We start from the raw sequence: 115,343 nt of genomic DNA, 5'->3' as shown, positions 1-115,343 counted from the left end.
GTGCATGGGACGAGACTAGGTGGTGAGCCCGTCCGGGTGGGTGCCCGCATACGCGTCCGGGTGGGCGGCGCACGGGCGCGTGGGTGGGGCCCCGCGCGTGGTGGGCGGGGTGCGTCGGCCCCGGCGGGTACGATCGACCCGGCTTTCGTCCCGTACCCCCGCCTCCCGGCGGCGGGTCCGCGGGCGCGGAGGTGCGCAGGATACTGCGGAGTGGACGAGGGCGGCCCCGGCCGTCGGGACGGGGACACGCACACATGGAACATCACGGCCACCACGAGTTGGTCGACGAGGTCGAGCGATCGGTCGCCGCGCTCGCCGATCCACGTGGCCGGGAGTGCCTCCAGCGGATCATCCTGCCGCGGGCCGGCGAGCCTCTCGACGTGCGCTCGCTCTACCTCGACGAGGCGCCCACCAATTCCCGCCGCGCGCACTCGTCCACCCGGACGTCGCTCGCCGTCGGAGCGGACTCCGAGGTCTCGTTCGCCACCTACTTCAACGCGTTCGCGGCGGCCTACTGGCGCCGGTGGACGGTGCTGGACGAGGTCGTCCTGCGGTTGACCGTCCGCGGCGCGGGCCGCGTCGATCTCTACCGCTCGAAGATCGACGGGTCGCGCATCGCGATCACCGGCGACGTCGTCGGTGAGCCGGGCGAGGCGGGGAAGGTCACCACGGTCGAGTTCGTGTGCGACCTGGGGCCGTTCGAGGACGGCGGCTGGATCTGGTTCGACCTCACCTCCGACACGGACGTCGAACTGCTCGCGGGTGGTTGGTACTCCGCGATCGAGGCGCCGGCCACGCGTCCCGACGCGAGCCCGGACGGTCGACCCGACCCGGCGGTGCAGGTGCCCAACGACCGGCGGGTGACCGTCGGGATCCCCACCTTCAACAGGCCCGGTGACGCGGTGGCCGCACTGCGTGCGCTGACCTCGGACCCCGAGGTCGACGCGGTGATCGACGCGGTCCTCATGCCGGATCAGGGCGACAGGAAGGTCCGGGACGAGCCCGGCTTCGCGGAGGCTGCGGAGTTCCTCGGCGACCGGCTGCACATGTTCGACCAGCCGAATCTGGGCGGGTCGGGCGGGTACAGCCGCATCATGTACGAGGCGCGCAGGCTCACCGACTCGCCGTACATCCTGTACATGGACGACGACATCGAGATCGAACCCGACTCGATCCTGCGTGCGCTCGCGTTCGGACGGTTCGCCACCGTCCCGATGCTCGTGGGTGGGCAGATGCTCAACCTGCAGGAGCGCAGCCACCTGCACACGATGGGTGAGGTCGTGGGCGCCCACGACTTCATGTGGACCGCCGCCCCGCACGCGGACTACGACTACGACTTCTCCACGTACCAGCTCACCGACCGCGACAACCCCAAGCCGCTGCACCGTCGGATCGACGTGGACTACAACGGCTGGTGGATGTGCCTCATCCCGCGGGTCGTCGCGGAGAAGATCGGCCAACCGCTGCCGCTGTTCATCAAGTGGGACGACGCGGAGTACGGGCTGCGCGCCCGACGCGCCGGCCATCCGACGGTCACCATGCCGGGTGTGGCGATCTGGCACATGGCGTGGTCCGACAAGGACGACGCGATCGACTGGCAGGCCTACTTCCACCTGCGCAACCGCCTCGTGGTGGCCTCGCTGTACCACGACGGGGACCACAAGGGGATCATGCAGTCCAGCCTCAAGGCGCTGGTCAAGCACCTCGTGTGTCTCGAGTACTCGACGGTGGCCATCCAGATCGAGGCCATCCGCGACTTCCTGCGCGGGCCCGAGGCGCTCTACGACCTGCTCCCGACCGCGTTGCCCAAGGTCCGGGCGATGCGGGCGGAGTTCCCCGACGCGGTGGTCATCCCGTCGGCGGTGGATCTGCCCGCGCCGTCGGGCGGGCCCGCCGGCATCCATGCCGAGCCCCGCGGCCCGGTGCGCAAGGCAGTCGCCCTCGCGCGGGGTCTCGCGCACACCCTGAGCAAGGACGACAAGCGTCACCACGAGGTGCCGCAGGCCAACTTCCCACCGATCGAGGCGCGCTGGTACTCGCTGAGCCGGGTGGACGGCGCCACCGTCACCACCGCGGACGGCCGCGGGGTGGTCTACCGCAAGCGCGACCGCGAACTGGCCACGGCGCTGTTCAAGGAGTCGGCGGCCCTGCACCGTGAACTGTTCCGGCGGTTCCCCGAGATGCGACGCCGCTACCGTGACGCCCACACCGAACTCGTGACCAAGGAGGCCTGGAGCCGTGTCTTCGATGACTGATCCGGTGGTGCCGGTCGAGATCCCCGTCCCCACCGGCGAGGTCCGGCTCCTGGCGGCGGTGCAGAAGCGCCTGCTCGCGGTGCCGGGGTCGCGGCAGACGGCCGTGACGCTGTCGCACGTCGGCGAGCACGCGCTGGGATGGATGGGGATCGCCGCGGCCGGCATGGTCGTCGACCCCGCCCGCCGCGGCCGGTGGGCGATGGTCGGTGTCGGCAGCTTCGGCGCGCACGCCACCTCGGTCGTGGTCAAGCGGATCGTGCGCCGGCGTCGACCGGACCACCCGTCGGTGGCGGTGGGGGTGGGCACCCCCTCCAAGCTGAGCTTCCCGTCCTCGCACGCCACCTCGACCACGGCGTTCGCCCTGCTCGCGGGCTCGGTGACCGGGGTGCCGGTCGCGCCGGCCCTCGTGCCGGCGATGCTGGCCTCCAGGTTGGTGCTGGGAGTCCACTACCCTTCGGATGTGCTCGCCGGTGCCGCCGTCGGTGCGGGGTGCGCTGCCCTCACCCGCGCGGTCTGGCCCTGGGATGCGGTCCAGCAGGTCCTGCCCGGGGCACTGCGCGACGGCGCGGCGGGTCCGCGCGCCACCGAGATCCCCGAGGAGAGACGATGACCGACAAGACCGGAGTGCCGGCCGCCCGGGGTGCGGGGGACCATCGGGACCATCATCTGCTGGGGGCCGAACCGCACACGGCGAACGAGATCGACGATGTCGCGGAGGCGCAGGAGGAGGCCAAGGGCGCCCCTCCCAAGAACCTGGTCGACGGGATGATCAAGGCCCTCCGGCCGCGGCAGTGGGTCAAGAACGTCCTCGTCGTCGCCGCGCCCGCGGCGGCCGGCACGCAGACGCTCACGGACGGCAGCGTGCTGTTCTCCGTCTTCATCGCGTTCGTGGCGTTCTGCATGGCCGCCTCGAGCGTGTACCTCATCAACGACGCGATGGACGTCGAGGCCGACCGGGCCCACCCGACCAAGCGGTTCCGCCCCATCGCGGCGGGCGTGCTGCCCGTGGGGCTGGCGTACGCGATGGCGGTCGTGCTCATCGTCACCGCGCTGCTCATCTCGGTGCTGTTCGCGCACCCGGCCCTGGCGATCGTCGTGGCCGTGTACATCGTGCTGCAGCTCATGTACTGCTTCGGGCTCAAGCATCAGCCGGTGCTGGACATCGCGTTCGTCTCGTCCGGCTTCCTGCTGCGTGCGGTGGCCGGCGGCGCGGCGGCCGAGGTCGCGATCTCGCAGTGGTTCCTGCTCGTCATGGCGTTCGGGTCGCTGTTCATGGCCGCGGGCAAGCGGTACGCGGAGCTCAGCCTGCACCTGAAGACCGGCGCGAAGATCCGCAAGGCGCTGGAGAGCTACACGCCCACCTACCTGCGCTTCGTGTGGACGCTGTCCGCCACGGTGCTCGTGCTGTGTTACGCCCTGTGGGCGTACGACCGGGGTTCGGATCCCACCCAGCCGGCCGGTGCGGCGATCTGGCTGCAGATCTCGATCGTGCCGTTCACCATCGCGGTGCTGCGCTACGCGGTCGACGTCGACGCCGCGCAGGCCGGCGAGCCGGAGGACATCGCGCTGGGCGACCGCGTCCTGCAGGTCCTCGCGGCTCTGTGGGTCCTGACCGTGGTGATCGGGGTCTACGTCGTCCCGTCGCTGGCCTGATCCGGCGGGACCACGATGTCGGACGTGACGGCGGCGCCCCGCGCCGGGCGGGGCGTGGGGCGTGGTGCCCGGCGCGCTGAGCAGGCCTTCTGGGCCGGGCTCGCGGTGGTGGTGGCGATCTTCCTCGCCGGCGCGTGGCAGCGACGGTGGATCGCCGACGACGGTCTCATCGTGCTGCGCACGGTCCGCAACCTCGTCGCCGGCAACGGTCCGGTGTTCAACGCGGGGGAGCGGGTGGAGTCCAACACCTCCACCCTGTGGACCTATCTCATCTACTTCACCCACGAGGTCGTCGGCTACCGCCTGGAGCTGGTGGCGCTGGGGCTGGCGCTCACGCTGAGCATGGTTGCTGTGGCGTGCGCGATGCTCGGTGCCCGCGTCATGTACCGCGGGACGCGTCGTGCGCCGGCCGGCGGGCCGGTGCTGCTCCTGCCGTTCGGTGTCCTCGTCTACGTGATGCTGCCGCCGGCGCGCGACTTCGCCAGTTCGGGTCTCGAGACGGGGCTGGTGATCTGCTGGATCGGCGTGATGTGGCTGGGGATGCAACTCTGGGCACGCGCGCCGCACCGGGAGGGCCCGTTCGGTCTGCCCGCGCCGGCCACCGCCGTGCTCGCGTTCGTCGCGGGGCTGGGCCCGTTGGTGCGGCCCGAGATGGCGTTGGCGGCCGCGGTCTTCCTCGCGTTGATGGCGGCGGCCCGGCAGTCGTGGCGGCATCTGGGGTGGCTCGTGGTGATCGCGGGCACCGCGCCGGTGGTGTACCAGCTGTGGCGGATGTCGTTCTACGCGCTGCCCTACCCGCTCACCGCCGTGGCCAAGGACGCGGGCGGGTCGAAGTGGGACAAGGGCGCCGAGTACCTGTGGGACCTGCTCGCGCCGTACGTGTTGGTGTTGCCGCTGGCCGCCGTGCTCGTCGCCGGTGTCGTGGCGCTGTGGGCCCGCACGGCCCCGCGCCGCGCGGCCGGACCGGCCTCGTCCGGACATCCGCTACTCCGACTCGGGATCCGCTCCTCTCACAGGGGTAGCGGATCCGGAGGGACGGTAGCGGATTCCGTGCAGAGAGGGGCGGACGAGGATTCCGTTCCGGGAGGGGTGGTAGCGGGTTCCGCGCGGGGAGGCGACGACGACGACGAGGTGGGCCGGCTGCTGCGCCTGCGGGGCGCGGTCCGCTCCACCCGGGTGGTGACGATCGCGTTCCTCGTGGTGGCCGTGGTGATGCTGCTGTACGTCACCCGCGTCGGCGGTGACTTCATGCACGGCCGGGTGCTGCTGCCGTCCCTGTTCCTGTTCCTCCTGCCCGTCTCGGTGGTGCCCCTGCCCGTCGGGCCCGCACGCGGGTCCGCGGACGCGTCCGTGCGCCGGGTGGCGGTTCCCGTCACCGCCGCGGCATGGCTCGTCGTCGTCGGATGGGCGGTGACCGTCCAGGTCACCGAGGACCCCTTCCGCGAGGAACCGGAGACCATCACGGCGGCCGGGATCGTCGACGAGCGCCAGTTCTACATCCAACGCACCGGCCACCGGCATCCGCTGCTCGCGGACGACTACCTCGACTTCCCGCGGATGCGCGCGCTCGTCCGCGACGTCTCCCGCAACGAGACGGGGGCGGTGTTCCTGCCCGTCCCGGGGTTCCAGGACCGCTGGGACGTCCTCTCCTACGACCGGCCGATGCCGGGGCTCGCGCCGTTCGAACTGCCCGAGGAGCCCGTCAAGACCGTCGTGTTCCTCAACCTGGGCATGACGAGCATGAACCTGCCCCTCGACGTGGGCGTGTACGACACGGTCGGGTTGGCCTCGCCGCTCGCCGCGCACACGGACCGGATGGAGGACGGGCGGATCGGGCACGACAAGTTCCTGCCGTACGACTGGGTGCTGGCGCAGACGCGGGTGATCGAGGACCCGGTCAACTTCCCCCGGTGGATCGACGTCAACTGGGTCAACCAGGCCGAGGTGGCGCTGCAGTGCCCGGCGACGCAGGCGCTGATCGAGTCGTACTCCGCCCCGTTGACCCCCGAGCGGCGGTGGTCGAACCTGGTGAACGCATTCTCATTCGCCGAGTATCGGATCAACAGAATCCCTGCGTACGAGGTGCAGAGGTGCGGCTTACCGATGCCTGAGGAGGTGGAGAAGTACCAGGGCACTCGGTAGGGTGGCGCTCGCTGTTGTCTCGAAACGGTAACAGTCAGGGGTCGAATCGGTCCCCGACCTGTAACACCTGTCCCATAGTGCGCGACAGTATCGATGACCTCGATGTCGCAGTTCCGGTCCTTCCCTGGTGGGGCCGGTCCGATGAACGTCACCGATGCCCCACGGGGCACCAGGAACGAACAAAGGAACCAACGAATGTCCCACTCCACCCTCCGGCGCCGGTTCGCCGCCGGGCTCACCGCTCTGGCGACGGCCGCAGGGCTCCTCGTCGGCGCCCCGGCACTGGCCGGCGCCCAGGCGACCGAGCAGGGTTCCTCCGCCAGCCTCGGCTCGGCGGGCTCGTCGGCCCCGCCGCCGGCCGCCCCCGCCTTCCGGCCCGCCGGCGGCAACGAGAACCCGGTCGGTTTCCGTAACCAGCTGCGGCCGGGCTGTGAGTGGGATCCGGTCGCGTCCTGGGTCCAGCTCTGCCACGTGTGGTCCCCGGCGATGAACCGGCACATCAAGGTGCAGGTGCAGCCCGCGCGTTTCGGCGGCAACGCCGGTCTCTACCTCCTCGACGGGCTGCGTGCGCGCGACGACTGGAACGCGTGGACCCACGACGCCCAGGCGCAGCGCATCTTCCTGCAGGACAACATCACGCTGGTCATGCCCGTCGGCGGCCAGGTGTCCTTCTACTCGGACTGGCAGCGGCCCATCAACCTCGGTGGCAACCTGCTCGAGTACAAGTACGAGACGTTCCTGACCCGCGAGCTGCCGAACTACCTCGCGGACCACTTCGGGGTGCGGCGCGACAACAACGCGATCGCCGGCCTGTCGATGGGTGGCTCCGCCGCCGCGACGCTCGCGGCCAACCACCCGAACCAGTTCAAGCAGGTGTCGGTCTTCTCCGGCTACATGAACCCCACCGCCCCGGGCATGTACACCATGATCCCGCTGGCGATGTTCGACCAGTGCAGGTGTGACCCGTTCGCCATGTGGGGCCTGCCCGGCGCGCCGGCGTGGGGTCGCAACGACCCGCTGCTCAACGCCGACAAGCTGCGCGACATCCCGATGTACGTCACGGCCGGCTCCGCGATCCCGGGCCAGTACGACCAGCCCTCCAGCCTGCAGGCCGTGTTCAACACGTTCAACGGCATCATCCTCGAGGGGCTGTCCCGCGGCTCGACCCTGGCGTTCCAGAACACGATGAACGCGGCTCCGAACAAGGCCGTCTTCGAGTACCGCACCACCGGCATCCACGGCTGGGGCTACTGGAACGACGACCTCGTCGCGGCGCGGTCCACGCAGATCCTGGACGTGATGGACGCCCACGCCTGGGCCGGGTACTGAGCCGTACCGGTGCCCGAGACAACGAAATAGGACGGATTCGCCCCTTCACAGCGAGTCCTCACCCGTCACACCGGGGCCCCGCGCGTAGATTCTGTGCGGGGCCCCGGTCGCATCTGACCGCCGGGTTCGGCCGCGGGAGGGGAACCCGCGGGCGTGCCGCGGACCCGGGCCCCGGATACGGGTGACGCGTGCCGGGTGCGACGCGCGCCCACCAGACGATCCGGCGAGACGACGCGGCAAGAAAGAGAACAACACATGGCGACCCCCAGCGCACACGCGAGCCCCCGTTCCCGGTGGGCCTCCCTTCTCGCGGCACCCCTCGTGGCGTCGGTGGTGGGCTCCGGACTCGTCCTGCCGCCCGTCGCCGCGGCGCAGGAGACGCCGACCCGCCCGTCGCCGTCGCAGTCCGGCCCGACGCAGTCGGCAACCGCGACCCCCGCCCCGGACGCCGCCACCGCGCCCGACGCCCCGAGCCTGCGCGTGCCCTCGGCGCCGCCGTCCGGCGTGCGCCTGGACAAGGTCGAGTGGAAGTCGGCCAACCGCGTCGCCCTGTGGGTCCAGTCGCCGGCCATGGAGCAGGCCGTGCAGGTCCAGCTGATGCTGCCGGCCCGGTGGAACGCGGAACCGGAGCGTCGCTACCCGTCGCTGTTGCTGCTCGACGGGCTGCGCGCCCGCGATGACGCCAGCGGCTGGACGCTGGAGACCAAGATCTCGCAGTTCTTCGACGCGAAGAACGCGATCGTGATCCTGCCCGTCGGCGGCGAGTCGAGCTTCTACACCGACTGGGTCTCGGACGCCAAGGGCGACGCCTACCAGTGGGAGACGTTCCTCATGCAGGAACTGCCGCCGCTGCTCGCGCGCGACTGGCGCGTCGGCGAGAAGCACGGTGTGGCCGGGCTGTCGATGGGCGGCACCGCCGCGATGATGCTCGCCCAGCGCTACCCCGAGCACTTCCAGTTCGCCGCCAGCTACTCCGGCTTCCTCGACACCACCAGCTTCGGCATGCCCGAGGCCATCAAGGTGGCCATGCAGGACGCCGGTGGCTACCCGGCGGAGAACATGTGGGGCCCGCTGGGCTCCGAGCGGTGGCAGGAGCAGGATCCCAAGCTGCACACGGAGAAGATGCGCGGGCAGAGCGTCTACGTCTCCGCGGGTAGCGGCAACACCGGGCCGTGGGACCAGCCGTCCGGCCTGCCGGACATCCCCACCAACTTCCCCGGCTACGGCCTCGAGCTGCTGTCGCGGATGACCACGCAGACCTTCGTCAACAAGGCCCGCGCCGCCGGCGTCGAGGTCACCGCCAACTTCCGCCCGTCGGGCACCCACACGTGGCCGTACTGGCAGTTCGAGATGACGCAGGCGTGGCCGCAGTTCGCCACCGCGGTGGGCATCGAGAACGTGGAGCAGCCGTGCGCGGCCGAGGGCGAGATCGCGCGCGTGGCCGAGCGGCAGCCCGGGCTCGGGCCGTGTCTGACGGGCGAGTACGACGTCCGTGGCGGCAAGGCCACCGACTTCCGCTTCGGCCGCGTCTTCTGGTCGCAGCAGACCGGCGCCCACTCGGTGCTCGGCGCGATCGGCGCGGCCTACCAGGCCGAGGGCGGGCCGGACGGTGTCCTCGGCCTGCCCACGTCCGGTGAGACCACCACCCCCGACGGGCGCGGCCGGTTCTCCACGTTCCAGAACGGCGTCATCTACTGGTCGCCCACCACGGGTGCCCACGCCGTCCGCGGCGGTATCCGCGCGATGTGGGCCGAGCGCGGCGCCGAGCGCGGCGAGCTCGGCTACCCGACCACCGACGAGATCACCAACCCCAACAAGCCGGGCGTCGTCCAGGGCTTCCAGGGCGGGACGGTGTACTGGTCCGAGGAGACGGGCCCGAAGGTCGTCGAGGGCGACATCCTCAAGGCCTACCGGGAGGCGGGGGCGGAGAACTCCGAGCTCGGCTACCCCGTCACCGACGAGATCGCGCTCGATACCCGGCGGGGCGCGTTCAGCCGGTTCCAGGGCGGCGCGATCTACTGGTCCCCGCGCACCGGCGCCCACGTCGTGCCGCGCGGCCCGGTCTTCGACGCGTGGGGCACGGTCGACTACGAGCGCGGCCGGCTCGGGTACCCGACCGGCCCGCTGCGCAACACCCGCGACGGTCAGGTGATGGAGTTCGAGGGCGGTCGGATCACGGTGTCCGGCGGCCGGGCGGAGATCTCGTGAGGCCCCGCGCACTCGCGCTGGGTGCGGCGCTCCTCGTCGCCGGGGGCGTGCTCACCGCCTGCGGCGGCGGGGACTCGACCGTCTCCGGCGTGCCCGACTCCGAGACGCTCGCCCCGCCCCCGGGTGGCGGCTCCGCCGACTCGTCTCGGGTCCCGGCGACGCAGGACTCCGGCCGCTACACCGAGGCGCCGGCGCCGGTCTCGCCCGACGCGCCGGGGTACACCGCCCCCGCCGTCGGCGCGCGCGAGCGCGGTTATCTCTCCGCCCTCGAGAAGGAGGGGATCGACACCGCGGACCTGTCGGATTCGCTCGTCGCCGCCGGGAACACCATCTGCCGGATCCGCACCACCGGCGGGGCCGCGGACGAGACCACGACGATCGCCGACGCGGTCGCGGGTCAGATCGCGGCGGGCGGCTACTCGGACCGCGAGGTCGACGAGCTGTCGAGGATCGTCGTGGACGCCTCGGCCGGGCAGCTCTGCCCGTAGCCCGGCGGGTGCGTGGCGCCCGCCGACCCGGGTGAGCCCGGCCACCCCGCCCCCGCCCGAGGAACCCGTGCGCACCGCGGGGCGTTGAACCGATCGTCGGCCCCCACAGACGCGTGGGCGGTCGGGAAGGAGTTCGTATCGTGGCACGCGGAACACGTCGCGGGGGAGCCCGCCGTCTCGGATGCTCGGTGGGTGCCCTCGTCCTGGTGGTCCTGCTGGTGCTCGGCATCGGGTGGTGGCTCGGGAACCGCGGGCTGCCGACCGGGCCGGAGGGGCCGCTGCCCGGGCCGGAGGAGCCCGAGCTGACCCAGCCCGCGGACTGCCCGGACGTCGAGATGATCGCCGTCCCGGGGACGTGGGAGAGCAGCCCGACCGACGACCCGTACAACCCGACGTTCCTGCCCAACGCGCTGCTGCGGACGATCACCGACCCGCTGAGCGAGCGGTATCCGGACGACCGGCTCGAGGTGTTCACGGTCCCGTACGTGGCGCAGTTCCGGAACCCGCAGCGGCCCGCCGAGATCACGTACGACCAGAGCCGCGCGGAGGGCACCGAGCGGGCCCGCGCCGAGCTCGTCGCCACGCACGGGCGCTGCCCCTACACCTCGTTCATCCTCCTCGGGTTCTCCCAGGGCGCGGTGATCGCCGGCGACCTTACCAACGAGATCGGCACCGGGAACGGGCCCGTCCCCGCCGAGTCGGTGCGGGGCTCGATCCTCATCGCCGACGGCCGTCGACTGCCGGGCGAGGGCCAGTCCCCGGGGCTGTCGCCGGGCAACGGCCAGGGCATGGAGATCTCCCTGCAGCCGGCCACCGGGCTGACCCAGCTCATCGCGGGCGCCACCATGACCGGGCCGCGGCCGGGTGGCTTCGGCGTACTCGCCGACCGCACCGCACAGATCTGCGACTCGCGCGACCTCATCTGCAACGCCCCGCTCAACATCGTCGACGGCGCCGCCCGGTTCCAGGAGTTCGTCGCCAACAACGCCATCCACGCCATATATGCGACGAACCCCGACGTCATCGCGGGAACCACGGTGCCGGAGTGGACCATCGGGCACGTCGCCGAGCTCGTCGACGCCGCCCCGGAGATCGCCCACGAGTAGTCGCCGACCGCCCGTGCGGGGGCCGACGGGCGACACACCAGGCGAGGGGATGATTCGGAGTTCGGATGTGCCCTGGGGCACGCTGTAGGATCGACCAAGCTTGTCGTCAGTGCACCCGGCATATCCGTGGTCGACGACGTCGACCAACGTAGGACGGATCGGAACGGAGCAACGTGGAGTTCGAGCAGTACCACGACGCCAGTGGGGCGATCGTCATCCCTGATCGCACCACCCTTGTCGACTTCGTCGAAGCCAACGTCTCCGCAGCTCGCCGCGACCCCGCCGAGGACGGGCTGATCTACCGGTACATCGACTATTCGGCCTCCCGTGAGGGGGAGGTGCACGAGTTGTCGTGGACCCGGTTCGGCGATCGGCTCTACGCCATCGCGGCCCGCCTCCAGCAGGTCGCGAAGCCGGGGGACCGGGTGGCGATCCTCGCCCCGCAGGGCCTCGACTACATCGTGTCCTTCTTCGCCGCGATCCACGCCGGCCTCATCGCCGTGCCGCTGTTCGACCCGGACGAGCCCGGTCACCACGACCGACTCCACGCCGTGCTGGGGGACTGCGCGCCCGCTGTCATCCTCACCTCGACCGAGTCCGCGGCCGGCGTCCGCACGCTGTTCAAGTCACTGCCCGCACGTGAGCGTCCGCGCACCGTCGCCGTCGACGCCATCCCCGACGAGCTCGGGTCGGGGTGGACCCGACCGGACCTCGGGGCCGACGACATCGCCTACCTGCAGTACACCTCCGGTTCGACCCGCGTCCCGGCCGGCGTGGAGATCACCCACCGCAACGTCGTCACCAACGTCATGCAGCTGTTCGACGGGCTGGGCCTGACCCGCGCCTCGCGCGGCGTCACCTGGCTGCCGCTGTTCCACGACATGGGCCTGCTCACCGTGATCCTGCCCGCCATGGGCGGGGCCACCATCACCGTGATGAGCCCCCGCGCGTTCGTCCAGCGCCCCGGCCGGTGGGTCTCCCAGCTCGGCGCCCAGGCCGGCGGCGACGGCGTGTTCGCGGCCGCCCCGAACTTCGCGTTCGAGCACGCCGCCCGCCGCGGCCTGCCCAAGGAGGGCGAGACCCTCGACCTGTCGGGCGTCACGAGCCTGATCAACGGCTCGGAGCCGGTCACCCCCGCGTCGATGCGCGCCTTCAACGAGGCGTTCGCCCCCTACGGGCTCGCGCCCACCGTGATCAAGCCGTCCTACGGCATGGCGGAGGCGACCCTGTTCGTCTCGTCGCCTCGGCGCGACGACGAGGCGGTGGTGATCCACGTGGACCGCACCGACCTCAACCGCGGCGTCATGACCGTCCTCGACCCGGGACAGGTCGAGGGCAACGAGGACGCCATCCCGCAGGTCGCCTGCGGCTATGTCGCCCCCAGCCAGTGGGCGGCGATCGTCGAGGCGAACATCGACGAGGCCACCGGGGAGCACGACGGCACGGGCCGCGAGCTGCCGGAGGGCCGCGTCGGTGAGATCTGGCTCCACGGCACCAACGTCGGCCGCGCCTACTGGGGTCGTACCGAGGAGTCCGAGGCCACCTTCGGCAACCGGCTCGTCGAGCGCCTCGAGGAGGGGTCCAAGACCGTCCGCGAGTTCGGCACCGTGCCCGAGGACGCGCGCTGGCTGCGCACCGGGGACTACGGCGCGTACGTCGACGGCCAGCTCTACATCACCGGCCGCGTCAAGGACCTCGTGATCGTCGCCGGGCGTAATCACTACCCGCAGGATCTGGAGAACACCGCCCAGAGCGCCTCCGACGCCCTGCGGCCCGGATTCGTGGCCGCGTTCTCGGTGCCCGCCAACCAGCTGCCCGTCGAGGCGCGTAACGGCGCGGACATCGCCGCCGATGACTCCTCGGAGACGCTCGTCGTGGTGGGCGAGCGTGCGCCCGGCGCGGGCAAGGCCGACCCGGGTCCCATCGCGGACGCGGTCCGGTCGGCGATCTCCGCGCGACACGGCGTCACCGCCCAGGACGTGCTCCTGGTCCCCGCGGGATCCATCCCCCGCACCTCTAGTGGAAAGATCGCTCGCCGCGCCTGCAAGGCGGCGTACGTGGACGGCACACTGCGCGGGGGCCACCAGCAGACCGCCTTCCCGGACCTGCCGACGCAGTAGCGTCCGCCCGGCCGGGCCGGTTCAAGGCACCACGGGTGCCCCGCCGCGACGGGACACACCGGACGACACCTTCAGGAAAGGCGGGCCACGACGATGGCACAGAGCGAGATGACGGTAGTTGAGCTCCGCGAGTGGATGCGGGGCTGGGTCTGCCGGGCCACCGGGCTCGACGTCTCCAAGGTGACCGACGACCGCTCGCTTGAGGAGTACGGTCTGTCCTCCCGCGACGCGGTGTCCCTGTCCGCGGACCTCGAGGACCTCATCGGGCGGCCGCTCGACGCGACCGTCGCCTACCAGCACCCCACCATCGCCTCGCTGGCCGAGTACGTGGTCAACGGGCCGGCGGAGACCGACGAGCCCACCGACCTGCACACGTTCCGCGAGCGCGGCGCCGGCATGGAGTTCGACGTGGCGGTCATCGGGTTCGCCACCCGTTTCCCCGGCGGCGCCGACACCCCCGAGGCGACCTGGGACCTGCTGGCCTCCGGCCGCGACGCCACCTCCCCGCGCCCCGACTCCCGCTGGTCGGAGTGGGCGGGCGACGCCTACGTCCAGCAGGTCCTGTCCGAGGCGCCGGACCGCGGCGGCTGGCTCGACGACACGGAGGTCAAGGACTTCGACGCCGAGTTCTTCGGCATGAGCCCCCGCGAGGCCGAGATGGTCGACCCGCAGCAGCGGCTCGCGCTCGAGCTGACGTGGGAGGCCCTGGAGAACGCGCACATCCCGGCCAGTGACCTCAAGGGCCGCGAGGTCGGCGTGTTCATGGGCTCCTCGTCCAGCGACTACCAGGTCCTGCTCACCTCGGACTCGGCCGCGGCCTCGCCGTACGCCGTCACCGGCGCGTCGAACTCGATCATCTCCAACCGGATCTCGTACACGTTCGACTTCCGCGGACCGTCCATGACGCTGGACACCGCCTGCTCGACGTCGCTGGTGGCGATCCACGAGGCCGTCAACTCGCTGCGACTGCACGAGTCGGACCTCGTGGTGGCCGGCGGCGTCAACATGATGCTCGCCCCCGCCGCCACGATGGGCTTCGCCAAGACCGGCGCCGCCCTCAGCCCCGACGGTCGCATCAAGGCGTTCTCCTCCGACGCCAACGGCATCTGCCGCGCGGAGGGCGGGGGCGTGTTCATCCTCAAGCGCCTGTCGGAGGCCGAGCGGGACGGGGACCAGATCCTCGCCGTCATCAAGGGCTCCGCGGTGAACTCCGACGGCCGCTCCAACGGCATGACCGCACCCAACCCCGACGCCCAGGTCTCCGTCCTGCGTCAGGCGTACGCCGACGCCGGAGTGGACCCGCGCGAGGTCGACTACATCGAGGCGCACGGGACGGGCACGATCCTCGGTGACCCCATCGAGGCCACCGCGCTGGGTCAGGTCCTCGGCCGCGGCCGCGACGCCGACCGCCCCACCCTGCTCGGCTCGGCCAAGACCAACTTCGGGCACATGGAGTCCGCCGCCGGTGCCGCGGGCCTGGCCAAGATCGTGCTCGGCATGCAGCACGACGCCGTCCCGCCCACCATCAACTACGCGGGCCCCAACCCGTACATCGACTTCGACGCCGCGCGGCTGTCCGTGGTCACCGAGACCACCCCGTGGCCGCGGTACAGCGGGCGCGCCCTCGCCGGCATCTCCGGGTTCGGGTTCGGCGGTACCAACGCCCACGTCGTGGTGGCCGAGTACAAGCCGCAGCCGGTCGGGCTCGTCGTCGACACCCTGTCGGACACCGTCGCCGACGCGGCGGTCGACGCCGGCCCGACCGCGGCGACCACCGACGGCGCAGCCTCCGCCGGCACGGCGACCGAGGACGACGTCGCGCGGTGCGTGGCCGACGCCGTGGCGCGCAACGCCGACGAGCTCGCCACCACCGGCACCTCGGTGCCCGGCGCGCCCGCCACCGTGCTGGTCGTGTCCGCGTCGCTGCCCTCGCGCCGCAAGGCCACCGCCGGGCAGATCGCCGACTGGCTCGAGGCGCAGGACGACTCGATCGACCTCGGCGCCGTCGCCCGCACCCTGGCCACCCGCAACCACGGCCGCTCCCGTGGCGCGGTGGTCGGCCACACGCGCGCCGAACTCGTCGCCGGGCTGCGCGCGCTGGCCGCCGGCGACCCCGGCCCCGGCGTGTTCAGCGCGGACGCCCCCGCCGGCACCGGCGACGTGTGGGTCTTCTCCGGCTTCGGCTCCCAGCACCGCAAGATGGCCAAGGAGCTGTACCTGTCCAACCCGCTGTTCGCCTCGTGCCTGGACGCGGTGGACGAGCTCATCGACTTCGAGGCCGGCTACCGGATCGCCGAGTTGATCCTCGACGACTCGCAGACCTACGAGCTCGAGAACTCGCAGGTCGGCATCTTCGCGATCCAGGTGGCGCTCGTCGACACGCTGCGCGCGCTCGGCGCCAAGCCCGAGGCCGTCATCGGCCACTCGATGGGGGAGGTCGCCGCCGCGTACGCCACCGGCGGGCTGAACCTCGAGGACGCGGTGCGCGTGATCTGCGTGCGCTCGCGCCTCATGGGCGACGCCGAGGGCCAGGTGTCCGAGGAGGAGGCCGGCGCGATGGCGCTGGTCGAGTACTCCGCCGAGGAGATCGCGCAGATCATCGCCGACAACCCGCGGTTCGCCTCCATCGAGCCGGCCGTCTACGCCGCGCCCACCCACACCACGGTCGGCGGCCGCGCCAAGCCCGTCGCCGAGTTCGTGGCCTGGGTCGAGGAGCAGGGCAAGTTCGCGCGCCAGCTGCAGGTCCGCGGCGCCGGGCACACCTCGGACGTGGACATGCTGCTCGGTGAGCTGGCCGCGGAGATCGCCGGCCTCGAGCCGCACGCGCTCACCTCCGGGCTGTTCTCCTCCGTCGACCGTGAGACCTTCTACCGCGCCGGTCACGAGCCGGTCCACGCGGAGGAGTACTGGGTCAAGGGCATGCGGCACTCGGTGTGGTTCACCCACGCCGTGCGCAAGGCCGTCGACGCCGGGTACGTGACGTTCCTCGAGCTGGCGCCCAACCCGGTCGCCGCGATGTCGGTGGCCGCGACGTGTTTCGACGCCGGGCTCATGGAGCCGAACCTCCTGCACGCGCTCAAGCGCAAGGAGTCCGAGGCCGACACGCTGCTGCACGCGATCGCGCAGCTGTACGTCCACGGGCACACCATCGACATGCCGAGCGTCGTGGAGATGATCCACGGCTACGTCACCGGTCCCGGCCGGTACGCGCCCGTGCCGGGCACCGCGTGGAAGCGCCGCACCCTGTGGCCGCAGGTCACCGCGGGTGGCGGCGCGTCCGGAGACGGCCGCATGCCGGGTGCGTACGTCGCGCTGCCGGACGGCCGCCACGCGTGGCAGGTTCGCGCCGAGGTCGTGCCCAGCGTCGACGCGTTGATGTCCGCCGCGGCGGCCGCGGTGATCGAGGGCGCGACCCTCACCGCCGTCGAGCGGCCCGGTGTCCTCCCGGCGTCGGGATCGGTCACCACGACCCTCACCCCGCACCCCGGCGGCGCGTCGCTGCAGGTTCACGCGCGGTCCGGCGAGGAGTCGGCGCCGTTCGTGTTGGTCGCGCAGGGCGCGGTGGCCGGTGGCGCGCCGATCGACCCGTCGTCGGCGCCGGAGATGACGCACTTCGTGTCGTCCGAGTCCGACGCCCCGGTGGTCGGGGACGACGACGGTGACGACGACGACGAGGTCGACACCCGCTGGAGTCCTGACTCGGGCGAGGCGATCGGCGACCGCCTGGCCCGGATCATCGGGTCCTCGATGGGGTACAGCCCCGACGACCTGCCGAGGGAGCTGCCGCTGCTGGACCTGGGCCTGGACTCGCTGATGGCGGTGCGGATCAAGAACCGCGTCGAGCACGAGTTCTCCATCCCGCCCCTCGAGCTGCAGGCGATGCGGGACGCGTCCCTGGACGATGTCGCGGAGATGGTCCGCTTCGCCGTGGAGAACCCGGAGGAGGTCGGCGAGCTGGCCGCCCAGCAGGCGCGCGGCGAGGGCGCCGTGGACGTGGCCGCCCTGCGCGACGGCGGCTCCGCCGACGACGGCGGTCCGGCCGGCTTCGGCGCGGCGGGCGATGCCGCGGTGGCGATCGCGCCCCGCGACGACACCGAGCGCATGGCGTTCGGTGCGTGGGCCGTGGTCACCGGTGCGGCGGCACCCGGCGTGACCGGCGAGCTCCCCCCGCTCGACGACGCCACCCGCGAGGCGCTCGCCCGGCGACTGTCGGACCGCTCCGGCGGCGACATCACCGCGGAGCAGCTGGCCGGGGCGGCGACGATCGCCGAGGTCGCGGATCTGCTGCGTCCGTTCACCGAGGTGGCCGTGGAGGGCAACATCCGCGTGCTGGCCCCGGGGCGGGAGGGGCGCACGCCGCTGTTCCTGTTCCACGCGGCCGGCGGGTCGTCGTTCGTGTACGAACCGCTCGTCGAGCGGCTCGGCGAGGGCACCCCGGTGTACGGCGTCGAGCGCGTCGAGGGCCCCCTGCAGGAGCGGGCCGCGAGCTACCTGGACCGTATCCGCGAGCTCGCCGGGGGGCGCCCGGTCGCCCTCGGCGGCTGGTCGTTCGGCGGGGCGTTGGCCGTCGAGGTGGCGCGTCAGCTGCGGGCGGCGGGCGACGAGGTGTCGCTGGTCGTCCTGTTGGACACCGTGCAGCCGTCGGACCCGATCCCGGACACCCTCGACGAGGCCGAGGCCCGCTGGCGGCGCTATTCCGAGTTCGCCAAGCGGACCTATGGCCTCGACGTGGAGGTGCCGCGCGAGTTCCTCGCCGAGCACGGTGAGGACGGCGTGCTGGACATGCTCATGAACGTGTTGGGTGCCGAGGCCAACGCGATGGGCGGCGGTGTCATCGAGCACCAGCGGGCGAGCTTCGTGGACAACCGCATCCTGCAGAGTGCGGACATGGGCTCGTGGGCCGGCGTCGGCGCCGAGGTGCCGTTCGTGCTGTACCGCGCGGAGCGGATGCACGACGGCGCGATCGAGCTGGAGCCGCGGTACGCGCATATCGACCCGGACGGCGGGTGGGCCCGCGTGGTGACCGATCTGGAGGTCGTGCATCTCGAGGGGGACCACCTCGCGATGGTCGACGAGCCGGTGGTCGGTACGGTCGGTAAGCATCTGGCGCGTCGGCTCACCGAGCTCGACGCGGGTGGACGGAAGGGATCAGACGCATGACGGCCAGGACCACTGCGGAGAAGCTCGCGGAACTGCGGGTCAAGACCGAGCAGGCCTTGGACCCGGGCAGTGAGCGGGCCAAGGCCCGCCGCGACGCCGCCGGGCACACCCCTCCCCGTCAGCGGATCGCCGAGCTGCTCGACGCGGGCAGCTTCGTGGAGATGGGTCAGCTCGCGAAGGCCCCGGGAAGCCCGGACAACCCGTTCGGCGACGGTGTGGTGACCGGCCGCGGCACCATCGACGGTCGTCCCGTGGCCGTGTACGCGCATGACAACACGGTGTTCGGCGGGTCGGTCGGCGAGGGCTTCGGCAAGAAGGTCTGCGCCATCATGGACTTCGCGATCAAGGTCGGGTGCCCGATCATCGGCATCAACGACTCCGGTGGCGCCCGTGTCCAGGACGCGGTGACGTCGCTGGCGTACTACTCGGAGATCTCCCGCCGGCAGTACCCGGCGTCGGGGTACGTCCCGCAGATCTCGATCATGCTGGGCAAGTGTGCGGGCGGGGCCGTCTACGCGCCCGCGACGACCGACTACGTGATCGCCGTGCAGGACCAGGCGTACATGTTCGTCACCGGTCCCGACGTCATCCGTCAGGTCACCGGCGAGGACGTGACGATGGAGGAGCTGGGCTCGGCGCTGCAGCAGGCCAAGAACGGCAACGTCAACCACGTGGCGGTCAGCGAGCACGACGCGTTCATGTACGTGCGTAACCTGCTGAGCTTCCTGCCGTCCTCGGCCGCGGAGAAGCCGCCGGTGATCAACCCGGGTCTCGAGCCGGAGGTCACGGAGTCCGATCTCAGCCTGGACTCGATCATCCCCGACTCGGACAACGCGGCGTACGACATGCACGACGTGCTCATCCGGATGTTCGACGACGGCGAGTTCGTGGAGACCTCCGGGCAGTTCGCGTCGAACATCATCACGGGCTTCGCGCGGGTCGACGGCCAGGCGGTCGGCGTGGTGGCCAACCAGCCCCTGCACCTGTCCGGGGCGCTGGACATCGACGCCTCCGAGAAGGCGACGCGGCACATGATGCTGTGCGATGCCTACTCGATCCCGCTGGTCTACGTGGTGGACACCCCCGGCTACCTGCCGGGTGTGCAGCAGGAGAAGCTGGGCATCATCCACCGTGGCGCCAAGATGGGCTTCGCGGTGGCCGCGACCTCGGTCCCCAAGGTCACGTTCGTCATCCGCAAGGCCTACGGCGGCGCGTACGCGGTGATGGGCTCCAAGAACCTCGGCGGCGATCTGAACTTCGCGTGGCCGACCGCCCGCATCGCGGTGATGGGCGCCGAGGGCGCGGTGGACCTGCTGCAGCGTCGTCAGATCGAGGAGGCGGGCCCGGTGGAGGGCCCGAAGCTCCGCAAGCAGCTGATCGACATGTACAACGAGTTCATCGCGACGCCGTACACGGCCGCCGAGCGGGGATACATCGACGCGGTGATCGAGCCGTCGCAGACCCGCCTGGTGCTGCGCAGTGCGCTGCGCCAGCTGCGGGACAAGATCCGCAACGAGCCGCCGCGCAAGCACCCGATCGCCCCGATGTGACGCGTAGGGCGGGCCCGCCACATGAGGTGGGACCCGCCCGCCGTCCCGGCCCGCCGGCGGCGTCCGCGCCTGTCCCGCCGACGCCCGGCCGAGCCTCTTGCCAGCACACCTGGCGTCAGATGCGCTGCCCCGTCGGCTCGCGCTAGCTCATTGCCAGAATCCAGGGACTTGCGCTGGCGCGGTGGACCACGTTCGCAGCGTAAGGCGGGGACGCAGCACATCTGGGGGCAGTCGCGCTGTGGGTCTGTCACGACGGCGACGCCCGCGCCTGCCCCGCCGACGCCCGGCCCGCCGTTCTGCCCGCCGGTGGCGTCCGCGCGGGTCTTCCGATGCCCGGCCGTGCATCTCGCCAGCACACCTGGCGGCAGATGCGCTGCCCTGTCGACCCGCGCTGGCTCGTTGTCAGATATCGGGGACTTGCGCTGGCGCGGTGGACCACGTTCGCAGCGTAAGGCGGGGATGCAGCGCATCTGAGGGCTGTGGCGCTGCGGGGCTGTCACGCCGGCGGCGTCCGCGGCCCTGCTGATGCTCGGCCGGGCATCTTGCCAGCGCATGTGAGGGCAGTCGCGCTGCGGGGCGGTCACGCCGGCGGCGGCCGTCCCCTGCGGGCCGGGGCGGATCCGGAGCCGGACCCGCGGTTGTCCGTGAGTGGGGGAGGAGCCGCATACGACACGGGGCCCGTCGGCGGCATCTGCCACCGACGGGCCCCGGCGATTCGCGCCGCCCGGCCTGTGCGGACGTCCCGGACTACTCGGGGTCGGTCACCAGGATCGGACCCTCGGGCTGCCACCAGCCCCAGCGGGTCTCGGTACCCGTGGTCACCTCCGCGGGCTCCGGCGGGTTCTCCTGGTAGGTGCCCAGCGGGGTGTAGGCCTCGATCGAACCCCAGTCACGGTTCCAGTCGTGCCGCAGGTAGGACGGGATCGTCCGGGCCCGCTGCGCGGTCTCCACCCAGCCGAGCGGCCCGCCGGCCTCGTACGACATCCACGTGCTGGTGGCGCTCACCGCCAGCGGGCGATCCGGCATGATCCTGAACTCGGGCAGCTCGGCCACACCCGCGTAGTGCGCGAACGGACGCTGGCACGGGAACTGCAGGCTGACCGCCCAGTCCAGCAGGACCGGCGAGTCCGAACCCACCATCTCCTGCACCGTCACGAGCTCGGGAGCACGCGGGGGCGTGATCGCGGCCCACTGCTCGGGGGTGAGGTCGTTGTCGTCGACCCGGACCCGCATCACGTCGGCATCGGCGGGCGCGTCCTGCATGTCCACCCGCAGGTTCCGCCACGTGGGGGCGGGGCCGATGTCGAACGGAACGACGGGCTCGCCGACCGACTCGACGCCGGCCTCACCCGAGCGGCCGAACTCCACGACCACGCTCTGGCCGTACTTGTAGATGCCGTCCGCGTCGAAGCGGCCGATCCGACCCGCCGCCGAGATGACCAGCAGCGGATGCGACTCGCGGTTCTCCGGCAGGCGGTACCAGCCCGTCTCCAGGCTGGCCTCCCGCTGCGGGCCCACCAGGAAGGAACCGAGCACCGGCGTCGTGGCGGGATCGAGCCCGAAGGGCAGTGCGACCGTGGAGGCGTTGACGCCCTCGGCGCCGCGGCCACCGCCGGTGCCCGCGCTCTGCCCGGTCTCCACCGACGGCCCGCCGCCGGGCTCCGAGGTGGTGTTGGCGGCGCCGGGATCGGCGACCACCGCGTCCGCGGACAGGTCCGGAGCGACGCCGTCCGGGGTGAACCCGGTGTTCTCGCCGGCCTCGATGGCCGCGGCGCGATCCTGAGGGTCGATCGTCCCGTCGGGCCGGGGCGTGGCGTCGAGCGGGGTGAGCATGCCCGCGTTCGCGTCGGGCTCCACCAACACCCGATCCGCGAGCATGCAGGGGTTGCCCGCGACCGCGGACAGGTTGCCCGCGGCGATCGTGTACGCCGGGTACTGCTTGTGGATGCCCTTGGCGAACGAGGCGATCGAGAAGACCACCAGCAGACCGGCGACCACCGCGATCGGAGCGGCCGCGAAGGTCCGCATCCGGCGCCGACCCTCGGTGGTCCGGGGCGCCTTGTCACCGGTGTAGTCGCGGCGCAGGTGCTGCCAGCCGGCGTAGGCGAAGGTCAGCACCGCCACGACCAGGAGCACGGTGGCCGCGTCGATGCCGCGGATGCTCGGCGCCTTGTCCCACCACGGGATCCCGTAGCTGGAGACGTACCACCAGCCGTTGGGCCCGGCGAACGCCAGCGCCACCACGACGAGGATCACGCCGAGGAACAGCGTGCGGTTGCGGGCGGTGCGGACGGCGGAGGCGGAGATCGCCAACGCGCCGAGGGCGGCGATCGCGCCGCCGATGCCCGCGTAGACACCGAAGTGGTGGGTCCACTTGGTGGGGGAGAACATCATGAAGAAGGCCGTGCCCACGACCACGCCGACCAGTCGCCAGACGGGGCCGGAGGCGGCGCCGGGGACCTTGCCGCGGCGCAGCAGCGTGCCGACGACCACGGCCAGGCACAGCAGCACCAGCAGGACCGGCAGTCGGCGGGCGAGCGACCCGTCCACCGTCGGGATCATGAGGTAGTAGTAGCGGACGAACTCCTCGAACCAGCTCAGGCTGGGTCCGATCTCGCCGCGAACCCGGATGGCCTCGAGTACGGCGGCGAGGGTCTGCACGCCGAACACGCAGATGAGCACCATCGTCCCGGCCGCGAGAACGGGCGCCACGAGTGCGAGGTGCGACCCGATCACCCGGCCGCGGACCACGACCGTGCGCACGACGGCCCGCAGGCCCATCAGCAGGGCGGCGACCGCCATGAGGCCGGTGGGACCGGTCGCCAGCGAGAACGAGGCGATGATGACGGCGATCGCGAACGGCAGCATCCGTCGGGTGGCGATCGCGCGCTCCACCGAGACCCAGGTCAGCAGGGCGCCCAGGGCGATGATCGGCTCGGGCCGCAGGCCGTTGTTGAACGCCATCCAGAAGGCGAGGAAGACCGCCGCGGCGCTCCACACGACGACCGGGGTGGTGCGGGCGGCCCGGCCCAGGCGGGGCAGGACCTCGCGGCTGATGACCAGCCAGCACAGGATCGCCGCGACGAGGGCGGGCAGGCGCATCCACGGGCTCGCGGTGGACACGTGCGAGAACAGTGTGAGCAGGTCGTAGTAGGGGGAGCCGAACGGCGACTCGGGCACCCCGTACCAGCGGTAGTAGTTGGCCATGTAGCCGGCCGGGTCGGCGGCGCGGGCCATGGACAGGATGTACCCGTCGTCGGAGGTGTTGCCGCCGACGAAGTGCCAGACACCGAGCGTGCCGATCACCGCGATGTCGGGCGGGCGGATCCGGAACCAGCCGCGGGGCAGGAACCGACGTGCGCGGCGGCCGTCGGTCTGGTCCAGCCCGTGCAGCGCCCACAGCGCGACCGCCGTGGCCAGCAGGCCGAGGACGATCGCCGCCCACTTCAGCGCGGTGGGGTCGGTGGTGAACCGGGAGTCGACCTGCACGGTGACGTCGAGCCCCTCGGGCACGGCGGTGTCGGAGGGCAGGTCCGTGTAGACGCCCACCACCATCGGGCGCAGGTCGTCCGCGTCGATGCGGCGGGCGGTGTCGGCGATGCCCTCGAACTCCGCCTCCACGAAGGTGGGCGCGGCGACCACCCTGAGCTGCGTGCAGTCCCCGGCCTCCACGCTCTCGCGGGGCGCGGAGGTGATGACGCGGTTGCGGGAGACCACGTCGACGGTGTCGGCGGAGGCGCGCACGAACAGCGCGCGGTCGCCGGCCTCCTCGCCGCCGGCCGGGGCGGTCGACAGCAGGATCCCGCCGTCCTCCCGGAGCTCGCCGACCAGGGCGCACGGCGCGGTGGCGGTGAAGCGCTGCGGGGAGTGCGCCATGAGCGGCGCGGTCACCGAGTCCACCGAACCGTTCTGCGGCCACTGCACGGTGGAGGTCGTCTGCGACACCGGCAGGAACGGCAGGGACAGGAAGCACAGGGTGCCCACCAGGCCGCTGACGATCGCGATGAGCCGGAGTCTCACGACCCGGGGGTCGGCGGCGATCGAGCCGGAGCCCTGAGCGGGTGCCGGGGGATGAGCCGGGGACGGTTCCGGGGAGGAGTCTGACACGACAGCCGATTCTAGGCGACGATCAGTTCATCGGACCCGGTGTGGTCCAGCCCCAACGCACCTCGCTCCCGCGCTGGAGGTCGGCGGGGCGCGCCTCCGGGTCGAGGGGCTCGAACCGCTGCAGGGAACCCCAGTCGCGGTCCCAGTCGTGATCGAGATAGGTGGGCACCGTGACGGCCTCGACGGTCTGGCGGGTCCACAGGAGGGGCCCGCCGCCGCCGGCGCTCTGCCACCAGTTGGCGGACGAGGAGGATTCGCGGTCGGCGAGGATCCGGTAGCGCGGGATCTCGGCGACGCCGCCGTTGTGGACGAACGGCCGCTGGCACGGGAAGGCCAGGGCCACGACCCAGTCGATGAGCACCGGGTCCGTGTGGCCCACGACCTCGTCCAGGGTCCGCAGACGCGGGTTCCGCGGCGGGGTCACCGCGAGCCACCAGTCGGGGTCGAGGTTGCCGTCCGCGGCCACCACGCGCACGACCTGAGCGTCCTCCGGGATCGAGTCGAGAGGGATGCGCAGGTTCCGCCAGGCGGGAGCGGGGCCGATGTCGATCGGGGTGACGGAGCCCATGATCTCGAAGTCGGTGGGGCCGGTGGCGCCGACCCGGCCGGCACGCCCGTACTCGATGCGCAGGGCCCCGTTGCCGATGCGCCCGGCGGCCGCCATGACCAGCAGCGGGCGGTTGGCGCTGCGGGCGGGCAGCTCGTACCAGGCGGAGGTGAGCTCGGCCGCGACCTGCGGGCCGCGCCGGTACGAGCCCAGGACCGGGGTGGTGTCGGGGTCGAGGCCGAACGGCAACGCGACGGTGGACCCGTTGACGGTGACCGCGCCGCGGCCGCCGGTGGTGCCCGCGTCGACGCCGTCGCCGGGGTCGCGTTCCCCCGTCTCGGACGTCGCGAGCGCGCCGGAGGCCTCCGCGCTCTCGACGGTGATGGAGTCGGGCAGGCCGTTCGGGGCGAAACCGTTGACGACGCCGGCGCCGAGCGAGATCTCCGGCCCGGCGCCGACCGCCCGGAGCAGGCCGTCGTTGGAGTCCTCCTCGACGAGCACGGAGTCGGCCAGGGCGCACGGCTGCCCGGACAGGGCGCGGATGTTGCCGCGACCGACGCTGTAGGCGGGGCTCTGCACGAACACCGCGGTGACGGCGGAGACGAGCTCGAAGATCACCACCGCGAAGGCGACCACGGTCAGCGGGGTGCCACCGATGCCCGCGCTCCGGTCGGTGCGGCGCCGGGCGGCGGGCGTGTCGGCGTGGGTCCGCAGGAACGGCGCCGCTCGCCGGATGCGGCGCCAGAGGGCGGCGCCGGGCTCGGTGGGGACGATGCCGGTGTGGATGAGCCCGGCGACGAGCAGACACACCAGCGCGCCGATGAACGCGACGTACTGGATCTGGACCCCGCCGACCGCGGGGAAGGAATCGGAGAAGGGGATGCCGTAGTCGGAGACGTACCACCAGGTGTTGTTGGTGGCGGTCGACAGGCCGACGATGAAACACAGCGCAGCCCACACCAGCCAGCGACTCCGGCTGAGCGAGACGGTCGAGGAGCGCAGGGCGATGACGGCGAGGACGGCGAGCGCGCCCGCCAGACCGGCGAAGACGCCGAAGTGGTGGGTCCACTTGGTGGGGGTGAACACCAGGAACAGCAGCGATCCTGCCAGGACGCCGAGGAGCCGACGCGAGGGCCCGGCCGCCGCACCGGGGATCTTCCCCCGCCGCAGCATGACCGCGGTGACCAGCACCAGGCACATGAGCATGAGCAGCACGGGGAAGCGGCGGGCGACCCCACCGTCGGCGGAGACCCCGAACAGCGCCTCCCAGCGTTCCTTCTCCCCGTACCAGGGCAGGCTCGGTCCGAGTTCGGTGCGGATGCGGGTCGCCTCGAGGACCGCGGCCATCGTCTGGTCGGCGAACACGGTGTAGAGCAGTGCGAGACCCACGGCGAGAACCGGGCCGAGGATCGCGGCCCAGCCCACCACCTGCGCGCGGCGACGGGCCATGCGCAGGAACTCGCGGGCACCCGCGGCCAGCGCCGCGACGCACATCAGCCCGGTGGGGCCGGCGCCGAGGGAGAACGCGGCCACGCCGATCGCCGCCACGCCCGGCACGAGGCGGCGCGTGGCGATGGACCGCTCGACCAGCGACCACGTGAGGAGGGCACCGAGCGCGATGACCGGCTCGGGGCGCAGCCCGTTGTTGAAGGCCATCCAGAACGCGAGGAACAGGGCGGCGCCGGTCCATCGCGGGCCCCGCCAGGTGCGGGCGAGCCGACCCAGCCGCGGCACGACCTCGCGGCTGATGATGAGCCACGACAGGATGCCGCACAGCAGGGTGGGCAGCCGCATCCACGGGCTGGCCGTGGAGATCTCGGCGAACACCCGCAGGATCTCGTAGTACCAGCCCACCGGCGACTCGGGGGAGCCGAGCCAGCGGTAGTAGTTCGCCATGTACCCGCTCGGCCCGGCCGAACGGGCCATGGTCAGCAGGTAGCCGTCGTCGGAGGTGTTCGCCCCGACGACGTGCCAGAAACCCAGCACACCGATCACGACGCCGTCGACCCCCGACAGCCTCGACCACGAGCGCGGTACGAAGCGGCGGTGCGAGCGTCCGTCGACACCGTCCAGGCGGTGCAGGAACACCACCGAGGCGAGCGTGGCGAGCACCCCGATCACCATCAACACCAGCTTGAGCGCGGTGGGGCTCGAGGAGTAGCGGGAGTCGACGGTCACCTCGACCGTGGCGGACTCCAGGCCGTCCGGCGCGGTCACGGGCGTGAGATCGGTGAACACCCCCGTGACCTGCGGGCGCATCGTGCCCGGGACGGCGGCGCGGACCGCGTCGTCGGCATCGTCGACGTCCCGCTCGAGGCCGGTGAACTCGGCGACGAGGATGCCCGTCTCGGCGCGCACGTGGAGCGTCTCGCACGCCGGATCGCGCAGGGTCGACAACGGAACCGAGAGCAGGGTGATGTTGCGGACCGCCACCTCGATGGCCGGATCCCCCGCGGCGTCCCGGGCGCGCTGCACGACCAGCCCGTCCGAGATCCGACCCGGGGCGCCCTCTGGCAGGGTGGAGAACACGATCGTGTTCTCGGGCACCTGCGCGAGTGGCGCGCACGGCGCGGTGATGGTCAGGTCGAGCGGTCGCCCCGACACGAGCGGGGCGGTGACGGAGGCGTAGTCGGGCCCGGCCGTCCACTGCACCCGCGTGGTGTCCTGGTGCACGGGCAGGAATCCGGCGAGGATCGCCAGGACCGCACCGAGGAAGCCCGTGATGATCGCCCACCGGCGGTCGCGGTCCATGCCAGGGTAGGGGTGCAGACCGAGGGGGCGCCCGGCGTCGGTGTCGCGCACCTCGTCGTCGTCGCCCCTCATCACGGTTCCCGCCCGCTCCGCTGTCACCGGTCGATCACCGCACCACGATCACGGCGAACGGACCCACGTCGTGGACCTCGAAGTGGGGACCCTCGACGGCCTCGCCGGGGATGGTGACGCCGAAGCGACGGACGTTGGGGTCGTTGGGGTACGTGTCCTCAGCCAGGCGCAGGGAGAATCCGTCGCCCGACGGGCGGGTGACGATCGCGTCCGGGCCGCGCCAGGGGGTCCCGCGCATCAGGGCGAACAACTCGTCGCCACTCGTGGCGTCCTGCCAGGCGATCATGGACTCGTTGCGGTCGGCGTACCTGCCCAGCGGATTGGCGTAGTGCGAGGTCACGGCCTGGTAGGCGAGGTACGGGTGGTAGGCGAGGAAGGCGTCGGCCGTGCTCGCGACGACGAGATCGGTGCGCTCGCGGCCGGGGAACGCCTCGGCGATGACGCGATCGACCTCGGCGTAGTGCGATTCGGGGCCGGGCGGGTAGCGGTCGGCGCGCTCGCCGTCGCCGTCCGTGTCGGTGTAGGCCAGTCGGATCTCGTCGTGCAGGTGGTCGGGGATGCCCTGCGCGTGCGCCAGTGTCGCCAACGCGGCCAGGACCCCCACCACGGCAACGGCCCGGCGGCGACGACCGGCGGCCTCCGCGGCGGGCCTGGGCGCGCCCGACTGTCGGCCGGCAGCGCGCACGGCGAGCCCGGCGACCTCGACGATCGCGAACACCCCGGCCACGACGAGCAGGAGGATCAGCACCGGCTCGAGCCGGAAGCCCAGCATCGTGGTGCCCAGGACGGTCACGGCCATGGACGCCAGGCACCACAGGTAGACCGCGACCACCCCCAGGCCCAGCGCCTGCGCGCGGCGCGAGGTCCACGCCCGCGCGACGATCCACACCAGGCCGGCCAGGCACACCCAGCCGGTGAGGCCGCCCGCGGTCATGGGCAGCGGCAGCCGCGCCCCCGCCTCTGGCAGGTAGTGCATCGCGGTGCCCGAATCGGCGGGCTCGCCCCGCGACGCGGCGAGCAGGTAGGGAGCCCACACGAGCAGGGCGATGAGGATCGACCCGACGCCGATCACGGCGAGGCGGGCCGCCGGCAGCCACGTCGGGATCACGCCCCGGCCACGGCGCGCGGCGAGTGCGGCGGCCACGGTCGCGACGAGCGCCATGAGCACCACCGTGCCCGCGGCCAGGCCCGTGTACAGCGTGTACGTGCACGCCGAGGCCCCGAGGAAGAGCGTCGTGGCCACGGTGGCACCACGTCCGGCGTGGCGTGCCGTCGGGTTGACCGCGTGCCACGCCAGGATGAGCACCGGCGGCAGGAACAGCGCCACCACGGCGCCGTACGGCTCCGGGCTGGCGTAGGCGAGGACGATCGACGTGGAGACCAGTCCCACCGCGGCGCCGAGGTCGGTGCGCAGCAACCGCGTCCACAGCACTGTGACCAGCGCGGCCGCGATCGCCAGCGACAGGATCGACCACGGTTTGAACGCGGCCCAGCCGTCGAGGCCGGTGAGGTTGGCGAACCGCCCGCCCAGCCAGAACCAGCCCGACGGGTAGAACGACGGCAGGTCGGCGTAGGCCATGTCGGGCAGGCCGAGCGACGTCGACGAACGCCCCAGGAACTGGGTCCGGAACTCCTGGTCCACGCTCACGCCGTGCAGGTACAGCCGCGAGGCCCCGAGCGGGATGCCGAGCGTGGCCGCCACGAGCAGGGCCGAACCGGTGGGGGCGGCGAGTTTGCCCACCCGGACCAACGCCGGGCGACCCCCCGGACGCTCACCGGCGCGGGCCGCGAGGATCCCCGCGGCCACCAACGCCACCGCCGCGGTCTGCCCGACGACGGTCAGCGCCCGCAGGACGTTGGAGTTGCCGTAGGCGGGGAAGGAGACGAGGGAGAAACCGATCAGGACGACGGCGGTGACGGCTGCGGCGAGCAGCGTCGCCGCCGCGGCCAGACCGGGTCCGCGGAGCGCCGGCGGCATGCTCAGAAGGGAAGCTTGCGGAAGATGGGGCGGGGGACGTGCGTGAGCACGGCCATGACACCGCCGAACGCGGCCGGGGCGAAGACCGCTCCCTTGCCGGCGCCCGCGTTCTTCACCGCGATGCGGGCGACCTCCTCCTTGTTGATCGTGAGCGGCGCCTCCTTGACGTGCGCCGACATCCGGGTGCGGACCTGGCCGGGTCGGATGACCAGGACGTCCACCCCGTGCTCGTCGAGGGCGTACCCGAGCCCGGTGTAGAAGGAGTCCAGGCCGGCCTTGGTGGAGCCGTAGACGAAGTTGGAGCGCCGGGCCCGCAGGCCGGCGGCGGAGCTCATGGCGATGATGCGGCCGAAGCCCTGGGCCTTCATCCGCTCGGCGAGCAGGACGCCCACCGAGACCGCGCCGGTGTAGTTGATCTGCGCGATCTGGACGGCCTTGCGCTGGTCGGACCACAGTTCCTCGTTCTCCCCGAGGAGGCCGAACGCGACGATCGCCACGTCGACGTCCCCGCCGGCGAAGATCTGCTCGAACGCGGCCGGGTGCGTGTCGGTCGCGGCGGCGTCGAAGTCCACCACCTCGACGGCGGTCGCGCCGGCGGCCGTCATCTCCGCCCGCGCGTCGTCCACGCCGGGGTCGCCGGGCAGGCAGGCGAGGATCACGCGCATCGGGCCCTGCTGCAGGTACTCGGCGCAGATGGCCAGGCCGATCTCGGAGGTTCCACCGAGCAGGAGCAGGGTCTGGGGGACGCCGACGGCATTGATCATGCGCAGGAGTCTACCGACGGGCCCCGACACCGCCGGGGGCGCTCACCCGCTCAGAGCAGTTCGAGCCGCCGGCCCATGTCGGAGGCGAACACCCCGTGGGGGTCGATCCCGCGGCGGGTGGCGATCCACGAGTCGATCTCCGGGTACATCGCGTGGAACCGCTCGGCCGGGACGCGGGAGTCCTTCGCGGTGTAGAGCCGCCCGCCCATCGACATGACCTTGGCGTCGAGGTGGTTGACGAAGCTGTTGAGCCGGTCGTTGATGGGGAAGTCCACGCACACGTTCCAGCCCTCCATGGGGAAGGACAGCGGCGCCTGGTTGCCGGGGCCGAACAGCTTGAACACGTTGAGGAACGAGTAGTGCCCGGACCGCTGGATGTCGCCGATGATCTCCTTGAAACCCTCGACCGCGCCGGGCGGGACGATGAACTGGTACTGCAGGAACCCCTTGGATCCGTAGGCCCGGTTCCACTCCGAGAACAGGTCGAGCATGTGGTAGAACGCGGGCAACGTCTTGATCTGGTTCCGCGACGTCCCGCCGAGCCGGTAGTAGACCTCGCCGATGGGGCCGAAGGTGTACTTGTTGGCCAGCCCGTTGGGGAACACGTCGGGGAACGTGATGAGCGGCTTGGCGTCCATCGCCAGCGGGTTCTTCGCCAGCTTGGGCGCGTACTCCTCGAGCTGGGCCAGCGTGGCCAGCGACCCGCGCGAGACCGCGGCCCGGCCGAGCTTGGGGGGCGCGCTGATCGCGTCGAACCACGCGGACGAGTAGGTGTACTTCGACTCCGACCCGTCGGTGTGCAGGGCGATGGTCTCGTCCAGCGAGCCGGTCTGGTCGGAATCCGCCAGGAAGTAGGCGGTCTCGGTGCGGGTCATGGCGATCCACACCTTGAGGATGATGCCGGTCAGTCCGTTGCCACCGACGGTCGCCCAGAACAGGGTGCCGTCCGGGTCGTCGGCCGTGCCGCTCGGCTCGAGCGTGAGGACGCGGCCGTCCGCGACCAACAGCTCCATGCGCGTGACGTGGTTGCCGAACGAGCCGGCCGAGTGGTGGTTCTTGCCGTGGATGTCGTGGCCGATCGCGCCGCCGACCGTGACCTGCCGGGTGCCGGGCAGGACCGGCACCCACAGGCCGAACGGCAGCGCGGCGCGCATGAGCTGATCCAGGTTCACGCCCGCGTCGACCACGGCCAGCGCCTTCTCGGCGTTGAGTTCGTGGATGCGGTTGAAGCGGCTCATGTCCAACACGAGTCCGCCGGAGTTCTGGGCGCTGTCGCCGTACGAGCGGCCGAGCCCGCGGGCGACCACCCCGCGCTGCAGGTGCGCGGGGGACGAGGCGTTCGAGTCGTTGACCGCGGCGACGGCGGCCGAGATCTCGTCGACCGAGCGCGGGGTGAGCACGTGGCTCATCGCCGGGGCGGTGCGGCCCCAGCCGGTGAGGCGCTTGAGTTCGGTGTCCAGGGAGGACTGGGCCGGGGTGATGTTCTGCGCGGTGCTCACACGGTCGAGGTTACCGCTCGTCGGCCCCGGAGCCCTCGCGCGACGGCCCCGCCGCGCATCCACGGCGTCCCGCGCGACACTCGCGCGACGGCCCCGCCGGGCATCCGCGGCGGCCCCGAGACGGCCCGGCCGGGCACCCGAATCTCCCCGCGTGTCACTGGCGCCACTCGCTCCGCCGCCGGTGTGCACCCAGCCAGCGCGCCCGCGTCGACTTACGCTGCGTCTTCGACTTACGCGCCCGGGGTGGTCCCTTCCGCCAGCGCAACCCGGCCGAATCCGGCGAACAGCCAGCGTAGGGCGGCGGGGCAGCGCATCCGGGGCCGGTCGCGCTGGCGGTCTGCTCGGCCGGGCGTGACCGCGGAGGTCTCCGGACCCCGCTACTCGGAGCGGCAGCCGGAGGTGAACGGGACGCCGCGGGCGCGGTCGTCGACCCAGTCCAGAGCCGGGCCCACCGCGGTGTAGGCGGCGAGGATGTGCTCACCGGGGACGGGCGTGTACTCGACGTCGGCGCCCGCCGCGCACCACTCGTCCGCCAACCGCCGGGCGGTCCACTCGGGCACGAACGGGTCACCCGGTCCCTGTGAGGAGCCCGGGCCGGGGCCGATCGGTGCGGCGGCGTCGCCGTGCCAGACCTGGACCGGCCCGGTCGGTACCTCCTGCGGGTCGGCGCCGTGGGCGGGATCGGGGGCGCCGAGGCGGTTGCGGGCCATGACCGCCGCGACGGTGGGGTCGGTGCGCGGGTCGATGTCGGTGAGCGTCGACAGCGGTGCCGGGATCAGACCGCCGGCGGTGTTGGCGGCCGCGCAGGCGTCGCGCAGGTGGTGGGCGATGACGTCGCCGGTGTCGTTGAGCAGGGGGTACAGCTCGGGGTACTCGCGGGCCAGGCCGAGGACGGCGGCGCGGTAGAGCCCGGAGGCGATGGTGCCGTCCATGGTGTCGAAGAGGTCGGAGTAGTCGGCGGGCACGCCACCCACGGAGGAGCCGACGAGTATGCCGGTCAGCTCGGGGGCGTAGACGGGTTGCAGCTGGGCGGCCCAGCCGGTGGCGATGCCGCCGCCGGAGTAGCCGATCTGCACGACCCGCGAGTCGGCGAACAGGGCGTCGGTCTCGCCGGGCGGGACGAAGGCGCGGGCGGCGCGGATGCCGTCGAGGACCGCGCGACCGTTGGCGCGGCCCGCGGCGTACGCGGCCTTGGGGCCCTGGAAGTCGGTCACCACGAGGCCGTAGCCACGGTCGGCGAGGATCTGCAGGAACGGTGGGAGTTCGAGGTTGAACCGGTGCGGCAGCGTGTGGGACGGCATGCACGTCAGGCCCAGCGAGTCGATGGTGACGTTGAACGACACGAGCGGTCGCGGATCGGGCCCGGCCCACGGCGTGGCCGGCTCGATGAGGGTCGACACGATCTGCTGGGGGCGGTCGTGGGAGTCGGTGCTCTGGACCAGGACCTGCCAGCCGCGCCCGAAGTTGCGGACGTTGTGCGGCGGGATCGTCACGTCCCGCGTGGCGAGGATCGTCCCCGGGGCGGTGGCGGGGTCCAGGGCCGGAGGCGAGGAGTACCAGGGGTCCGGGGAGGGGCTGGGCAGATAGCGCTCGGGCGTCCGCTCGTGCTCGGGCACGGGCCGGAGCGCGGCCAGCGGGTCGGGGACCGCGCCCGTGGATGCCGGCACTCCCGCGGGCGTCGACGCGCCCGTGGACGTCACCGCACCCGCCGCAGCCGCCGCCGGGCTCGCACCCGCACCCGCATCCGGGCTCGCGGCCGCCGCCGCGCCGGTGTGGACGGCGGAGAGGGCGCACGTCAGCGCCAGGACTGCCGCCGCGACCGTGCGACCGGGACGGAGGGGACGCCGCGACCTCATGCGCGTACCGTATCGCGCGCCGCGGGCCGGGCCCCGCCGGAGGGCGGCGCGTCAACCCCGACGATGCCCCGCGCGCGGCATTGTCGGGCCGTAGGCTTCCCCCGTGGGGTCGACGATGATCGAGATCGGGCCCGCCCTGGCGGTGGCCGTCCTGCTGTTCGTGGTGATCGGCGCGACGGCGGCATGGCTGGGGGAGACGGGCCAGACTCGCGAGATCCCGTGGACGGCGATCCGCGCGGCCCTGCAGCTCGTGGCGCTCTCGTTGGTGATCGGTTACGTGGCCGACCGGCTGTGGTTGGTGGCGGCGTTCGCGGTGGTGATGGCGTCGGTCGCCTCGTGGGCGGCGGCGCGCAGGGTGACCGCCCCGCGCCGCGCCCGAGCCCCGCGCGGTGCCAAAGCCCGACGCGGTGCCGGAGCCCGACGCGGTGCCGGAGCCTCGCGGAGCGCCGGAGTCCGACGCGGGCTCGGCGCCGGCGCGCGGGACGCCCTGTGGTGTGCGGTCCCGGTCGCGCTGCCGCCGGTGATCCTCACCTGCGGCCTGTTCGCGGCCGGGGTCGTCCGACCCAACGGGCTGTCGATCATCCCGGTGGTGGGGATCCTCCTGGGCAACGCGATGGCTGTGGCGGGTCTGGCGGGCCGGCGCGCGCACGACGAGCTCGACACCCGCCACGGGGAGGTGGAGGCCGCGTTGGCCCTCGGGTTCACCGCTCCCACCGCGCGGATGATGGTGTGCCGTGAGGCCGCCGCGACGTCCCTGCAGCCGTCGCTGGACCAGACCCGCACCATCGGGTTGGTCACCATCCCCGGGGCGTTCGTCGGGATGGTGCTCGGTGGCGCACGGCCGTGGGAGGCCGGCGTCATGCAGCTGTTCGTCTCGACCGGGATCCTGGCGTGCGGGGCGGTCGCGCTGGTCGTGACCACACGGCTCGTCGCCGCCGGTCGGCTGTAGGGGCGGACCGACGGCGACGAGCCGGTGTCGGGCGGGTCAGGCGGAACCGCGGGTGGCGGGCGGGTCAGGCGGAACCGCGGGTGGCGGGCGTGGACAGGACGACCCGGCCGGTGGGCGTGTACGACGGCGACGCCGGGCGCCGGTTGGGCGTGCGCAGCGGCGACGACGGCGGGATCGCCCGTCCGGTGGGCGTGTAGGAGAACGCGGTCGGCGCGTGGGTGCCGGCGGGATTGCGGTACTGCGACATGGGACTCACTCCTGGTCGTGGGAGGACGGCGTGCCCGACGCGTCGCCGGAGTCCGGCGACGACGGCGGGGCCGTGCGGGTGCGTGAGAGGGGAGCGAGGACGGCTCACCCGGGAGATGGCGCGGGCCTGGTGACGTGGGCGCCGGGAAGAGATGGGGTGGGCCGTGAGCGGATCGCTCCGGTGGGTCCGAACGCGGTCGGCGGAGGTGTCGCCTGACAGTTCGACCAGAAGCGGGCTGGTGTGCCCGCGGTGAGGAAAAGGATGACACGCCGGTCGGCGCCGCACAACCCCGTGTGTGGATGTCCACGCCCCGGGGCCGCGGCCTACCCTGTGCTGGTGAGTTCTTCCCCGAGAGACGCCGACGCCGTTCCCGACGACTCCGTGCTGGACTCCCTGCGCGGAGCGGTCGATCCCCTGGAGTCGCGGCACGAGTCCGCCCCCGGCGGCGGCACCGACCTGAAGACGCAGGTCGTGCGGTTCTTCCTCACCGGCGTGCTCTCGGCGGTCGTCGACTACGGCCTGCTGCAGCTGCTCATGCTCGCCGGGCTGGGGTACGGGCCGGCCAAGGCGCTCTCGTTCGTGGCGGGCACGCTCACCGCGTACGGCATCAACCGCCGGTGGACGTTCCAGGCCGAGCCGTCGCGGGCCCGCTTCATCGCCACCATGTGCCTGTACGCGCTGATGTTCGGCGTGCAGTGGGGCCTGTTCATGGTGCTGGTGCCGTTCTTCCACGGCCTGGACTGGAGCACGTTCTGGGCCACGACCATCGGGTACGTCATCGCGCAGGGCGTCGCGACGGTCACCAACTTCATCGTCCAGCGGACCGTGATCTTCCGGGTCCGCTGAGCGGCATGGCCGTCGCGCTCCTGCTCGTCGCCGCGCTGGCGCTGCTGGTCGTCCCGGGTGCCCTGATCTGCCTGGTCGCCGGCGCGCGGTGGCGCGACGCCCTCGCGGCGGGCCCCGCCCTGACCACGGCCGTGGTGGCCGTGGGCTGCGCGGTGACGGCTGCCGTCGACGTGCGGTGGGGCCTCGCCGCGGCCGGGGTGACGGCGCTCGTGGGGCTGCTCTGCGCCGCCGCGCTCGGGATCGCGGCCCGGGTCACCGACCGTGGTACGTGGCGGCGTGGCGAGGGGGAGTACGACGACGACGAGGTGGGCGACCGCGGGCCGGGCCCGGGGGTGGCCGACCTCGTCGTCGTCGCCCTGGCCGCGGTCCCGGCGCTCCAGGTCCTCGTCGCCACCCGCGGCCTCGTGGCCGTCCCCCAGGGCTGGGACGCCCTGTTCCACGGCGGCGCCACGCGGTTCATCGCGGAGACTGGGCTGGCCGGCCTCACCGACCTCGCACCGGTGAGCCAGCCCGCCAACCCGCACTTCTTCTACCCGGACACCTACCACGCGCTGGCGGCCCTGCAGGTGGGCCTCGGCGGCGGGTTGCCGCAGGCCCTCAACGCGGTCTCGGCGGTCACCGGGGTGGTGTTCGTGCTGGGTGTGGCGGTGCTGGCCGGTCGGCTGTGCGGTGGCTCGCGGCTCGCGGCGGTGGGCGCGGCGGTCGTGGCGGGCGCGGCGTGGACGTTCCCGTACCTGGCGCTGGGCCGCGGTCCGGTGCTGCCGTTCGCGCTGGGCGTGTCGGTGATCCCGGGGCTGGTGTTGCTGGGCGAGCAGCTCGCCGCCCGCCGGCCGCGGATGCTCGCGCACGCGGTGCTGCTGGGGGCGGGCGTGGCGGGGGCGTGGTCGGTGCACCCGTCGGTGGCGCTGGCGGCGGCGATCCCGCTGGCCGCCCAGGCGGTCGCGGGGCTGGTGGCCGCCCCGGGCGCGCGCCCGCGACTCGCGGTCCTCGGTGGCGTCGCGCTGGCGGCGGTGGCGGCGGCGCCGTACGTGCTGTGGTCGGTGACGATGGTGTCGTCGGGGACCACGGAGTCGCTGGCCGGGTTCTCGTGGCCGCGCGAGGTGGGCGTGCCGCGCGCGGTGGCCGCAGTGCTCGACCTCGGGCCCACCGCGCCGGCCTCGATCGGGATGGCGGTCGCGGTGCTCGTCGGGCTGGCGGTGGCGGTCGCCGATCCGCGCCGCCGGCGGCCGCTCGCCGCGCCCGCCGCCGCGCTCGTGGTCTACGGCGCGCTGTACGTGCTGGCCGCGGCGGTGGACGGCGACTGGGTGCGGATGTTCACCGGCTTCTGGTGGGACGACTTCTACCGCTTCGCCTCCCTGCTGGTGTGGCCGTCGGCGGTGCTGGCCGGCGCGGGCGTGCGGGCCCTCGTCCCGCGCGGCTCGGCCCGCCGCCCGGCGGCGCGCGCGGGCGTCGTGGTGGTGACGGTGCTGGGTCTACTCGCGGTGTCGGGGCACGCGGTCCTGGCCCGTGACCTGCGGGTGTGGGGTTACGACGACGGCCCGGCGGTCAACGCCCGCGAGCGCGCGGTGCTCGACGCGCTCGCCGAGCGGCACGAGGGAGGGGTCGTGCTCAACGACCCGTTCGACGGGACGGCGTGGGTGTACGCACTGCACGGGGTGCCGGTGGTCTTCGGCGCGCCGCTGGCCGACGACCCGGTCGCCCAGGTCGGCGCGGATCGCATGACCCTCTATACCTCGGTCAACCGCTACGGCTTCGACCCGTCGGTCACCCACGAGGTGCTGCGCCACGACGTGCGCTGGGTGATCGTCGGCACGGGCGTGGTGGGCGGCCCGGGCCGGCCGGGCGGCTTCATCGGGCTCGACCTCAACCCCCATCTGCGGCTCGTCGAGTCAAACTCCGGGGCCCGGTTGTACGAGGTGCTGCCGGTGCCCGCCGACCACCCGCCGCTGGCGCCGCCGCCCGGGATCCCCCCGTTCACCCCGCCCGTGCAGCCCCCGAACACCGACTCACCGGTCGTCGACGCGGCCGGTGCGGGGCCGCCGACTAGCCTGGACGGCGCGACCGGGCCCTGACCCGCCCGCCGCGCGGCCCGCCACGGCCGTGTCCACGCACCGACCCCACCAGGAGCGCATCGCCTCATGGACGCCACCACCGAGACCGTCGCGGGCCCGCGCACCGACGCCCCGCAGCCCGAGCGTGACCTGCTGCTCCAGCGCACCCTGTTCTCGGGCCCGCGCCGCTGGGTCAACGACGACCTGTACTCGCGCATCGTGCGCGGCGTCGTGCGCCGCACCCGCACCGAGCTGCACCTGGACGCCGGCGCGATCGTCGACACCAACACCTACTTCGGCCGGTTCGAGGCCTCGTACTGGCAGCGGTGGACCTCGGTCACCGAGCTCACCGTGCGGGTGTCGGTGGAGTCGGCCGGGCAGGTCGACGTGCTGGTCCGCGCGTCCGACATCGGCTCCCACGTGCGGACGGTGGACGTGGTCCACCACCACGGCGACGGGATGGCGGTGCTGCACGTGCCGGTGGACACGTTCACCGACGGTGGCGCGATGTGGTTGGAGCTGCACGCGGTCGACGCGCCGGCGAGCGTGTCGGAGGTGGAGTGGAGTACGACGACGACGAGGCCGGCCCGCCGCGCCGCGGTGGCGATCTGCACGTTCAACAGGGCGGATGACTGCGCGGCCACGGTGGAGTCGCTGGCCTCCGATCCCCTCGTCGCGGACCTCGTCGACGACCTCTACGTGACGGATCAGGGCACCGATCTGGTGGAGACCCGCGAGGCGTTCGGGCGGGCGGCGGAGGAGTTCGGTGACCGGCTCCACTACCTGCGCCAGCCCAACCTCGGCGGCGCCGGCGGGTTCAGTCGCGGCCTGTTCGAGGCGACCGCGCCGGGGTCGGCGGGGCCGGTGGACGTGCTGCTCATGGACGACGACGTGCGGGTGGAGCCGGAGACGGTGCTGCGCCTGTTCGCGTTCGCGGCGGTGACGCGCGAGCCGATGCTCGTGGGCGCCCAGATGCTGTACCTGTTCAACCCCGACTACCTGTTGGTGTCGGCCGAGCGGACGCAGCTCGACGAGCTCAAGGGCGGCCTGGACGCCGACGAGTTCGCGTTGCGCGACGAGTCGGTGGTGGAGAACCGCCAGGAGCGGCGGATCGACGCGGAGTACAACGCGTGGTGGTCCTGTCTCATCCCCGGGGAGGCGGTCGAGCGGGTCGGGTTGCCGATGCCGTACTTCTTCCAGTGGGACGACATCGAGTACGGCCTGCGGTGCCGACAGGCCGGGATGCCCACGTGCACGCTGCAGGGTGCGGCCGTGTGGCACGCGGATTTCTACTGGAAGGACGGCGACGACTTCGGGCAGTTCTTCTCGCAGCGCAACTCGCTGGTCACCGCCGCGATCCGCCAGGGCATCGACCCCAAGGCCATGGCCAAGAACCTCGGCCGGAGCGTCCTGCGGGCCATGGTGGGGATGCAGTACGGGCTGGCGGCCACGCGGATGCGGGGGATCGAGGCGTTCCTCGACGGGCCCGACGGTTCCCACGGGGTGGGCGACGGCGGGCAGGCCGCGCTCGCCGCGATCCGCGCGGAGCGGTCGGCGTACCCGGAGACCGCGAAGCTCGGGGTCGAGATGTTGCCGGCGGGGATCGGCGTCGAGCGCAAGGTCGGCATCCCGCGTGAGGACCGCGAGGACCAGGTGCTGGCCAAGCGGCTGGTGACGCAGAAGCTGGGCCGGCAGCGCCGCGGGGTGGTGGCGATCCCGTACGAGGACGCCGCCTGGTGGCACGTGTCGCTGTTCGACGAGGCCTACGTGACCGACGCGTCGCAGACCGGGGTGCACCACCGGAAGGTCGACCCGGCCCGGGCCTCGGAGCTGCAGAAGCGCCTGGCGGCGTTGTTGGCGCGGTTCGTCCGTGAGGCGCCGGCGGCGCAGGGGCGCTGGCGTGCGGCGCAGGCCGAGCTCACGACGCGGGAGAACTGGGCGCGGCTCTACGGGGTGTGATCCGGCCGGTCCGACCGCGCTGTGGCGAGGGCGGTGGGCGAGGGCGTCGGCGATCCACAGGGAGCCCTCAGGCAGTTGTAGATGTGACAACCTAAACTGTGAGTCACATCACTTCTCGTCTCGCCGAAGGGTGGTCATCATGTCCACGCCAGCCCCCCACGCTCCCCGTCGCGCGGCGTCTCCCGGCGAGGACCGCGTGCCGTCGCCGATGCCGACCCCGGTGTCGACCACGACCCCGAGATCGGTCGCGGCGCCCGCCCCCGAGCACTCCCGGATCGCCGGGATCCTCCCGCACGTGCGGGTCCGGCTCGGGGGCATCGTCGCCTTCGCCGGCCTCGCGGTCGCACTGCTCAGCCTCTACCTGCCGTGGTTGTCCGGCAGTGGCGCGTCGGTCACCGCGATCGACCTCACCGAGGTCCTCGACCTCCGGGCCATGATGCCGATCAACTTCCTCGGCCTCATCGTGTTGTCCGCGCTCGCGGCGATCACGCTGGCCACGCACCTGGGCTTCTTCGCGCTGCTCAACGCGGCCGTCGCGACCCTCGTCCTGGCCGCCCACTGCGCGTTCGTCTGGGTGCTCATCGGATCGACCGGTTCCACGGACCCGCTGATCGCGGGCCTGCCCGCGGGGACCTCGGTCACCTACGGCCCGTACGTCTCGGCGCTGGGCTTCCTCCTGGTGATCGCCGGGTCGCTCTGGGCCGCGAAGTCGGCCGAGTACCAGTTGCCCGACCGCGCCGAGGGGCACGCCCTGATGAAGGCGATGAAGGAGGCCGTCACGGGGTGACCGCCGCACCCGTCGCGGGCCGATCCACAGGCGCGCGGGATTCCACAGAGGCCCCACCCCTGCCGGGCAAACGGCAGGGGTGGGGCCATGTGTGGGGGCAGAGTGGTCGGCATGAACACCTCCGCCTCGACCGCGCCCGCCACCGGCCCGGCCCCGCGCGCCGACGCGTCGGCGCCCACCGATCTCGCCGCGCTACCGCCGGGGCCCGTGACCAGCGCCGAACTGGCCGCGGCCGTCCCCGACTCCCGGGACCGCGCCCGCTATCGGCGGATCTGGCACGGGATGTATCGCCGCGAGGACCAACCGGATGATCTCCGGCTCCGCAGTGTGGCCCTGGCGCGGACGTGGCCGGAGGGGGTGCTGCGTGGGCGCAGCGCGGCCCTGCTGTGGGGTGACGACTCCGTGCCCGCGGACGCCCCGCCGGAGATCTGGCTGCCGGCGACACGTCGATCCCGGCCGGGGAGGGTGTACCGCTACGGCAGGCTGCCGCGGTGGGCGGTCACGGAGATCGACGGAGTGCGGGTGACCACGCCGCTGCGCACCTGCCGGGACCTCGCCGGGGACCTCGGGTTCGAGGATGCTGTGGTGTCCGTGGAGCGGTTGTGCGCGATGGTGCCCGAGCTGCCCGCCCAGTTGGCGGCCGCGGTCGAGCATCCGGCCGGGCGGGGTGCGCGCGACTTCGCCGCCGTCGCCCGCGCGGCGGACCCGGGCTCGGGATCGGCCGCCCTGACGAGGGCGCGACTGGAACTCCACGCGGCCGGGCTCGACACGTTCCGGCACGGGCACGTCGCACGCCTCGGGCATTTCCGCGTGGAGCTCCCGCTCGCCGACCCCGTGGCCCGGTGTGTGGTCTACACGCCCGACGACGCAGCGGCGCCGGCGGGCCGCGGCCGTGGTGCCGAGAGGGTCCGGGAGCAGTTGGCCCACGCCGGGTGGACGGTCATCGTGGTCCGCGGGCCCGCCGCCCCGGCCGGCTCGAGCGAGGTGGTGGGCGCCCGGGACGCGAGGGACGGGGCCGTGAGCCCCGGGGGTGCGGGTGGGCCCGGCGTGGGCGACCGGGCGGCCTCCGCCCTGCGGGCCCGGTGGCCGTCGTCCGAGGTCCGCTTCCCGCCGGCCGGGGACCCCGCCGCCGACCCGCTCGGGATATGGACCGGCCCGCGGCGGTGAGGCCGCGGGCCGGGATGGTGCAGGTGTGGCGGATCAGCGGGTGTAGTCGGTCGCCTTCTCGTAGCGGCCCTGCTCGTCCCAGACCCGGCGCAGGAGCTGCTCGAGCTCCCACACGTCGCCCTCGGAGCCGAAGTACTTGCGCTCGATCCCGCCGAGCTTGTCCTCGTTCTCGACGATCTTGGCCCAGAGCTTGGCGCGCTCGACCGGGTCGTCGGTGAAGTCCTTGTTGAGGTACTCGTGCGAGTGCCGCTTGAGGTTGCCGAGGACCGTCAGCGCCTTGCCGGCCGGGCTCACCAGCGAGGCGACGATCGTCACCACGAGCACCGCCACGATCACGCCCAGCGAGAGCAGGGTCGGCACCTCGACCACGTCCACGTGCTCACCGCCGTTGATGAACGGCAGGTTGTTCTCGTGCAGGGCGTGCAGCACCAGCTTGACGCCGATGAAGCCCAGGATCGCGGCCAGGCCGTACTTGAGGTACACCAGCCGGTCGAGCAGGCCCTCCAGCAGGAAGTACAGCTGGCGTAGGCCGAGGAGGGAGAACGTGGTGGCGGTGAAGACGATGAAGACGTTCTGGGTGAGACCGAAGATCGCGGGGATCGAGTCCAGCGCGAACATGATGTCCGTGCCGCCGATCGCGACCATGACGATCATCATCGGGGTCATCACGCGCTTGCCGTTCTCGATGGTGAACAGCTTGTCGTGGTCGTAGTGGTCGGTCGCCGGGATGACCTTCTTGGCGAACCGGACCATGATGTTGTCCACCTCGTCGTCGTCATCGTCGTCCTCGGCCAGGAGGCGGCCGGCGGTGATGATGAGGAAGAGGCCGAACACGTAGAACAGCGCGCTGAACTGGTTGAGCAGCGCCGCACCCACGAAGATGAACGCGGTGCGGGCGATGATCGAGAAGACGATGCCGAACAGCAGGGCCTTCTGCTGACCGGCCTTGGGCACCTTGAAACTGGTGAGCAGCAGCAGGAACACGAAGAGGTTGTCCACCGAGAGCGCCTTCTCGGTGAGGTATCCGGCGAAGTACTCGATGCCCATGTCCGTGCCGCCGAAGATCCAGACGGCGAAGCCGAACAGCACGGCCACACCCACGTACAGGGCCGACCAGATCGCCGACTCCTTCATCGTGGGGATGTGCTCCTTGCGCACATGGAAGAAGTAGTCGAACAGCAGCAGGGCGACGATCAGGCCGACCGACAGTGTCCAGGCGAGCGGTGTGGCTCCCAACGTGGGGTCCTTTCGGGGATGGCCGAGTGACCGGGTAATCCTACCCGCGCCGCGCGGGTGGAGCCCCCCGTCGCCGGATCGCCATGGTGTGCCGCGCCTCGACGATCGTCGTCCCGCGCTCGTCGGTGACCAGTGCGGTGTGGACGACGGTGGTGCGGGAGTGGTCGTCGAGCTGCGCGCGGATGGCGTCGGCCTCGGCGCGGGGGACCTCGACGACGCACCGGAGCCGGCCGCGGCCGGGGGTGCGGAAGTCGATCGACGCGCTCCTGGTCCACACCTGGTAGCCGGCGCCGAGCTGACCGGACAGCAGCGCCCCGTAGAGGACGTCGGTCGCGGCGAACAGCGCGCCCCCGAACGCGGTGCCGTTGGTGTTGGCGGTCCACGGCGTCACGTGCATGCTCAGCTCCCCGCGCGTCCAGTCCGGGGCGACGTGGCGGATGCGGATCCCCGATCCCAGCAGGGGTGGGTAGAGCGAGGCCAGGACGGGGAACGCCGTGGGGCTCGAGGTGTAGCGGTGGAGCACGGTCTTGGGCACCGCCCGATCCTAACTTACCGGCGGGTCAGTTTCGCGGAACCTGTAGACAAAGGGTGGGAGTTTGTCTACTTTCGGGGTCACCATCATCGACAGAGGGCGCGGCCCTCGGCGGGGAGGCGTGACATGAGGATCATCGTGGATCCGGACCGTTGCGAGGGGCAGGCCGTGTGCGTGGGGCTCGCGCCGGCGGTGTTCGCCCTGGATGACGACGACGAGGTGGTCCGCCTCCTGGTCGACGACGTCCCCCCGGAGCACGAGAAGCGCGCCCGCAAGGCCGTCGCCAAGTGCCCGATGGCGGCGCTCAGCGAGGGCTGACAGGCCAGGCGGAGGGGTCCCGCCCGGTCAGCGCCAGCGCCTCGTCCCGCGCCGACACCCCGGGCCCGTCGAAACCCGGCACCGCGGGGTCGAACAGCTCGGGGGCCGGGTTGTCGGCGAGATCGGCCCGCACGAACTCCAGGACGGCCCGCTCGAGCTCCTCGCCCCACCGCAGGTCCAGGCCCTGCGAGGCCGCGATGTCCCAGGCGTGGACGGCCAGGTCGAACACCTGCTGGGCCAGGTAGTGCCGTGCCGGCGCCACCCCGTACGACAGGTGCACCTCGGTGTCCGCGTCGCCGGCGCACGTCCCCCGCCAGGCCGCCGCGACCGGCGCCGTCATCGAGCCCCAGTCCGCCACCAGCTCCGGGCCGGTCGCGTCGCGAAGTCGCCGCAGGCGGTCCTCGAGGTCGTCGGCCACCTCCTCGACCGTGCCGCCGGCGAGCAACCCCGGCACCCACAGCTGCTCGTCCACCACGTGTGCCAGCACCTCACGCGTGGTCCAGTCGCTACACGGCGTGGCGGCGTCCCAGTCGGTGACGCGGGGCAGCACCTCGTCGTAGAGGTCGGCGGCGCGGGACTGCAGGGCGATCCAGTCGGTCATGGACCCATCCTGCCGCATCCCGGCGCTCCGGCACCCGGGCCCGGCCCCCGAATCCGCTACCCTCCCTCGGGATCCGCTACCCCTACGGGCATAGCGGATCCGGAGTCGGGGTAGCGGATTCTCGCGGGTCAGGCGCCGGGCTTCTCGAACCGTTCGCCCGCGCCCATGCGCTGCAGGCGCAGCCACTCGCGGAACCCCGCCGGATCGCGACGCGAGATCAGGAAGTACCAGCCGAACCGCAGGATCTCCTGGGGGATGAGACGCCGGTTGCCGGGCTGGGTGAGGACGTACCCGCGGTTGCGATAGGTGAAATGGCGCTTGACCGGGTCGTCCGGGAACTGCGTGTGCATGCGGCCGCCGAGAATCGGCTTGAACTCGTCCGAACCCTGCGGATGCAGGTACGCGGTGGTCAGGCACGTGCCGAACGGCAGCCCCGAGCGCACGAGCCTGCGGTGCACCTCGACCTCGTCGCCCCGGATGAACAGGCGCAGGTCGGGCACGCCCACGCGGTCGAGGCAGTCGGCGGTGAACAGGGCGCCGTTGAACAGCGACGCGATGCCGGGCAGCAGGTCCTCGCCCGTGCCGTCGCCGGTGAAGAGCTCCGAGCGCCGGCGGCGCCACACCACCCCGCGCCGCAGGGGAAAGGCCAGGCGGTCGGGGTCGTCGAGGTCGCACACCACCGGCGAGACCTCGGCCAGTCCGTGGCGGTCCATGCAGGTCAGCAGCGTGGCGAGGACCTCGGGTCCCTCGGGGCGGCCGTCGTCGTCCGCGCACCACACGAGGTCCGCGCCGGTCGCCAGGGCGTGCAGCATGCCGAGCGCGAACCCGCCGGCGCCGCCGAGGTTGTGCTTGGACCCGATGTACGTGGCCTCGACCGGCCGGGACTCGACGAGTTCGCGCACGGCGGGCTCGTCGGCGTTGTCCACCACGACCAGGTGGTCGACCGGGCGGGTCTGGCCGCACACCACGTCGAGCGAGGCGCGCAACTGCTCGAGCCGGCGGTGCGTGACCACCACGGCCACGACCCGGCGGGCGTCGGCCGCTTCCCGGCCCGCGGCGCCCGTACCGCCCGCGCCGCCCGCGCCGCCCGCGCCGCTCGCGCCGCCCCCGCCCTCAGGCCTCATGACGCATCCGGTGGATGTAGTCGCCGATCGAGCGTCCGGCCTCGGGCCCCTCGTAGGCGGTGACGATCTCCTCGATGCTCCCGCGCTGGCGGATGCGGCCGTGGTCGATCCACATGGCGGAGTCGCACAGCTGGGCCAGGAACTCGTTGGAATGGGAGGCGAACACCAGGATCCCGGACCGGGAGACGAGGTCGGCGAGCTTGACCCGTGCCTTCTTCATGAACTCCGCGTCCACGGCGCCGATGCCCTCGTCGAGCAGCAGGATCTCCGGGTCGATGGAGGTCACCACGCCCATCGCCAGGCGCACGCGCATACCGGTGGAGTAGGTGCGCAGGGGCATGTCGAGGTACTCGCCGAGCTCGGTGAAGTCGGCGATCTCGTCGACCTTGGCCTTCATCTGCTTGCGGGTCTGTCCGAGGAACAGGCCGCGGATGATGATGTTCTCGTAGCCCGAGATCTCGGGGTCCATGCCCACGCCCAGGTCGAAGACCGGCGCCACGCGGCCGCGGATCCGCGCGGCGCCACGGGTCGGCTCGTAGATGCCGGACAGCAGGCGCAGCAGCGTGGACTTGCCGGCGCCGTTGTGCCCGACCAGGCCCACGCGGTCCCCCTCGCGGAGGGAGAGGGTGATGTCCTTGAGGGCTTCGACGACGACGACGTTGGACGCGTTCCGTCCTATCGCACCCCCGGCGGACCCGAGGACGGCCTTCTTGAGGGACCGCGATTTGGCGTCGAAGATCGGGAAGTCCACGCACGCGTCGACGCAGTCGATGGACACGCCACCCGGCGTGGGTGCGGCGGAGTTCATGGGATGTACCTCCTACACCCAGTACGGGACTCGGGAGCGGAACCGGCGCAACGCCACGAACGCCAGCAGCAGCCCGACGGCGGTGCAGGCCAGGACGATCCACCAGTGGTAGGCGTCGACCGACTGGCCGAGCATGGGCGCCCGGACGATCTCCAGGTAGTGGTAGAGCGGGTTGATCTCGGCGATGCGGGCCCGGTCGGCGATCTGCCCGCCCTGCTCGTACAGCGTCTGGGTGGTCCACACGATGGGGGTCATGTAGAAGAGCAGCTGCACCATCGAGTCGAGCAGCGGCGCGATGTCGCGGAAGCGGGTGGCGAGGATCCCGAACAGCATGGACACCCATACGCCGTTGATCATGAGCACGCCCAGTCCCACCACGGACAGCAGGAGTTCCCACCCCAGTGGCCGCGGGAACACCAGCATGAGGATCACCCAGATGACCAGGTTGTGGCAGAGGAAGAGGAACTGCCGCCAGACCAGTCGGTAGACGTGCACGCTCAGGGCGCTGGGCAGTTGCTTGATCAGGCCCTCGTTGGCGATGAAGACCTCGGCGCCCTCCTTGATGCAGCCGGAGATGAAGCCCCACATGATGAGGCCCACGGTGACGTGGGGGAGGAACTCGGCGAGCGGGATCTGGAAGAGGATCGAGTAGAGCAGGCCCAGGGCCACGGCCATGACGCCGGTGGCGATGGTGATCCACAGGGGGCCGAGGGTGGAGCGCCGGTAGCGCTGTTTGATGTCCTGCCAGCCGAGCGAGAGCCACAGTTCACGCTGGTGCAGGCCCTGGCGCAGGTCGGCGACGGCCCGGCGGAAGGTGTGGGAGTCGTTGACGATCTCACCGCGTACGCGCTCGTCGGGGAGCGTCGCCGAGGTGGGATCGGGAAGGGACTGGTCCTGCACGAACGGGAAGCCTACTAGAGGTCGTCGCGGTGGCAGCCCCGCCGCGAGGGCGCGTAGACAGTAGAGATGACGACCAGTACGCAGATCCAGCTCGCGAGCCGTCCGCGCGGATGGCCGACCCACGACGACTTCCGCACCGTCACCGTCGACCTGCCCGACCTCGCCGAGGGGCAGGTCCGGGTGGCCAACGAGTTCATCTCGGTGGACCCCTACATGCGCGGCCGGATGAACGCGGGCCGCTCCTACATCCCGCCGTTCGGGGTCGACGAGACCATGACCGGCGCGGCCGTCGGGCGCTTGGTGGAGTCCCGCTCGGACGCCCATCCCGTCGGTGCGGTGGTGCTGCACAACGACGGGTGGCGCGACATCGCGCAGGGCGACGCCCGGCAGTTCCGCGTGGTGCAGGAGATGGAGGGGGTGCCGGTCTCGGCCTACCTCGGCATCCTCGGCACCACCGGCCTCACCGCGTACGTGGGGCTGCTGCACATCGGCCGGTTCCAGGCCGGCGAGTCGGTGTTCGTCTCCGGGGCCGCCGGGTCGGTCGGCTCCGCGGTGGGGCAGATCGCCACGCGCCTGGGCGCGGCGAAGGTCGTGGGTTCGGCCGGGAGCGACGCGAAGGTCGCCACCTGCATCGAGCGCTACGGCTTCGACGCGGCGGTGAACTACAAGGACGGCCCCATCCGGGAGCTCCTGCGCGAGCATTTCGGTGCGGAGAACGGCGAGGGCATCGACGTCTACTTCGACAATGTGGGCGGTGACCACCTCGAGGCCGCCCTGGACCTCATGAACGACGGCGGGCGCCTGGCCCTGTGCGGGGCCATCAGCTCGTACAACGCGACCGAGCGCACCCCCGGCCCGGACAACATGTGGCACGCCATCTCCCGCGGGTTGACGCTCCAGGGCTTCACGGTGAACAACTACATGCACCTCTTCTCCGAGTTCGCGGACACCGTGGGGCCGTGGGTGGCGTCGGGTGAGCTGACGTTCGACGAGACGGTGGTCGAGGGCATCGACAACTCGGTCGACGCGTTCCTCGACCTGATGAAGGGCGCCAACACCGGCAAGATGCTCGTCAGGATCTGACGTCCCGGGGCTCCCGCCGCGGCCGGCCGGCGGTGAGGCAGGGTGGGGGCATGACGCCGACTCGCCGAGCCGCGCCCGCCTCCCGCCTACGACGACTCGCCCGCCGCCGTCTGGACTCGGTCCGGGCGGTGGCGGACGCCCGGTGGGGTCCGCCGAGGGAGGACGACCGGCCGGTCTATCTCGTGGCCCCGGCCGGGCATCCCAACCACGGCGACGAGCAGCTGCTGGCCGGGTGGTTGCGGTTCCTGCGGCACCGCCTGCCGGGTACGCCGGTGGTGGTGGACTGTCACACGCCGGGTCAGGCCGCGGTGCTGCACCACGCCGAGCATCCGGACGTGGTGTTCACCGACACCCTGTGGCGCCTGGCGGGGGAGCACGGCGCCCACGCGGCGATCGCCGATTCCGCCACGCCCGCGGCCGCCGCCGCGATCGAGTCCTGCCGCCACGCCGTCCGCGACCTCGGCGTGCGTCCGGAGCTGGGGTCCGGCCTGGCCCTGCTGCGCCGCGCGTCGGTGGTGCATCTCGTCGGCGGCGGGTACGTCAACGACCAGTGGCCGCATCACCTGGGCGTGGTCGCCGCGGCGGGGGAGGCCGGGCGGCTCGCCGGGGCGCGGGTGGTGGCGACGGGGCAGGGCTTCGTGCCGTGCGGCGACGCGCGGCGCCTGGCGGAGGCGCTGCGGGAGTTCGATCTGGTGACCGTCCGCGACGCGGCGTCCGCGGAGCTGCTCGCCGGTACCGGCGTCCCGGTCCGGCTCCTCGCCGACGACGGGTGGCTCGCCCTGGGCGCGGCGGGTCCGGTCGAGGCGGGGGATCACCCCGTCTACTCCGATGATCCCGACGCGTGTCGTGACCTGGTGCTGTGCGCGCAGTCCGACCTGGTGGACCCGGTGGCCCTGGCCGACGCCGTGGCGCGGGTCCTCGCCGCGTGGGCGGTGCCGGGGGAGCGGATCACGGTGGTCGAGTCGATCCCCGGCGGGGACCGGGTGGTGTGGGACCGGGTGTGTGAGCGCGCCGCGGCGGCGTCGCGCGTGGCGTCCGGCTCGCCCGCCGGCGCGGGACCGGGCGAGGGGGACGACGACGAGGTCGGGCTCGCGCTGGCCGCCCTGCGGTTGCCGCGGGCGCGTTTCGTGCCGTTCCTCGAACTGTGGGACACCGGGCTGCCCGTCCGGCCGGGTCAGGTGTGGCTGACCACCCGGTTCCATCCGCATCTGTTCGGGGCGGCCCGCGGCGCCTCGGGACTGACACTGCGGGCGGGGTCGGACTACTACGACGTCAAGCACGAGTCGCTGGCGGACGCGGGCTCGCCGTGGCCGTCGCTGCAGGTGGGGGCGTCCGGGGTCGGGGCGCCGCCGCCGCTCGAGTCCGTCCGTTCGGTCGGCGGGTTCGACCCCGGGGTCGTGGCGCAGCGCGTGGGGACGGCCGAGGCGCTCGCCGAGGAGATCTACGCGCGCTGAGACGGGCAGAGCGGTCGCCGTCGTTGGGGACCGCCTTTGTGCAACTAGTTGCACGAACAGGCGGGCGGGCCGTACGGTCGGGCTCAGGCGCTCGTCGCCCCGCTCCGCCCGAAAGGAATGCCGATGGCCCTGCCCTCCGTACTCGCCGGCCCCCTCACCGTCCCGGTGGTCGCCTCGCCGATGTTCATCTACTCCGGCCCCGAGCTGGTGGCCGCGCAGTGTCAGGCGGGCGTGATCGGTGCGTTCCCCGCGCTCAACGCGCGGCCGCAGTCGGCGCTGGCCGAGTGGATCGAGCAGATCACCCAGAGCAACGCGGCCCACGCCGCGGCGAACCCGGACCAGTACGTCGCGCCGTTCGCGGTCAACCAGATCGTGCACCGGTCCAACGACCGGCTCGAGCAGGACCTGGCCACCATCGTCGAGCACGAGGTGCCGATCGTCATCACCTCCCTCGGGGCCCGCGAGGAGGTGAACGAGGCGGTCCACTCCTACGGCGGCATCGTCCTGCACGACGTCATCAACAACCGGTTCGCCCGCAAGGCCGTGGAGAAGGGCGCGGACGGACTGATCGCCGTGGCCGCCGGTGCCGGTGGACACGCCGGTACGCAGTCGCCGTTCGCACTGGTCCGGGAGATCCGCGAGTGGTTCGACGGGCCGCTGCTGCTCTCCGGGGCCATCGCGCACGGCCGGTCGATCCTCGCCGCGCGGGCCGCCGGCGCCGACCTGGCGTACGTGGGCTCGGCGTTCCTCGCGACCGAGGAGTCCCGTGCCACCGACGCCTACAAGCAGATGATCGTCGACAGCACCGCGGACGACATCGTCTACAGCAACCTCTTCACCGGCATCCACGGCAACTATCTGCGCGGCAGCATCGAGGCCGCGGGGCTCGACCCGGACGGCCTGCCGGAGTCCGACCCCTCGGCCATGGACTTCGGCTCCGGGGGCGCGTCCGATTCCAAGGCGTGGCGGGACATCTGGGGCGCGGGTCAGGGCGTGGGCGCGGTCCGCGGGACCGGGACCGTCCGCGACCTGGTCGACCGCCTGCGCGGCGAGTACGTCGAGGCCCTCGACGAGCTCACCTCCGGCATTACCGCGCTGCGCTGAACCGGTGTCGCTGAAGTTCGCGATCCTCACGTCGCTCACCGAACGGGACGGCAGCGGGATCGAGCTCGCCCGACGCTTCGACAGGTCGATCGGCTACTTCTGGCCCGCCACCCACCAGCAGATCTACCGCGAGCTCGACAAGCTCGCCGCGGCCGGCCTCATCCGCGAACTCCCGCAGGACGGACCGCCCCGCCGCGGCCAGCCCCGGCGGTTCGCGGTCACCGACGACGGCCGCCGGTCGTTGATCGACTGGATCGGTGAGGACGACGCCCCGGACGTGACGCGGTCGACCCTCGCGGTCCGCGTCCGGGCCGCCGCCGCGACGGGCCGGACCGACGAGGTGCGCCGGGCGCTCGAGCACCACCGCCGTCGGCGGCAGGAGAATCTCGAGCGCAACCTCGAGATCGAACAGCGGGACTTCTCCGCCGTCGACCCGTCGGACCCTCGCGGCGTCCTGCAGCACCGCGTCCTCACCCTGGGCATCGAGGAGGAACGGACCTGGCTGCGGTGGTGCGACGAGACGCTGGAGGCGCTCGACCGACTCCCGGCGCGGGCCGACGGCCGCTGACGCCGTGACGACGGCGGCGGCCCCCGCCGAGGCGGCCTACCGGGCGAGCAGCTCCCGGAGAGTCGACGCCCCGTCGTAGCTCGTGCGGAACAGTCCGCGGCGCTGCAGGACCGGGATCACGTGGTCCACGAACTCCTCGAGCCCGTCCGGGTAGCCGGGCGGCATGAGGTTGAACCCGTCCGCCGCGCCCACCCGGTACCAGCGTTCGATCTCGTCGGCGATCGACTCCGGGGTGCCGATCATCGTGCAGTGACCGCCGCCCGCGGCGAGGGTGCCCAGCAGCTCGCGCACCGTGGGGGAGTCCTTGCGGACGATCCGCAGGATCGTCTCGTAGCGCCCCTGCGGCCCCGTGAACTCCGACAGCGGCGGGAGGGCCGGGACGGGGGCGTCGAGCTCCCACCCCGAGCAGTCCTGGCCGGTGAACATGGACAGCTGCGCGAGTGACTCCTCCACGGGCAGCAGAGCGTCGAGGTCGGCTTTCTTGCGTCTGGCCTCGGCCTCGGTCGAGCCCACGTACGTGACGAGCCCCGGCATGATGACCAGGCCATCCCCGGCGCGGCCCGCGGCCCGGGCACGACGCCTCACATCCGAGCCGTACGCCGACGCCGCCTCGTCGTCGTACGCCACGGCGTAGATCCCCTCGGCGTACCGGGCCGCCAGGTCCCGGCCCGGCCCGGACGAGCCCGCCTGGAACAGCACCGGCCGGCCCTGCGGCGAGCGGGGCACGGTGAGCGGCCCGTCCACCAGGAAGTGCTCGCCGCGGTGGTGCACCGGCCGGACCTTCGCCGGGTCGGCCCACAGTCCGGCCCGGTCCAGGAGCAGCGCGTCGGCATCCCACGAGTCCCACAAGGCCAGCGCGGCCTCGACGAACTCCTCGGCCCGCTCGTACCGCTCGGTGTGCCCGGGCAGTGCCTCCATCCCGTGATTGCGGGCCTCGGCGTCGAACATCGAGGTCACCACGTTCCAACCGACCCGCCCGCCGCTGATGTGGTCCAGGGAAGCGAGCATGCGCGCGGCGTGGAACGGGGTGAAGAACGTCGTGGACACCGTGCTCACCAGACCGACGTGTTCCGTGGCCCGGGCCATCGCCGACAGGGCGGTCAGCGGCTCCAGGAACCACCACGAGCCGCTGGCCGGGTCACCCACCGAGTGGCCGTCGGCGAAGAACACCGCGTCGAGGCAGCCCCGCTCCGCCGTCCGCGCGAGCTCCTCCCAGTACGCGATGTCGCCGAGGCGCTCCACAGGGGAGCCGGGGCGGCGCCACGCGGCGGAATGGTGGCCGCAGCCGAAGAGGAACGCATTGAAATGCAGCATGAGGACATCCCTTCGCCGGAACTACCCGGAGCAGGTTCAACGGGTCTCATCTCAGCCGCCCCCTTCTGGGCGGCACCCCGTGTCGTGTCCTCGACCTTAGAGGGTGGCGTTCAGTCCAGGGTCAACAGGATCTTGCCGTGGGACTCCCCGGACTCCAGCAACGCCAGGGCCTCGGCGGCGCGGGCCATCGGGATCTCCCGCGAGACGCGCGTGGTGACATCGCCGGCGGCGACCATCGGCCACACCTGGTCCACGACCTCGCGGCAGATGCCGGACTTCCCGCCCGGGCCGTCCACGGGACGCGCCCGGAGGTTCGTGGCGAGGACGCCGGCCCTCCTGGGCAGCAACGCGCCCAGGTTGAGCTCCCCCTTCACCCCGCCCTGGAGTCCGATGACGATCACGCGACCGTCCGGCGCCAGGGAGGAGATGTTCCGCTCGAGGTACTTCGCGCCCATCACGTCCAGGACCAGATCGACGCCACGGCCCCGCTCGTCGTCGTCGGTCCATTCCCTCACCCGGTCGACGAAGTCCTCCTCCCGGTAGTCGATCACCAGGTCGGCGCCCAGCTCCCGACACATCCGCACCTTCTCCGGGCCACCGGCCGTCGTGGCCACCCGGGCGCCCAGGGCGCGGCAGACCTGGATCGCGTGGGACCCGATGCCCCCCGCGCCCCCGTGGATGAGCACCCGCGGCGCCCCCAGCTCCACCTCGCCCCAGTGGGCGTCCGCGGCGAGGAGCCCGCGGCCGAGGCCGCCCGTCATGGCGAGGTTCGACCACACCGTGCACGCCACCTCGGGAAGGGACGCCGCCTCGTGCAGCGAGACCCCCGCCGGAACGGGCATGACCTGGCCCGCGGGCACCGCGACCTTCTCGGCGTACCCGCCGCCGGCGAGCAGCGCGCACACCTCGTCGCCCACGGCGAGGCCCTCCACGCCCTCACCGACCGCCGAGATCCGGCCCGAGCACTCGAGTCCCAGGATCTCCGAGGCGCCCGGCGGGGGAGGATAGTGGCCCTTGGTCTGCAGCAGGTCGGCCCGGTTGACGGCCGAGGCCGCCACGTCGATGAGCACCTCGCCCTCGGCGGGGACCGGGTCGGGGACCTCGGTCAGGTGCAGGGAGTCGGGACCGTTCTCGTACGCGATGGCCTTCATGCCCTCGACCGTAGCCGGACTGCGTGCGGGCGGGTCGGGTGAACTAGCATGGGCCACGCCGTACAGCGTGGTTCCACGTGGAACCACGCGGCCGCGCGTGTCGCGGCTCACGGCGGGGAAGTGTGGCAGAGCGGCCGAATGCACTCGCCTTGAAAGCGAGCGTGCCTGAACAGCACCGGGGGTTCAAATCCCTCCACTTCCGCAGAGGCGGCGGCCCACCGCGGTGGGCTCAGGCGGTGGTCTCGCGCAGGTCCGAGGCCGAGACGTAACGGATGATCTCCAGCACGCGCGTGTACGAGCGGGACTTGCCGGACACGATCGAGGTGTGGTCCTCGTCCTCGAACATGACGGCCTTGGCCCGCCCGCCTCGGCGGGTGACCTCGTCCACGTAGCGGAGCGAGTTCTCCGGCGCCACGGTCACGTCCTGCCGTCCGTGGAGGGCGATGACCGGGGTGCCCGTGTCGATGTTCTGGATGGGGTCGACCGACGTGTACCGACTCGGCACCTCGTCGGGCGTGCCGCCGAGGGCCGTGACGATCCTGTCGTCACCGTGGGTGGCGGCGTACACCATGTCCAGCGGTCCCGCGATGGAGATGACCCGGGTGGGGCGGAATCGCGGGCTGGCCCCGACCTCGCCGTCCTCGAGCAGGTGCCGGGTGCCGGCCCAGACCGCGAGCTGAGCGCCGGCGCTGTGCCCCACCACCACCTCGTCATCGGTGGTGATCTGGGGGAACTTCTTGTCGACCTCGCTCACGTGGTCGAGAGCATCGGCCACGTCGCGGAAGGTGATGGGCCACCCGCCGCCCGAACCGACACGGCGGTACTCGATGTTGTAGACCGCCATCCCGCGACTGGCCAGTTCGCGCGCGAGGTGGTCGAACGAGCCCGCGCCGATCTCCTTCTGCCAGGAACCGCCGTGGATGAGCACGGCCAGGGGGATGGAATCCACCTTCTGGTCGCCCGCCGGGAGGTAGAGGTCGGCCCAGTTCTGGTCGGGGTCCGGCGAGGGGTAACGCGTGGGGTACTCGAACCGCTGGACCATCACCTCGTCCAGGCGCACCGGTCCGGCGAACGTCGGTTCCACCGCGGGCGCCGCGGTCGTCGTCATGCAGCCGGCCAGGCCCAGCGCCCCGAGAGTCAGGGCTGCGCCGAGGGCGGCCGTGCGTCTGGATCTGCCGGGGGTTCTTCTCTGCACCGTGACCACTTCCTCAGGAGTAAATAAGGCTACAAATCCTTTTTCTCCTCGTGGACACGTCAGCTAGGTGCACGTTTGTGGCCGGGTAGTCGGAGAGTGAAACCTATCTTACAAAGTTCCGGGCCGTTTTGAAGCGGGGGGTGCCCCCGGGATCTCCGTGCCGTCGGGCGCAGCCGGGCCGGGGTGGGGTTTCACCGGCCTCCCGGCCGCGGTGCCTCCGCCCCGGGCGCGGGATCGCCGTCCGCGTCACCCGCGGCCGTGTCATCCGCGCCGGGGAGGCCCGCACCCACGCCTCCTACGTCGGTGATGGTCCAGTCCGAGGCGCGGTCCATCGTCACGGTGTACGTGGCCGTGGCCGCCACGCCCTCCCGGGTCTGCTTGCTCCGCGACGTCATGTCCACGAAGACCTGGACGACGAACGTGTCGCCGTCGTTCTCCGACACCTCCGCGGCGAGCAGGCGTGCGGTGGAGGTGTACTCCATCCGCGTGAGCCACGGGCCCACGACGTCGACGGCCGCCTCGAGCTTGGGGGCCAGTTGATCGCTCACACCCGCGGTGAGGGCGTCACGCCACCCGTCGAGGTCCTCGTGATCGACCGCGGACACCGCCATCGCGTACTCGGAGGCAACCTCCTCGGCCGCGGCCTCGGTGTCGAGCCGACCCTGTAGCTGCGCGAGCTGGTCGCCCGAGTCGTCGGTGGCCCACAGGGTGGCGAAGACGGCGGCGGCGACGAGCGCCACGAAGGCCACCACGGAGAGGACCCGGACCGACCGCCACCACGGCGTCGTCCGCCGCGCGGCGCCCACGTCGGGGGCGGGCTGCTCGGTGTCAGCCCGTTCGGCGGTGGCGGGTCCGGTCGTGGGCTCGGTGTCGGCCATGGTGCGGCTCCTCTGGACGGATCGTCAGGACGGCGGGCTGGGCTGGCGGTGTGCGGACGCGGCGTCCGCGACCGGGTCAGCGGGGCATGGTCACGGTGAAGCGCACGGCGTCGTCCGGCGCGGTCGCGATCGCGTTCTCGAGCAGGGTGGCGATGTCGAGGTTCGCGACCGTCGGACCCACCGCACCTGTGACGGGCCGGAGCGCGTCGCCGATCGCCCCCACCTCGGGCGCGAGCGTGCCCAGAACCCGGTAGAGCTGTTCCTGCTCGTCGCGCCACGAGCCGAGGATCTCGTCGCCCTTGAGGACAGCGGACCCCTCGAAGAGATACTCGTAGGACACCCCCAGAGTGTCGCCGAACCGGTCCAACATCGGGGGTGCCTCCGTGAGCGTGGGGCGGACCCAGTCGACGTCGCCCATCACCGTGGCGAAGTCGCGCAGCACCCGGTCCAGGGAACCCTCGTGGCGGGAGAGGGTGAGCAGCAGCAGCTCCGCGCCCCGCTGGGCCTCGGGCAGGGTCGCCTCGAGTCCGTCGACGGTCCGCGACAACGTCTCCACCATGCTGCGGATCGACTCGGCATCGGTCTGGTCCAGCAGGTCGGAGGTGGAGGACAGGAGCTCCGGGACGGAGGTCGGCAGGACGACCTGCTCGGTGAGGACCGCCCCGTCCTGGATGTACGGGCCCTCCGTCGTGTCGGGGAGCAGCGAGAACACCGGCTCGCCGAGGGTCGACAGGTTCTCGACCCGCATCCGCGACTCCACCGGGATGCGGTACCCGGAGTCGTAGGAGATCCGGAGCCGGACCGCGCCGGGGACGCCGTCGACCGACTCGATCCGGCCTATCGGCACGCCGCGGTAGACGACGTCCGAGCCGGTGCGCAGGCCGCCCGCGTCGCGGAGGTCGACCGTCGCGTGGGTCCGCTCGACGGTCGGTTCCAGTCGGAGGACACCGAGCGCCAGGTAGGCACTGCCGACGACCATGACGAGGAACAGTCCGAGCGCCGAGAGCCACAGCGGGATGCGGGTCACGGGATCGCCCCCACCATGCGGAGCAGGACCAACCCGTCCTTGGCGGGCTGCCCGGGGTCACCGACCACCGAGACGGACCGGATGTCGACCCCGGGGCCCAGGAGGAACGGCGTGATCTTGTCCTCGACGAGCCTGGTCATGTCGCCGAGGTTCCCCCGCATCTCGTAGGCGGTCGGCGACGGTTCGCGCAGCAGGGGCGCGAGGATCTCGAGGTTGCGGTTGATGTGCGGCATCCGCGGGATGAGCCACTCCAGGCCGGAGACCAGGGTGTTGACGTCGATGACGATGTTGAGTACGGCGTCCATGAAGTACGGGACGCGTTCGAGCCGGTACCGGGCGGTGTCGGAGAAGATGAACTCCATCTCGTCACGGGTCTCCATCAGTCGACGGGACAGGCCGTCGGTCGCGGTGACGATCCGGTCGATCTGGTCCAGGTTGGCCGCCGCGTCGCCCAGGTCCTCCGAGATGTGGCCCGCGAGTGCGGCGGTCTCGGCGGGGTCCTCGGGCAGCACCTCGTTGATCTGGTCGATCGACTTCTCCAGCTGCATGAGGCTGCCTCCGTTGACGAACATGGCGATCCGGTCGAGCATCGCCTCGATCTGGGGGCCGGGGTCCGTGTGGCTCAGCGGGATGGTGTCGCCGTCCCCGAGCGCCTCGCCGGTCTCCGCGGGCATGAGCGCGATGTAGATGTCGCCGAGGAGTGTGGACTGCCGGAGTTCGGCCCGGGTGCCGCGGGGGAATCGCACGGTGTCCCGGATGTCGACGTGGGCGATCGCGCGCTCGGGTTCGAGGGTGATCCCGTCCAGCGAACCGATGCTGATCCCGCCGCTGCGGACGTCGGCGCCCGCGGGCAGGCTGAGCAGGGAGGCGAATTCCAGGTCGAGCCGGTACGTGGGGCCGCTGACGCCGCTGCCCGGGAGTGCGTGATCGCTCGGGTCGAAGCTGCACCCGGCCAGCGCGAGGATCGCGGCGAGCGGTGCCGCGAGCAGGCCGACGAGTCGCCGGCGTCGTGGCGCGGTCATGGGGCCTCCCCGATGGTCGAGAACAGCAGCTGGGGCAGGGGCGCGGTCACCGTGTGCGGTGAGTCGGCGGCGCAGTCACGGAGGCCGGCGGCGTGCAGGGCACCGCAGACCGCGGGTGCGTCGGGGACCGACAACCGGACGTGGGGCGGGGCGTAGTCCACGGTGACGGCACCCGGGCGGGAGCCGACCATTGTCTCCGCCAGGTGGATGACCCCGGGGATCGCCCGGAACAACTCCTCCGACTCCTCGACCCGCGCGCGGACCATCGTCAGGGTCGGGATCGTGGTCTCGAGCGCGCTGAGGGCCTCGCCCATGTGCTCGTTGAACAGCCGGTCCATCGGGTCGACCGCCAGGGACAGTTTCTCGACGAGGATCTTGGCCACGACCAGCATCTGCTCGATGCCGGCCAGCCCCGGGGCGAAGGTCTGGGCGGTGGTCTTGACGTCGTCCCAGTTCGTGGTGACCATCGTGCTGAGCTCGGCCGAGTTGTCGAGGAGCAGGCCGACGTTGAGCATGAACTCGTCCGACCCGGACAGCAGGTCGGCGAGGTCGCGCAGTTCGCGGTTGAGGGTGGGGCCGAGGGAGTCGAACTCGCTGCCCGCCCGACGGAGGGTGGTCTCCAACGGGGCCTGCCCGTCCGGTCCCTCCTCGGTCATCTCGCGGACGAGTTCGGAGAACGAGCCGAGGGCCTGGGACACGGTGACTGGAGTGCGGGTCCGTGAGGTGTCGATGCAGGTGTCCTCGTCGAGCGTGGGCCCGGGCATGGGGTCGGCGTCCACGAGTTCGACGCGACGGTCGGTGAGGACGGAGGCGTGGGTGATCACCGCTCCCGTGTCGGCGGGCAGGTCGCGGTTCTCGAGGCGCATCTCGACGCGGACCCGGGGCCCTTCCGGCTCGATGGTGTCCACCTTGCCCACGGGGATCCCGCGGATGGTGACGGGTGAGTCGGGGAACAGCCCGTAGCTGGCGTCGAAGTAGGCGCACACGGTGGTGCCGCCGCGGGTGGGGTCGAGTACGGCCGCGCCGGTCACCACGAGGGCACCGGTGGCGACGAGGGCGAGCGCCGCGCGCATCGCGCCGGTTCCGAGCCTGCTCACGGTCAGCACCTCATCCCTGGTTGCGGAAGGCAGACCGCGGGGCGGTCGAGGGTGAGCCCGCTCTGGTCGATGAGCGCGCGGCCCTCGGGCCCGGCGACCGCGGACAGGTCGCGAACGGTGTCGGCCGCCGAGTCGAGCATCTGCTCGGTGGATTTCCGCAGTTCGTCGGCCGAGCGGGTCGCCTCCTTGAGGTGCGGGATGATCGGCTCGACCTTGCCGGCGTAGGGGCCGGACAGGAAGTCGAACAACAGTCCGGACAGTCCGGCGAGCCCGTCGGCGAAGGTCTTGACGTCGTCGGCGGCGGCGAGCAGCTGGGGACCCAGCACGGCGTAACCGCGGATGATCTCCAATGCCAGCTCCTGGTTGGCGTTGACGGTGCCCAGGTACTCGTTGGACAGGGAGAGCAGGTCCTCGACCTGTGTCTTCTGGCGGGCCATCACGTTCATCACCGTCTCGATGTCGGTGACCGTCGTCTCGATCGCGCCGGGGGAGTCCTCGAGGGAGCGGGCGGTGGCGTCGAGCGCACGTCGGAGCTCCGCGGTGTCGAGTTCGGCGATCACGGCGTCGGCCTCGGCGAACATGTCCGCCACGAGGAACGGGAGCTGGGCCCGCTCCGGCGGGATGGGGTCGGTCAGGGGGTCGTCGCCGGCCGGGAGCAGCGCCACGTAGAGGCCGCCGACCGGCGTGAGCATGCGGACGGAGACCGAGGTCCGGTCGCCGATGAAGTGGTCGGAGTCGACCGTGAACTCGACGTCCACGTGGTCGTCGTCGAGCCGGAGTGACTCGACCTCACCCACGGGGATGCCGGCGATCCGCACGTCGTCCCCGGCGGCCAGTCCGCCGGACTCGGGGATCTCGAGCACGTAGCGGTCGGTTCCGGGCGGGCGGAGGTAGAGGCCGCCGACCACGGCGACGATCGCGACGAGCACCACGGCGCCCACGACGGCCCACCACATCTGGGTGCGGGGGTCGGCGTCCTCGGCGCCGAAGTCCAGGCGCCCGAAGGTTCTCGTGCGCATCAGGGCGTCTCCTCGCAGACCACGAGGTGCCGGCCCTGGAGCAGGACCTCGGCCTCGATCGGGACGGGCACCCCGCCGCTGCTGCACTGCAGCTGCGGGTCGGACCTGGGGATGAGGGCGTTGATGCCGCCGAGGATCCCGGGCAGCCGGCGGTAGGCCTCGATCACGGGGGCGGGGTCGGCGTAGCTCTCGTCGGTGCGGCGGATGAAGTCGTCGTGCCGGTCGGTGGCGCCGAGGCCGATCCGCGAGAGCACGTCGACGGTCTCTCCGATCTGGGTGAACTCGACCGCGCCCAGCTCGACGAGCTGGAGGAACTCGCCGAGGCGGGTGACGAGCGGGGTGAAGATCGAGTGGAACACCTCGAGCATGTTCTGCAGGTTCCCGGAGCGGCCGCGCAGCTGGGCGTCGAGCGAGGTGAGGTTGTCGAGGATCGTGCTCATGAGCAGGGCGCGGTCCTCGGCGTAGGTCGCCAGGGTGGCGATGTCGCGCAGGACCGGGGTGGGGCTGGTCTCGCTGCCCTCGACGAGTGCGGCGACGTTGGTGGCGAGGCTGTTGTACACGGCGGGGTCGGTCTCGCGCAGCAGGGGTTTGAGGCCGTTGAACACGGTGGTGATGTCGAACGAGTCGACGGTGTTGGTGACGGGGTGGTCGGGGTCGAGTTCGGGGGCGCCGGGGTCGCCGAGTTCCAGTTCGAGGTAGCGCTGGCCGGTGAGGTTCTGCATCTTCACCAGCAGGCGGTCGGATTCGCGCAGTCGGTAGTCGTCCTGCAGGGTGAGGTCGACCACGGCCCGGTAGTCGTCGGAGAGGGAGATGTCGGTGATCTTGCCGACCTGGACACCGCGCAGGCGGACGTCGGCGTTCTCCCTGAGGCCGAACACGTCGCCGAAGACGGCCTGGTAGCGGGTGGTGGAGCCGTCGACGGGCCGTTGGATGGCCTGCACGATGAGGGCGATCACCGCCACCACGACGAGGAACACCACGGCGAGCCTGATCGCGGCCTGGCGGGACGTGGTCACGGGGCACCTCCGGTGGTCTGCAGCGGCACCTGGAACGCGGGGAACGACTCCAGCACCACGTCGACGCCGAGCGTGACCCGGTCCCCGTCCCGGTGCAGGACGCCGTCGGCGCTGTCGATCGCGCGGGAGAGGTGGTCGGGGCGGACGTCGGCGAGGGCGTGGTTGAGCGGGATGAGGATGTCCAACAGCATGTCGACCGTGCCGTCGAGCGGTTCGAGGGAACTGGCGAGGTTGCCCGACAGCGCCAGGACGAGGTTGGAGACCTCGGTGATGGTGGCGGCGGCCTGCCGGGTGCGGGCGTCGTCGTCGAGCTCCTCGACCGAGGAGATGTCGTAGAGCACCCCCAGGGCGGACGGGGTGACGGCCTCGACGCCTTCCGCGATGTCGCCGGACTTGCGCAGCACCTCGGCCAGGGGTTCGTTCTGTGTCCGGGCGACGTTGCGCAGGACCAGGAGCGCGGAGGCGAGCAGGGGTGCCATCTGGTTGGTCATGTCGGCCGAGCTGTGCAGGGCCCGGGACAGGTCGGTGGTCACCACGTCGAGCATGAGTCGGCCCGAGTCGCGCAGCACGGTGGTGACCGTGTGGTCGGGGACGTCGCCGAGGTGCAGGGTCGCCCCGGGGGTGACGGGCGCGCCGCCGGGCTGGGGGATCAGTTCGAAGGCGGTGGAGCCGAACACGTTGGAGGAGACGAACCGGGTCTGCAGGGAGGTGGAGAGGAGCTCGGCGTCGTCGGAGTCGACGCTGAGGGTGACGAGTTGCCGGCGGGAACCGATGGGTTCCACGTCGACGACGTTGCCCACGTCGGTGCCGCGGAGCCGGACGGAGGTCTCCCGGGTGACACCGTCGCCGAGGCCGTCGGCGGTGACGGTGAACTGGAACTGTCCGGTGCGGTCGGCGCGGGTGGACTGCCACGTTCCGGCGATGATGAGGGCGACGACGACGAGGACGGCGATCCCCCGGATCCTGAGCCCCGCCCGGGTGGGGCCGAGGGGCGTGTTCTCTCGCGGCGTGCTGCTCATGACGGCCCCTTCACCCGGAGAACTGGATGGTCGAGTCGAGTCCCCACATGGCCAGCGTGAGGATCATGTCGGTGATGACGATGAGGACGAGGCTGGCGCGGATGGCGCGGCCGGACGCGATGCCCACCCCTTCGGGCCCGCCCGTGGCGTGGAACCCCTGGTAGGCGTGCACGAGCCCCACGACGAGGACGAAGACGACGACTTTGGCCAGCGAGTACAGCAGGTCCACGGGCTCGGTGAACATGTCGAAGTAGTGGTCGTAGGCCGCGGACGATCCCGCGACGACCGCGATCGTCAGCCGGGAGGAGGCGTAGCAGAGGGCCAGCGCGATGAGGTAGGTGGGGATGATCGCGAGGACCGAGGCGAGCAGTCGGGTCGAGACCACGTAGGGGATGGGGTGGATGGCCTGGGCCTCGAGGGCGTCGATCTCCTCCGAGATGCGCATGGATCCGATCTCCGCGGTGATGCGGCAGCCGGCCTGCGCGGCGAATCCGATCGCGGCGATGAGCGGCGCGAGCTCGCGCGGGTTGGCCAGTGCGGACATCGCCCCGGTGAGCGGGCCCATGCCCAGCATGTCGAGCGCGTTGAACCCGACGATCCCGATCATGGTTCCCGCGACCGCTCCCAGGATCGCGAGGACGGGGGCGACGCCGCCGCCGACGATGACGGCCTTGCCGTTGCCCCAGGTCAGGTCGGTGAACACCGCCATGGTGTGGCGGCGGTGGCGCCGGAGGGCGTGGCCGACGCCGAGGAAGGACAGGAGGACGAACTGGAGGTAGCCGCCCAGCGTCTCGACCGGAGACCACGCGCGGTCGCCCGCTCGGCGGAGCCGCATGAGACCGGGGCGGTGGGGCGCGGGGACGGCGTAGGCGACGTGATCGGCGGGGCGCTGTGCGGTCTGGTGGCTCACGGACCGGCGGTGGCTCATCACAGGAACCTCATCGGGACGAACATCAGGACCACCTGGGTGATGAAGAGGTTCGCGATCATGCAGGCGAGGATCCCCAGGACGACCGCGGCGTTGACGGCGTCGGCGACGCCCTTCGGCCCGCCGCGGGCCTCGAGACCGCGCTGGCTGGAGATCACGGCGACGAGGAACCCGAACACGGCGGCTTTGAGCAGGCAGACCACGAGGTCGGTCACGGACGCGAAGCTGCCGAACGAGAGCCAGTAGGAGCCGGGGGCCACGCCCTGGCCGAGTGAGGCGACCGCGAAGCTGGCGATCACGCTCATGAGGATGATGAGGACCGAGAGCATGGGCGCGACCAGCAGCATCGCGAGGATGCGCGGCGCGACCAGCCGCTGGTGCGGGTCGATCCCCATCGTGCGGAGGGCGTCGATCTCGTCGCGGATCGTGCGGGACGCGAGGTCCGCCGCGATCGCGGAGCCGCCGGCGCCTCCGATGAGCAGGGCGGCGGCGAGGGGGGCGATCTGCTGCATGACGCCCATCCCGCCCACGGCGCCGGCCATCGAGTTGGCGCCGACGCTGTCGGTCATGCTGCCCACCTGTACGGCGATCACCACGCCCAACGGCAGGGCGACCAGCACGGCGGGCAGCGCGGAGACGGAGAAGTAGAACCACGCCTGGACCAGGACCTCCTTCAGGGGGAGCCGGCCGCGCAGGAGGTCGGTGACGAGGAAGGCGGTGGACCGGAACGTCAGGCGCAGCAGTCGCCCGTGGGTGCGCATGGAGTCCGCGGCGCGGGTGGCCGCAGCCGGTGGGGTGCGCCGTTCCTCGGCGGTGGTGGCGCTCATGTCGCCTCGGCGGCGGGCAGGGTCTCGGGCTCCCACGCGAAGGCTCTCCTCACGAGCTCCCCCTTCGTCTCGAACCGGCGGACAACGGTCGCACGCCCCGGCCCCGCCTCGGTGGCGGCGTCCGCGACCGACTCCCTTGGGTCAGGGACGGTATCAGCAGTCTCGATCACATGTGCCATGCATCACACATCATATATTTGATCTGAACTGTGTCCAGGGCTTCCCCCGGGAGTGGGCCGGGCGCCGGGCCCTGCGGCCCACTTTCGCGGCGGCTCAGTCGATGACGCGGACGCGGCCGGTGCCGGGCGTCCGCAGCGGGCCCTCGTCGGTGACGTACCGGATCAGGGCGTCGAGATCGGTCAACCCCGCTTCGCGGCGGTCCCCGCGCTCGGCCAACACCGAGCCGTCCCATTCCGGGGAGGAGAGGAACTCGTTCGCCACGACGGTGTACTCGCGCCGCGGATCGATCGCCTCGCCGTCGACCTCGATCTCCGTCACGCGGGACCCCTCCGGACGCGTCAGGTCGACGGTGTAGCGGACGTTGGAGGACACCGCGGGTCCGTTGCGGCCGATGTCGTCGGCGAAGTGATCGAAGGCGGCGTGGAGTTCCTCGCCGGTGACGGTGACGAGGTACAGGCGGTCGCCGTAGGGCTGGACGGTGTGGAGGGTGGCGTAGTCGAGCGGTCCGCGGGGGAGGTTCACCCGCAACGAGTCCGGGTTGGAGACGGCGAGCTGCGCGCCCCGGCCGCGCGTGGCGGACAGCTGGGCGTCCGCGATGAGGTTCGCCAGCGGGGCCTCGCCGTCGGCGTTCATGGCCCGGTCGATCGTCTCGTCGGCGGTGCCGATGACCTCGCGGGCGTCCGGGGCCGCCGCGGCCCGCGCCTGGCGGACGAGCTCCTCCGTCCCCTGGTCGGGCTCGATGTCGAGGTTGACGGTCTGGTTGAACGCCGAGGTCTGGGGCCGCACCACGTCGCCGGTGGAGGTGTCGATCGCCAGGTCGACCACGGTGACCGACCGGCCGTGGGACGCGGGCGCCACGACGATCCGCTCGTCGTTCTCGGCGTCGAGGGCGCGGCACGTGGCGGGGCCGCCGGAGGCGCCCACGATGAGCGCGTCGACGGCCGGGTTGAGGTCCTCGACCAGCTCGAGGTCGGTGAGGGCCTCGGGGCAGGCGCCGGGATCGAGGTTGCCGTGCACCGTCTGCGAGTGGACGAGGGCGACGATCGTCTCCACCCCGAGGAACTGCAGGGACTCCACCGTCTCGTCGATCGCGCGGAGGGGATCGGCGAGCCGGGTCGTGGTCTCCGGGAGGGACTCGGAGGGCTCGGTGACCGCGACGACGCCCACCCGCACGTCGCCGATGCGGTGGATGGTGAACGGGAACGTCGGGGCGGCCTCGTATGACGGGATCACGTTCGAGGCCAGGAACGGGAACGCCGCGCCGCGGAAGGGCGGCAGGGGCGGGTCCACCCGGCAGTCCTCCTCGGTGACGCACCCGGGCTTCACGAGGGAGCGCACGTGCTCGGCGCCCTTCTCCAGCTCGCGGCGTCCGACGCCCGCGCCGTCCACACCGAGCCGGTTGAAGAACTCGATGGTCGGACGGTCGCCCAGGAGCGCGGCCTCGGGCGCCGTCCCACCGATCGAATCGCCGGTGGCGAGCAGGATCGTGTTCTCGGCCTGGGCGCGGAGTTTGTCGATCGTCGCGGCGAGGTGGGGCCCCCCGCCGGCGGGGCGGACGTTCCCCGAGCCGTCCCGCAGTTCGCCCTGGAAGCCGACGGGCCGGGAGAGGGCGCCGGAGAACTCGCCGATCCCCAGGATCCGTACGGACCGGGTCTCGGCGGCGGGGCTCCACGGGCGCGAGGTCTCGCTGGTCCGGGCGGCGGCGACCGGCGCGGAGACCAGCGTGAGCAGCACGGCGACCGCGGCGAGGACGGCGGTCACGGCGGGGGCGGTCCGGCCGGGTCCGGAGGGGTGGAGAGCTGCGGAGTACGCCTCTCGGCGGACACTTCGCTGCTGCACACCGTCTCCTGGGGGTCGACCGCCCGCGCCTGTCGCGGGGGCGGGCGCGGCACCGGGGCGCCGCGTCCAAACCCGACCCATCGTGCCGCCGGGAGGTCACGAGACCCCGCCGGAAGGATCACATTCCGGTCACGAATTCCCGCGCGGCGGTGAGGAAGCGGTCGTTCTCCTCCGGGTCGCCGATCGTCACCCGCACGCCGTCACCGGCGAAACAACGTGTGACGACGCGGTGCTCACGGCAGTGGGCGTCGAAGTCGGAGGCGGCGTCGGCCAGCGGCAGCCAGACGAAGTTCGCCTGACTGTCCGGGACCGCGTGGCCCATCTCGACCAGGGTGTCGCGCACCCGTGAGCGCTCGACGACGACGGCGTCGGTGCGGGCGCGGAGCTCGTCCCCGGCGTCGAGGCAGGCGATCGCGGCGGACTGCGCGAGGGAGCTCACGGAGAACGGGACGACCATCTTCGCGACGGGCACCACCAGCTCGGCCGGCCCGACCAGGTAGCCGACGCGCAGGCCGGCGAGCCCGTACGCCTTGGAGAACGTTCGCAGGGAGACGACATTGGGCCGGGCCATCGCCTCGGCGACCCCGTCGACCGGGTCGTCGGCGCGCACGTACTCGTAGTACGCCTCGTCCAGCGCCACGGTCACCCGCTCGGGGACGCGGTCGAGGAACGTCGCGAGCTCGGAGCGGCTCACCGCCGGCCCGGTCGGGTTGTTGGGGGTACAGACGAAGATCAGGCGGGTCCGGTCGGTGACGGCGGCCGCGATCGCGTCCAGGTCCAGTGACCCGTCGGCCCGGTTGGGGACCGTCACGGGCACGGCGTGGGCGATGCGGGAGATGATCGGGTACGCCTCGAAGGACCGCCAACCGAAGATCACCTCGTCGCCCGGCGCGCACAGCGCCTGCACCAGTTGCTGGCACAGGGCCACCGAGCCGCAGCCGGCCGTGACGTTCCCGGCGCCCACGCCGAGGAAGTCCGCCAGGCGCTCGACGAGCGCGCGGGAGGTGATGTCCGGGTAGCGGTTGGCGGCGGAGGCGGCGGCGGCGATCGCGGAGGCCACGCTCGGCAGGGGGCCGGCGGTGGTCTCGTTGGACGCCAGTTTCACCGCGCCGGGCACGGTCGCGCCGGGGACATAGGCGGGGATCGCGTCGAGGTCGCTGCGCACGTCAGGGGACATGCCTACAGAGTAGGACCAGCGGTTCCGGGCCTGTTGTCCGGCCGTTTTGCGAACCGGCGGGGCGTATGTGTACTGTAAATCCTCGTTGGCTCGCAGAGCCTCCAGGAGGCGTGCCAGAGCGGCCGAATGGGACTCACTGCTAATGAGTTGTCCTCCTAAAAGGGGACCGGAGGTTCAAATCCTCTCGCCTCCGCCATGTCGGAGAGTCGGGTGTCCGGCTATCTGGCACGACAGAAGAATATGAAGATGCGCCCGTAGCTCAATGGATAGAGCACTTGACTACGGATCAAGAGGTTAGGGGTTCGAGTCCCTTCGGGCGCACAAGTGGGAGAAGGCCCCGCCACCGGCAGAGATGCAGGAGGCGGGGTCTTCTCGTCTGCCGCGGCCCGCCCGGGGAGCCCTGCCCGGGGAGGCGCGGACGGTCAGGCGGCCCGGGCCTACGTCAGCGGTCTGCGGCCCGCCGCGCCGTGCGGACGGTCTCGACCTGGTCCCACGCCACGATCACCCAGACCGCGGCGACGAGCCCCCAGCGGACCGCGGTCGCCGTGGCGCTGCCGTCGGCGGCGGGCACGAGCTCCGGGTGGAGGACCGTCTCCTGGCTCAGGATGAGGGCGGTGAGGTAGACGCCAAAGACGACGTCGGTCGTCACCTCCACCGCGAGCCGCTGCCGGGACGGGCCCGGCCGGGCCAGGCGCCACACCTGGATGAGCGCGAGCGCGCCGATGAGGGCGAGGTAGCCGGCGACCCACCCGGTGTGGATGTCCGGGTTGATCAGCGGCTCGCCCCCGTTGAGGTGGCCGATGTAGAGGAACGTCGACGGGATGAACGGCACCCCGGCCAGGAGTGCGAGCAGCACCAGGGACACGATCGCGTCGGCCCTGGTGTCGGTGCCGCGTCCCGGGCGGTCGAGTTCGGCCGGGTCCCAGGATGATGACCGCGACAGCGCGCTGCGTGCGCCCTCCGGTGTGGTCCGTTCGATGATCACCACGACGAGCGTCCACGCGGCGAACGCCCAGAGCAGGGCGGCGGAGACGGACGTGACGAGTTGGGCGATGAGATCGCCGAGCTGAGGCGTCGGGGTCGTGGAGACGTACAGGATGCCGCCGGCGACCGCGGCGATGGTGCCGACGACGGGGGCGAGCCAGCGCAGGACCCGGGCCCACACGGGGTAGACGTCGGGGCCGACGAGGTACTGGCGGACACCCGAGTAGCGGCGGGCGAGCTCGGCCGGGTCGCCCAGGCGCCGCAGGACCGTGTGCTCGGCGGCGGCGGGATCGGCGAGTCCGGGGTGGCCGGGACGGGCGGCGGTGTCGAGTTCGGCCGCCACCATGTCGTCGATGGTGGCGGCGATCTCCTGTGAGATGTCGGCGCGTTGGTCCTCGGGGAGGTGGCGGACCACCTCGGAGATGTAGCGATCGGTGAGTCGGGGCATCACGCATCCGCCTTCCGCAGATCGTCGTATCCGGCGCCGAGCGCCAGCCATTCCTCGTGCAGTCGCCCGGCGACCTCGGCGCCGAGTGCGGTCGTCGCGTAGTACTTCCGGGGCCGGGGTTCGGCGGTGTGCCAGGTCGACGTGAGCAGCCCCTGGCTCTCGAGCCGGCGCAGGAGGGGGTAGAGGGTGTTGGCCTCGGTGTCGATCCCGGCGTCGGCCAGCGTGGTGAGCAGGCCGTACCCGTACCGCGGTGTGCGGCACGCGAGCAGGCTCGCCAGGACGACCGACCCACGGCGGAGCTCCTGGAGGTGCGTGCCCAGGACCGCGTCCGCCTCATCATCCATGGGTGACACGATAGTGTGCGTCACACAGTATGTAAATGGCGCACAGTGTCGGGCAGCTGGGCGGGACGCGCCCCGGCCAGGAGCCGTCAGGCCGTGCGGGACGCGCCCCGGCGCGGGGTCTCCCTCAGGACGTGCGGGCGCCCCGCCTCACCCGCACCCGCTGGTACGGCGCGGCGACGGACTCGCCGATCGCCTGGGCGATGAGCTGGTCGGCGGTCCGGTTCTTGCGCGCGAGGGCGGCGACGAGCCGGGTGAACCGGGCGCCGCGGGCGAACTCCCTGGCGCTGCGGTCCTCGACGGCGAAGAACAGCTTGGCCTGGTCGGGTAGCAGCGACAGCACGCCGTTGAGGATCTGCCGGGTGATCCACCTGGCCACCGGGCCCTTCACCTCCGGGTGGCGCAGGGAGTGTCCGGCCTGCGCGGCGAAGATGGTCAGCGCCTTGGTGTCGAGTCCGTCGCGGATGTACTGGTCGACCTCGGCGAAGGTCTCGAAGTACGGGCCCGGCACGTGCAGCTGCTGCGCGCTGCGGTGCGACTCCACCACCAGCCGGTCGGCGTCGGCGGTCGACAGGCCGGGGCCGAACTCCTGGTAGCCACGCACGGCGGACCAGATGTAGGTCCACCACGTCCACCGCATCCACTCGGGCTGCTTGGCGCCCACCACCTCGCCGGTCTCGGGGTCGGTCCAGTTCGCCTGCTCGTGGAGGTGGTCGACTCTCTTGGCGGCCGCGTCGGCGTGGGCGGTGTCGGCGAAGACCGAGTCGCGCAGGTAGGCGGCGGTGCGGTCGAACCGCGCCGCCATCTCGTCGGCGCCCTCGCTGGTCAGGGAGACCCGGTCGAAGTGGGTCATCATGCCCGGGTCGAGCATCTGCAGGAAGAGGGCGTTCTTCGCGCCGAGTCCGGAGGCGGGGTCGGAGAACACGCGCCAGGAGACGCTGTCCGGGCCGTAGTAGCCCTCGTCGGAGCGGGGCGCGTCGGAGAGTCGTAGGGGGACGCGGGCGTCGGTCATGCGCGTACTTCCTGTCGGGGTGTGTCGTGCGCGTGGGTCGCGGCCGGCGGCCCGCCCAGGGGAGGGCTCGGCACGGTGGGTCGCGGATCGGGAGCGCACGGGGGGATGGTGGCCCGCGCGTCGTCCGCGCGGGGAAGCGTCCGCGCCGCCCGGGCGGGGCGGCGGCGCGGCCGTTTCCTCAGGATCATAAATAGTTCATCACCATGGTGTCGGTATTTCGGGGCGGCGTGGGCCGTGCGCGAACCGGGAGGGGGTGGCGGGGCCCGAGTCGACGACGACGAGGCCCGCCACTTCATAGGGTGTGACGATGTCAGTGTCCGCGCGTCAGGCGCTCCGCCGGAACGGCGGCCATCTGGCGTCGGTGGCGCTGGTGCTCATGTGGAGCTCGGGCTACGTCGGCGCGGAGCTCGGCACGCGCGCCGGCGGCACTCCTCTCCAGCTGCTGGGCTGGCGGTTCTCGATCCTCGGCGTGATGCTCGTCGGTGTCTGCCTGGTGCTGCGGGTGCGGCTCGACGACCGGGGCGCGTGGCTGCGCCAGGCCGTGCTCGGCCTGTTCAGTCAGGCGGTCTTCCTGTTCCTCGTCTTCGAGGGCGTCTCGCGCGGGGTCGACGGCGGGACGGCCGCCCTCATCGCCGCCCTGCAGCCGCTGCTCGTGGCGACCGTCGCGGGCCGGGTGCTGGGGGAGCGCACCACTCCCGGGATGTGGGTCGGGATGGCTCTGGGGTTGGCGGGGGTCGTGGTGGTGGTCTCGGGCGGCCTCGACGCGGGGGCCGCGCCGTGGTGGGCGTACCTGTTCCCGGTCGCGGGCATGCTCAGCCTGACCACGGGCACGGTCCTCACGCAGCGCCTCCGGCCCACCGAGTCCCTGCTGCAGTCCATCACCATGCAGTCCGTCGTCGCCGGGGTGACGCTCATGGCGGCCGCGGTGCTCACGGGCCAGGCGGCTCCGGGGCCCGGGCCGGATTTCTGGGCGGCGGTGGCGTGGCTGGTGTTCCTGTCCACCCTGTGCGGGTACGTCCTCTTCGTGTTCGTCACCCGCACCCGCGGGGCGACGGTCGCCAGCGTGCTGCTCTACCTCACCCCGCCCACGACCATGGTCTGGGTGTGGCTCATGTTCGGTGTGGCGATCACCCTCCCGGCGGTGGCGGGGATGGCCGTGAGCGCGGTCGGGGTGATCCTGGTGTTGCGGTCGCGTCCGGCGGCCGCGGGTCAGCGCGCGCGGCGGTAGAGCGCGGCGGGGCGTCCGCGCTGGGCGGTGGAGAGGACCACCTCGCCGTCGTCACCCACTACGGGTTCCAGGTGTGGTCGCATCCTCCGGGCGAAGTTGTCCTTGTGCAGCTCGGTGCCGATCACCGCCTCGTGCACCCGGCGTAGCTGGAGCAGGGTGAACGGCTCGGGCAGGAACCCGTCGGGGTCGGGGCCCACGTCGACGTAGCGCAGCCGGATCTCGTAGCGCTCGCGCACGTCGGCGATCGCGGCGGCGGCGATCTCGTCGTGGTCGAACAGCAGCCTCTCCGCCCCCTCGAGTCGGCCGTCGGGCAGGACGCGGACCGGGCGGCCGCGCGCGCCGGCGAGCTCCGCCTCGGGCAGGGGCAGGGCGTGCGCGGCGGACACGGCCCACGTGCGGTCGTCGCGGTGGGGCGCGTCGAAGAGCCGGAGCAGGCGCGGGCGGATCGTGGCGGACGGGTCGATCCCCACCTTGCGCCGCAGGACCCCGTCGGCGGTCTCGGCGACGGTCGTGCGCTCGCGGAGGAAGCCGCCCGGGAGGGCGATCCCGTCCGGGTCCGTCCGGTCCTGGACCAGTAACCGCAGCTCCGGGTCGGTGTCGCCGGCCGCGGTGACGGTGAGGATGGCCAGGTCCACCGCGACGGCCGGGCGCGGGAACTTCTCGAGATCGGACATGCCCTTCACATTAGCGCGGACGTAGTGCTAATGTTTAGCGCGTTGAGAGTGCTAAAAGGTCCCCGGCCGGGGACACACGGGCCGGGAAGGGGCGGGCGATGGGAAAGAACGACGACCGGGCGCGGGAGGCGACCGAGTGCGCGTGGGGGGTCTTCCTCGACACGCTGCTCCTGGGACTCGGATCGCTGGGGGAGGGGGACGTGCTCGCGCTGGTGTCCCCCGCCGGCGCCGAGGGGTGGAGTCAGCAGATCGTGTGTCGCGCCGACCCGGACAACGGGTACGTGTGGGCGACGCGGGGGATCGCGGGCAGTACCGCCGCGGAGGCGATGGTCGCCAGCGGTGGGGCCCACGCGGTGGCCGGGGCGGTAGTCCGCGTCGCGCGCGAGGAGCTCCGACTCCCGCACCCGCAGCTGTTCACCGCCCGGCCCGCGGGGCGCGGTGCGGTGGACGTGGCCGGCCGGCTCGGGCTCACCGACGCGGACGCGGTGACCGAGCCGGGGCTCCGGGCGACCGGTATGGTCCGCGGCGCCCCGGACGCGCTGCGTCCGATGGTGATGGAGGTGGCCGCGCGGGTGCTCGGGCGCCCACCGGAGGTCGACGACGACGGGGACGCCCACGTCGACGTGAGCGGCACCCGGGTCTACGTGCTGATCCGTCCCGACGGCGGGATGGTCGAGGTGTTCACGCGCGTCGTCCGCGGGGTCTACAGCCGGCGCAACACCGCCGTCGAGGTGGACCTGCTCAACCGCAGGAACTGGTGGAGCACCTGGTACCTGACCGGGCGGGATGTCTATCAGAAGATCCTGCTGCCGGCGCGACCGCTGTCCGCGGACAACCTCGGGGCGGCGCTCACGGCGTTCGCCCAGGAGCTGGAGCGGCACCGGGACGACCTGGCCTACCGGCTCGGAGGGGTGGCGGCGTGAGTCGCGGTGACGTGGAGGCCTCCCCGGACCGGGACGGCCTGCGTGACCGGGTCGCCGGCGTGATGCTCGGCACCGCGGTGGGCGATGCCCTGGGCGCGGGCTACGAGTTCGGCTCCGCGCCACTGGGGCCCGGCGGCCCGGACATGATCGGCGGCGGGCTCGGCGGGTTCGCGCCGGGGCAGTGGACCGACGACACCACCATGGCGTGGTGCGTCCTCGAGGTGGCGGCGCAGGGACGCGGGCTCACAGGTGAGGACGCGCTCGACGCCGTCGCCCGCCACTTCCGTGACTGGTACGAGTCCGGGCCGGCGGACATCGGCAACCAGACCGCCGCCGTCCTGCGCCGCGGCGGCCCCGCGCCCTCCGCCGCGGCCCTGCGCGGCGCGGCCCGGGACGTCACCGCGCGCAGCGTGCACTCGGCCGGTAACGGCTCCCTCATGCGCACCGCGCCCGTCGCGCTCGCGCACCCGGGCGACACCGATGCGATCGTGCGCGCGGCGACCGCCGTGGGGGAGCTGACCCACGCCGACCCGCGTGCCGGCGAGGCGTGCGTGCTGTGGTCGCTGGCGATCGACCGCGCGGTGCGCGAGGAGGTGTTCGACCTGCGGGGTGGCCTGGCGGCGTTGGACGGGTCCGCGCGGACGTTCTGGGCGGAGCGCATCGACGAGGCCGAGCAGGGGCCGCCGTCCCGCTTCACGCCGAACGGCTGGGTGGTGGCCGCGCTGCAGGCCGCATGGTCGGCGATCCGTCACACGCCGGAGCCGACGGGGGATCCCGGTGGGCACCTGGCCGACGCGCTGGCGACCGCGATCGGGATCGGCCACGACACCGACACCGTGGCGGCGATCGCCGGCGGCCTGGTCGGCGCGCGCTGGGGCGCCTCGGCGATCCCGGCCCGGTGGCGTCGGATGTGCCACGGCTACCCGGGGCGGACCGGCGAGGACCTCGTGGCCCTGGCCCACGCGGCGGCGGGGTCGGCGGCAGGGGATGTCTAGGTGCAGACGGTGGTGCGCGGATTCACAGTCTGCGCAGAACCGGCTCGCCCGCGTCGCGGAGCTGCCGACGGTATGCCAGCGGGGTCTGGCCGAACCAGCGCCTGAAGCTCCGGGTGAACACGCTCTGCTCGGCGTAGCCCAGCTGCGCCGCGATCTCACTCAGCTGCATCTCCGGGCGGCGCAGCAGTTCGACTGCCAGCTCGCGGCGCCAATCTGTGACGATCTGCTCGAAAGAGGTGCCGAGCTCGGCCAGCCGGCGCTGGAGCGCGCGCGGGTGCATCAGAAGTTCTGCGGCGATGCTGTGCAGGTCGGCCTGGCCCAGAGGAATTAGCTTGTCAAGCAGTTCATGAACGTGCTCGTCGACGCCGAGGTGTCGGTGGTGCGAGCTGAGGAATCGTCGCGCCAACGCATGGGCCTGCTGGTCACCACCGTCGATGCTGCGATCGAGCAGGCGGGCCGGAAAGGTGAGTGAGTTGAGCTCGGCGGTGAACCTGATCGGCGCCTCAAAATACTCCTCATATGTCTCGGTCGGCGACATCCGAGTGTGCTGGAAGGTCACCTCGAGTGGGCGGAACCCGGGTCCGGCGAGAAGGCGGAACATGCCCAGAATTACTCCTAGCGCTAGCTCAATCAGATGCTGTCGGTAGGGCATGCGTGCGGGTGTGATGGCGAAACTAAACCGGGCTAGGTGGCCTTCGGAGCGGAGGTCGGCGCGGATCGCCGGGCTGTACGTATGCAGGTACTTGATCACCCCAATGAGCGCGGTTTCCACCGTATCTGCGTTTCGTGCCAGCACGGCGATGGGGCCGAGCATCTCCAGGTTCTGCACCCGAGACACCCGCAGTCCGAAGTCGGGTAGTCCCAGTTCTTCCGACGCGCGCCCGACCAGCGTCGTCAGGGAGGAGTAGGGGATGAAGCGGTTGTAGTCACCTACCACGAATGGGCTCACTCCCGCTTCCTCCAGGAGCGAGCCGGGATCGCCACCGAGTTCGCTGATCAACTCCGGGATGTTGACGAGCGAGGACGCCCTGACCAGATCCGCCATGTCACAAATTGTCAAAAGAATGTCGTCAGATGTCAAGAAGGGCGCTTCTGAAAGTGTGAGCATGAACACAGAAGAGATGTGGTGCAGAACACATCTCCCGCACCTGGAGGAGCCAGACGTGACCGCAACCGCAGATCCCACCGCCATTCCGCTCGCCCTGACGATGCACACGCCCGAACTCCCCTGGGCGCGCGACGTCCTGGCTCCCGGGCTGTCGATCCAGCTCCTGGTGGCCGATGTCGAGGGCGGCTTCCTCGTCGTCAAGACCCGGTTCAAGCCGGGCACGGTCCTGCCGACCCACCTGCACACGGGTGCCGTCCACGGCTACACCACGAAGGGCAGCTGGTTCTATCGCGAGTACGGCGAGGAGACCATGAACCTGCCGGGGACCTACATCTACGAGCCCGCGGGATCCACGCACACCCTTGAGGCGCCCGCCTCCAACACCGAGGACACCGAGGCGCTATTCATCGTGCACGGGGCCTTCCTCAACTACGACGCCGAGGGCAACTTCGTCGGTCACTTCGACGCCGCCGTGACCCGCACCGCCTACGCCCAGGTGCTCGCCGCGCAAGGAGACGAGATCCCCGACTTCGTCGTGGGCGGCAACTGCACCTACGGGCGCTGAGGACGAACATGACGGAAAACATCAACGCCGCACTCGACCGGGCGGCCCGCCTGTTCGGGAAGAACGAGGCCGTTGTCGACGGCGACGTGCGGTGGACCTACGACGAGCTGGACCGCCGGGTCCGCGCCTTCGACGGCGAGCTCGACCGGCTCGGCCTCATGAAGGGTGATGTGGTGGGCGTGCTCGCGCTCAACAGTGCCGCCCACCTCATCGCCTGGCTCGGTGCCCCCCGCAGCGGTCGAGTCCTCAACGAGATCAACACGCGACTGTCGACACCGGAGATCCGATACATTCTCGACGACTCGGCGGCACGAATGCTGCTCGTGGACGATGCGTTCCTCGAGGCGGGCCGCGAGCTGCTGCGCGACTGCGACACGCTCGACCACCTTGTGTACGCCGGGGCGGGACAGTCTCCGGCCGACTGCGTGTCGCTGGAGGTCATGACGACCTCCGGGTCGGAGGCCTCACCGGTGGAGGTGCTCGACGAGGACGTCGCCGGGATCTTCTACACCGGCGGCACCACCGGGCGCCCGAAGGGCGTCCTGCTCAGCCACGGCAACCTCGCCAGCAACGCCAAGCACGCGCTGCTCTGCCTCGGCTACGACGAGCACGACCGGTACCTGCACGCCGGGCCGATGTTCCACCTCGCCGACGGCGCCTCCACCGTCGCGCTGACCTGGGTCGGTGGGGCCCACGTGATCGTCCCGGGCTTCACCCCGGACGGCTGGCTCCGCGCCGTGAGCGAGGAGAAGATCACCAAGGCGATGCTCGTGCCGACCATGATCACCATGCTCATGGCGCACGAGTTCGGTCCGGACACGGACCTGTCCTCGCTGCGGTCCGTCCTGTACGGGGCCTCGCCGATGCCGCAGGCCCTGCTCGCCACGGCCGCCGAGCGACTCAACACCGATTTCTGCCAGGTCTACGGCATGACCGAGGCCGCGCCGATCGTCACGTTCATGACCCACGAGGACCATCGGCGAGGCCTGGCAGGCGAGGACCCGGATGCCGCGGTGCGGCTGCGGTCGGCAGGACGGCCGGTCGTGGGAGTCGAGTTAGAGATCCGCGCCCCGGGCGGCGGCGCACGGCAACCGGCAGGCGAGGTTGGCGAGATCGTCGTCCGCGGCCCGAACATCACGTCCGGCTATCTCAACCGGCCCGAGGAGACCGCGGAGGTGCTCCCGGGAGACGGGTGGTACCACACCGGTGACATGGGCTATCAGGACGAGGCCGGCTACGTGTTCGTGGTGGACCGGCTCAAGGACATGATCATCTCGGGTGGGGAGAACGTCTACTCGACCGAGGTGGAGAACGCGCTGTACCGCCACGGCGACGTCGAGGAGGTCGCGGTGTTCGGCCTGCCCGACGAGCAGTGGGGAGAGGCCGTGCACGCGGCGGTCCGACTCCGCCCGGGCAGCACTACCACGGCTGAAATGCTCCGGGATCATGTCCGTTGCCTCCTCGCGGGATTCAAGGTGCCGCGCGAGATCCACCTCGTGGACCAGCCGCTACCCAAGTCCGGCGCAGGGAAGATCCTCAAGCGCGACCTCCGGGCAGAATTCGCTTCGCGGGCCTCGGTTGAGGTCGGGGCGGGCTGAGACTGCATCGGTATGTGGACGCCCGCGGCCGGGGCGGGAGATGATTCGGGGGTGAACCCCGAGCAGCCCGACCCGCGGCCAGACCTGCAGCGTGCCCTCGCCGACCTCGACGCCCGGCTCGGACGCATCACCGCCGAGGTCGCGGAGGTGCGCGCCGGGCTGGCCGCGCTCGGCGGGCAGGCGGGGACCGCGCCGGTCCGCCACCCGGGTGCGCCGCACCCGGTCGGGCCGTGGCAGCCGCCCGGGGCGGGCGTCGGCGCCGGGGCGCGCCCCGACCGGCCGTGGCAGCCGCAGCAGGCGGGCGGTCCGTGGCGTCCGGAGGCGCCCGCGCACCCGCAGCAGCAGAACCCGCAGCGCCCGTGGGCGCCGCCCGCCGAGGCCCGGCCGCGCCGGGTGCCGCGCGTCACCGCCGCCACCGTCATCGCGGCCATCGGCGGGGCGGTCATGCTCGCCGGCATCGCCTTCCTGCTGGTGGTCGCGATCCAGGCCGGGCTGTTCCCGCCGATCGCCCGGGTCATCGCCGCCGCGGCCCTCGCGGTCGTCCTCGTGGTCCTCGGCCTGCGGCTGCAGGACCGCCACGTGCCCACCGTCGGCACCCCGGTCAACCCCGGCGCCCTGGCGCTGGTCGGCACGGGCCTGGCGGCGGCCATGCTCGACGTCATCGCCGCCACCACCCTCTACCTGTGGGTGCCGGTCCCGGCCGCGTTCATGTTCGTCGGCGGCCTGGCCCTCGGGGGCATGGCGCTCGCCCAGCGATGGTCCTCGGGGCTGCTGGCCTGCCTCGTCTCGGCCGGCACCATGGTGCTCGCGCCGCTCATCTCCACCGACGTCGAACTGCCCGTCTTCGTGGCGATCGTCGGCATCGCCACCGCGCTCCTCGCCTCCGAACTCGGGGTGGCCGTGCGCTTGGTGTGGTCGGTCCTCCCGGGCGTGCTGCTGACCGGATACCTGTCGCAGGCCGCCCTCCACTCCCGCGGCGAACAGATCGCGCTCATCGCGACCGCACTCGTGTTCGCCGCCGTCGGGGTGGGGGTGGCCTGGTACGACTCACTCCGCCGGGGCCCCGCGGTCGAGAACGCGGCCCTCGTCGTCGTCCCCACCGCCCTGCCCCTCGCCCTCCTGCCCGCCACCCACCTCCTCCGCCCGGGCTGGCCCTACGGTGTGCTCCTCGCCGCGGCGTACCTCACCGTCGCCGTCCTCGCGGCCCGCGCCGGACGAGACCGCGCCGGTGCGACGCTGTCCGCCGTGACCGGGATCGTCGGCAGCGCGCTCCTGCTGCTGACGTGGGTCGAGCTGGGCGGGCGCGAGCTCACCGGATTCGCCCTCACCCTCAGCGCCCTGGCCTACGTCGCCGCGGCCGGACTGTGGGGCCGCCGCTGGCTGGACTGGGTGGCCGCCGCCGCGACCGTCCTCGCGTTGCTGGTGTACCTGGGCGTCAACGCGCCGCACCTCGCGCTCAGCGAGCGGCTCGCGGTGCGTGAGTTCTCCTACTGGGACGTGGTCTCCGCGTTCGCCGTCACCGCGCTCGCGGCGGCCGTGACCTGGTGGGCCCGGCGCCGGGTACCGGCGGAGTCGCGGCGCGTCGTGATGGTCGGCGCGGTCGTGGCGCTGGCGACGTTCTCCGTCATGATCGTCGCCGCCGGCGTCACGACCGGCGACCTCGCCGGCACCGCGCGCACCGGGTTCCTCGCCGCGCACCTCGTGGTGACGGTGCTGTGGATCTGCTGCGCGGCGTGGCTGGTCCTCACCGCGAGCCCGCGCATCGCCGACGCCCGCCGGCTCGGCTTCCTCCTCGGCGCGCTGGCCCTGGCCAAGCTGCTCCTGCTCGACCTCGCCACGCTGCCCGGGTTGTTCCGCGTCCTGTCCTTCATCGCCGTGGGCGCGGTGATGCTCGCGGTGGCCGTGCGCTACCGCAGGGAGACCGACCCGTCGGGCAGCGGCTCGCCCACGTAGATGCGGAAGGCGCGCGGCTGCGCACCCGACATCAGCACCAGCACCTCGGGGTGGTCGACCTCGTCCGGATCGTCCGACGGCAGACTCCACACGACCTCGCCCGCGTCCGTGAGCTGACGCAGCGCGGTCCGTGTGGCGCGTACCCAGCGCACCCGCTTGAGGGCGGGCTCGTCACGCAGGTCGTCGTCCGCCAACCCCTCGCGGTCCCGCAGGTCCACCATGAGGCGCTCCCCGTCCGGGCACTCGTAGGACACGCACACCTGATCGACCAGGACCGCGAGCGGCCAGGAGGGCTCCGACCCGAGCAGGTCGACGATGATCATGCGCGCGTCCTCGACCTGGCACGGCGTCGGCGTGGTGAGGGCCTGCATCCTGTCGGCGACGTCCTCGGTGACTTCGATCAGCTGTACGGTCATGGCGACCTCCCGTGTCCGACGAGACGGTCGACAAGTGGGCTCGCGGCGCGGCCCCGGACCGTCCCGACTGTGACCTAGATCATAGTTCATCCACGCGGTCGGCAGGTCTCGGGCAGGTGACGATCTCTCGGCAGCCGGCTCGCGGGCCCCTCTGATGTGGTTGTGTCACAGCGGTGACCGATCCTCACTCCGGCCCCGCGGGCGCCGGCGCCGGCGATCCCGCGTTCACGCTCGCCTACGTCGGCGTCGACCCCGCGGGGGAGGGCCTGCGCGAGACGCTCACCTCCACCGGCAACGGGTATATGGCCACCCGCGGCGCGGCCGAGTGGGAGGAGGCCGACGACGTCCACTACCCGGGCACCTACGTCCACGGGCTCTACAACCGCGCGGCCACCCTGCTCGGCGGCGTCCCGGTCCACAACGAGGACCTGGTCAACCTGCCCAACTGGCTGCCCCTGCGCCTGCGGATCGGCGGCGCCGAGGTGCTGCGGCTCGCGGACGTGGAGATCCTCGACTACCACCACCGGCTGGACCTCCGCGCGGCCGTCCTCACGCGCCATCTCCGGTTCCGCGACCGGGAGGGGCGCGAGACCGAGCTCGTCAGCCGGCGGTTCACCTCCATGGCCTCGATGCACCACGCCTACCTCGAGTGGACCCTCACCCCGATCGACTGGTCCGGACCCGCCGAGGTCGTGAGCGCGATCGACGGGCGCGTCACCAATGCCGGCGTGCCCCGCTACCGCGGACTCGAGGGCTCCCACCTCGACGCCGTCGCGACCGAGATCCCCCGACCGGACGTGATGGCGCTCAAGACGCGGACCCGCGAGTCCGAGGTCACCGTCAGCGTCGCCGCCCGCACCCGCGTGTCCTCGGGCGGCCGGCCCGTCGAGGTGCCCCGCACCGACTTCCGCACCCCCGACCACGTCCAGCAGACACTGCACCTCGACCTCGCGCGCGGGGTGCCCACCGTCATCGAGAAGTCGGTCGGGCTGTTCACCTCCCGCGACCCCGCGACGGGCGACACGCTCGTCCGCGCGCACCGCGCGGTGGCCCGCTCGCGATCCTTCGACGCCGCGCTCGCGCACCACCGCGAGTCGTGGCACCGCCTGTGGCAGACGTGCGACGTCCGGGTTTTCGGCGACGACGAGGCCCAGCACCTGCTGCGCGTCCACATCTGCCACATCCTGCAGACGTGCTCCCCCCACACCGCTGACCTCGACGCCGGCGTGCCCGCCCGCGGCATCAGCGGCGAGGCCTACCGCGGCCACGTGTTCTGGGACGAGCTGTTCGTCCTGCCCTTCCTCACGTTCCGCACGCCCGACGTGACCCGCGGGCTGCTCATGTACCGCTACCGGCGACTGTCCGAGGCGCGCGCCGCCGCGGACGCCGCCGGGTACGCCGGCTTCATGTTCCCGTGGCAGAGCGGCTCGCTGGGCACGGAGGAGACGCAGGAGGTGCACCTCAACCCCCTGTCCGGGACGTGGGACGAGGACCTGTCCCACAACCAACGCCACGTCAGCGCCGCGATCTTCTACAACATCTGGCAGTACGTCACCACCACCGAGGACACGATGTTCCTCGAGAACCGGGGCGCCGAGCTGATGCTGGGCATCGCCCGGTTCTGGTCGTCCGTCGCCCACTACTCCTCGGACCGCGAGCGGTACGAGATCCACGGGGTGATGGGCCCGGACGAGTACCACGAGAGGTACCCGGGCGCGGCCGCGGGAGGCCTGCGCAACAACGCCTACACCAACGTGTTCGTGGCGTGGATCTGCGACGTCGCCGCGCACCTGCTGGACCTGTTGCCGTCGACGCGGGCGGACACCGTGCGGGCCAGGCTCGAGTTGCGGGACGAGGAGATCGCGAGGTGGGAGGACATGAGCCGCCGGATGTTCGTGCCCTTCCACGACGGGATCCTCAGCCAGTTCGAGGGCTACGAGCAGCTCGAGGAGCTGGACTGGGACGCCTATCGCGCCGAGTACGGCGACATCGCGCGCCTCGACCGGATCCTCAAGGCCGAGGGCGACACCCCGGACCGCTACAAGCTCGCCAAGCAGGCCGACGCGGTGATGCTGTTCTTCCTGTTCGGCGACGACGAGCTGCGCCGGATCTTCACGCGGCTGGGCTACCGGTTCCCCGACGACGCCGCCCGCCGCACGATCGAGTACTACGACCGGCGGACCTCGCACGGGTCGACCCTGTCCTACATCACGCACGCCGGCGTCCTGGCCCGCTTCGACCCGGACTCCTCCTGGGAGCGGTTCGCGGTGGCGCTGCGCAGCGACGTGGACGACATCCAGGGCGGCACCACCCGGGAGGGCATCCACATGGGGGTCATGGCGGGCACCGTCGACCTGGTGCAGCGCTTCTACGCGGGGTTGCGGGTCGGGGGCGGGACGCTCCACCTGGAACCGAACCTGCCGGGGGAGATCGAGGGGGTCTCGTTCACCGTGGTCTACCTGCGCTCGCCGCTCACGGTGACGGTGACGCGGGAGGAGGTGGTGATCCGGCACCGCGACGGCGTGATCGACGCGGTGCCGGTGCGCGTGCGGGTGGCGGGCCGGGAGCGTCTGGTGGCGGTGGGCGCCGAGGAACGCTTCAGCCTGGTGTGACCTCGGCGCGGTGGCCGCGCCGCGCGGCGCGCGCCCGCCGCCGTTCCTCGCGGCGTCGCCGGTCGTGGACCACCTCCGCCTCGTGGTCGTACGGGCTGCCCCGGAAGCGCCGGAACGCGTAGACCAGCAGGGCCAGCCCGACGAGGCCGGAGAAGATGAGCGTGCCGCCGGTGCCCCACCCGCCGACCAGCCACAGGTCGTCCGAGAGCGGCCACCAGCCCGGCACCGCGGACCCGACGCCCCAGAAGATCCCGAGGCCGATCAGCCAGGCCACGCCGATCAGCGAGCCGGCGATCTTCGGCCACGACTGCACGCCGTGGGAGGCGCCCTCCATGGCGAGCCGCTTGACGGTGAGGAGGCGCCGGTCGAACCACTCGTACTGGCGGGAGAGCACCACCGTGCCGGCGAAGAGCATGAGCAGGCCGGGGCCGGGCAGGAACAGCGCGGCGACCCCCAGCACGACGAGCGTCCACCCGAGCGTCTCCAGGGCGAGGCGCCTGGCCGCGACGTAGCCGAGTCTTCTCACCGGACCATGGTGACAGAAACGCGGCGCGTCATCAGGGGCGTGGGGGTCAGGCGGGGACGCCGGAGCGGAACCCGGCGGCGGCGCGGGCCCCGGCGTCGAGGTCGACCTCGGGCCAGCCGTCGGGGGCATGGAGTACCGCGGCGAGGTGCGTGGCGGTGAGGCCGGCACCGGCGTCGAGGAGGGCCTCGACGGCGTCGGGATCGGGATCGTCGAGGAGCGTGGAGTCGGCGAGGTCGTCGATGATGTCGCGCATCGCCGCGCGGGTGACGGGGAACAGTTCGGGGTCGAAGCCGTCGTCGACGGGCTGGTCCAGGCGCCACCAGCCCGAGCCGTCCCAGCCGTACAGGAACCCCAGGTACGCCTCGCGGGACCGGGCGTACTCGACGCCGCGGCGCCACCAGCCGGGGGCGTCGCCCACGAGGTCGGTGCCGGCCTCGCCCGCGCGCCCGCTGCCCTCGGTGAGGGAGAACTCGTGGTGCCAGCCGACCAGGAGCGCGCGCCCGTCACCGGGCCGCAGCAGCGCCATCCACATGCCCTCCGCGCCGGCCCAGTGCAGGGCGGAGGGGGTGGGCCGGTCGTGCTCGAGTCCGACCGCCGCGCGCACCGCGGCGTCCACGGCGAGCAGGGCCGCGATGTCGTCGGGGGTCGAGTCCGTGTCCACCGGGAGCAGGGCCATGCGGCCCAGGTTAAACCGGATCGACGACGACGAGGTGACGATCGCGGTGAACGTCCGACGACCTCCCGGTGTCACAGGGGTGCGGGCGCGGCAGGGGGGTCGTACGGTGGGCGCATGACCAGTGACCTCCGACACAGTCTCCCGCCGGGCCCGCGGCTGCCCCGGATCCTGCAGGCGGTCCTGGCGCTCGCCGCCCCCGCGGCCGTGTTCCCGGCCGCGGCCCGGCGGTACGGGGTGCCGTTCACGCTCGATCTCATGCCCCGGGGCCGCAAGGTCATCGCGGTGTCCGAGCCCGCGCAGGTCAGGGACGTGTTCGCCGGCTCGCCGTCGATCTTCCACGCCGGCAAGGGCAACGACCTGCTCCGTCCCCTCCTCGGTGACCACTCGCTGCTGCTCCAGGACGGTGACGAGCACGCCCGGGCGCGGCGGCTGCTGGCGCCGGCGTTCGGGCGCCGCGAGATCGACGGGTACCGCACGCTCGTCGAGGAGGTCACCGCCGAGCAGCTGTCCCGGTGGCCGCGGTCGGGCCGCGTCCGCGCGCACGTCCTGCTCAACCAGCTCACGCTCGAGGTGATCCTGCGGGTCGTGTTCGGGGTGACCGACTCGGCGCGGCTGGACCGGATGCGACCGATCGTGGCCCGGGCCGTGGACGCCGGCCCTGTGGTGATGATCGGCCTGGGGATCCCGCCGCTGCGCCGGTTCCGGCCGTGGAGCCGGGAGGTGCGCGACCTGGAGACCATCCACGGGTTCCTGCAGGAGGAGATCGAGGCCACGCGCCGGGACCCGGCCCTGGCCGAGCGGCGCGACCTCCTGGCCCTGCTCGTGCGCGCCTCGGCCTCCGGCGCGTCGGGCCCGTCCGACCATCACCTGTCGGACGTCGAGCTGCGTGACCAGCTCATGACCCTCGTCGCGGCCGGCCACGAGACCACGGCGACCGCCATGGCGTGGTCGATGCTCGAGCTGGCCCGCCACCCCGGCGTGCAGGACCGGTGCGTCGCTGAGATCGCCGAGGGCGGGTCGGAGTATCTCGACGCCGTGCTCAAGGAGGTGCTGCGACTGCACCCGGTGGTGCCGATGGTGATGCGGGAGCTGCAGGAGCCGGCGACCGTGGGTGGGCGCACGTACCCGAAGGGGGTGACCGTGTCGCCGTCGATCGTGCTGGCGCACCGGTCGTCGGACACCTACCCGTCCCCCGGCACCTTCGACCCGGGCCGTTTCCTGGGTGAGGTCCCCACCCCCACCGAGTGGCTGCCGTTCGGCGGCGGGGCACGCCGCTGCATCGGGGCGTCGTTCGCCATGATGGAGGGCGAGGTCATCCTGCGGCACGTCCTGCAGCGGTACCGGCTCGACCCGGTGGGGTCCGGACGGGAGTGGCCGCGGTCGCGCAACGTGACGCTCTACCCGTGGCGCAGGGGCCGGGTGGACCTACACCCGCGGTGACCGTGTAAAGGGGGAGGATGTGCGTTTCGGTGGAGATTTTCCTACCGTGGACGGTGTGAACGCTTCTCAGTCCTCCGCGCCGCAGTCCGAGACGCAGCGCGCCTCGAGCCCCCGCTTGTACACGTGGATCTCCGAGACCGGCAGGGTGATCGAGCAGGTCAGAGTGGTCCCCAAGGGCGACTCCGCGCGCGCCCGCGGGCGGATCGTCTCCGCGGCGCACCCCGAGCACGAGGCGTTCACGGTGGAGTACGAGGCGGAACTCGGCTCGAACCGTGCGCTGCGTCGTGTCGGGCTCACGGTGAGCACCGAGGAGTACGAGCGTTCCATCGAGCTGGCGTGCGACGACGAGGGTGCCTGGCTCCTCGACGATCCGAGCGGCACCCGCTCCCGCGTCGGCGGTGACGGTGTGGTCGACGTGGACGTCACCTACAGCGTGTTCTTCGCGAGCGTGATGATCGGCCGTCTCGGCCTGCACGCCCAGCCCGGTTCCGCGGAGGAGCGCGTCCTGTCGGTGGACTCCATGACCCTCGACGTCACCGAGGACACGGTCACCCTGTCCAGCGACGACGAGCAGGTCCACGGGTTCACGGCGACCGCCTCGACCAGCGCGACCGTCGACGCCGGCGGCATGATCATCGACGTGCCGGGGCTCAGCCGACGGGCCTGAACGGTCGGCCGACGGGCCTGACCACTCAGCCGACGGGCCTGACCTCCCGGCCCGCCGCCCCCGCGGCGCGAAGCTCCTCCAGCCACCCGTCCGCGCCCGGGGTGACCTCGAGCGGCTCGCCCCGCCCGTCCGCGCGGTCCGTCTGCGCCAGGTCGTAGGCCCGGCGCGCGTGATGGCCCCGTTCGACCAGCGCGCCCAGCGTTCCGCGCTCCGCCAGGGCCGACCGCGCCGCTCCGAGATCGGCCAGGCACTCGTCGAGCACCTCCAGCAGCGCGTCCCGGTTGGGTTCGCAGATCGCCCGCACGAGGTCGGGCGCGGTGGCCGCCACGCGCGTGCCGTCGCGGAACGAGCCGGCGGCCAGGGCCAGCGCGAGGTCCCCGCCGCGGGCCCCGGACAGGGCGAGCGCCTCGGCGAGGACGTGGCCGAGGTGGGAGATCCGCGCGACCGCCGCGTCGTGGTCGGTGGAGGTCGCCGAGAGGATCCGTGCGCCGGTGTCCAGGGCGAGACCCGCGACCCGCGTCCAGGTGTCGGGGTCGGTGTGGTCGTCGGCGGCGACGAGCCAGGTGGCGCCGCGGAACAGGTCGGGGTCGGTGGCGTCCCAGCCGGAGTGGGCGGTGCCGGCCATGGGGTGCCCGCCCACGAATCGCGCCGCGAGACCGCGCCGCCGCGCGGCGTCCAGGACGGGGCCCTTGACGCTGATGACGTCGGTGAGGGCGACGTCCGGCGCGTGCTCGGCCACCGCGTCCAGGACCGTGTCGAGGGCGGGGAGGGGGACGGCGACGACGACGAGGGCGTCGTCCTGACGGGCCCGGCGGAGCGTGGCGGTCAGATCCGTGGTGACGGCGAAACCGGCGGCGGTGGCGGCCTCCGCGCCTGCGGCGGAGCGGTTCCACCCGAAGGTCCGTCCGGGGCCGAGGGCCCGCATCAGCGAACCGCCGATGAGACCCGCTCCGAGCACGCACACGTCCGCCGTCACCGTCACCTGACAAGGTTCTCACAGCCGACTACGGTTGAGCCCATGACCAGCAGCGCCGATCGATCCGCCCGCGATTCCGACGACGACTCGGTGACCGGTGTCGCGCTCGGGGTGGTGCAGGACGGCGGGTCGTGGCAGGTCACCCGCCTGGACGACTCGGCGTTGACGAGTCTCGACGACGCCGCCCGGCAGGTCCGTGCGCTGCGGGCGGAGGGCCCGTCGTTCGGGCTGGTGGACGTGGACCACGAGTTCTTCGTGATCCTGCGCCCGGGCCCGTCGGGGATGCGGCTCATGCTGTCGGACGCCACCGCCTCGCTGGACTACGACCTGGCGGCGGACGTGCTCGACGAGCTCAACGTGGACGTGCCGGACATGACCGACGAGGAGCTCGAGGACACCGACCCCTGGGGAGAGGGGGACATGGCGATCCTCGAGGACATGGGGCTGCCCGCCGGGGTGCTCGAGATCATTGTCTCCGAGACCGATCTCTACGCCGACGAGCAGCTGCAGTCGGTGGCCGAGCGGATGGGCTTCGGCGACGAGATCGAGCGACACCTGCCCGACTCGTGACCGGCTCGGGCCCCCTCGGCGGCGAGCCCGGTGCTCTCAGCGGTGCGGCCGGATCCCTCGGCGGCGAGCCCGGGCGTGGAGCCCGCGAGCGGCTCGTGCGGCGCGCGCTGACCGTGGCGGCGGGCTCCCCGCCCGAGGACGTGCCCGTCGGCGCGATCGTGGTGGGCCCGGACGGATCCGAGCTCGCCGCCGCCACCAACCGACGCGAGGCCGACGGCGACCCCTTCGCCCACGCCGAGATCCTCGCCCTGCGCGAGGCGGCGCGGGTCCTGGGGGACGGCTGGCGGCTCGAGGACTGCACGCTCGTGGTGACTCTGGAGCCGTGCACGATGTGCGCGGGGGCGGCGGTCGCGGCGCGCGTGGGGCGGATCGTGTTCGGGGCGTGGGAGCCGCGCACCGGGGCCTGCGGTTCGCTGTGGGACGTCGTGCGCGACCGGCGACTGGTGCACCGGCCGGAGGTGTTCGGCGGCGTGCTCGAGGGCGAGTGCGCGGCCGTTCTGGAGGACTTCTTCCGCGCCCGTCGGTGATCCGACCGTGATCCGCACAGCGTGGATCGTTACTCGCGAGCGGTGGAGGGCTGGTCCGGGTCTCCGTACGGTGGGTCGTAGAAGGTGCCGGGCCCCGGCGCCGCGATCGAGAGGAGAACCACATGGGTGTGGGAGACAAGTTCTCGAACAAGGCCGAGGAGCTGGGCGGCCGCGCCAAGGAGTCGGCGGGCGCCGCGACGGGCGACCGCGATCTGCAGGCCGAGGGCCAGACCGACCAGGGCAAGGCGAACCTCAAGCAGGGCGCCGAGAAGCTCAAGGACAAGGCCAACCAGGTCGCCGACAAGCTCACGGGCAACAACCCCTGACCGGGTGCCCGCATCGCCTCCGGGGCGCCGATTTCTCCCCGAGGGCGATCGTGCAGTAGCCTGATCGGCGGTGGCGTGTCCGAGCGGCCGAAGGTGCAGCACTCGAAATGCTGTGTTGGGTAACCCCCAACCGTGGGTTCAAATCCCACCGCCACCGCCACGGGGAGAGCCCCGGATCTCGAGAGAGGTCCGGGGCTCTCGCCATTTCCGGCCCGGCCCGGCGTCCGCTCACTCGCGGTCCCCGCGCCCGGCCCGGCGCCCGATCGCCAGCCGTCTCCCCGCCCGGCCTGGCGTCCGATCGTCAGCCGTCTCCCCGCCCGGCCCGACGCCCGATCACTCGCCGTCCGCGCGCCCGGGCATGAGCTGCGCCGCTCTCCTCGGCCTGCCCCGTCCGCGGCCCCGCAGCCGCTCCTGTGCCTGGCGTCTCGCTCCCGGATCTGGCGCCTCGCTTCTGGCCGGGCCCTGCAGCCGCTCCCGGCCCTGGCGTCTCGCTCCTGTGCCTGTACGCGTCAACTTGAGCAGCCCCTACCCATGGGGTCTTTCCCCACCCGCGGTGCGCGCGTGACTCCAGGGCGAGGGGCGGCTGTGGGGTGTGCTCTCGCCAGTCCTGGCCCGGCCGGCGTCCGATCACTCGCCGTCCGCGCGCCCGGGCATGAGCTGCGCCGCTCTCCTCGGCCTGCCCCGTCAGCGGCCCCCCAGCCGCTCCTGTGCCTGGCGTCTCGCTCCCGGATGTGGCGCCTCGCTTCTGGCTGGGCCCTGCAGCCGCTCCCGGGCCTGGCGTCTCGCTCCTGTGCCTGTACGCGTCAACTGCAGCCGCCCCTCCCGATGGCGTCTGGCCCGCCCCGCGGTGCGCGCGAGACGCCATGGCGAGGGGCGGCTGTGGGGAGGGCTCTCGCCATTCCTGGCCCGGCCGGCGTCCGATCACTCGCCGTCCCCCCCGCCCGGGCATGAGTCGCGCCGCTCACATTGGCCCGCCCCGTCTGCGGCCCCACAGCCGCTCCTGTGCCTGGCGTCTCGCTCCCGGATGTGGCGCCTCGCTTCTGGCTGGGCCCTGCAGCCGCTCCCGGGCCTGGCGTCTCGCTCCTGTGCCTGTACGCGTCAGCTGCAGCCGCCCCTCCCGATGGCGTCTGGCCCGCCCCGCGGTCCGCGCGAGACGCCATGTCGAGGGGCGGCTGCGGAAGAGGGGCAGGTCGGGGCGGCTGTGGGGAGAGCCGGCCAGGGCGGCTGCGGGGAGGGTGGGTCAGGGGCGGAGGTCGGCGGAACGATGGGCGTCCGCGATGAAGTCCGGGAGGTTGATGACCGCGTCGAGCGTGGAGAGCGCCGAGGCGATCACGGCGTCCTGCGGCAATCCCGACTCCTCGCCCAGCAGCGCGAGCTCCTCGACGCCGGCCAACCACGCCCTGGTCAACACCAGCGCGAGCCGCCCCGGCTCCTCGATCCCCAGACTGTCGAGGACCCGCTGGCTGATCGTGCGGTGCATCCCGTCGACCACCTGCTCCAACGCCGGGTCCACCGCTCGGCCCGAGCGCAGGACCGCCACGTAGTTGTCCCGCCGACGCTGGATGTACCGGACCAACGCCGTGATGATGGCCCGCGTACTGTCCTCGGCGCTCGTGCCCTCCGGCACCTCCGTCAGCGACAGCACGTGGTCGGCCGCCGCCCGGACGACCGCGGTGAGATAGTCCAGCTTGGTGGGGAAGTAATGGAAGAGAAGACTGCGGGACACCCCGGCCCGCTCGGCGACATCGTCCAGTGACAGGGCGTGGAACGGCACCGTCTCCAGCAGCCGGATCCCCAGTACGACCAATTGTGAACGGCGTTCCTGCTTGGAGAGCCGTCGTCCCCCTGCTGCGGTCATGGCACACCTCGTCGTCGTGCTCCTCGACGTGTGCGGGGCGCCCACGGCACCCACCTACACGTCCCCCCGTACCGGCGCCCCCACGCCGACGTTCTCTCCATCTTAGGGTCACGATCGACATCCCGGGCGCACATGCCACGATGGAACGATGCCGGACACCACCACGCCCACCACCCGCCCCACCACCTTCGACGTGGGGGAGCGGATGGTCCTCGACGGCACCGCCGGCGGGCGCACCGGCGTCATCCACACCCCTCACGGTGACATCGCCACCCCGGCGTTCATCCCCGTCGGCACCAAGGCCACCGTCAAGACGCTCACCCCCGAGCAGGTCCGCGCCACCGGCGCCCAGGCCGTGCTGGCCAACGCCTACCACCTCTACCTGCAGCCCGGTCACGAGATCGTCGACGCCGCCGGCGGGCTGGGCGAGTTCATGCGCTGGCCCGGGCCCACCTACACCGACTCCGGCGGCTTCCAGGTGATGAGCCTCGGGGTGGGGTTCAAGAAGGTCATCGAGATGAGCACCGGCGCGGCCGCGAAGCCCGACGACGCCGCGACCAACAAGGGCCAGGGGCGGCTGGCCAAGGTCGACGAGGACGGCGTCACCTTCACCTCCCACCTCGACGGCTCCCGGCACCGCTTCTCGCCCGAGGTGTCGATGCGGATCCAGCACTCGTTGGGCGCGGACATCATCTTCGCGTTCGACGAGCTCACCACGCTCATGAACACCCGCACGTACCAGGAACGCTCGGTGGAGCGGACCCGCCGATGGGCGCAGCGCTGCCTCGACGAGCACGAGCGGCTCTCGCTCGAACGGACCCACCGGCCCGGCCAGTCGCTGTGGGGCGTCATCCAGGGCGCGCAGTTCGAGGACCTGCGCCGACAGGCCGTGCGCGGGCTCGTCGAAATGAGCGACGCGGCCGAGGCCGAGGGGCGACGCGGGTTCGGCGGCTACGGCATCGGCGGCGCGCTGGAGAAGGAGAACCTGGGCACGATCGTCGGCTGGTGCACCGAGGAACTACCCGAGGACCGGCCCCGCCACCTGCTCGGCATCAGCGAACCGGACGACATCTTCACCGCCGTGGAGAACGGCGCCGACACCTTCGACTGCGTCGCGCCCACGCGGCTGGCCCGCCACGGCGGGATCTACACCCTCGACGGGCGGGTCAACATCACCCGCGCCCAGTTCCGGCACGACCACACCCCGCTCGACCCCGAGGGGCCGTCCGAGGTCTCGCGCGAGTACTCCCGCGCCTACCTGCACCACCTGTTCAAGGCCAAGGAGTTCCTCGGCTCCACCCTGCTGACCCTGCACAACCTCGCCTTTGTGGTGCGGCTGGTCGACGAGGTGCGCGCGGCGATGGCGGCCGGGCCCGACGAGTACGTGGCGTACAAGACCGAGTTCCTGGGTCGGTACTACGCGGGGCGGTGAAGGGCTCACGCCCGGCGCCGTCACCCCTCGAAATAGATCGAGTGGTGCAGGGAGCAGCCCGGGTTGAACGGCGACGCGCACGACGGGCAGCAGTCGGCCTCGAGGTAGTCGCTGATGGAGAGCGTCGAGCGGCACACCCCGCACAGGATCGCGCGGGTGTCGAAGCGGCCCGCCGGCCACGCCGAGACCGGGTGGTCCACGGCGTCGGCGTGGCAGCGGAAGCACGGGTAGAAATCCCCGCAGCAGTGGAAGCGGATCGCGACGATGTCCAGCGGGCTGGCGTAGTGGACGCAGCGGGTCTGGTCGTCGACGGTCGCGCCGAGGACCGGCACGACGGGACGGTCGGCAGGACTGTCCGAGGCGCTCATGCCCCCGAGTGTGGCAGCCCGGCGCCGGGCGCGGAGCCGCCGGCCGGAACCGCCGTACCGGCGAGCGCCGCCTGATAACTGGGCTCACGCCGCTTGATCCACCCGATGACCAGGTACGTCACGGGCAGCAGGACCGCCTCGACGAGGGTCTTCCAGACGAACCCGATGACGACGTAGTTCCAGTAGTCGCCCGACCAGAGCATCATGCCCAGGGCGGGCGCCGCGATCGTGCAGAAGACCATCGTGTCGGCGAGCTGGCCGACCACGGTCGACCCGAGCAGCCGGGCCCACAGGCTGCGCTCGCCGGTGCGACGCTTCATCCACACCAGCACATACGAGTTGAGCAGTTCACCCACCACGTACCCGGCCAGGCCCGCGAGGAAGAACTGCGGGATGACGCCGGCGACGGCCTCGAACGCGTCCTGGTTCTCGTAGAACGGCGCGGCCGGCAGATGCACCGTCGCGGTGAAACTCAACGCGGCCAGGGCGAGGACCGCGAACCCCGCGAGCACCACCCGGCGCATCGCGCGGAAACCGTACACCTCACTGATCACGTCGCCCAGCACATAGGCCAGCGGGAAGAGCAGGAAGGCGCCGTCGGTGACGAGCCCCTCGACCGACAGGAAACCGACCTCGAACGACAGGTCGGGGAAGAGCAGGACACCCTTGGTGCCGGTGACGTTGCTGATGAGCATCACGCCGACGAACAGGGCGATGAGATAACCGAAGTAGGGGCTGCCGACGGTGGCGAACGCGGCGGCGGCGGGGCCGGTGGGGGCCGGGCCGGTGGGGGACTGGGGACTGCGCGCCGGCTCGGGAGTGATCCCGTCCGGCCGCCCAGTCCCTTCAGATAGCCCGGGCCCGTGTGGGTCCCGCGGATCGGGGGTCTGAGATGAAGTGGTCACGGACGACGATTATCCGGGCAGTCGCACGTCGCCGACGAATCCGGCCCGCCCCGTCAGGCCACCACCCAGGGACCGGATCGCAGGGACTCCGAGGTGACCACCCCACGCAACGCCTCGATCGAGTCCGCGCCCTCGGGGCCACCCAGCGACGCCACGATGCGGGCGACCGCCGCCCTCGTCGTCGTCCCCTCCTCCGCCAGATCCGCCAGCGTCACCGCGCCGTCCCGCTTCGCGAGCCGCTCCCCGGCGGCGTTCACCGCGAGCGGCACGTGCACGTACTGAGGATGCGGGAGGCCGAGCAGATCCGCGAGATGCGCCTGGCGGGGAGTCGAGGAGAGCAGGTCCTCGCCGCGGACGACCTGGTCCACGCCCTGCTCGGCGTCGTCGACGACCACCGCCAGGTTGTACGCCCACACGCCGTCACCACGGCGCAGCACCACATCGTCGACGACCCCCGTGTAGTGCCCGTGGACGAGATCGGTGATCGTCAGCTCGTCGACCGCCGCCCGCAGACGCAACGCCGGCACGCGCCCCGGACCCAACGCCGCACGACGACGCTCCCGCTCGGCCTGCGACAGGTCCCGGCACGTGCCCGGGTACGCCCCGGGCGGCGAGTGCGGCGCGCGCGGGGCCTCCGCGATCTCGCGCCGCGAGCAGTAGCACTCGTACACCAGACTCTGATCCGCCAGCTGGTTGGCGGCCGCCGCGTAGGCGTGCGAGCGGGCGGACTGCCACATCACCTCGCCGTCCCAGTCGAGGCCGATCGCCGCCAGGTCCGCGAGTTGCCGCTCCGCCACCCCCGGCCGGGCGCGCGCGGCGTCGAGGTCATCGACCCGCATCCGGAACGACCGGCCCGAATCCCGCGCCAGCACCCACGCCGCCACCGCCGTGCGCAGATTGCCCAGGTGCAGGTCACCGGACGGGCTCGGCGCGTATCGGCCAGCGCCTGGGGGCAGGAGGCTCGGGGGGGTTTCCACCACACCAGAGTAGGGGGAGCGGTCGGGGCGGCGCGGGGCCGAGCGGCCGTGCGGCGCGGGGCGGCGCGGTGCGGCGCGGTGCGGCGCGGTGCGGCGCGGTGCGGCGCGGGGCCGAGCGCTCGGAGCGCCCGCCGTGCTCCCGGAGCGCCGGGAGCGCCGGCCGCGCGCCCGGGGCGCCCGTCGCGCCGAGAGGTGCCAGACTGGAGACATGAGCGCAGACGCCGACAACGCCCGCCCCGACGCCGACGACCAGACCCGCCTCACCGAGGAGCAGATCGCCGAAGGCCTGGCCGACCTCCCCGGCTGGGCCCTGTCCGAGGGATCGCTGACCTACACCGCCGTGTGCGAGTCGCCGCAGGCCGCGATCAACCTGGTCGCCGCCATCGGGCAGGCCGCGAATTCGCAGAACCACCACCCCGACCTGCTGTGGAGCTACGACGAGGTCACCCTCGACCTGCGCAGCCACGACGTGGACGGCGTCACCCGGCGCGACCTGCGGCTCGCCCGGGCCGTCTCCGCGCTGTCCGGCGAGTTCGACGCGACCCCGCTCGGCCTGGGGGAGTAGGGGCTCGGGTCGGCCCGGGTCAGTAGGGCCTCGGGCCAGGGGCCGCTCGGTGGTCGGGTGCGGCGCGGCCTATCCCGCGAACCCGACGTGGCCTACCCGGCGAACACCGACGCCGCGTCGGCCAGGTCCAGCAGCGGCTGCGGCAGGATCCCCAGGGCGACCGTCACCACCGCCGCCACCGCCACCACGGCGAGCGTCAGCGGCCGGCGGGCGAACGCCACCTCGCCGGTGCCCGCGCCGCCCGCCAGGCCGCCGCCCGCCACGCCTCCGCCCGCCACGCCGGCCCCGGTGTCGCCCTCGCGGAAGAACATCACCACGATCACGCGGATGTAGAACGACGCGGCGATCGCGCTGGTGAGCACGCCGAACACCACCAGACTCACCGCGCCGCCGGACACGGCCGCCGAGAACACCGCGAACTTGGCGATGAATCCGCTGGTCAGCGGGATTCCCGCCAGTGCCAGGAGCAGCAGGGCGAACGCCCCCGCGACGAGCGGCTGTCGGCGGCCGAGCCCGGACCAGGCCCGCAGGTCGGTGATCTCGGCGCCCTCGGGGTCCCGGACCAGTCCGGCCACGGCGAACACGCCGACGGTGCTCACGGCGTACGCGGCGAGGTAGAACAGGGTGGCGGGCACGCCGGCGGCGGTCGGCCCGAGCACCCCGGTGAGAAGGAACCCGGCGTGTGCGACGGAGGAGTACGCGAGCAGCCGCTTGACGTCGTTCTGTGTCACCCCGACGACCGTGCCGACGATCATCGTCAGCGCCGAGACGACCCACAGCACCGGCGCCCAGTCGGCCTCCATGTCTCGCACCGCGACGTGGAAGAACCGCAGGATCGCACCGAACGCGGCGAGCTTGGTGCCGGCGGCCATGAACGCGGTGATCGACGTGGGCGCGCCCTGGTAGACATCGGGCGTCCACGTGTGGAACGGCACCGCGCCGACCTTGAACAGCAGGCCCACCGACAGCATCGCCACGCCGATCAACGCGAGCGGGGTGCCTCCCTCGACCGCCACCACGGCGGCGATCCCGGTGAAGTCGACAGTCCCCGCGTAGCCGTAGATCAGCGCCGCCCCGTAGGCGAAGAACGCGGAGGAGAACGCACCCAACAGGAAGTACTTGACCGCGGCCTCCTGCGAGAGCAGCCGCCGGCGGCGGGCCATGCCGCACAGCACGTACAGCGGCAGGGACAGGACCTCGAGCGCGATGAACAGGGTGATGAGGTCGTTCGCGGCGGGGAACAGCATGAGCCCGCCGGTGGCGAACAGGGCCAGGGGGAAGACCTCGGTCTGGGTGACGCCGGCGCGTTCGGCCTCGCGCTCGGCGTCGCCGCCCGGTGCGAGCGCGGCCTGCGGCGCGAACCCGGCGAGCACCGGCGGGCGCGCCTCCGCCCCGACCCGCGACGCGTTCCCGGCCCGAGCCTCGGCGCCGACCCGCGCCCGCTCGCCGATGAGCACCCCGGCGCCGATCGCCACCAGGACCGTCGCGCCCTGGAGGAACAGGGCGGGCCCGTCGACGGCCACCGCGCCACCGGCCGTCACCGCCCGGGTCCCCGCGAGCGCCACCACCGTGACCAGCGCGGCGGTGAGTCCGCCGAGGTACAGGACGATCTGGGCGCGGTAGCGGTGCCGGGCGGGGGCGAACGCCTCCACGAGCACGGAGACGATCGCGGCGCCGAACACCACGAGCAGCGGCAGCAGCTGGGAGTAGGCGATGTCCGGGGTCATCGGGGGGCTCCGTCCACGTGGGCGACGGTCGCCGCGACCGCCGGGTCGATCACGTCCAGCGCGGGCTGCGGGTAGAAGCCCAGCACGATCAGGGCCACGACCAGCGGGGCCAGCACCACGCGCTCCCGCGCGGTGAGGTCGGGGGTCGCCTCGAGGCCGGTGGCGACGGGTCCGCCCATGACGCGCTGGTAGGTCCACAGGATGTAGACCGCGGCCAGGACGAACGTCGCCGTGGCCAGCACCGCGGCGACGGGATAGACCTCGAAGGTGCCCACAAAGACGAGGAACTCGCTGATGAACGGCGCGAGCCCCGGCAGGGAGAGGGTCGCGAGCCCGGCCACGAGGAACACCCCGGCCAGCACCGGCGCGACCTGCTGGACACCGCCGTAGCGGCCGATCTCCCGGGTCCGGTGCCGGTGCACGAGGAACCCGGCCACGAGGAACAGGGCGGCTGTGGCGAGGCCGTGGTTGACCATGTACAGCGTGGCGCCGGCGGCGGACCGGGGGGTCGCGGCGAACACGCCGAGCACGATGAACCCGAAGTGCGAGATCGACGCGTAGGCGATGAGCCGCAGCAGGTCGGTCTGCGCGATCGCCATGAGCCCGCCGTAGACGATGCTGATCACCGCGAGCGTCACCATGACGGGCGTCGCGGTGTCGGCGGCGCCGGGGAACAGCGGCAGGCTGTACCGCAGCATCGCGAACGTGCCGACCTTGTCGACCACGGCCATCATGAGCACGGCGGAGGCGGGCGTGGCGGCGACGGCGGCGCCGGGCAGCCACGTGTGGAACGGCCACAGGGGCGCCTTGATGGCGAACGCGAGCGTGAACCCGGCGAACAGCAGCAGCGCCGCGCCGGACGGGATCTGCAGTCGACCGTCGGCGACGGCGTCGGTGATGAGGCGGTGGTCGAACGTGCCGCGGCCGTCGGGCCCGAGCCCGGCCCGGTCCGTGTGGACGTAGAGGGTGATCACCGCGGCGAGCATGACGAGCCCGCCGAGGAGGTTGTAGAGGAGGAACCGCACCGCGGCGCGCGCCCGGTCGGCGCTGCCCGGGTCCGTGCCGCCGAAGGCGCCGATGAGGAAGTACAGCGGCACGAGCATGGCCTCGAACGCGACGTAGAACAGCAGCACGTCGAGGCTGGTGAACGCGACCAGCGCGAGCCCCTGCGTGGCGAGCAGGAGGGCGGGGTACGCCTGCGCGCGTCGGCCGGTGGACCCGTCCGGCCCGTCCGCGTCGCGCCATCCGGCCAGCAGCAGCAGCGGCATGAGCCCGGCGGTGAGGAGGACCAGGACGAGCGCGATGCCGTCGAGGCCGAGCGAGTACGTGGCGCCGAACGCGGGGATCCACGGCCGCGATTCGACGAACTGGTGGGTGGCGCCGCCGGGCTCGAACCGCACGGCCAGGACGACCGCCAACCCCAGGACGACCAGGGACGTGACCAGGGCGAGGGGCCGCGCCGCGCGGCGTGCGCTGCCGGGGGCGACGACGACGAGGAGCGCGCCGACCAGCGGCGTGAGCCACAGCGCGGTGAGCAGTCCGGGGCCGGTCACAGGACACCTCCGCCCAGCATGGCCGCGATCACCAGGACCGCGCCGACCAGCATGTACAGCGCGTAGGACCGGGTGAGTCCGGACTGCAGGAGACGCGTCCGGGCGGACAGTCCGCCGACCGCGGCGGCCAGGCCGGTCGCGGCGCCGGCCACCAGCCGCCGGTCGACGATCGCGGTGCCGGCGGCCAGCGCCTGCCCGGGTCGCATGAACAGCGTCTCGTTGAGATGGTCGGCGTAGAGGTCGCGGCGGGCCGCGCGGGTGAGCGCCGAGCCCTCGTGTGCTGTGGCGGGGATGTCCGCACGGGCGTAGAGGCGGGCCGCCACAGCGACGCCGGCGGCGACCGCCACCAGCGAGGCGGTGGTGACGAGCCACACGGGCAGGACGTGCTCGGGGTGGTGGTCGCCGACGACCGGGGCGAGCCAGTCCTGCAGTCGGCCGCCGATCGACAGCAGCGCGCCGGCGAGCACGGAGCCCAGGGCGATCGCGATCATCGGCCCGGTCATCGTCGCGGGCGACTCGTGCGGGTGGGCGCCGTCGGCCCAGCGGCGGGGGCCGAAGAAGGTCAGGATCATCACGCGGGTCATGTAGAACGCGGTCAGGCCCGCGCCGAGCAGCGCGACCGCGCCCAGCAGGTAGCCGAGCGGTGCGCCCGCCCCGGCCGGGCCCGCGCCCGCGTCGAAGGCCGCGGAGATGATGCCCTCCTTGGAGTAGAAGCCGGAGAACGGGGGCACCCCGATGATCGCGAGATAGCCCAGGCCGAACGTGATGAAGGTGACGGGCATGACCGCCCGCAGTCCGCCGTAGCGGCGCATGTCGACCTCGTCGTCCATGGCGTGCATGACCGAACCGGCGCCCAGGAAGAGTCCGGCCTTGAAGAAACCGTGCGTGAGCAGGTGCATGATCGCGAGCGCGTACCCGGCGGGGCCGAGGCCGGCGGCGAGCACCATGTAGCCCACCTGGCTCATGGTCGAGGCGGCGAGCACCTTCTTGATGTCGTCCTTCGCGCAGCCGATCACGGCCCCGTACAGGAGCGTGACCGCGCCGACGGCCAGGACCGCGGCCCGGGCGGCGGGCGCGGTGTCGAAGACCGGGTTGGCGCGGGTGATGAGGTAGACGCCCGCGGTGACCATGGTCGCGGCGTGGATGAGCGCCGACACCGGGGTGGGGCCCTCCATGGCGTCGCCGAGCCACGACTGCAGTGGGACCTGCGCGGACTTGGCGCACGCGCCGAGCAGCAACAGCAGCCCGAGTGCGGTGACGAGGCCCGGGCCGACCGCGCCGCCCGCGCCTGCACGGCCCTCGATGGCGGCGAACACGCCCTCGTACGACACCGTCCCCAGCTGCGTGACCATGACCATGAGCGCCACGCCCAGCCCGATGTCGCCCACGCGGTTGACGACGAACGCCTTCTTCGCCGCCGTCGCCGCGGAGGGCTTGTGCTGCCAGAACCCGATGAGCAGGTACGAGACCAGTCCCACACCCTCCCAGCCCAGGTAGAGGCCGAGGAAGTTGTCGGCCAGCACCAGGACCAGCATCGCCGCGAGGAAGAGGTTGAGGTACGCGAAGAACCTCCGCCGCGCGGGGTCGGCGGCCATGTACCCGATCGAGTAGACGTGGATGAGCAGGCCCACGCCGGTGACCAGCAGGACGAACAGCATCGACAGCTCGTCGAGGCGCAGGCCGAAGTCGACCCGCAGCTCGCCGACCGAGATCCAGGTGAACAGCGTCTGCGCGGCCGCCCGGTCGCCGGCCGCCCGGCCGGTCATCGCGACCAGCTGCCAGGCCGCCACGGCGAACGAGCCCAGCGCGGTCGCGCATCCGAGCAGGTGGCCCCACCGGTCCGCCCGCCGACCGAGCACCAGCAGGACCGCGGCCCCGAGCAGGGGCAGGGCGGGGATGAGCCAGAGCGCGGACCCGGTGACGGCCGGGGCGAGGGCGGCTGCGGTCGTCGTCGTCGTCGTCGTCATCGTCGTCCCCCCTAGTACCTGAGCAGGCTGGCGTCGTCGACCGACGCCGATCGGCGGGAACGGTAGATGGCCATGATGATCGCGAGGCCGATCACGACCTCCGCGGCGGCCACGACCATGATGAAGAACGCGAAGACCTGCCCGGTGACGTCGCCGTGCATCCGCGCGAACGCCACGAGCGCGAGGTTGGTGGCGTTGAGCATGAGCTCGATGCACATGAACACGACGATCGCGTTGCGCCGCAGCAGGAACCCGGCCGCGCCGATGGTGAACAGCACGGCCGAGAGGTACAGGTAGAGCTCGGGGTTCACGCGCGCCCACCCCCGCCGGTGCCGAGTGCGTCGGGCCCGTCCGCGCGATCGGCCGCGTGGCGCCGCAGGACCTCGCTCACCGAGTCCGGCGCGTCGGAGCCGTCGGGCAGCCGGGCGGGCACGTCGGCGGAGTTGCGGCGCGCGTACACGCCCGAACTGGGCAGGGGCGTGACGCGGGCGGTGTCGTCGCGTTGCCAGTCGAGGAACCGCTGCTCCGACATCTGGCGTTGGGTGCGTCGGCCGGTGAAGCGTTCGCGGTGGGCCAGGACCATGGCGCCGAGGGTGGCGATGATGAGCAGCACCCCGGTGAGCTCGAACGCCCACACGTGCCGCGAGAACAGCAGCTCGGCCAACGCCGGCACCTCGGACCGCCCGGCGGCGAACCCGGCGAACGGTGGGAGCTCGGCCCGCGCGAGCCCGGTCGCGAGCAGGACGCCGAAGCCCAGCCCGGCGAGAATCGCCGCGACCCGGTGCCCGCGGATCCGCTCGACCAGTGAGTCCGAGGACTCCACGCCGATGAGCATCACCACGAACAGGAACAGCATCATCACGGCGCCGGTGTAGACGACGATCTGCCCGACGCCGAGGAACACCGCGCCCTGCGCCATGTACAGCACCGCCAGCGAGACCATGGTCGTCGCCAGGCACAGTGCGGAGTAGACGGCCCGCGTCGCCGAGACGACGCCCAGCGCGCCGGCCACCGCGATCGCCGCGAGGACCCAGAACAGCACCGACTCCCCGCCGCTCATGCCGACCCGCCCCCGCGTCGGGCGCCTGCCGCGGCACCGTCTGCCCGGCCCGCCGCGGTGTCGCCGCGTCCGGGGTCGTACGGTTCGCCCTGCTCGGGCACCGCCCCGGTGATCTCGCCGCGGTAGTAGTCGGCGTGGTCGGTGCCGGGGACCATGTCGTGCGGCGGCGGCACCATGCCGGCGAGCATGGGTCCGAGCAGGTCGTGCTTCTCGTAGATGAGGTCGGCGCGGTTGTCGTCGGCCATCTCGTACTCGTTCGTCATGGTCAGCGCGCGGGTCGGGCACGCCTCGACGCACAGGCCGCAGCCGATGCAGCGCAGGTAGTTGATCTGGTAGATCCGCCCGTACCGCTCGCCGGGGGAGTAGCGCTCCTCGGCGGTGTTGTCGGCGCCCTCGACGTAGATCGCGTCGGCCGGACACGCCCACGCGCACAGCTCGCAGCCGATGCACTTCTCGAGCCCGTCGGCGTACCGGTTGAGCTGGTGCCGCCCGTGGTAGCGGGGTGCGGTCGGGACCTTCTCCTCCGGGTACTGCTCGGTGTGGGCCTTCCGGAACATCGTCGCGAACGTCACCCCGAACCCGGCGAGCGGCTCGAGGAACCTGGGAACCCTAGGCATGGCGGGCCTCCTGACTCGGGGCGGTGTCGGTGGTCGGGGCGGTGCCGGCGGCGTCGAGCTCGGTGGGGGCGCCAGCGCGGCCAAGCGCGGCGCGCTGGTGCGGGAGTGGCGGGACGGGGAACCCGCCGGCGGTGGGGTCGAAGGGCGCGGGGTCGGTGCGCGCGGCGCCGGACGGACCGGCGTCGGTGGGCGCGGCGCGGCCGCCGCGTCGGGTGCGGGTCCGGTGGACGACGACGATGACCGCGACCGCGACCAGGCCCGCGATCACCATGGCCGGCGTGAGGAGCTCCGACTCGGGACCCACGACCACCCGGATCGTGGCCACGGCCATGACCCAGGCCAGGGAGACGGGGATGAGCACCTTCCAGCCGAAGGCCATGAACTGGTCGTAGCGCAGCCGCGGGAGGGTGGCCCGCAGCCAGATGAACAGGAACAGGAACGTCCACACCTTGGCGACGAACCACAGGAGCGCCCACCACCCGGAGTCGGCGCCGGGGATGAGCGAGAACGGCAGCGGCGCCTGCCAACCGCCCAGGAACAGGGTCGCGGCGAGCGCGGAGACGGTGGTCATGTTGACGTACTCGGCCAGCATGAACATCGCGAACCGCAGGGACGAGTACTCGGTGTGGAAGCCGCCCACGAGCTCGCCCTCGGCCTCGGGCAGGTCGAAGGGGGCGCGGTTGGTCTCGCCGACCATGGAGATGACGTAGATGACGAACGACGGCGCGAGCAGGAACACGAACCACACCTGCGACTGCGCGGCCACGATCCCCGAGGTGGACATGGTGCCGGCGAAGAGGAACACGCCCACGAAGGACAGGGCCATGGCGATCTCGTAGCTGATCACCTGGGCCGTGGAGCGCAGGCCGCCGAGCAGCGGGTACGTCGAGCCCGATGACCAGCCGGCGAGGACGATGCCGTACACGCCGATCGAGGTGACGGCCAGCACGTAGAGGATCCCCACGTGCAGGTCGGTGAGCTGCAGCGGGGTGGTCGTGCCGAACACGGAGACCTCGGGCCCGAACGGGATCACCGCGAACGCCATGAACGCCGGGATCACCGCGATGACCGGGGCCAACAGGTAGATCGGCTTGTCGACGCCGGCGGGGATGAGGCCCTCCTTGAGGGCGATCTTCACGCCGTCGGCCAGGCTCTGCAGGATGCCGCCCGGGCCGACGCGGTTGGGGCCGATCCGCATCTGCATCCACGCGAGGATCTTGCGTTCGAGGTAGATGGCGGCGAGCACGGTCACCACGAGGAACACGAACACGGCGAGGACCTTCACGAGCACGAGCCACCACGGGTCCGCCCCGAAGGCCGAGAGGTCGGTGGCGGCGGCTGGGACCGCGCCCGCGGCTGCCGGGACCGCGCCTGCGGCTGCCGGCGAGACGGCGTTCATGCCGTCACCTCCCCGGCGGCGGTCCCCCTGGCGGCGATGCCCACGATCTCGCCCGCGGCCGCGCCGAGGGTGGCGTTGACGGCCGAGCCGGGGGAGTTCTGCGGCACCCACACCACGCGGTCGGGCATCTCCGTGATCGCCAGCGGCAGGGTGATCGCCCCGCGGTCGGTGGAGACGGTCACCGGGTCGCCCTCGCCTGCGCCGAGGTCGCGTGCGGTCGTGGGCGACAGTCGGGCGACCGGGCGGCGGGCCGTGCCGGCCAGGTGCGGTTCGCCGTCCTGCATGCGGCCGGCGTCGAGCAGCATCCGCCAGGTCGCCAGGACGGCCTGCCCCGGCCCCGGCTCGGCGCCCCTCGTCACCGCAGCCGCACCTGCGCCCGAGCCCGCTCCCGCAGCCGCTCCCGGCGATGGCGTCTCGCCCCCGCCGAAGGGCGCGCGAGACGCCATGTCGGCGTGCGGCTGCGGGTCGAACGCGTGCGGCTGCGGGGCGAACGCGTGCGGCTGCGGGTCGTGCCGGCGCGGCTGAGGTAGGAGGGCCTCGCCGACGGCCCGCATCTCGCGGCGGGCGGATTCGACGTCCGGCAGCCCGAACCACGCGCCCATCTCCTCGGCGAGCGCGTTGAGTACGCGGTGGTCGGGCATGGCGTCGGTGCGGGTCAGCGCGGCGGCGAAGGGGCGGGGGCGGCCCTCCCAGTTCACGAACGTCCCGGCCTTCTCGGCGACGGGCGCGACCGGCAGGACGACGTCCGCGCGGTCGGTGATCTCACTGCGTCGTAGCTCGAGGCTCACCACGAACGCGGCTGCCTCGACCGCGGCGAGCGCGGCGGCGGGGTCGGGCAGGTCGGCGGCCTCGACCCCGCCGACGAGCAGCGCGGACAGCTCCCCGGAGGCGGCCGCGGCCAGCTGGCCGGAGGTGGACCGGCCGGGTTCGGCGGGCAGGTCGTCGCAGCGCCACAACTCGGCGAGCAGGCGGCGGGCGGTGTCGTCGGTGACGGGTGCGCCGGCGGGCAGCAGCCCGGGCAGGCAGCCGGCCTCGAGCGCCCCGCGGTCCCCGGCGCGTCGCGGTACCCACGCCAGGCGGGCCCCGGTGGCGTCGGCGAGGGCGGCCGCGGCGGTGAGTCCGCCGGGGATCGCGCCGAGTCGTTCGCCGATCAGGATCACCGCGCCGGGTTCGCGTAGTAGCGCGGGCAGTGCGCCGTAGGTGGGGTCGCCGCCCCCGGAGGGGACGACGGCGAGGGCCCGCAGCACCTCGGGTTCGGCCCCGGGGACCGTCGGGAGCAGGGCGCCGCGGATCTTGCGGACGGCCGGACTCACGAACGGGGCGATCGCGAACGCCTTCAGTCCGGCGTCGCGCGCGGCCCGCCGCAGCCGGAGGAAGACGATCGGCGATTCCTCCTCTGGGTCGAAGCCCACGAGCAGCACGGCGGGGGCGTCGGTGAGGTCGGTGTAGGTGACGGCGTCGCCGGCCGGCCCGCGGGCGACCACGCGCTCGGCGAGGAACGCGGCCTCCTCCTCGGAGTGGTGGCGGGCGCGGAAGTCGACGTCGTTGGTGCCCAGCACGGTGCGGGCGAACTTGGCGTAGGCGTAGGCGTCCTCGGCGGTGAGGCGACCGCCGGTCAGGACGCCGGTGCGGCCCCGGGCCGCGGCCAGCCCGTCGGCGGCGGCCGCGAGCGCGGTGGGCCACGGCACGGGGACGAGCCCGCCGCCCTCCCCGCGGATCATCGGCGTGGTGATGCGGTCGGGTTGGGTGGCGTAGGTGAACGCCCAGCGCCCCTTGTCGCAGTTCCATTCCTCGTTGACCTGCGGGTCGTCGCCGGCGAGGCGCCGCAGGACGGTCCCGCGGCGGTGGTCGGTGCGCTGGCCGCAGCCGCTCGCGCAGTGTTCGCACACCGCGGGGCTGGAGACGAGGTCGAACGGGCGGGCGCGGAAGCGGTACTGGGCGCCGGTGAGGGCGCCGACCGGGCAGATCTGCACGGTGTTGCCGGAGAAGTACGACTCGAACGGCTCGTCGCCGTACACGCCGACCTGCTGCTGGGCGCCGCGCTCGAACAGGTCGATGAACGGGTCGCCGGCGATCTGCTCGGAGAACCGCGTGCAGCGGGCGCACATGACGCAGCGCTCGCGGTCGAGCAGGACCTGGGAGGAGATGGCGATCGGCTTGGGGAACGTGCGCTTGACCTCGGTGAACCGGGACCGGCCGTGCCCGCTCATGAGCGCCTGGTTCTGCAGCGGACACTCGCCGCCCTTGTCGCAGACCGGGCAGTCGAGCGGATGGTTGATGAGCAGCAGCTCCATGACGCCCCGCTGGGCCTTGTCGGCGACCTCGGAGGTGAACTGCGTGCGCACGGCCATGTCCTGGGTGACCGGGGTGGTGCACGAGGTGACCGGCTTGGGCGCGCCCTCGACCTCGACGATGCACTGGCGGCACGCGCCGGCCGGGTCGAGCAGCGGGTGATCGCAGAAGCGCGGGATCTGCACGCCCATCCGTTCGGCGGCGCGGATGATGAGCGTGCCCGGCGGCACCGAGACCTCGCGGCCGTCGACGGTGAGGGTGACGAGGTCCTCCGCGCGGTCGGCCACGCGGCCCTCGCCGCGGTCGGTGTCCCGGGCGGGCTCGTGCGCCGGCCCGCGGGCGTCGCGGGGGGCACCTGACGTGGCCGAGGTCATCGGGCCACCTCCTCGGATCGCGATGACGGCCCGCGCGCCGGGCGTACGGGCGGACGCCGCGAACCGGCCCCGGCGCCCGCGGTGCGCGGGAAGACGGTGGAGCGGCTGTGATCGAAGGGGCACCCGTCGGGGATGTGGGCCAGGTACTCGTCGCGGAACAACCGGATCGACGAGACGATCGGGGCGGCGGCAGCGTCGCCGAGTGCGCAGAACGACTTGCCGACGATGTTGTCCGAGATGTCGAGCAGTCGGTCGAGGTCGTCGGCGGTGGCGGTGCCGTCCTCGAGCCGCGTCATGATCTGCCGCAACCAGAACGTGCCCTCGCGGCACGGCGTGCACTTGCCGCAGGACTCGTGGGCGTAGAACTCGGTCCACCGCAGCACGGCCCGCACGACGCAGGTGGTGTCGTCGAAGATCTGCAGCGCCTTGGTGCCGAGCATCGTGCCCTCGGCGGCGCAGCCCTCGTAGTCCAGGGGCATGTCGAGCTGGGCGTCGGTGAGCAGGGGCGTCGAGGAGCCACCGGGGGTCCAGAACTTCAGGGTGTGGCCCTCGCGGATCCCGCCGGCGAGGTCGAGCAGCTCCCGAAGGGTGATCCCGAGCGGCGCCTCGTACTGGCCGGGCCGGGCGACGTGCCCGGACAGTGAGTACAGGGTGAAGCCGGGGGACTTCTCGGTGCCCATCGAACGGAACCACTCGGGTCCGTGCTGCAGGATCGCGGGGACGCTGGCGATGGATTCGACGTTGTTCACGACGGTCGGGCAGGCGTAGAGCCCGGCGACGGCGGGGAACGGCGGCCGCAGGCGCGGTTGCCCGCGGCGGCCCTCGAGCGAGTCGAGCAGTGCCGTCTCCTCGCCGCAGATGTAGGCCCCGGCGCCGGCGTGGACCACCACGTCGAGATCGAATCCGCTGCCGAGGATGTCGCGACCGAGGTAACCGGCCTCGTACGCCTCGGCCACCGCGGTCTGCAGTCGCCGCAGTACGGGCACGACCTCGCCGCGCAGGTAGATGAACGCGTGCGAGGCGCGGATCGCGTAGGCGGCGATGATCACGCCCTCCACCAGCACGTGCGGCGTGGCCAGCATGAGCGGCATGTCCTTGCACGTGCCGGGTTCGGACTCGTCGGCGTTGACCACGAGGTAGTGGGGTCTGGCCGCGGCGGAGGGGTCGGCGGCGTCGGCGCCGGTGTCCTGGGGGATGAAGCCCCATTTGCGGCCGGTGGGGAAGCCCGCCCCGCCGCGGCCGCGCAGGCCGGAGTCGAGCACGGTGGAGATGACCTCGTCGGGCTCGGCGGCGAGGGCGTTGCGCAGGCCCGCGTAGCCGTCGTGCTCGAGGTAGGTCTGCAGGGTCCAGCTGCGGGGGGTGTCCCAGTAGCGGCTGAGGTAGGGCGCGAGCGGCATGTCAGGCCTCCTCGTCCGGGGCGTCCGAGGCGTCCGGCGTGGTCGGGGCGTCCGGGGCGGCGGGTGGCTCGGGCGCGCGCATGTCGTGTGCGCGGGCGATGCGCAGTCCGGCGAGCGTGGCCTCGCCGGGGGCGCCGTCGTTGGCGCCGGGCCGGGGGTCGGGGAATCCGGCGAGGATCCGGGAGGTCTCGCGGAAGGTGCACAGTGGCGCTCCGCGGGTCGGGGTGACCTCGCGGCCCGCGCGCAGGTCGTCGACCACCTGCCGCGCGGAGGCGGGGGTCTGGTCGTCGAAGAACTCCCAGTTGATCATCACCACGGGCGCGTAGTCGCAGGCCGCGTTGCACTCGATGCGCTCGAGCGTGACGCGTCCGTCGGCGGTGGTGCCGGGCCCGTCGAGGCCCAGGTGGTCGCGCAGGTCGGCGTAGATCTCGTCGCCGCCCATCACCGCGCACAGGGTGTTGGTGCACACCCCGACCAGGTAGTCGCCGGTCGGCGTGCGGCGGTACATCGAGTAGAAGGTGGCGACGGCCATGACCTCGGCGGGGGACAGGTCGACGACGAGAGCGCAGAACTCGATGCCGGCGGGCGTGAGGTGACCGTCCTCGGCCTGGACCAGATGGAGCAGGGGCAGCAGCGCCGAGCGGGCCTGCGGGTAGCGGGCGACGATCAGCGCGGCGTCGGCCCGCAGTCGCTCGAGGACGTCGTTGGGATAGTGCCTCCGGGCGTCGGGTCGGACGATCGCGCCCGGCTCGTCCGGCTGCTGGCCGAACTGCAGGAACACGGGCTCGCTCATCGGTCCACCCCTCCCATCACGGGGTCGATGCTGGCCACGGCCGCGATGACGTCGGCGACCATGCCGCCCTCGCACATCGCGGCCACGGCCTGCAGGTTGGTGAACGAGGGGTCCCGGTAGTGCACGCGGTACGGGCGGGTGCCGCCGTCGGAGACCATGTGCACGCCCAGCTCCCCGCGGGGGGACTCGACGGGGACGTACACCTGCCCCGGCGGGACCGGGAAGCCCTCGGTGACGAGCTTGAAGTGGTGGATGAGCGCCTCCATGGAGCTGTCCATGATGTGGCGGATGTGCGCGGGGGAGTTGCCGAGACCGTCGGGGCCGACCTTGAGCCGGGCGGGCCAGGCGATCTTGGGGTCGTCGACCATCACCGGGCCGGGCGCCAGGCGGTCGAGGCACTGCTCGATGATCTTGAGCGACTCCTTCATCTCGTCGACCCGGATGACGAAGCGGTCGTAGCAGTCGCTCGCCGAGCCGGTGACCACGTCGAACTCGTAGGACTCGTACCCGCAGTACGGGTCGGTCTTGCGGACGTCGTGCGGCAGGCCCGTCGCCCGCAGGACCGGTCCGGTGACGCCCAGGGCCATGCACCCGGTGAGGTCGAGGTAGCCGACGTCCTGCAGTCGCATCCTCCAGATGGGGTTCTCCCGCAGCAGCAGCTCCATCTCGCGGATCCGCCCGGGCATGATGTCGAGCAGCTCGCGCACCTTGGGCACGGCCTCGTCGGGAAGGTCCTGGACGACCCCGCCGGGCCGGATGTACGCGTGGTTCATCCGCAGTCCGGTGATCACCTCGAACACGTCCAGGACGAGCTCGCGCTCGCGGAAGCCGAAGAGCATCGGCGTGCTCGCGCCCAGCTCGAGGGCGCCCGTGGCCAGGGCGACCATGTGCGAGGAGATCCGGTTGAGCTCCATGAGCATCACCCGGATCACCGTCGCCCGCTGCGGCACCTGCTCGCTGATCCCCAGCAGCTGCTCCACCCCGAGGCAGAAGGCCACCTCGTTGAAGAACGGCGACAGGTAGTCCATCCGCGTCACGAACGTCACGCCCTGCGTCCAGTAGCGGTACTCGAGGTTCTTCTCGATGCCCGTGTGCAGGTACCCGATCCCGCAACTGGCGCGGGTGACCGTCTCGCCCTCGATCTCGAGGATGAGGCGCAGCACCCCGTGGGTGGACGGGTGCTGGGGCCCCATGTTCACCACGATGCGGTCGTCGTCGGCGTTGCGCGCGGCCTCGCTGATCGCCTCCCAGTCCTGCCCGGACGCGGTGAGGACGGTGTCGGAGTCCGCGGCGCGATCGGCGCGGGCCGAGCGCCCCGCGCGGGTGCGGTCGGTGGTCATGAGTACGCCCTCCGCTGGTCCGGCGGCGGGATGGTCGCGCCCTTGTACTGCACCGGGATGCCGCCCAGCGGGTAGTCCTTGCGCTGCGGGTGGCCCTCCCAGTCGTCCGGCATCTCGATCCGCGTCAGCGACGGGTGCCCGTCGAAGATCACGCCGAAGAAGTCGTACGTCTCCCGCTCGTGCCAGTCCGTCGTGGGATAGACGCGGGTGAGGGTCGGTACGTGCGGGTCCGCGTCCGGGGCGCACGTCTCGAGCATCACGCGCCGGTTGTGGGTGATCGACTGCAGCGGATACACCACGTGCAACTCCCGCCCCGAGGAGTCGGGGTAGTGCACCCCGCTCGCGCCCAGCGACATCTCGAAGCGCAGGTCCGGGTCGTCCCGGAGGGTCAGGGCCACCGCCGGTAGGTGCTCGCGCACCACGTGCAGGGTGAGCTGCCCGCAGTGGACCACGACCTTCTCGACCGCCTCGTGAAAGTTCGGCCCGCCCCGCCGGTGCAGGGCCGCGGTGAGCGCGCGGATGACCTCGTCGTCGTCGTCCTCATAGGGCGGTGGGGTCCCGCCGGGCATGACGGTCGGGCGCACCAGGCCCCCGAACCCGGAGGTGTCCCCGGACCCGCGCACTCCGAACATCCCGTGCCGCACCCCCACCACGTCCGGGCCCGCGGCGTCGTGGGGGTCGGCGGCGACCGGGACGCCCGCGGCATCGGTGCGGTCCGGGGCCGAGGGGGAGCGGTCGTCGGGGCGCTCGGGCGTGCGGTCGGTCATCGGAACATCCCCTCGACCGGGATGAGCGGGCGCTGATCGAGCGCGGCACGCTCGGCGGCGCGGACCGCCTCGGCGCGGTTGGCGCCCAGCGGCATGTTCTGGATCTTGTCGTGCAGCGTGAGGATCGCGTGCATGAGCATCTCCGGCCGCGGCGGACACCCCGGCAGGTAGATGTCGACGGGCACGATGTGGTCGACGCCCTGGACGATCGCGTAGTTGTTGAACATCCCGCCCGACGACGCGCACACGCCCATCGACAGCACCCACTTGGGCTCGGCCATCTGGTCGTACACCTGTCGCAGGACCGGCGCCATCTTCTGGCTCACCCGGCCGGCGACGATCATGAGGTCGGCCTGCCGGGGCGACGCGCGGAACACCTCCGTGCCGAACCGGGCAAGGTCGTAGCGGCCGCCGCTCGTGGCCATCATCTCGATCGCGCAGCACGCCAGGCCGAACGTCGCCGGCCACAGCGAACCCTTGCGCATGTACCCCGCCAGCTGCTCGACCGTGGTCAACAGGAATCCGGCCGGCAGCTTCTCCTCGAGTCCCATGATCGCCTCCTCTCGACGCCTGTAGGGGTCAGTCCCAGCTCAACCCGCCGCGGCGCCACTCGTAGGCGTAGGCGACGGAGACGTTGACGACGAACAGGGCCATGGCGGCGAGCCCGAACACGCCCAGCTGGTCGAAGTGCACGGCCCAGGGGTAGAGGAAGAGGATCTCGATGCCGAAGATGATGAACAGCATCGCCGTGAGATAGAACTTCACCGGGAAGCGGCCGCCGCCCACCGGCTGCGGTGTCGGCTGGATGCCGCACTCGTACGCCTCGAGTTTCGCGCGGTTGAAGCGGCTCGGCCCCGCCACCGACGACACCACCGACGAGAAGACGGCGAAGGCGACGGCCAGGGCCCCCAACACCAGGATGGGCACGTACTCGTTCACACCGCATCACTCCTCGCGCTTGTGTCGAGAAGCCGCCTGTGGGCGCGCTTCTTAAAGCAACCGCTGTGGGAGGTCGAGCATCCGGCTGTGGGGGCCGGTCGTCCGCCTCCCCGGTGGGTCGGTCTCTTCCCGACCCGTGATTGTGACTCTACTCACACCGTGTTGACGTATGTCCGGAGTTCGGCCAGACGGCGTGTCGTGGCTGGTCAGCGGCGTGCGAGGGGGCGCGCGGCGGGCCGGGCGGGGTTGATCGGTGTGCGGGGCCGGGCGGGTTGATCGGTGTGCCGGGCCGGACTCAGGCGGGCGCGAGCAGGGCGTTGACCGTGTCCCGCAGGCGGAGCGGATCGATCGGGTGCGGCACCGAGGCGTCGGCCCGCGACCAGTCGGCGAGCCAGCGATCGTCCGCGCGGCCGATCAGCACCAGTAGAGGCGGGCAGCGGTCGAGCTCGTCGCGCAGTTGCTTGGCCAGCCCCAGGCCGCCGGTTGGAGTCGCCTCGCCGTCGAGGATCGCCAGATCGATGCCCCCGGCGTCCATGTGCTCCACGACCACGGGGGCGGTGGCGACCTCGGTGTAATCGAGCCGGGGCAGGTCCGGGTGCGGGCGGGTGCCGAGGGCGGACATGACGCGGGCGCGGGTGGTGGCGTCGTGGCTGTAGACGAGCACCCGGAGGGCGACATCGTGGCCTGCGGTCTCGGTCACGATCGCGACTCTACCCACGGGTCGGGCCTGCGGACGTCGGTTCGGCGGCGGGGTCGGGCGAGACCGCGCGCTGGCGTGGGAGGCGGTCCGGGCCGGGCCGGTGCTGTGCGGGGGCGGGCGGGGCGGTTCGGGCGGGACCGGTGCTATGCGGTGGCGGGCGGGGGCCGATAGCCGCGGGCGGGGCGTCAATCGCGGGCCGGCAGCCGCGGGCGGGGCGTCGATCGCGGGCCGGGCGCCCCTTGGCAGGAAGGCAGCGCGAGTGGCCTGAGATGCGCTGGGGGAACGACCCGCGCTGGCGGAATGGTCCCGCGCGCCAGCGCAAGTAGCCGGAAAGCGAGCACAGAGGGCGCATAAGTCAGCGTGGCAGCGCGAGTGGGGCGAGATGCGCTGGCGGGGTGCCCGAATGTGCAGCGGGCCAGCGCGACTGGGGCCGGATGCGCTGGCGGGATGTCCGAATGTGCAGCGGGCCAGCGCGAATGCGGCGGGGTGCGCTGGCAGGCTGCTCGGATGTGCAGCGGGCCAGCGCGAGTGGGGCCGGATGCGCTGGCGAGGTGCGCGGTGGGCCTGCGGGACCGGGAAATGAGCGACGCGGCCCGGTGCTCGAGAGCTCCGGGCCGCGTCTGCGGCGGAGGATAGGGGATTTGAACCCCTGAGGGGCTATAAACCCCAACCCGCGTTCCAGGCGAGCGCCATAGGCCACTAGGCGAATCCTCCGTGGAGCAGAATACCCAGGACGGCCAAGCAGAGGCAAACCGGCCGTCCTCCACGGTCGTCCGCGTCGGGCCCGCAGGCGGTCCCGCGCCGGCCCCGCACCGCGCCCGCAGGCGGTCCCGCGACCGGCCCGCAGGCGGTCCCGCGACCGGCCCGCGAGTGGTCCCGCGGCCGGCCCGCGACGGAGCCCGCGGGTGGTCCTGCGGCGGGGCGCGTGCAGTCCCGGGGGCGGCCCGGCTAGACTGGTCCTCGGACCCCGCGCGGCGTCCATCCTGTGAACTCCCCCAGGGCCGGAAGGCAGCAAGGGTCAGCGGGCTCTGGCGGGTGCGCGGGGTCCCCTTATGTCTTGGGACATGTCTTAGGGCACCAACACCACCGAAGTTGTCGACCCCTGCCGGAGGCCACCGTGGCGCTGTCCGATCTCCCCGCCGACGAACTCGCTCGCCTCGAGTCGCGACTGGCCTCCGAGTATGACGCGCTCGCGGACAGGGGCCTGGCACTGGACCTCACCCGCGGGAAGCCGTCGCCCGAGCAGCTCGACCTGTCGGAGCGCATGCTGTCCCTGCCGGGGGAGGGTGACCACCTCGCCGGGAAGACCGACGTGCGCAACTACGGCGGCGGCGCCGGACTGCCCGAGCTGCGGTCGATCTTCGCCGAGCTCCTGGGCATCGAGACCGACCGGGTGATCGCCCAGGACAACGCCAGCCTGTCGATCATGTACGACCTGCTCGTGTTCTCCGTGCTGTTCGGCACGCCCGACTCGCACCGCCCCTGGAAGGACGAGCCGACCCTGCGCTGGCTGTGCCCGGTGCCCGGCTACGACCGCCACTTCGGCATCACCGAGCGGCTCGGCTTCGAGATGATCCCCGTTCCGCTCGGCCCCACCGGCCCGGACATGGACGAGGTCGAGCGTCTCGTGGCGACCGACCCGTCCATCAAGGGCATCTGGTGTGTCCCGATCTTCTCCAACCCCACCGGCGCGGTGTACGACGACCACACGGTGTCCCGTCTCGCGCGGATGGCCACGGCGGCGCCCGACTTCCGGGTCGTGTGGGACAACGCCTACGTCGTCCACACGCTCACCGAGGACTTCCCCAAGGTCCCGGACGTCGACGGGCTGGCCGCGGACGCCGGGCACCCCAACCGCTTCTGGCAGGTCTGCTCGACCTCCAAGATCACCTTCGCCGGGGCCGGGGTGTCGTTCCTGTCGTCCTCGAAGGAGAACCTCGACTGGTACCTGGGCCACACCTCCGTGCGTTCGATCGGCCCGAACAAGGTCAACCAGCTCGCGCACGCACGCTTCTTCGGCGACGCCGAGGGGGTCCGCGCGCACATGCTCCGGCACCGCGAGGTGATCGCGCCGAAGTTCGACGCCGCGGCGGACGTCCTCTCGCGCCGACTGGGCGAGTACGGGTTCGCGCGCTGGACCCGGCCCGAGGGCGGGTACTTCATCGACCTCGAGGTGGTCGACGGGACGGCCACCGAGACCGTGCGTCTCGCCAGGGAGGTCGGCGTCGCGCTGACGCCCGCCGGGTCGGCGTACCCCTACGGTCAGGATCCCGACGACCGCCACATCCGCCTCGCGCCCACCCTGCCGCCGCTGACGGAGGTGGAGACGGCGATGGACGTCGTCGCCCTCTGCGCGCTGCTCGCGGCCTGCCGCGCGGCGCTGGCGAACTGACCCTGACCGGGGCGGCCGAGCGGCCGGTCCGGTCGCGCTGTAACAGTTGACAGACCAACGTTAATGCCCGCTCTCAGCAGGAGCGGGCTCCGTGGCACAGCGCCGTAGCGCCGTTGGCGGAGGTCGCAGGCCCGTCCACGCGTGAGTGATCTCCGCCACGTTCCCGCATGGTGGGCGGAGGGTGTCGCATCTTAGGCAACCCTTTGACATGCACTAATGCTGCGGAGCCCGGTTGTTGACCATTGGTCAGCAGGGGGAACGCCTTGTCCGAAACACGGGTCGTCTGGTTGTATCTATCCCGTCCGGGCCAGAGGGATGCGGACACCGGAGTACAGCTGAGGGGCTGTGAGGGGCCGGTGTCAGGTATCGGTTCGGGAACCGTGCTGCGGGGGTCTGAGGGGGCCCGATCCGCGCGCGAGGGACGTCAGGAGGGGCTGCGCATGCCGCGGCCCCTCCGGTCATTTCCGGCCGCCCCGGCCGCTGTCCACAGGCCGCCGCTGCTGATCTCGTCGTCGTCGTACCCCCTGGGTACCCTCTAGGCGTGGCCCTCTATCGGAAGTATCGCCCCGCCTCCTTCGCCGAGGTCGTGGGCCAGGAGCACGTCACCGAGCCGCTGTCGGTGGCGCTGTCCTCCGGTCGTATCAACCACGCCTACCTGTTCTCCGGCCCGCGCGGCTGCGGCAAGACCTCGTCCGCGCGCATCCTCGCCCGCTCGCTCAACTGCGTCCACGGGCCCACGGCCACCCCGTGCGGCGAGTGCGACTCGTGCGTGGCGCTCGCGCCCGGCGGCAACGGGACGCTCGACGTCACGGAGCTCGACGCGGCCAGCCACGGTGGTGTCGACGACACGCGTGACCTGCGGGAGCGCGCCTTCTTCGCGCCGGCGTCGTCGCGGTACCGGGTGCTCATCATCGACGAGGCCCACATGGTCACCAACGCGGGCTTCAACGCGCTGCTCAAGATCGTGGAGGAGCCGCCGGAGCACCTCATCTTCATCTTCGCCACGACCGAGCCGGAGAAGGTCCTGCCGACCATCCGCTCGCGTACGCACCACTACCCGTTCCGGCTGCTCACGCCGTCGTCGATGCGCGGGCTGCTTGAGCGGATCTGCGATCAGGAGGGTGTGAAGGTCGAGCCGACCGTGTTCCCGCTGGTCATCCGCGCCGGTGGGGGGTCGCCGCGTGACACGCTCAGCGTGCTGGACCAGCTCATGGCCGGCGCCGGCGACGAGGGCATCACCTACCCCCGCGCGGTGAGCCTGCTGGGCGCCACCGAGGTCGCGCTCATCGACGACACCGTGGACGCCCTCGCCGCCTCCGACGGTGCCACGCTGTTCCGCACCGTCGACAAGGTCGTGGAGGCAGGGCACGATCCGCGCCGGTTCGCCGCCGACCTGCTGCAGCGGCTGCGCGACCTCATCATGGTGCAGTCCGTGCCGCAGGCCATCGAGCGCGGCCTGGTGGACGCGCCGGTGGAGCAGGCCGAGACCATGCGCCGGCAGGCCGAGCAGATCGGCCCCGCCACCCTGGCGCGGTGTGCGGACATGGTGCACGAGGGCATGGCGTCGATGCGCGGTGCCACCTCGCCGCGGCTGCTGCTGGAGATCCTCTGCGCCAAGCTGCTGTTGCCCTCGGCCGACGACTCCATGGCCGCGCTGTTGCAGCGCCTGGAGTCGGTGGAATCGGGGGTCGTGCGCCCGGGCGCCGCGTCGGTCGCCGCAGGTGGCGCCGCCGCACCGGCGGCGGGTGGTGGATCGCGGGTCGACGACGACGAGGTGGGCCCCGGCCCCGCCGGCGGAGCGGCGCCGCAGTCCGCGTCGGGGGCGGAGGACCGCCCGAAGTTCGTGCGCCGGTCGCAGCAGCAGGCCGCCGCGGCCGCCACGCCGCCGGCACCGCCCGCCTCGGCGCCGGCGGAGCAGCAGACGCCTCCGGCTCCGGCACATCCCGCGCCCTCCACGCCGGAACAGCCGGCTCCGGCGCCGCCGGCCCGACCGCCGGTGACCGCGCCGGCCGCTCCTGCGTCGCCCACGCCCGCCAAGCCTGCGCCGTCCCAGCCCACGGTGGCCGCCGAGCCCGCCGAGCCCGCGCCGTCGCAGCCTGTCGTGGCCGCCGACCCGGCCGCCCCGGCGGTGCCCGCCGCGTCCGTGGCCGAGCAGCAGGCCGCCCACCAGGCGCCGACGGCCGGCGAGGAGGACCGGGCGCCCCGGTCGGGGCAGGATTCGCCTCCGTCGGCTCCCGCCCACGAGGAGCCGGCCGCGTCCGGAGCCACGCAGGCCCCTGCCGCGGCCCCGTCCGCCGACCGTCCGACTCCACCGGCCGCCGAGGCCCCGTCCGCCGACCGTCCGACTC

95 protein-coding genes, 5 tRNA genes, 1 other RNA gene and 1 riboswitch (2 of these 102 running past the window's edge) are annotated in these 115,343 nt (G+C 72.4%); of the genes, 43 read left to right on the top strand and 58 right to left on the bottom strand.

Features of this window, described 5'->3' with window-relative positions:
• Nucleotides 1–6, bottom strand: the 5' end (the start) of a protein-coding gene (locus RWK90_RS10640; protein WP_314037561.1) for a peptidylprolyl isomerase. Its footprint begins 720 nt before the window's first position; 6 of the gene's 726 nt are visible here — the first part of the coding sequence; the start codon lies at nucleotides 4–6; its stop codon lies off the left edge, out of view.
• Between the two features lie 248 nt (nucleotides 7–254).
• Here RWK90_RS10640 and RWK90_RS10635 point away from each other — a divergent pair, with 248 nt between their 5' ends.
• The 11 genes from RWK90_RS10635 to RWK90_RS10585 all read left to right on the top strand — a co-directional run bounded on the left by RWK90_RS10635 (nucleotide 255) and on the right by RWK90_RS10585 (nucleotide 20,011).
• Nucleotides 255–2,255, top strand: a complete 2,001-nt coding sequence (locus RWK90_RS10635; protein ID WP_314037559.1) for a glycosyltransferase — start codon at nucleotides 255–257, stop codon at nucleotides 2,253–2,255.
• Nucleotides 2,248–2,865 (top strand): phosphatase PAP2 family protein, encoded by a 618-nt coding sequence (locus RWK90_RS10630; protein ID WP_314037727.1) that lies wholly within the window; start codon nucleotides 2,248–2,250, stop codon nucleotides 2,863–2,865. Before RWK90_RS10635 ends, RWK90_RS10630 begins: the two co-directional genes overlap by 8 nt.
• Nucleotides 2,862–3,908 carry a decaprenyl-phosphate phosphoribosyltransferase gene (locus RWK90_RS10625; RefSeq protein WP_314037557.1) on the top strand — a complete coding sequence of 349 codons (1,047 nt, stop codon included), beginning with the start codon at nucleotides 2,862–2,864 and terminating at the stop codon, nucleotides 3,906–3,908. The genes RWK90_RS10630 and RWK90_RS10625 overlap by 4 nt, the downstream gene beginning before the upstream one ends.
• 15 nt (nucleotides 3,909–3,923) lie before the next feature.
• Nucleotides 3,924–6,050 (top strand): arabinosyltransferase, encoded by a 2,127-nt coding sequence (locus RWK90_RS10620; RefSeq protein WP_314037556.1) that lies wholly within the window; start codon nucleotides 3,924–3,926, stop codon nucleotides 6,048–6,050.
• A 195-nt stretch (nucleotides 6,051–6,245) separates the two neighbouring features.
• The gene (locus tag RWK90_RS10615) at nucleotides 6,246–7,379 is read left to right on the top strand and encodes an alpha/beta hydrolase family protein (protein ID WP_314037554.1); all 1,134 of its coding nucleotides are present in this window, start codon (nucleotides 6,246–6,248) and stop codon (nucleotides 7,377–7,379) included.
• Nucleotides 7,380–7,634: 255 nt separating this feature from the next.
• Nucleotides 7,635–9,587, top strand: a complete 1,953-nt coding sequence (locus RWK90_RS10610) for an alpha/beta hydrolase-fold protein (RefSeq protein ID WP_314037546.1) — start codon at nucleotides 7,635–7,637, stop codon at nucleotides 9,585–9,587.
• Entirely contained in the window at nucleotides 9,584–10,075 is a 492-nt protein-coding gene (locus RWK90_RS10605; RefSeq protein ID WP_314037544.1) for a DUF732 domain-containing protein, read from the top strand. The genes RWK90_RS10610 and RWK90_RS10605 overlap by 4 nt, the downstream gene beginning before the upstream one ends.
• Nucleotides 10,076–10,215: 140 nt before the next feature.
• Entirely contained in the window at nucleotides 10,216–11,181 is a 966-nt protein-coding gene (locus RWK90_RS10600) for a cutinase family protein (RefSeq protein WP_314037543.1), read from the top strand.
• Between the two features lie 173 nt (nucleotides 11,182–11,354).
• The gene (gene fadD32 / locus RWK90_RS10595; RefSeq protein ID WP_314037542.1) at nucleotides 11,355–13,301 is read left to right on the top strand and encodes a long-chain-fatty-acid--AMP ligase FadD32; all 1,947 of its coding nucleotides are present in this window, start codon (nucleotides 11,355–11,357) and stop codon (nucleotides 13,299–13,301) included.
• A 93-nt stretch (nucleotides 13,302–13,394) separates the two neighbouring features.
• The gene (pks13, locus tag RWK90_RS10590; protein WP_314037541.1) at nucleotides 13,395–18,461 is read left to right on the top strand and encodes a polyketide synthase Pks13; all 5,067 of its coding nucleotides are present in this window, start codon (nucleotides 13,395–13,397) and stop codon (nucleotides 18,459–18,461) included.
• Nucleotides 18,458–20,011, top strand: a complete 1,554-nt coding sequence (locus RWK90_RS10585) for an acyl-CoA carboxylase subunit beta (RefSeq protein WP_314037540.1) — start codon at nucleotides 18,458–18,460, stop codon at nucleotides 20,009–20,011. Before pks13 ends, RWK90_RS10585 begins: the two co-directional genes overlap by 4 nt.
• 747 nt (nucleotides 20,012–20,758) lie before the next feature.
• Here the strand turns inward: RWK90_RS10585 and RWK90_RS10580 are convergent.
• The 6 genes from RWK90_RS10580 to RWK90_RS10555 all read right to left on the bottom strand — a co-directional run bounded on the left by RWK90_RS10580 (nucleotide 20,759) and on the right by RWK90_RS10555 (nucleotide 33,585).
• Nucleotides 20,759–24,118 (bottom strand): arabinosyltransferase domain-containing protein, encoded by a 3,360-nt coding sequence (locus RWK90_RS10580; protein WP_314037539.1) that lies wholly within the window; start codon nucleotides 24,116–24,118, stop codon nucleotides 20,759–20,761.
• Between the two features lie 22 nt (nucleotides 24,119–24,140).
• Entirely contained in the window at nucleotides 24,141–27,416 is a 3,276-nt protein-coding gene (locus RWK90_RS10575) for an arabinosyltransferase domain-containing protein (protein WP_314037726.1), read from the bottom strand.
• Between the two features lie 106 nt (nucleotides 27,417–27,522).
• The gene (locus RWK90_RS10570; RefSeq protein WP_314037538.1) at nucleotides 27,523–29,466 is read right to left on the bottom strand and encodes an arabinofuranosyltransferase; all 1,944 of its coding nucleotides are present in this window, start codon (nucleotides 29,464–29,466) and stop codon (nucleotides 27,523–27,525) included.
• A gap of 2 nt (nucleotides 29,467–29,468) precedes the next feature.
• The gene (locus RWK90_RS10565; protein ID WP_314037537.1) at nucleotides 29,469–30,230 is read right to left on the bottom strand and encodes a decaprenylphospho-beta-D-erythro-pentofuranosid-2-ulose 2-reductase; all 762 of its coding nucleotides are present in this window, start codon (nucleotides 30,228–30,230) and stop codon (nucleotides 29,469–29,471) included.
• 50 nt (nucleotides 30,231–30,280) lie between these two features.
• Complete coding sequence (locus RWK90_RS10560) at nucleotides 30,281–31,729, bottom strand: FAD-binding oxidoreductase (protein ID WP_314037536.1); 1,449 nt, start codon at nucleotides 31,727–31,729, stop codon at nucleotides 30,281–30,283.
• Nucleotides 31,730–32,106: 377 nt separating this feature from the next.
• Nucleotides 32,107–33,585: a lipase family protein gene (locus RWK90_RS10555; protein WP_314037535.1), complete on the bottom strand. Its 1,479-nt coding sequence runs from the start codon at nucleotides 33,583–33,585 to the stop codon at nucleotides 32,107–32,109.
• Nucleotides 33,586–33,688: 103 nt separating this feature from the next.
• Between RWK90_RS10555 and RWK90_RS10550 the strand changes: the two genes are divergently transcribed.
• A complete protein-coding gene (locus tag RWK90_RS10550) occupies nucleotides 33,689–34,534 on the top strand; it encodes an ABC transporter permease (protein WP_314037534.1) in 846 nt (281 codons plus the stop codon).
• Nucleotides 34,535–34,598: 64 nt separating this feature from the next.
• On the opposite strand, the gene RWK90_RS10545 is transcribed toward RWK90_RS10550, so the two are convergent.
• Nucleotides 34,599–34,781: a hypothetical protein gene (locus tag RWK90_RS10545; RefSeq protein WP_314037533.1), complete on the bottom strand. Its 183-nt coding sequence runs from the start codon at nucleotides 34,779–34,781 to the stop codon at nucleotides 34,599–34,601.
• 381 nt (nucleotides 34,782–35,162) lie between these two features.
• On the opposite strand from RWK90_RS10545, the gene RWK90_RS10540 reads away from it, so the two are divergent.
• The 5 genes from RWK90_RS10540 to RWK90_RS10520 all read left to right on the top strand — a co-directional run bounded on the left by RWK90_RS10540 (nucleotide 35,163) and on the right by RWK90_RS10520 (nucleotide 41,591).
• Nucleotides 35,163–35,627: a GtrA family protein gene (locus RWK90_RS10540; RefSeq protein ID WP_396230322.1), complete on the top strand. Its 465-nt coding sequence runs from the start codon at nucleotides 35,163–35,165 to the stop codon at nucleotides 35,625–35,627.
• Between the two features lie 5 nt (nucleotides 35,628–35,632).
• On the top strand, nucleotides 35,633–37,699 hold the full coding sequence (locus tag RWK90_RS10535) for a DUF6541 family protein (RefSeq protein ID WP_314037532.1): 2,067 nt from the start codon (nucleotides 35,633–35,635) through the stop codon (nucleotides 37,697–37,699).
• 66 nt (nucleotides 37,700–37,765) lie between these two features.
• Nucleotides 37,766–39,637: a glycosyltransferase gene (locus RWK90_RS10530; RefSeq protein ID WP_314037531.1), complete on the top strand. Its 1,872-nt coding sequence runs from the start codon at nucleotides 37,766–37,768 to the stop codon at nucleotides 39,635–39,637.
• Between the two features lie 139 nt (nucleotides 39,638–39,776).
• Complete coding sequence (locus RWK90_RS10525; protein ID WP_314037530.1) at nucleotides 39,777–40,424, top strand: hypothetical protein; 648 nt, start codon at nucleotides 39,777–39,779, stop codon at nucleotides 40,422–40,424.
• A gap of 111 nt (nucleotides 40,425–40,535) precedes the next feature.
• Nucleotides 40,536–41,591, top strand: coding sequence for a hypothetical protein (locus RWK90_RS10520; RefSeq protein ID WP_314037529.1), 1,056 nt, complete (start codon nucleotides 40,536–40,538; stop codon nucleotides 41,589–41,591).
• Nucleotides 41,592–41,624: 33 nt separating this feature from the next.
• Here the strand turns inward: RWK90_RS10520 and RWK90_RS10515 are convergent, their stop codons facing one another.
• Both RWK90_RS10515 and RWK90_RS10510 read right to left on the bottom strand, forming a co-directional pair.
• Nucleotides 41,625–42,827 carry a TerC family protein gene (locus RWK90_RS10515; protein ID WP_314037527.1) on the bottom strand — a complete coding sequence of 401 codons (1,203 nt, stop codon included), beginning with the start codon at nucleotides 42,825–42,827 and terminating at the stop codon, nucleotides 41,625–41,627.
• A gap of 40 nt (nucleotides 42,828–42,867) precedes the next feature.
• The gene (locus tag RWK90_RS10510) at nucleotides 42,868–43,362 is read right to left on the bottom strand and encodes a DUF4442 domain-containing protein (RefSeq protein ID WP_314037525.1); all 495 of its coding nucleotides are present in this window, start codon (nucleotides 43,360–43,362) and stop codon (nucleotides 42,868–42,870) included.
• A 123-nt stretch (nucleotides 43,363–43,485) separates the two neighbouring features.
• Here RWK90_RS10510 and RWK90_RS10505 point away from each other — a divergent pair, with 123 nt between their 5' ends.
• On the top strand, nucleotides 43,486–43,677 hold the full coding sequence (locus RWK90_RS10505; protein ID WP_314037524.1) for a ferredoxin: 192 nt from the start codon (nucleotides 43,486–43,488) through the stop codon (nucleotides 43,675–43,677).
• Here the strand turns inward: RWK90_RS10505 and RWK90_RS10500 are convergent.
• The 4 genes from RWK90_RS10500 to RWK90_RS10485 all read right to left on the bottom strand — a co-directional run bounded on the left by RWK90_RS10500 (nucleotide 43,664) and on the right by RWK90_RS10485 (nucleotide 47,110).
• Entirely contained in the window at nucleotides 43,664–44,278 is a 615-nt protein-coding gene (locus RWK90_RS10500) for a TIGR03086 family metal-binding protein (RefSeq protein WP_314037523.1), read from the bottom strand. The genes RWK90_RS10505 and RWK90_RS10500 overlap by 14 nt on opposite strands.
• A 128-nt stretch (nucleotides 44,279–44,406) precedes the next feature.
• Nucleotides 44,407–45,300, bottom strand: a complete 894-nt coding sequence (locus RWK90_RS10495; RefSeq protein ID WP_396230321.1) for a glycosyltransferase — start codon at nucleotides 45,298–45,300, stop codon at nucleotides 44,407–44,409.
• 91 nt (nucleotides 45,301–45,391) lie between these two features.
• Nucleotides 45,392–46,210 (bottom strand): ABC transporter ATP-binding protein, encoded by an 819-nt coding sequence (locus tag RWK90_RS10490; RefSeq protein ID WP_314037521.1) that lies wholly within the window; start codon nucleotides 46,208–46,210, stop codon nucleotides 45,392–45,394.
• Nucleotides 46,211–46,222: 12 nt separating this feature from the next.
• A complete protein-coding gene (locus tag RWK90_RS10485; RefSeq protein ID WP_314037520.1) occupies nucleotides 46,223–47,110 on the bottom strand; it encodes an ABC transporter permease in 888 nt (295 codons plus the stop codon).
• A 66-nt stretch (nucleotides 47,111–47,176) separates the two neighbouring features.
• Here RWK90_RS10485 and RWK90_RS10480 point away from each other — a divergent pair, with 66 nt between their 5' ends.
• From RWK90_RS10480 to RWK90_RS10465, 4 genes are all read left to right on the top strand, one after another.
• Nucleotides 47,177–48,193: an NADP-dependent oxidoreductase gene (locus RWK90_RS10480; RefSeq protein ID WP_314037519.1), complete on the top strand. Its 1,017-nt coding sequence runs from the start codon at nucleotides 47,177–47,179 to the stop codon at nucleotides 48,191–48,193.
• 50 nt (nucleotides 48,194–48,243) lie between these two features.
• A complete protein-coding gene (locus tag RWK90_RS10475) occupies nucleotides 48,244–49,647 on the top strand; it encodes a polysaccharide pyruvyl transferase family protein (protein ID WP_314037516.1) in 1,404 nt (467 codons plus the stop codon).
• 123 nt (nucleotides 49,648–49,770) lie between these two features.
• Nucleotides 49,771–50,751, top strand: coding sequence for a nitronate monooxygenase family protein (locus tag RWK90_RS10470; RefSeq protein ID WP_314037514.1), 981 nt, complete (start codon nucleotides 49,771–49,773; stop codon nucleotides 50,749–50,751).
• Between the two features lie 4 nt (nucleotides 50,752–50,755).
• A complete protein-coding gene (locus tag RWK90_RS10465) occupies nucleotides 50,756–51,319 on the top strand; it encodes a PadR family transcriptional regulator (RefSeq protein ID WP_314037512.1) in 564 nt (187 codons plus the stop codon).
• A 36-nt stretch (nucleotides 51,320–51,355) separates the two neighbouring features.
• On the opposite strand, the gene RWK90_RS10460 is transcribed toward RWK90_RS10465, so the two are convergent.
• Nucleotides 51,356–52,633 (bottom strand): LLM class flavin-dependent oxidoreductase, encoded by a 1,278-nt coding sequence (locus RWK90_RS10460; RefSeq protein WP_314037511.1) that lies wholly within the window; start codon nucleotides 52,631–52,633, stop codon nucleotides 51,356–51,358.
• A riboswitch (TPP riboswitch) is annotated at nucleotides 52,624–52,723 on the bottom strand. It overlaps the preceding gene by 10 nt.
• A 20-nt stretch (nucleotides 52,724–52,743) precedes the next feature.
• Nucleotides 52,744–53,784, bottom strand: coding sequence for an NAD(P)H-quinone oxidoreductase (locus tag RWK90_RS10455; protein WP_314037510.1), 1,041 nt, complete (start codon nucleotides 53,782–53,784; stop codon nucleotides 52,744–52,746).
• 116 nt (nucleotides 53,785–53,900) lie between these two features.
• Between RWK90_RS10455 and RWK90_RS10450 the strand changes: the two genes are divergently transcribed.
• A tRNA-Ser gene (locus RWK90_RS10450) sits at nucleotides 53,901–53,986 on the top strand.
• A 27-nt stretch (nucleotides 53,987–54,013) separates the two neighbouring features.
• Here the strand turns inward: RWK90_RS10450 and RWK90_RS10445 are convergent.
• The 13 genes from RWK90_RS10445 to hisC form a co-directional block, all read right to left on the bottom strand.
• Nucleotides 54,014–54,892: an alpha/beta fold hydrolase gene (locus RWK90_RS10445; protein WP_314037509.1), complete on the bottom strand. Its 879-nt coding sequence runs from the start codon at nucleotides 54,890–54,892 to the stop codon at nucleotides 54,014–54,016.
• Nucleotides 54,893–55,170: 278 nt separating this feature from the next.
• The gene (locus RWK90_RS10440; RefSeq protein WP_314037508.1) at nucleotides 55,171–55,857 is read right to left on the bottom strand and encodes a hypothetical protein; all 687 of its coding nucleotides are present in this window, start codon (nucleotides 55,855–55,857) and stop codon (nucleotides 55,171–55,173) included.
• A gap of 76 nt (nucleotides 55,858–55,933) precedes the next feature.
• Entirely contained in the window at nucleotides 55,934–56,884 is a 951-nt protein-coding gene (locus tag RWK90_RS10435) for an MlaD family protein (RefSeq protein ID WP_314037505.1), read from the bottom strand.
• Entirely contained in the window at nucleotides 56,881–57,906 is a 1,026-nt protein-coding gene (locus RWK90_RS10430) for an MlaD family protein (protein WP_314037502.1), read from the bottom strand. The genes RWK90_RS10435 and RWK90_RS10430 overlap by 4 nt, the downstream gene beginning before the upstream one ends.
• A complete protein-coding gene (locus tag RWK90_RS10425) occupies nucleotides 57,903–59,003 on the bottom strand; it encodes an MlaD family protein (protein ID WP_314037500.1) in 1,101 nt (366 codons plus the stop codon). Before RWK90_RS10425 ends, RWK90_RS10430 begins: the two co-directional genes overlap by 4 nt.
• 2 nt (nucleotides 59,004–59,005) lie before the next feature.
• Nucleotides 59,006–60,022, bottom strand: coding sequence for an MlaD family protein (locus tag RWK90_RS10420; protein ID WP_314037498.1), 1,017 nt, complete (start codon nucleotides 60,020–60,022; stop codon nucleotides 59,006–59,008).
• Nucleotides 60,022–61,038 carry an MlaD family protein gene (locus tag RWK90_RS10415; protein ID WP_314037496.1) on the bottom strand — a complete coding sequence of 339 codons (1,017 nt, stop codon included), beginning with the start codon at nucleotides 61,036–61,038 and terminating at the stop codon, nucleotides 60,022–60,024. The genes RWK90_RS10420 and RWK90_RS10415 overlap by 1 nt, the downstream gene beginning before the upstream one ends.
• Nucleotides 61,035–62,057, bottom strand: coding sequence for an MlaD family protein (locus RWK90_RS10410; protein WP_314037494.1), 1,023 nt, complete (start codon nucleotides 62,055–62,057; stop codon nucleotides 61,035–61,037). The genes RWK90_RS10415 and RWK90_RS10410 overlap by 4 nt, the downstream gene beginning before the upstream one ends.
• A gap of 10 nt (nucleotides 62,058–62,067) precedes the next feature.
• Nucleotides 62,068–62,985 carry an ABC transporter permease gene (locus RWK90_RS10405; protein WP_396230316.1) on the bottom strand — a complete coding sequence of 306 codons (918 nt, stop codon included), beginning with the start codon at nucleotides 62,983–62,985 and terminating at the stop codon, nucleotides 62,068–62,070.
• Nucleotides 62,985–63,812, bottom strand: a complete 828-nt coding sequence (locus RWK90_RS10400; protein ID WP_396230315.1) for an ABC transporter permease — start codon at nucleotides 63,810–63,812, stop codon at nucleotides 62,985–62,987. The genes RWK90_RS10405 and RWK90_RS10400 overlap by 1 nt, the downstream gene beginning before the upstream one ends.
• On the bottom strand, nucleotides 63,809–63,991 hold the full coding sequence (locus tag RWK90_RS10395) for a hypothetical protein (protein WP_314037492.1): 183 nt from the start codon (nucleotides 63,989–63,991) through the stop codon (nucleotides 63,809–63,811). Before RWK90_RS10395 ends, RWK90_RS10400 begins: the two co-directional genes overlap by 4 nt.
• Before the next feature lie 94 nt (nucleotides 63,992–64,085).
• Nucleotides 64,086–65,831, bottom strand: a complete 1,746-nt coding sequence (locus tag RWK90_RS10390; RefSeq protein WP_314037490.1) for a bifunctional UDP-sugar hydrolase/5'-nucleotidase — start codon at nucleotides 65,829–65,831, stop codon at nucleotides 64,086–64,088.
• Nucleotides 65,832–65,949: 118 nt separating this feature from the next.
• Nucleotides 65,950–67,008 (bottom strand): histidinol-phosphate transaminase, encoded by a 1,059-nt coding sequence (gene hisC / locus RWK90_RS10385; RefSeq protein ID WP_314037488.1) that lies wholly within the window; start codon nucleotides 67,006–67,008, stop codon nucleotides 65,950–65,952.
• 104 nt (nucleotides 67,009–67,112) lie between these two features.
• Here hisC and RWK90_RS10380 point away from each other — a divergent pair.
• Both RWK90_RS10380 and RWK90_RS10375 read left to right on the top strand, forming a co-directional pair.
• Nucleotides 67,113–67,204, top strand: a tRNA-Ser gene (locus tag RWK90_RS10380).
• A gap of 52 nt (nucleotides 67,205–67,256) precedes the next feature.
• Nucleotides 67,257–67,329 (top strand) — tRNA-Arg (locus tag RWK90_RS10375).
• Nucleotides 67,330–67,450: 121 nt separating this feature from the next.
• Here RWK90_RS10375 and RWK90_RS10370 read toward each other — a convergent pair.
• From RWK90_RS10370 to RWK90_RS10360, 3 genes are all read right to left on the bottom strand, one after another.
• Nucleotides 67,451–68,440: an HAAS signaling domain-containing protein gene (locus RWK90_RS10370; protein WP_314037486.1), complete on the bottom strand. Its 990-nt coding sequence runs from the start codon at nucleotides 68,438–68,440 to the stop codon at nucleotides 67,451–67,453.
• Entirely contained in the window at nucleotides 68,440–68,784 is a 345-nt protein-coding gene (locus tag RWK90_RS10365; protein WP_314037484.1) for a PadR family transcriptional regulator, read from the bottom strand. Before RWK90_RS10365 ends, RWK90_RS10370 begins: the two co-directional genes overlap by 1 nt.
• A 124-nt stretch (nucleotides 68,785–68,908) precedes the next feature.
• Nucleotides 68,909–69,793 (bottom strand): oxygenase MpaB family protein, encoded by an 885-nt coding sequence (locus tag RWK90_RS10360; RefSeq protein WP_314037482.1) that lies wholly within the window; start codon nucleotides 69,791–69,793, stop codon nucleotides 68,909–68,911.
• 307 nt (nucleotides 69,794–70,100) lie between these two features.
• Between RWK90_RS10360 and RWK90_RS10355 the strand changes: the two genes are divergently transcribed.
• Complete coding sequence (locus RWK90_RS10355; RefSeq protein WP_314037480.1) at nucleotides 70,101–71,021, top strand: DMT family transporter; 921 nt, start codon at nucleotides 70,101–70,103, stop codon at nucleotides 71,019–71,021.
• Here the strand turns inward: RWK90_RS10355 and RWK90_RS10350 are convergent.
• Nucleotides 71,003–71,695: an NrtR DNA-binding winged helix domain-containing protein gene (locus RWK90_RS10350; RefSeq protein WP_314037478.1), complete on the bottom strand. Its 693-nt coding sequence runs from the start codon at nucleotides 71,693–71,695 to the stop codon at nucleotides 71,003–71,005. The genes RWK90_RS10355 and RWK90_RS10350 overlap by 19 nt on opposite strands.
• Before the next feature lie 98 nt (nucleotides 71,696–71,793).
• Here RWK90_RS10350 and RWK90_RS10345 point away from each other — a divergent pair, with 98 nt between their 5' ends.
• Both RWK90_RS10345 and RWK90_RS10340 read left to right on the top strand, forming a co-directional pair.
• Complete coding sequence (locus tag RWK90_RS10345) at nucleotides 71,794–72,618, top strand: T3SS (YopN, CesT) and YbjN peptide-binding chaperone 1 (protein ID WP_314037476.1); 825 nt, start codon at nucleotides 71,794–71,796, stop codon at nucleotides 72,616–72,618.
• On the top strand, nucleotides 72,615–73,613 hold the full coding sequence (locus tag RWK90_RS10340; RefSeq protein ID WP_314037474.1) for an ADP-ribosylglycohydrolase family protein: 999 nt from the start codon (nucleotides 72,615–72,617) through the stop codon (nucleotides 73,611–73,613). Before RWK90_RS10345 ends, RWK90_RS10340 begins: the two co-directional genes overlap by 4 nt.
• Nucleotides 73,614–73,635: 22 nt before the next feature.
• Here RWK90_RS10340 and RWK90_RS10335 read toward each other — a convergent pair whose 3' ends face one another.
• Entirely contained in the window at nucleotides 73,636–74,658 is a 1,023-nt protein-coding gene (locus RWK90_RS10335; protein WP_314037472.1) for an AraC family transcriptional regulator, read from the bottom strand.
• A gap of 118 nt (nucleotides 74,659–74,776) precedes the next feature.
• Here RWK90_RS10335 and RWK90_RS10330 point away from each other — a divergent pair, with 118 nt between their 5' ends.
• From RWK90_RS10330 to RWK90_RS10320, 3 genes are read left to right on the top strand one after another with little or no spacing between them, the layout of a single operon-like run.
• The gene (locus RWK90_RS10330; protein WP_314037470.1) at nucleotides 74,777–75,286 is read left to right on the top strand and encodes a 2,4'-dihydroxyacetophenone dioxygenase family protein; all 510 of its coding nucleotides are present in this window, start codon (nucleotides 74,777–74,779) and stop codon (nucleotides 75,284–75,286) included.
• Between the two features lie 8 nt (nucleotides 75,287–75,294).
• On the top strand, nucleotides 75,295–76,884 hold the full coding sequence (locus RWK90_RS10325; protein WP_314037468.1) for a long-chain fatty acid--CoA ligase: 1,590 nt from the start codon (nucleotides 75,295–75,297) through the stop codon (nucleotides 76,882–76,884).
• A gap of 51 nt (nucleotides 76,885–76,935) precedes the next feature.
• Complete coding sequence (locus RWK90_RS10320; RefSeq protein ID WP_314037466.1) at nucleotides 76,936–78,837, top strand: DUF2339 domain-containing protein; 1,902 nt, start codon at nucleotides 76,936–76,938, stop codon at nucleotides 78,835–78,837.
• Here RWK90_RS10320 and RWK90_RS10315 read toward each other — a convergent pair.
• Nucleotides 78,792–79,253 (bottom strand): hypothetical protein, encoded by a 462-nt coding sequence (locus RWK90_RS10315; RefSeq protein WP_314037465.1) that lies wholly within the window; start codon nucleotides 79,251–79,253, stop codon nucleotides 78,792–78,794. The two genes, RWK90_RS10320 and RWK90_RS10315, sit on opposite strands and share 46 nt — an antisense overlap.
• Nucleotides 79,254–79,426: 173 nt before the next feature.
• Between RWK90_RS10315 and RWK90_RS10310 the strand changes: the two genes are divergently transcribed.
• Nucleotides 79,427–81,865 (top strand): glycosyl hydrolase family 65 protein, encoded by a 2,439-nt coding sequence (locus RWK90_RS10310; protein WP_314037463.1) that lies wholly within the window; start codon nucleotides 79,427–79,429, stop codon nucleotides 81,863–81,865.
• Here RWK90_RS10310 and RWK90_RS10305 read toward each other — a convergent pair.
• Nucleotides 81,852–82,391: a PGPGW domain-containing protein gene (locus RWK90_RS10305; protein ID WP_314037461.1), complete on the bottom strand. Its 540-nt coding sequence runs from the start codon at nucleotides 82,389–82,391 to the stop codon at nucleotides 81,852–81,854. The genes RWK90_RS10310 and RWK90_RS10305 overlap by 14 nt on opposite strands.
• Before the next feature lie 46 nt (nucleotides 82,392–82,437).
• Complete coding sequence (locus RWK90_RS10300; RefSeq protein WP_314037459.1) at nucleotides 82,438–83,067, bottom strand: hypothetical protein; 630 nt, start codon at nucleotides 83,065–83,067, stop codon at nucleotides 82,438–82,440.
• 114 nt (nucleotides 83,068–83,181) lie between these two features.
• Between RWK90_RS10300 and RWK90_RS10295 the strand changes: the two genes are divergently transcribed.
• Both RWK90_RS10295 and RWK90_RS10290 read left to right on the top strand, forming a co-directional pair.
• Entirely contained in the window at nucleotides 83,182–84,507 is a 1,326-nt protein-coding gene (locus RWK90_RS10295; RefSeq protein WP_314037457.1) for a cytochrome P450, read from the top strand.
• A gap of 55 nt (nucleotides 84,508–84,562) precedes the next feature.
• The gene (locus tag RWK90_RS10290; RefSeq protein WP_314037455.1) at nucleotides 84,563–85,174 is read left to right on the top strand and encodes a putative glycolipid-binding domain-containing protein; all 612 of its coding nucleotides are present in this window, start codon (nucleotides 84,563–84,565) and stop codon (nucleotides 85,172–85,174) included.
• 25 nt (nucleotides 85,175–85,199) lie between these two features.
• On the opposite strand, the gene RWK90_RS10285 is transcribed toward RWK90_RS10290, so the two are convergent.
• Complete coding sequence (locus RWK90_RS10285) at nucleotides 85,200–86,156, bottom strand: prephenate dehydrogenase (RefSeq protein ID WP_314037453.1); 957 nt, start codon at nucleotides 86,154–86,156, stop codon at nucleotides 85,200–85,202.
• A gap of 36 nt (nucleotides 86,157–86,192) precedes the next feature.
• On the opposite strand from RWK90_RS10285, the gene RWK90_RS10280 reads away from it, so the two are divergent.
• The 4 genes from RWK90_RS10280 to RWK90_RS10265 all read left to right on the top strand — a co-directional run bounded on the left by RWK90_RS10280 (nucleotide 86,193) and on the right by RWK90_RS10265 (nucleotide 87,733).
• A complete protein-coding gene (locus RWK90_RS10280; protein ID WP_314037451.1) occupies nucleotides 86,193–86,720 on the top strand; it encodes a tRNA adenosine deaminase-associated protein in 528 nt (175 codons plus the stop codon).
• Nucleotides 86,721–86,815: 95 nt separating this feature from the next.
• Nucleotides 86,816–87,247, top strand: a complete 432-nt coding sequence (locus RWK90_RS10275) for a nucleoside deaminase (RefSeq protein ID WP_314037722.1) — start codon at nucleotides 86,816–86,818, stop codon at nucleotides 87,245–87,247.
• A 122-nt stretch (nucleotides 87,248–87,369) separates the two neighbouring features.
• Nucleotides 87,370–87,573 carry a CsbD family protein gene (locus RWK90_RS10270; RefSeq protein ID WP_314037449.1) on the top strand — a complete coding sequence of 68 codons (204 nt, stop codon included), beginning with the start codon at nucleotides 87,370–87,372 and terminating at the stop codon, nucleotides 87,571–87,573.
• Nucleotides 87,574–87,642: 69 nt separating this feature from the next.
• Nucleotides 87,643–87,733, top strand: a tRNA-Ser gene (locus RWK90_RS10265).
• Between the two features lie 1,080 nt (nucleotides 87,734–88,813).
• Here RWK90_RS10265 and RWK90_RS10260 read toward each other — a convergent pair.
• Nucleotides 88,814–89,431 carry a TetR/AcrR family transcriptional regulator gene (locus RWK90_RS10260; RefSeq protein ID WP_314037447.1) on the bottom strand — a complete coding sequence of 206 codons (618 nt, stop codon included), beginning with the start codon at nucleotides 89,429–89,431 and terminating at the stop codon, nucleotides 88,814–88,816.
• Between the two features lie 148 nt (nucleotides 89,432–89,579).
• On the opposite strand from RWK90_RS10260, the gene tgt reads away from it, so the two are divergent.
• The gene (tgt, locus tag RWK90_RS10255; RefSeq protein ID WP_314037445.1) at nucleotides 89,580–90,863 is read left to right on the top strand and encodes a tRNA guanosine(34) transglycosylase Tgt; all 1,284 of its coding nucleotides are present in this window, start codon (nucleotides 89,580–89,582) and stop codon (nucleotides 90,861–90,863) included.
• 20 nt (nucleotides 90,864–90,883) lie between these two features.
• On the opposite strand, the gene RWK90_RS10250 is transcribed toward tgt, so the two are convergent.
• From RWK90_RS10250 to gluQRS, 3 genes are read right to left on the bottom strand one after another with little or no spacing between them, the layout of a single operon-like run.
• Nucleotides 90,884–91,231 (bottom strand): CHY zinc finger protein, encoded by a 348-nt coding sequence (locus RWK90_RS10250; protein WP_314037443.1) that lies wholly within the window; start codon nucleotides 91,229–91,231, stop codon nucleotides 90,884–90,886.
• On the bottom strand, nucleotides 91,228–92,136 hold the full coding sequence (locus RWK90_RS10245) for a queuosine precursor transporter (RefSeq protein WP_396230314.1): 909 nt from the start codon (nucleotides 92,134–92,136) through the stop codon (nucleotides 91,228–91,230). Before RWK90_RS10245 ends, RWK90_RS10250 begins: the two co-directional genes overlap by 4 nt.
• Before the next feature lie 53 nt (nucleotides 92,137–92,189).
• Nucleotides 92,190–93,113: a tRNA glutamyl-Q(34) synthetase GluQRS gene (gene gluQRS, locus RWK90_RS10240; protein ID WP_314037441.1), complete on the bottom strand. Its 924-nt coding sequence runs from the start codon at nucleotides 93,111–93,113 to the stop codon at nucleotides 92,190–92,192.
• A gap of 208 nt (nucleotides 93,114–93,321) precedes the next feature.
• Between gluQRS and RWK90_RS10235 the strand changes: the two genes are divergently transcribed.
• On the top strand, nucleotides 93,322–93,678 hold the full coding sequence (locus tag RWK90_RS10235; protein WP_314037439.1) for a 4a-hydroxytetrahydrobiopterin dehydratase: 357 nt from the start codon (nucleotides 93,322–93,324) through the stop codon (nucleotides 93,676–93,678).
• 92 nt (nucleotides 93,679–93,770) lie between these two features.
• On the opposite strand, the gene nuoN is transcribed toward RWK90_RS10235, so the two are convergent.
• The 16 genes from nuoN to RWK90_RS10155 form a co-directional block, all read right to left on the bottom strand.
• Complete coding sequence (gene nuoN, locus RWK90_RS10230; protein WP_314037437.1) at nucleotides 93,771–95,405, bottom strand: NADH-quinone oxidoreductase subunit NuoN; 1,635 nt, start codon at nucleotides 95,403–95,405, stop codon at nucleotides 93,771–93,773.
• The gene (locus tag RWK90_RS10225; protein WP_314037435.1) at nucleotides 95,402–96,958 is read right to left on the bottom strand and encodes an NADH-quinone oxidoreductase subunit M; all 1,557 of its coding nucleotides are present in this window, start codon (nucleotides 96,956–96,958) and stop codon (nucleotides 95,402–95,404) included. Before RWK90_RS10225 ends, nuoN begins: the two co-directional genes overlap by 4 nt.
• Complete coding sequence (gene nuoL, locus RWK90_RS10220) at nucleotides 96,955–98,925, bottom strand: NADH-quinone oxidoreductase subunit L (protein ID WP_314037433.1); 1,971 nt, start codon at nucleotides 98,923–98,925, stop codon at nucleotides 96,955–96,957. The genes RWK90_RS10225 and nuoL overlap by 4 nt, the downstream gene beginning before the upstream one ends.
• 11 nt (nucleotides 98,926–98,936) lie before the next feature.
• Complete coding sequence (gene nuoK, locus RWK90_RS10215) at nucleotides 98,937–99,236, bottom strand: NADH-quinone oxidoreductase subunit NuoK (RefSeq protein WP_314037431.1); 300 nt, start codon at nucleotides 99,234–99,236, stop codon at nucleotides 98,937–98,939.
• Nucleotides 99,233–99,985: an NADH-quinone oxidoreductase subunit J gene (locus RWK90_RS10210; RefSeq protein ID WP_314037429.1), complete on the bottom strand. Its 753-nt coding sequence runs from the start codon at nucleotides 99,983–99,985 to the stop codon at nucleotides 99,233–99,235. The genes nuoK and RWK90_RS10210 overlap by 4 nt, the downstream gene beginning before the upstream one ends.
• Nucleotides 99,982–100,602 (bottom strand): NADH-quinone oxidoreductase subunit NuoI, encoded by a 621-nt coding sequence (gene nuoI / locus RWK90_RS10205; protein ID WP_314037428.1) that lies wholly within the window; start codon nucleotides 100,600–100,602, stop codon nucleotides 99,982–99,984. The genes RWK90_RS10210 and nuoI overlap by 4 nt, the downstream gene beginning before the upstream one ends.
• Nucleotides 100,595–102,001 (bottom strand): NADH-quinone oxidoreductase subunit NuoH, encoded by a 1,407-nt coding sequence (gene nuoH, locus RWK90_RS10200; protein WP_314037426.1) that lies wholly within the window; start codon nucleotides 101,999–102,001, stop codon nucleotides 100,595–100,597. Before nuoH ends, nuoI begins: the two co-directional genes overlap by 8 nt.
• The gene (locus RWK90_RS10195) at nucleotides 101,998–104,667 is read right to left on the bottom strand and encodes an NADH-quinone oxidoreductase subunit G (RefSeq protein ID WP_314037424.1); all 2,670 of its coding nucleotides are present in this window, start codon (nucleotides 104,665–104,667) and stop codon (nucleotides 101,998–102,000) included. The genes nuoH and RWK90_RS10195 overlap by 4 nt, the downstream gene beginning before the upstream one ends.
• Nucleotides 104,664–106,064 (bottom strand): NADH-quinone oxidoreductase subunit NuoF, encoded by a 1,401-nt coding sequence (gene nuoF, locus RWK90_RS10190; protein WP_314037422.1) that lies wholly within the window; start codon nucleotides 106,062–106,064, stop codon nucleotides 104,664–104,666. Before nuoF ends, RWK90_RS10195 begins: the two co-directional genes overlap by 4 nt.
• A 1-nt stretch (nucleotide 106,065) precedes the next feature.
• Nucleotides 106,066–106,857: an NADH-quinone oxidoreductase subunit NuoE gene (gene nuoE / locus RWK90_RS10185; RefSeq protein WP_314037420.1), complete on the bottom strand. Its 792-nt coding sequence runs from the start codon at nucleotides 106,855–106,857 to the stop codon at nucleotides 106,066–106,068.
• A complete protein-coding gene (nuoD, locus tag RWK90_RS10180) occupies nucleotides 106,854–108,197 on the bottom strand; it encodes an NADH dehydrogenase (quinone) subunit D (protein WP_314037418.1) in 1,344 nt (447 codons plus the stop codon). The genes nuoE and nuoD overlap by 4 nt, the downstream gene beginning before the upstream one ends.
• On the bottom strand, nucleotides 108,194–108,964 hold the full coding sequence (locus RWK90_RS10175; RefSeq protein WP_396230313.1) for an NADH-quinone oxidoreductase subunit C: 771 nt from the start codon (nucleotides 108,962–108,964) through the stop codon (nucleotides 108,194–108,196). The genes nuoD and RWK90_RS10175 overlap by 4 nt, the downstream gene beginning before the upstream one ends.
• Nucleotides 108,961–109,515 carry an NADH-quinone oxidoreductase subunit B family protein gene (locus RWK90_RS10170; protein ID WP_314037416.1) on the bottom strand — a complete coding sequence of 185 codons (555 nt, stop codon included), beginning with the start codon at nucleotides 109,513–109,515 and terminating at the stop codon, nucleotides 108,961–108,963. The genes RWK90_RS10175 and RWK90_RS10170 overlap by 4 nt, the downstream gene beginning before the upstream one ends.
• A 28-nt stretch (nucleotides 109,516–109,543) precedes the next feature.
• A complete protein-coding gene (locus tag RWK90_RS10165) occupies nucleotides 109,544–109,903 on the bottom strand; it encodes an NADH-quinone oxidoreductase subunit A (RefSeq protein ID WP_007631723.1) in 360 nt (119 codons plus the stop codon).
• A 295-nt stretch (nucleotides 109,904–110,198) separates the two neighbouring features.
• A complete protein-coding gene (locus tag RWK90_RS10160; protein WP_314037412.1) occupies nucleotides 110,199–110,603 on the bottom strand; it encodes a hypothetical protein in 405 nt (134 codons plus the stop codon).
• Between the two features lie 626 nt (nucleotides 110,604–111,229).
• Nucleotides 111,230–111,317 (bottom strand) — tRNA-Ser (locus RWK90_RS10155).
• A 245-nt stretch (nucleotides 111,318–111,562) separates the two neighbouring features.
• Between RWK90_RS10155 and ffs the strand changes: the two genes are divergently transcribed.
• From ffs to RWK90_RS10140, 3 genes are all read left to right on the top strand, one after another.
• An RNA gene (gene ffs / locus RWK90_RS10150) (signal recognition particle sRNA small type) lies at nucleotides 111,563–111,657 on the top strand.
• 63 nt (nucleotides 111,658–111,720) lie between these two features.
• Nucleotides 111,721–112,995: an aminotransferase class I/II-fold pyridoxal phosphate-dependent enzyme gene (locus RWK90_RS10145; RefSeq protein ID WP_314037410.1), complete on the top strand. Its 1,275-nt coding sequence runs from the start codon at nucleotides 111,721–111,723 to the stop codon at nucleotides 112,993–112,995.
• Between the two features lie 541 nt (nucleotides 112,996–113,536).
• Nucleotides 113,537–115,343: the 5' portion of a DNA polymerase III subunit gamma and tau gene (locus tag RWK90_RS10140; protein ID WP_314037408.1), read on the top strand. 893 nt of this gene lie beyond the right edge of the window; 1,807 of the gene's 2,700 nt are visible here — the first part of the coding sequence; the start codon lies at nucleotides 113,537–113,539; the stop codon falls past the right edge of the window.

The sequence above is a fragment of the Dietzia sp. CH92 genome (assembly GCF_032248695.1).
Taxonomy (GTDB): domain Bacteria; phylum Actinomycetota; class Actinomycetes; order Mycobacteriales; family Mycobacteriaceae; genus Dietzia.
This window is presented reverse-complemented; position numbering and strand designations above follow the sequence as displayed.

Coding starts and splice junctions, on each gene's coding strand:
- RWK90_RS10635 (WP_314037559.1), top strand. CDS start 255: ATGGAACATCACGGCCACCACGAGTTGGTCGACGAGGTCGAGCGATCG.
- RWK90_RS10630 (WP_314037727.1), top strand. CDS start 2,248: ATGACTGATCCGGTGGTGCCGGTCGAGATCCCCGTCCCCACCGGCGAG.
- RWK90_RS10625 (WP_314037557.1), top strand. CDS start 2,862: ATGACCGACAAGACCGGAGTGCCGGCCGCCCGGGGTGCGGGGGACCAT.
- RWK90_RS10620 (WP_314037556.1), top strand. CDS start 3,924: ATGTCGGACGTGACGGCGGCGCCCCGCGCCGGGCGGGGCGTGGGGCGT.
- RWK90_RS10615 (WP_314037554.1), top strand. CDS start 6,246: ATGTCCCACTCCACCCTCCGGCGCCGGTTCGCCGCCGGGCTCACCGCT.
- RWK90_RS10610 (WP_314037546.1), top strand. CDS start 7,635: ATGGCGACCCCCAGCGCACACGCGAGCCCCCGTTCCCGGTGGGCCTCC.
- pks13 (WP_314037541.1), top strand. CDS start 13,395: ATGGCACAGAGCGAGATGACGGTAGTTGAGCTCCGCGAGTGGATGCGG.
- RWK90_RS10585 (WP_314037540.1), top strand. CDS start 18,458: ATGACGGCCAGGACCACTGCGGAGAAGCTCGCGGAACTGCGGGTCAAG.
- RWK90_RS10575 (WP_314037726.1), bottom strand. CDS start 27,416: ATGGACCGCGACCGCCGGTGGGCGATCATCACGGGCTTCCTCGGTGCG.
- RWK90_RS10570 (WP_314037538.1), bottom strand. CDS start 29,466: ATGCCGCCGGCGCTCCGCGGACCCGGTCTGGCCGCGGCGGCGACGCTG.
- RWK90_RS10565 (WP_314037537.1), bottom strand. CDS start 30,230: ATGATCAATGCCGTCGGCGTCCCCCAGACCCTGCTCCTGCTCGGTGGA.
- RWK90_RS10555 (WP_314037535.1), bottom strand. CDS start 33,585: ATGAGGTCGCGGCGTCCCCTCCGTCCCGGTCGCACGGTCGCGGCGGCA.
- RWK90_RS10545 (WP_314037533.1), bottom strand. CDS start 34,781: ATGTCGCAGTACCGCAATCCCGCCGGCACCCACGCGCCGACCGCGTTC.
- RWK90_RS10535 (WP_314037532.1), top strand. CDS start 35,633: ATGGCCGTCGCGCTCCTGCTCGTCGCCGCGCTGGCGCTGCTGGTCGTC.
- RWK90_RS10530 (WP_314037531.1), top strand. CDS start 37,766: ATGGACGCCACCACCGAGACCGTCGCGGGCCCGCGCACCGACGCCCCG.
- RWK90_RS10525 (WP_314037530.1), top strand. CDS start 39,777: ATGTCCACGCCAGCCCCCCACGCTCCCCGTCGCGCGGCGTCTCCCGGC.
- RWK90_RS10520 (WP_314037529.1), top strand. CDS start 40,536: ATGAACACCTCCGCCTCGACCGCGCCCGCCACCGGCCCGGCCCCGCGC.
- RWK90_RS10505 (WP_314037524.1), top strand. CDS start 43,486: ATGAGGATCATCGTGGATCCGGACCGTTGCGAGGGGCAGGCCGTGTGC.
- RWK90_RS10500 (WP_314037523.1), bottom strand. CDS start 44,278: ATGACCGACTGGATCGCCCTGCAGTCCCGCGCCGCCGACCTCTACGAC.
- RWK90_RS10490 (WP_314037521.1), bottom strand. CDS start 46,210: ATGAACTCCGCCGCACCCACGCCGGGTGGCGTGTCCATCGACTGCGTC.
- RWK90_RS10480 (WP_314037519.1), top strand. CDS start 47,177: ATGACGACCAGTACGCAGATCCAGCTCGCGAGCCGTCCGCGCGGATGG.
- RWK90_RS10475 (WP_314037516.1), top strand. CDS start 48,244: ATGACGCCGACTCGCCGAGCCGCGCCCGCCTCCCGCCTACGACGACTC.
- RWK90_RS10470 (WP_314037514.1), top strand. CDS start 49,771: ATGGCCCTGCCCTCCGTACTCGCCGGCCCCCTCACCGTCCCGGTGGTC.
- RWK90_RS10460 (WP_314037511.1), bottom strand. CDS start 52,633: ATGCTGCATTTCAATGCGTTCCTCTTCGGCTGCGGCCACCATTCCGCC.
- RWK90_RS10455 (WP_314037510.1), bottom strand. CDS start 53,784: ATGAAGGCCATCGCGTACGAGAACGGTCCCGACTCCCTGCACCTGACC.
- RWK90_RS10445 (WP_314037509.1), bottom strand. CDS start 54,892: ATGACGACGACCGCGGCGCCCGCGGTGGAACCGACGTTCGCCGGACCG.
- RWK90_RS10440 (WP_314037508.1), bottom strand. CDS start 55,857: ATGGCCGACACCGAGCCCACGACCGGACCCGCCACCGCCGAACGGGCT.
- RWK90_RS10430 (WP_314037502.1), bottom strand. CDS start 57,906: ATGACCGCGCCACGACGCCGGCGACTCGTCGGCCTGCTCGCGGCACCG.
- RWK90_RS10420 (WP_314037498.1), bottom strand. CDS start 60,022: ATGCGCACGAGAACCTTCGGGCGCCTGGACTTCGGCGCCGAGGACGCC.
- RWK90_RS10410 (WP_314037494.1), bottom strand. CDS start 62,057: ATGAGCAGCACGCCGCGAGAGAACACGCCCCTCGGCCCCACCCGGGCG.
- RWK90_RS10405 (WP_396230316.1), bottom strand. CDS start 62,985: ATGAGCCACCGCCGGTCCGTGAGCCACCAGACCGCACAGCGCCCCGCC.
- RWK90_RS10400 (WP_396230315.1), bottom strand. CDS start 63,812: ATGAGCGCCACCACCGCCGAGGAACGGCGCACCCCACCGGCTGCGGCC.
- RWK90_RS10395 (WP_314037492.1), bottom strand. CDS start 63,991: ATGGCACATGTGATCGAGACTGCTGATACCGTCCCTGACCCAAGGGAG.
- hisC (WP_314037488.1), bottom strand. CDS start 67,008: ATGTCCCCTGACGTGCGCAGCGACCTCGACGCGATCCCCGCCTATGTC.
- RWK90_RS10370 (WP_314037486.1), bottom strand. CDS start 68,440: ATGCCCCGACTCACCGATCGCTACATCTCCGAGGTGGTCCGCCACCTC.
- RWK90_RS10365 (WP_314037484.1), bottom strand. CDS start 68,784: ATGGATGATGAGGCGGACGCGGTCCTGGGCACGCACCTCCAGGAGCTC.
- RWK90_RS10360 (WP_314037482.1), bottom strand. CDS start 69,793: ATGACCGACGCCCGCGTCCCCCTACGACTCTCCGACGCGCCCCGCTCC.
- RWK90_RS10355 (WP_314037480.1), top strand. CDS start 70,101: ATGTCAGTGTCCGCGCGTCAGGCGCTCCGCCGGAACGGCGGCCATCTG.
- RWK90_RS10350 (WP_314037478.1), bottom strand. CDS start 71,695: ATGTCCGATCTCGAGAAGTTCCCGCGCCCGGCCGTCGCGGTGGACCTG.
- RWK90_RS10345 (WP_314037476.1), top strand. CDS start 71,794: ATGGGAAAGAACGACGACCGGGCGCGGGAGGCGACCGAGTGCGCGTGG.
- RWK90_RS10335 (WP_314037472.1), bottom strand. CDS start 74,658: ATGGCGGATCTGGTCAGGGCGTCCTCGCTCGTCAACATCCCGGAGTTG.
- RWK90_RS10325 (WP_314037468.1), top strand. CDS start 75,295: ATGACGGAAAACATCAACGCCGCACTCGACCGGGCGGCCCGCCTGTTC.
- RWK90_RS10315 (WP_314037465.1), bottom strand. CDS start 79,253: ATGACCGTACAGCTGATCGAAGTCACCGAGGACGTCGCCGACAGGATG.
- RWK90_RS10300 (WP_314037459.1), bottom strand. CDS start 83,067: ATGGCCCTGCTCCCGGTGGACACGGACTCGACCCCCGACGACATCGCG.
- RWK90_RS10295 (WP_314037457.1), top strand. CDS start 83,182: ATGACCAGTGACCTCCGACACAGTCTCCCGCCGGGCCCGCGGCTGCCC.
- RWK90_RS10280 (WP_314037451.1), top strand. CDS start 86,193: ATGACCAGCAGCGCCGATCGATCCGCCCGCGATTCCGACGACGACTCG.
- RWK90_RS10270 (WP_314037449.1), top strand. CDS start 87,370: ATGGGTGTGGGAGACAAGTTCTCGAACAAGGCCGAGGAGCTGGGCGGC.
- RWK90_RS10260 (WP_314037447.1), bottom strand. CDS start 89,431: ATGACCGCAGCAGGGGGACGACGGCTCTCCAAGCAGGAACGCCGTTCA.
- tgt (WP_314037445.1), top strand. CDS start 89,580: ATGCCGGACACCACCACGCCCACCACCCGCCCCACCACCTTCGACGTG.
- RWK90_RS10250 (WP_314037443.1), bottom strand. CDS start 91,231: ATGAGCGCCTCGGACAGTCCTGCCGACCGTCCCGTCGTGCCGGTCCTC.
- RWK90_RS10235 (WP_314037439.1), top strand. CDS start 93,322: ATGAGCGCAGACGCCGACAACGCCCGCCCCGACGCCGACGACCAGACC.
- nuoN (WP_314037437.1), bottom strand. CDS start 95,405: ATGACCCCGGACATCGCCTACTCCCAGCTGCTGCCGCTGCTCGTGGTG.
- nuoL (WP_314037433.1), bottom strand. CDS start 98,925: ATGACGACGACGACGACGACGACCGCAGCCGCCCTCGCCCCGGCCGTC.
- RWK90_RS10210 (WP_314037429.1), bottom strand. CDS start 99,985: ATGAGCGGCGGGGAGTCGGTGCTGTTCTGGGTCCTCGCGGCGATCGCG.
- nuoI (WP_314037428.1), bottom strand. CDS start 100,602: ATGCCTAGGGTTCCCAGGTTCCTCGAGCCGCTCGCCGGGTTCGGGGTG.
- nuoH (WP_314037426.1), bottom strand. CDS start 102,001: ATGAACGCCGTCTCGCCGGCAGCCGCAGGCGCGGTCCCGGCAGCCGCG.
- RWK90_RS10195 (WP_314037424.1), bottom strand. CDS start 104,667: ATGACCTCGGCCACGTCAGGTGCCCCCCGCGACGCCCGCGGGCCGGCG.
- nuoF (WP_314037422.1), bottom strand. CDS start 106,064: ATGCCGCTCGCGCCCTACCTCAGCCGCTACTGGGACACCCCCCGCAGC.
- nuoE (WP_314037420.1), bottom strand. CDS start 106,857: ATGAGCGAGCCCGTGTTCCTGCAGTTCGGCCAGCAGCCGGACGAGCCG.
- nuoD (WP_314037418.1), bottom strand. CDS start 108,197: ATGACCACCGACCGCACCCGCGCGGGGCGCTCGGCCCGCGCCGATCGC.
- RWK90_RS10175 (WP_396230313.1), bottom strand. CDS start 108,964: ATGACCGACCGCACGCCCGAGCGCCCCGACGACCGCTCCCCCTCGGCC.
- RWK90_RS10170 (WP_314037416.1), bottom strand. CDS start 109,515: ATGGGACTCGAGGAGAAGCTGCCGGCCGGATTCCTGTTGACCACGGTC.